We start from the raw sequence: 113,261 nt of genomic DNA, 5'->3' as shown, positions 1-113,261 counted from the left end.
CGCGCCAAGCGGGCCGAACGGATCGATTCGGCCGCCGCAAGCTTCATTCTTCAGGGCGCGCTCGACAGGCTTTCCTTACTGGCAAGGTCTGATGGAGACGAATTCAACGCCTGACGCGCTTTCCACCAGGCGATGACCGACTTGCGCTTGCGGAAGGTCAGAATGGCGAAAACGACGAGGCTGTCGACCGCGATCGCGCGGGCAACGAGCGGCGGGATAGACTCCGGCGGAATGCCGAGCGCCTTGCCGTAAAGCTGGAATGTCAGGTCATGGACCTGCCGGGTGAACATGAAGATGCCGAAACTCATATCGTAATAGGAGAGCCAGTACCATCCGCCCAGAAAGACGATGGGGCCGGCCCAGAAGACCAGAAACCACTTCATGCGGCCTCTCCTCCATGCTTGCGTGTCACGGGCAGATCGAGGGTGACCAACCAGGTCGACGATGCCATGATGCAAAGCACCAGCGCCGGAATTGCGATATCCAGCGCCAGGACTGCGAAAAACATCATCGCCGTCACCAGGAACGCGGCTTTAGCGATCTTGATTCTCATGGGCGTCAACTCGGGGCTTCTACTCGTACATCTCTGCTCACCGCCACACTGTCGGGTTAACCAGGCCCCCGCAACATAAACCATTTGTTAAGGTTAACGTGGCCCCGCCCCCTGTGGATGAGGCAGGCATCAACCGTAAACACCACGCACGATGCGCTTCAGCGCTAGTGCCGCCTTCTCCCAATCCTTGGATGTCTTCAGCGACAGGCCGGCGCACTGCCCGCCGGCTGCGGCGGCCAGCACGAGGTGCTGGATCGCGGCGATGACGACGGCGTTGACGGCAGCCGCATCCACGCCCTTCGGCGGCGCCAGCGAGCCGCGCATGCGCTCCAGCCAGAGAGCGAGCGCCTTCGAACGCGCTTCGGACAGCCGCCTCACCTGTTCGGTGTTTTCAGAAATCTCCCAGGCGAGGATGCGGCGCATCAGCGGATCGGTTCTCAAGGCGTCGAGGAGGAGAAGCGACAGCCGCTCCATCAGGTCGCCATAGGTGAGCAGGAACATGCCGCCGGCGTCTTCCGGGATGCGATCCTTTACCCATGTGCCGAGATCGGTGCCGATCGCCTCGACCAAGCCGTCGAGGCCGCCATAATAGCGATAGATCAACTGCTTGTCGCAACCGGCGCGGCGGGCAACCGCATTGATGCCGAAATTCTGGAAGCCTTCCTCGGCGAGCAGCCCCTTGGCGGCGGCAAGGATTGCGCGCTCGGTAGCGCCGCGGTCACGCGCCCGCCGTTCCGGCTCTCCGCCGGTCCCGGGTGAATTTTCAAGATTTACGGCTTCATTCAGCATGATCGACCCTTCCCCGCTGTCACCAATCGGTGAGTAGCGGGGAGGCTTCATGCAATCAATCCTATCTCCTTGGGAGATTGTGGATATTCCAGCCGGACGGCTGATTGTCCGCCGAACGGATGTGGAAAGCTGCACGTTGGACTGATCGGATCCGTCCAGAAATCTCGTCCTGGCAGTTGATCGTGATGGACGAACCCGGCATAGCTGCATTATGAACAAATCTAACAATCTCTGCTAAGGCCCTGCAATGGTGAACTATATCGAAGCCTCTACCGCGCCCCCGAAGAATACGGGCGCCATCCGGCTTTATGATGCTGAAGCATTCGAGGGTATGCGCAGGGCGTGTCAGCTGACCGCGCGCTGCCTCGATGCGCTTGCCGACATCGTCAAACCCGGCCTGCTGACCGATGAGATCGACAGGTTCGTCTTCGATTTCGGCATGGATCACGGCGCCTATCCTGCGACGCTGAACTATCGCGGCTACACCAAATCGACCTGCACCTCGATCAACCACGTCGTCTGCCACGGCATTCCCAACGACAAGCCGCTGCGTGACGGCGATATCGTGAATATCGACGTCACCTTCGTGCTCGACGGCTGGCACGGCGATTCCAGCCGGATGTACCCCGTCGGCGTCGTCAAGCGTGCTGCCGAGCGGCTGCTCGAAGTCACCTATGAATCGCTGATGCGCGGCATTGCCGCCGTCAGGCCCGGCGCCCGCACCGGCGCGATCGGCGAGGCGATCCAGACCTATGCGGAGGCCGAACGCTGTTCGGTGGTGCGCGATTTCTGCGGCCATGGCGTTGGGCGGCTGTTCCACGATTCGCCGAATATCCTGCATTACGGCCGTGCCAACGAGGGGCCGGAGCTGCGCGAAGGCATGATCTTCACCATCGAGCCGATGATCAACCTCGGCCGGCCGCATGTGAAGGTGCTGGCCGACGGCTGGACGGCAGTCACCCGCGACCGCTCACTTTCGGCGCAGTACGAACACACCGTCGGCGTCACCTCCGACGGCTGCGAGATCTTCACGCTGTCGCCTGGCGGGCTCGACCGCCCCGGCCTGCCGTCACACAACGGGTGACGCTTCGATGGCGAAGGGCCCCGTTTCGACATCTTCCGATGACGAGCTGCCTTTCCCAACGCAGGAGCCTATTGCCGCCGACGAACGCTCGTTTTTCGGCGGACACCCGCAAAAACCGGCCGGGCCGAATGCCAGGACCACCCTGTCCGCTTCGCTTGCCGGCCATGAGCATTATCACGGCCATCGGGAGCGATTGCGTGGCCGCTTCCGCGAGCTCGGCGACACAGCGCTTGCCGACTACGAAATCCTCGAACTGCTGCTTTTCCGGCTGATCCCGCGGCGTGACACCAAACCGATCGCCAAGGCGCTGATCGAACGGTTCGGCTCGCTCTCCGGCGTCTTCGGTGCGCCCCAGGCGCTGCTGATGGAAGTCAAGGGCGTCGGCGAGGCCGTGGCGCTCGACCTGAAGCTGATCTCGACTGTCGCCCACCGGACACTGAAGAGCGAGCTCAGGAGCAAACAGGTTCTGTCTTCGTGGTCTTCGGTCATCCAGTATTGCCATGCAGCCATGGCGCACGAGACACGCGAACAGTTCCGCATCCTCTTCCTCGACAAGCGCAATGTGCTGATCGCCGACGAGGTACAGGGCCGCGGCACGGTCGACCATACGCCGGTCTATCCGCGCGAGGTGGTCAAACGCGCGCTCGAGCTTTCGGCAACGGCGATGATTCTCGTCCACAACCATCCCTCCGGCGATCCTACGCCATCGCGCGCCGACATCGACATGACGAAGGTGATCATCGATGCCGCCAAGGCGCTCGATATCACCGTCCACGACCACGTCATCATCGGCAGGGATGGGCATGTCAGCCTGAAGGGGCTGAAGCTGATCTGAAAGGGCACAGGCCCGGCGGAACCGGCGGTCGTAAAACAATCTGTAACATTGACCGGCTAACGATGGACGGGTGACATTTTGCGTCGCAATATGATTCCTTTCCAATCCGGGGCTTGATGATGCTTCAGTACGATCTCGTTGTGGTGGGCAGCGGTCCAGCAGGGCGCCGCGGCGCGATCCAGGCGGCAAAACTCGGCAAGAAAGTGCTTGTCATCGAGCAGGGCAAACGCGTCGGCGGCGTGTCCGTGCATACCGGCACCATCCCTTCCAAAACGCTGCGCGAGACGGCGCTTAATCTTTCCGGCTGGCGCGAACGCGGCTTCTACGGCCGGTCTTACCGCGTCAAGGAAGAGATCAGTGCAGATGACCTGCGCCGCCGCCTGCTGATTACGCTCAACCACGAGGTCGAGGTGCTGGAACACCAGTTCGCCCGCAACCGCGTGCAGCATATTCGCGGCAAAGCGAGCTTCATCGATGCATCGACGCTGCAGGTGATCAAGGATGACGGCGAGACCACGCAGGTCACCGGCGCCAGCGTGCTGCTTGCCGTCGGCACAAAGCCTTTCCGCCCAGATTACATACCCTTCGACGGCAAGACCGTTCTCGACAGCGACGAACTGCTCGACATCCAGGACCTGCCGCGATCAATGGTCGTCATCGGCGCCGGCGTCATCGGAATCGAATATGCGACGATCTTCAGCGCGCTCGACACCGCCGTCACCGTCATCGATCCGAAGGCGACGATGCTCGACTTCATCGACAAGGAAATCATCGAGGATTTTACCTACCAGCTGCGCGACCGCAACATGAAGCTGCTGCTCGGCCAGAAGGCCGACAAGGTGGAGAGGCTCGAAAACGGCAAGGTCGAACTGATGCTCGACAGCGGCCGACGCCTTACGACCGACATGGTGCTTTTCGCCGCCGGCCGCATGGGGGCAACCGATGCGCTGAACCTTCAGGCCATCGGCCTCGACGCCGACAGCCGCGGCCGTCTCAAGGTCAATCCGGAAACCTTCCAGACATCAGTTGCCAACATCTATGCCGCCGGCGACGTCGTCGGCTTTCCGAGCCTTGCCTCGACCTCGATGGAACAGGGCCGCATCGCTGCCCGCGTCGCGGTCGGCGCGGTCGCCAAGGAGCCGCCGAAATATTTCCCCTATGGCATCTATGCCGTGCCCGAGATTTCGACCTGCGGCCTGACCGAAGAAGAAATGAAGGAGCGCGGTATTCCCTATGAATGCGGCATCGCCCGCTTCCGCGAGACGTCGCGCGGTCATATCATGGGCCTCGACACGGGGCTTTTGAAACTGATCTTCTCGCTGAAGACCCGCCGCCTGCTCGGCGTGCATATCGTCGGCGAAGGCGCCACCGAGCTGGTGCATATCGGCCAGGCGGTGCTCAATCTCAAAGGCACCGTCGAATATTTCGTCGAGAACACCTTCAACTATCCGACGCTCGCCGAAGCCTACAAGATCGCTGGGCTCGATGCGTGGAACCGGATGGGCGACATCAAGTCAGAACTTTAAAACGCATCATGTAGACGGCGGAGCTTTCGTCTAAATCCGGCCGCCAAAACGGAGCCGAATGACATTGCGCATCATTTCGCTGAACGCATGGGGCGGTAGGCTGCATGAGGCCTTGATCGGCTTTGTCAGGCAAGCCGATCCGGATGTCCTGTGCCTGCAGGAAGTGCTGCGGGCGCCAGGTACGGGCGGCGGATGGTCGATCTATCGGGACGCGGGGCTGGAGCTGCCGCAGCGCGCCAATTTGTTTACTGAGATCAGCACCGCCCTGCCCGCTCACGACGGTTTTTTCTGCCCGACCTCGAGAGGCGAGCTTTTCGATGGCGATACCGTCATTGCCGCCGAATTCGGGCTGGCGACCTTCGTGCGCAAAACGCATTGCGTCATCGCCCAAGGGCTGAACTTCGTGCATGGCCGTTTTTCCGCTGATGGCTGGGGCGAGCATCCGCGGCCGCGAAACGCCCATTGCATCCGTCTCTTCAGCCCTGAGCACGCATCTACCGTGACGGTCGCCCACATGCATGGCCTGCGCGATCCCGCGGGCAAGGGCGATACCGCAGCGCGCGAGGAGCAGGCCGAGGCGCTGGTCAGGCTCATCGCGCGCGTCTGGCCCGGCGACGAAGGGCTCGTCCTCTGCGGCGATTTCAACGTGCGGCCTGACAGCGCGACCTTTGCGATTCTCGCCACACTCGGGCTTTCCGATCTCGTCACCGGAAACGGCCTTGTAGACACGCGAACCTCCTACTATCTGAAGCAGGGCCGCTTTGCCGACTACATGCTGGTGACGCCAGGGGTGAAGGTTGCCAAATTCGAGGTGGTCGAGGCGCCCGAAGTCTCCGACCATCGCGCATTGCTGCTCGATATCGGGTAGTATATTAAGGAATGATACACGTCGCGAAGCGTTCGCGCGCCGTGCCGTTTTTTACGCCTTAGTTTGAACCCTCACAAATGGCATTGATACGCGGTGCCTGATATATGCCTTCAACGCCATTTTGCCTTCGGGCAAAAGCTTCTAAAGAAAGATAGATACTCTTGTCCCATGTCTTGGAAGCTGCGCGCCGACGTTTTCAGCTGATCCTGATCAAGCCGTCGCATTATGACGATGACGGCTACGTCATCCGCTGGTGGCGGGCGATGATCCCCTCCAATTCGCTTGCGGCTCTTTACGGCATCGCTGCCGAATGTGCCGAGCGCAAGGTGCTCGGCGACGATACGGCGATCGACATCACCGTGATCGACGAAACCAATACGCGGATCGATGTCGCCGGACTGCTGGCGCAGTTCAAGCGCCACGACAATTTCGGCATGATTGCGCTCGTCGGCGTCCAGACCAACCAGTATCCGCGCGCCCTCGATATCGCCCGGCCGTTCCGCGATGCCGGCCTGCCGGTTTCGATCGGCGGCTTTCATGTTTCCGGCTGCCTGTCGATGCTGGATGGCAAGGCGGTCGGGCTCGACGCCTGCCGCGACATGGGCATCTCGATGTTTGCCGGCGAAGCCGAGGGCCGGCTCGACATGGTGCTGCGCGATGCCGCCGCCGGTGAGCTGAAGCCGCTCTACAATTTCATGAACGACCTTCCCGGTATCGGCGGCACGCCGGTTCCCTTCCTGCCGAAGGACAATATCCAGCGCACGCTCGGGCTCAGCACCAGCTTCGATGCCGGACGTGGCTGTCCCTATCAGTGCTCGTTCTGCACCATCATCAACGTGCAGGGACGCAAGTCACGCTTCCGTTCGGCCGACGACGTCGAGAAACTGGTGCGGATGAACTGGGCGCAGGGCATCCACAAATTTTTCATCACCGACGACAATTTCGCCCGTAACAAGGATTGGGAAGCGATCTTCGACCGGTTGATCGAACTTAAGGAACGGGACGGCATTCCACTCGGCCTGATGATCCAGGTCGACACGCTCTGCCACAAGATCCCCAATTTCATCGAGAAATCCAGGCGCGCCGGGGTCACGCGCGTCTTCATCGGCCTTGAGAACGTCAATCCGGACAATCTGACCGCCGCCAAGAAGAACCAGAACAAGATCACCGAATACCGCAAGATGCTGCTCGCCTGGAAGGCGCAGGGCATCATGACGCTTGCCGGTTATATCTTGGGCTTCCCCGCCGACACGCCGGAATCGATCCGCCGCGACATCGCGATCATCCAGGAAGAGCTGCCGCTCGACGTCATCGAATTCTTCATCCTGACGCCGCTGCCCGGCTCTGAGGACCATCAGGTCCTGTGGAAGAAGGGCATCGAGATGGATGCCGATCTCAACATCTACGATGTCGAGCACGTCTGCACCGCGCATCCCAAAATGAGCAAGCAGGAATGGGAAGACATCTACCACGAGGCCTGGTCGCTCTATTATTCGCCTGATCATATGAAGACGCTGCTGCGCCGCGCCGTTGCGACCGGGGTACCGCTGGCAAGGCTCGTCAAGGTTCTCGTCTCCTTCGCCACCACCGTGCCGCTGGAAAACGTGCATCCGCTGCAAAGCGGTCTGCTGCGCCTGAAGACGCCATCGGAGCGGCGCCCTGACCTGCCGCGCGAGAATCCGCTGGTCTTCTGGCCGCGCTTTGCCTGGGAAACCTTCCGCAAACATGCTTCGCTCGCAGGCACGATCGTTGGCCTGACGATTTCGGCGTTCCTGATTTCAAGGGATGCAAAGTCGAAGACCTATATGGATCAGGCTTTGACGCCGGTCGCCGACGACGAAGAGGAAACGCTCCACCTCTTCACACAGACCGCAGGCGGCGCCGCAGCCGTGAGCCATGTCAGGAAAGTCGCGCAACTGACAGCGCATTGAGCGATAATTCTTGAACGGCGGCTGACGCCCGAAGACATGGGCGGCATTAAACTCTAAAGCGCGTCGCATGAATCGACTTTGACAACGCTTCGAAGGCTCCGACCTTGGTGGCCGTTTAAGCGACTTGGATCATCTTGGCCGTCTCGGCCACTTGCAGCGTGTCGACGAATTCGACAATCTTGACCAGTTTCCCATCCCGGAAATGGATCTTGTCAATGAATTCCGTATGGAAGCTCACGCCCGATGGGATGTGCCTGATCTCGCCTTCACGGTGGGCAAAGACCATATGCTCATCCTCGTCCACATAGATAGCTGTCCTGATATTCGATAGATCCCATACGGTGATAAGCTGCGTTATCGCTTGGCGAAAAGCATGCCCGCTTGATTCAGTCGAAAAAGGCGCCAGCCGTGTATTGCCGACCATGCGAAAGGTGCAACCCTCGCCGATCAGCGCCAGCGTAGCTTCGACATCGCCGCAGTCGCGCACAGCATAGATTTCTTCCACCAGCTTCTTCATGTCATGCTTTGCAGTCATTTTCAGGTCCCTCCACCATCAGGAAATCTGCATCGAATTATACTTTCACGCAACTCTTTGTTGTTTCGAATGCATAAACACAATGGAGTAGGCGGCGAGAAATGAACTGCCCTGTACAATAGAAAAGGCCCCGCACGATGGCGAGGCCTCCCAAACTTTACTGCATGATTCCTTAAATCGGAATCGATTTAAGGACAAAATCATGCAGCAACTCAAAGTGTTACAGCTTCCTTTGCGCGTCTGAAAGACGCGCGGCGCTGTAGAACTGAAAAGCGACTATTCGGCGCTTTCGTCAGCCGCCTTCTTCTTCGGAGCAGCCTTCTTCTTCGGTGCGGCTTCTTCGCCTTCACCGGCGTCCGCTGCTTCGGCCTTGGCGGCAGCCTTCTTCTTCGGCGCGGCTTTCTTGGTCTCAGCCTTGGCTTCGCCTTCTTCCTCGGCGAGCAGCTCTTCCTTCGTCACCTTCTTGTCAGTGACGTCGATTTCGGTCAGCAGGTGATCGATGACCTTCTCTTCGAAGATCGGCGCGCGGATCGAAGCGGCGGCACCCGGCTGGCTGCGGAAGAATTCGAGGATCTGCTTTTCCTGGCCCGGATACTGGCGCAGCTGATCGTAGATGGCGCGCTGCATTTCGTCTTCGCTGACTTCGACGCCGGCCTTTTCGCCGATTTCGGAGAGAACGAGGCCGAGGCGAACACGGCGCTCGGCGAGCGTCTTGTATTCCTCGCGAGCCTTCTCCTCAGTCGTGTCTTCGTCCTCGAAGGTCTTGCCGGACTGGGCGAGATCGTTGTTCACCTGGCTCCAGATGCCGTTATATTCGGCGTCGACGAGCGAGTTCGGGGTTTCGAACTTGTACATCTCGTCCAGCTGGTCGAGGATCTGGCGCTTCAGCTTCTGGCGGGTCAGCGAGCCGTACTGCGATTCGATCTGGCCACGGACGATTTCCTTCAGGCGATCGGCGGATTCGATGCCGAGCTTGGAAGCGAGTTCGTCGTTGATCTCGACATCGGCAGGTGCGGCGACTTCCTTGACTGTCACGTCGAAGGTCGCTTCCTTGCCGGCGAGGTTCTTGGCCGGATAGTCGGCCGGGAAGGTCACGGTGATGGTCTTCTCGTCGCCGGCCTTGGCGCCGACGAGCTGGTCTTCGAAGCCCGGAATGAAGCGGCCGGAGCCGAGCACCAGTTCGGCGCCCTGATCGGTGCCGCCTTCGAAGGCTTCGCCGTCGACCTTGCCGACATAATCCATGGTGATGCGGTCGCCATTCGCGGCCTTGCCGGTCTTGGTCTCGTAGGCGCGAGCGCTTTCGGCGACCTTCAGGACCTGCTCGTTGACTTCGTCGTCCGAGATGTCGATCACTTCGCGCGTGACCTTGATGCCCTTGACCGACTTCAGTTCGATCGGCGGCAGCACTTCATAGGAAAGCGTGAATTCGAAATCCTGCTCGGCAGCGAGGATCTTGTCGGCTTCGTCCTTGTCTTCCGTCATGGCGATTTCCGGCTGCGTGGCCGACTTCTCACCGCGGCTGGACAGGATGGCGGCCGGCTGCTCGCGGACGATCTCGTTGACGAGATCGGCCATGATCGACTTGCCGTAGACCTTCTTCAGGTGAGCGGCAGGGACCTTGCCCGGACGGAAGCCGTTGATGCGAACCTTGTCCTTCACATCGGCAAGACGCTCATTCATCTTGTCTTGCATGTCCTTGGCCGGGATAACGACCTTGATTTCGCGCTTCAGCCCTTCAGCGAGCGTTTCGATAACCTGCATGTCTTCCTACCTTCATTTCGTGGCGGCCGTGCCCAGACGCCGTTCGTTTCGATGAGCACGACGCCGGCGATCCTGCCGCGCGTGGCTTTTCCCAATTCCTGTATCATTCCGCCCAAAGGGGAACGGCACTCGCGGGCTATTCGGGACAACTCTCGGCTGCCCTAAGCCAACCGATTTCAGTCTCCCGCCTGCAAACAGCTTGGTGCGGGTAGAGAGACTTGAACTCCCACGCCTTGCGGCACCAGAACCTAAATCTGGCGTGTCTACCAATTTCACCATACCCGCGTTCACAAAACCGCATGCCTATGCCTGCGCATGAGGCCTTCCGGAGCGCGGCGTCTCTATATCACCCGATTTGGTCGAGGCAAAGGAAAAATGAACGGTAAATGACAGGGGATTTGCGGCCCTGGAGCCGCCCCGCCCCGAAGTGCGACGAGATCAGTAAAGCGGCTCGTCGTAAACCGGCTTGCCGTCAACGAGAAGGCTGCGAATCTGTGCGCTTCCATCAGGCGAGACACGCACTGCGATGGCGACGTTGCCGTCATTGCGGGCCTCCTCGATCGGCTTGCCCTCGCCTTCTGGAACGTAGTAGCGCTCGATGCCGTATTCGACACGCATGCTGTCGCCGGCGGCAAGTCCGCCACTATAAAATGGCTGGCTGCGCAGGATCACGGTCTCCGGCTGCGGAGGCAGTTCGTGAAAGGACGATTCGATCACCGTCCAGAAACCGTCTTCCTGCTTCTTCAACCGGACCAATAGCACGCGTTCGCCTGGCTCTGCCGGAATGCCGCCGGAGACCGTCTGCACCGGCACAGAGGAAATGTCGTAGTTCAAGACGACATAATCGCCGCGCAGGAAATCACGCGGATCGACGGGCGCCGTCTTCAGCAGCACTTCAGCGCCATCGCTGAGGATCGACGCCCGGCTCTGGATGATCGTGCCGAGGATCAGGGTCTGCAGACCGGCGACGATGATCGCCGAAAGCAGATAGCCCTTGCCGGATTGCAGCCTTGCCATGAACGAGTTCATGCGCCCTCCCCCTGTGCATTCGCCGAAAAACGCCGCTCGAGACGGATGACGATCCAGGCGACAAGTGCCACCACGAGACCGGAGAAAAGGAAGAGGCTCGACGTGCCGAGGATCGAGCCGACGGTGACGGAGGCGAGATAGAGCATCTCCGCGGCAAAAATCGTATAAGCGAGATAACGCACCGCGCCATTATCCCTTCCATGCAGGGCAATCGCCAGCACCGAAGCGGCAAGTGTCGCCACTCCGAGCACCACCAGCCGCCAGCCGTCCTCGATCTCGATATGCAGCAGCAGCAAGCCGATCCCGGCGACAAGGAAGCTGTAGAAGGCCGGGGCCGCACCGGCGCTCCTGACCAGGGAGGCAATAGGCCGGAGCGGCAACGCCGTCAGCACGAACGCCGCCATGCCGCCGATCGCGAAGGCAAGCGCCACGGCGATCTCCTCATAAAGAGTGTAGAGCCAGGCGAGCCAGCCGATCAGCAGCAGATAGGCGAGATGGCGGGCCCGCTCGGCGCCGGTATAACGCACCAACCCGATGACGATTGCCGCCATGAGAGGCGCCATCCAGGGATCGAAGCCTATCCAATGCGTGTCGTGGTTCTCAAGATAGAGGGCAAACGACGCCCAGGAGAGGACGCCCGCGACGACGGCCACTGCGCCCGAACGGAACAGGATCGCCGAGATCGTCGCGATGGCGAACCAGAGATACATTACCGTCTGTTCATCGCCGGAGAGATGATACATCTGGCCGACCAGCGAGATGGCGCCGCCGAAGCTCATCGCGCCGATGACCAGCAACCCTCCTGCCGCCGCCGTCGCACCGCGGGCGAGCAGACGGGCAGCGGCGATGTGCACGACCCAGATCAGGGCAAGGATGGCGCCGACGCGGACGAGGCGCGGGATGGCCTCCCAATTGGAGGCGACGACCAGCAGGATGGCGGCGGCAAGCAGCACCGCCGCCAGCGCCATCAGCACCCGGCCGAGGCTGAAGCTTGCCGGGCGGCTATCATATTCGGCGAGAAGCGCGCCCGCCGTTTCCTGCCTGAGCAGGCCTTTGCCTACCCAGAGCGAGAGATCCCGCTCCAATCTGCCGCGATACATGCCCTACCCCTTATTTCTGCAACGCCGACTGCGCCTGCGGCTCACGCCGTTATAGACGCAGGACCGGTGTCCGCAAACGCTCTGCAACAAACATACAAGTTCCTCACTGGTCTAAATAGTACCGAGTGTTAACCAGCCGCTAACGCCAGAAGCGCTAATATAAGCCTATGGACGGAGAGATATGCGTATTTCGCATATCCGGCATGAATTTATTGCGCTGCACAATATTCATTAGCCATACTATTGAACAACACATCAAAGCACGGGGATGGCGCCCCGGCCCGGCCTAGCCGGAGGCCCGCGGATGCTTTGTCCGTGACGAGATTCGCAGTCGCGCACTCCTCCTCCCAGCGCGCTGCGATAGACTGGCAACACTCCTCCTCCCAGTTGTCAGTCACCATAACACGCCCGCCGGATCCTCCCCCGGCGGGCGTTTTTGTATAGCCAAAGCTTCATTAAGGCCTTGGCGGTGAGAGGATTTTCGTCGCAGGGCGCCGTCATGCCACATTGTCGTCACGCCGCACCACCAACCCCGCGAAGGGGTGGGCGACTTCCAATCCGAAGCGGAACGCCTCTTTGCAGCGGAATGGACGAGCGGAATCACCGGAGGAAGCAGCGTTTTCTGCTATGGCACTTCATTCGCCTCTCCAAATCGAACTGCTTTCTCAAAAGTCATTCTGCCTATTCGTTGGCCAAAAAATGGTAAGTCTGCGTCAAATACCTTTTGAGCATTGCATATCTCGCATAGGTGATCTGAAAACTTGGCTGTTTTAGTCTTTCGCATCGCAACATATATTCCAGTTATCAAATAGAGGTCAGCGCCGATCGGTGGCTGCTGGCGAATAAAACCCTCGGAAAGGGGCTTAACATGAACTTCTCTCGCTCTTTCAATAACTGGCGCAAGTATCGTCAGACCGTCACGGAACTCGGCCGCATGACCAACCGCGAATTGCACGATCTCGGCATCGACCGTTCGGACATCCATCGCGTTGCCCGTGAGGCTTCTCACCGCTAATTCCAGGCGATCCGCTGCTCCTCCCAAGCAGGATTATTCTCGATTGAAACGCCCGCTGTATCCGCAGCGGGCGTTTCTTTTGTCTGCACGTGGTGGCCGCGGTGGTTGCATGTTTTTCCGCTTGTTTAGCCCGCTCAAAAAATATCCTCTGCTTAATTGAAGAGCATCATAGTGCACAATTGCATGGCAGACGCCTTTTATTTGCACTGCACAATCGGACGGTTCTCGCCTATATAAACATCAACCGCAGAGAGACAGGCGATCCCGCCGTCCCGCGGACATAGGAAGAAGACAATGAACCCGATCCGCATTGCAAGAAGCTGGCTCAGCTACCGTCGCACGCTCAATGAACTCGGCGGCCTTTCGAACCAGACCCTGTCCGATATCGGCGTTAGCCGCTACGACATCCGGAATATCGCATCCCGCTCGTTCCGCTAATAGCGAGTACGATGCTTCCAAGACGGCGCCCAGGGCGCCGTTTTTGATTTCGGGGTGTTGGATCGCACCGGCCGACATGATATCAGCCCGGAATGAACACGATCTCCTATTCCCCTATCCACGTCGTCGGCGGTGGGCTTGCAGGTTCGGAAGCCGCCTGGCAGATCGCCAATTCCGGCGTTCCGGTCCTCCTGCATGAAATGCGCGGGGTGCGCGGCACGGATGCGCACAAGACCGATGGTCTTGCCGAACTTGTCTGCTCCAATTCTTTCCGGTCCGATGATGCGACCAGCAATGCCGTCGGCGTCATCCATGCTGAGATGCGCATGGCGGGCTCGCTGATCATGGCCGCTGCCGATCGATGCCAGGTACCGGCCGGTGGTGCGCTCGCCGTCGATCGCGACGGTTTCTCCGAGGCAGTGACCAAAGCGGTCCATGACCACCCGCTGATCACCGTCGTGCGTGAAGAGGTCACCGGCCTGCCGCCGAAGGATTGGGATCTTGCCATCGTCGCCACCGGACCGTTGACGGCGCCGTCGCTCGCGAGTGCCATCCAGGCGGAAACCGGCGAGGATTCGCTCGCCTTTTTCGACGCCATCGCGCCGATCGTCTACCGCGAGAGCATCGACATGGATATCTGCTGGTATCAGTCGCGCTACGACAAGGTCGGGCCTGGCGGCACCGGCAAGGATTACATCAACTGCCCGATGGACGAGGCGCAGTACAATGCCTTCGTTGACGCGCTGATATCAGGCGACACGGTCGGCTTCAAGGAATGGGAGGGTACGCCTTATTTCGACGGCTGCCTGCCGATCGAGGTGATGGCCGAACGCGGCCGCGAGACACTGCGCCACGGACCGATGAAGCCGATGGGGCTGACGAACGCGCATAATCCGACGGTCAAGGCCTATGCCATCGTGCAACTGCGGCAGGACAATGCACTTGGCACGCTCTACAATATGGTTGGCTTCCAGACGAAGCTGAAATATGGCGCACAGGCTGACATCTTCCGGATGATCCCGGGTCTGGAAAATGCGGAATTCGCCCGTCTCGGCGGGCTTCACCGCAATACCTATATCAACTCCCCTACCTTGCTCGACCCGTCGCTGACGCTGAAATCGCGGCCCGGCCTGCGTTTCGCCGGCCAGATCACCGGCTGCGAGGGTTATGTGGAAAGCGCCAGCGTCGGGCTGTTGGCCGGGCGTTTCGCCGCCGCCGAACGCAAGGGTGAGGCGATCTCGCCGCCGCCGGCGACGACAGCGCTCGGCTCGCTGCTCGGTCATATCACCGGCGGACACCTGGTCACCGACGAAGAGCCGGGCAAACGATCGTTCCAGCCGATGAACATCAATTTCGGGCTGTTTCCGGAGCTCCAGCCGGGTTCGATCGTCAAGCCTGAAGGCGTCAAGCGCTTTCGTGGCAAGGACAAGACGATCATGAAGCGGCAGTTGATCGCCCGGCGCGCTCTTACAGATTGCGCCGCCTGGCTGGGTCAAGAATCGACGCTTGCCGAAAGCGCCTGACCGGCGTTTTCAAACGCGTCGCATCGAACCGGTTCATGCGACCCGCTCGAAGTCTTTGCCTTTATGCATGTCGTCCTCCCAAAACCGCTGCACACTTTTGGGCGACATGCATTACTGCTTGTTCGCCGCCGAAATATTGCCTGTCGGCAGATCTTTATCCGGCTCTGCGATATAATTGCCGAGCAGCCAAAGCGAAACCTCCGAAGCTTCCTTGGCGGAAGCGAATTCGAAATCAGCGTTGTGATAGGGTGCATCGAGGAAGTCGATCACCAGTCCCCGGCCCGTTTCCGAGCCCACCACGCGCACCCGACCCGGCTCGATCAGATGGCAGGCGAAGTGGCGCGACATGTTGCGCATGAAGCCCGCCTTGTTGTCATGCAGGCGCACGAAGACCGCCTGACCGTTTTCCGTCGCCTGCAACTGACGGATCGCCTCGTTCGGAAAGGCGCGACCGAATTCGATGATGGCGAGGCCCGTGTCATGCAGGCCGTCTTCCTTGTTCTGCGCGGCCATGCGCGTTGCCACAAAAGCAATGAAAATGACGATGGCGAAAAGAACGCACCAGACGATAATGCCCACGCCGAGTCTCCGTTCAAAGGGTAGCGGTGGAAGCCTTGTAACGCGCGAGACTTGCGCGAATTTGACCGATATCAGATTTTCCGGCGGGTTGCTGCCAGTCCCATTCGCAGCTGGCGGCGCCATTGCGGCGGCTGCAGCGGTCGGTCGAACAGCAACGCGCCTCGCTTCTGCGCTTTGACGAGCACCGGTTCGGCAAGCGTCGCCGGCAGGAAGGCTGGAAAGACGGCCGGCGCAATCGGCCCCGCCGCCCTCGCCTTCACCAGATGTTCGCGACCAAGACCGGCTAAGGCCTCGATGGCAGCAGAGATGCGCGGCCTGTCTTTTCCAGCAAGGAAGGCATCGCGATCGAGACCGGTGGCGGAAAGGATCTGCAGCGGAATATACACCTGGCCGCGGCGGCGATGCAGCGGCATCAGCAGCAGCAATCCGGCGACCGCCTGGGCGACGCCGGCATGGCCGGCGGCGTCGGCCGATCGTGCGGCTTCCTCCGGCGACAGCACGAGACTTGCGAGCTGGATTAGGGCCGATGCCGTTTCACCGGCATAGCCTTCAAGCGAAAGGCGTGTCTCCATCGGATCGTCATAGAGATCGAAGGTGCGGGCCTCGATCATGTCGATCAGCGTCTTGCGCGGCAGGCGGTGCGTTTCGATCGCGGTCAGAAGGGCTGCTGCGACGGGATTGGCTGCCGTCGAGCCGTGTGCGCTGCCTTCCAGCAGGTCGTGCCAATATTGTAGCCGCACCTCGCCGGGCAACGGCTCGTGCACGAGATCGCGGATGCGGGCAAGCTCGGCATTGAAGGCATAAAGAGCTGCAAGCGCGCCGCGCTTTTCCTCCGGCGACAGCAGACAGGCGAGATAGCGGTCGCGATCGCTGTCACGCAGCATCGCCAGGCAGATCTCCTGGTTCATCGCAATATGCGCTTCAGTCATCGTCAGACCGCAATCAATGCCGCGGCGACGGCGCGTTGCTCGGCGAGCATGATATTGAAGGTGCGGACTGCAGCGCCGGTGCTCATCGGATCGGAGGAGATGCCGCGCGACTTCAGCGCCAGCCTCAATTCCTCGGGCAGACGGCGAAGCTCGGTTCCGGTACCGACGAGCAGAACCTCGATATCGGCGGCCTCATCCAGCACCCGGCGAAAATTTTCAGGCGACAGCGGTTTCGACATGTCCATGTCCCAGCCATGAATGCCGGAGGGCAGGCAAAGGATCGAGCCGCGATGCGACATGTCGGCAAAACGAAAGCCGCCATTGCCATAAGCATCGATCGGAGCGCGCCCGGGGAAATGCGCGGCGCGGATTTCTATGCCTTTTGCCATGTTTCAAACCACCGTGCCGGATTTTACACCAGCATCCGTCTTGTTGCTCTCTTCCCCGTCGGAAGCCTCCGGCCGCAGCCGGAAGACGATCAACACGGGAGCGGCGATATAGATCGAAGAGAAGGTGCCGAGAGCGACGCCGAAGAGCATCGCAAAGGTGAAGGAACGGATGACTTCGCCGCCGAAGAGAAAGAGCGCCAGCAAGGCGATCAGCGTCGTCGCCGCGGTCAAAACGGTGCGCGACAGCGTCTGGTTGATCGATGCATCGATCAGGATCGGCAGCGGCATCTTCTTGTATCGCTTCAGATTCTCGCGCATTCGGTCGTAGACCACGACCGTATCGTTCAGGGAATAACCGACGATGGTCAGCACGGCGGCGATGCTCGTCAGGTTGAACTCGATGCCGGTGAGGACGAAGAGACCGAGCATGATGATGACGTCGTGCAGCGTTGCGACGATGGCGCCGACCGCGAATTGCCATTCGAAGCGGATCCAGATGTAGATCAGGATCGCCGCAAGTGCTGCCAGCACGCCGAGCGTCGCCATCATCGTCAATTCGCCCGAGATGGCGGGGCCGACGACTTCGACGCGGCGAAAATCATAATCTTCCTGGAGCTCGCCGCGCACCAGCGTCGCCGACGACTGCTCGGCATTTTCGCCGCCGCCCTGGGAAGCGATGCGGATCCGCGCATTCGACGGCCCGCCCGTGCGTTCGACACGGATCTCACCGAGATTGAGATCGTTGAGGCGCTCGTGGAGATCGGCGATGTCGGCATTGCCCTGCTTTGCCGTCACCTCGATGAGCGAGCCGCCGGTGAAATCAATGCCGAGATGCAGTCCGACGGTAGCAAAGGCGGCCATGGCGATCAGCGAGATGACCGCCGACGCCGTAAAGACATAACGGCGGATCCCCATGAAACGGATATTGGCGTGTTCGAAAAGATGGGTCAGCACGCTCTTCGGCAGATGCCGGGGATGGCGCCTTCTCAGCCAGACGGCAACGATCGAGCGCGTCAGCGTGAAAGCCGTGAAAACGGTCGTCAGGATGCCGACCGCCAGCGTCACCGCGAAACCGCGGATGGATTCGCTGCCAAGGAAAAAGAGGATGATGGCGGCGATGAAGATCGTCACATTCGCGTCGACGATCGTTGCAAATGCGCGCGAGAAACCGCGGCCGACGGCCTCGGCAAAGAAATGGGTGGTTTTTTCCTCTTCGCGGATGCGCTCGTAGATCAGTACGTTCGAATCGACCGCCATGCCGACGATCAGCACGATGCCGGCAATCCCGGGCAAGGTGAGCGTCGCACCGACAAGACTGAGCACCGCGACGATGAGGATCAGGTTGAGGAAGAGCGAGACGACGGCGATGATGCCGAGAATACGATAGAGGGCGATCATCAGTGCTGCGACCAGCACGACGGCGACAAGGCCGGCAACGAGACCGTTGAAGATGGAATCGGCGCCGAAGCTCGGGCTGACGCTGCGTTCCTCAACGCTCGTCAGCGTCGCCGGCAAGGCGCCGGCGCGCAGCATGATCGCAAGGTCGCGGACGCCGTCCTCGGAGAAGTTTGCCGAAATCCGGCCCTCGCCGCCAGTGATCGCCGCATCGATGACCGGTGACGACATCACCTGGTCGTCGAAGACGATGGCAAGGTGCTTGCCGATATTCTGCTCCGTCGCCTGCGCCAGCCGCTGTGTGCCTTCCGCATCGAGACGGTAGGCAATCGAGGTCTCCTGCGTCTGCGGATCGACGATGGGCTCGATATCGATCATGTTGCTGCCGGTGACAAAAGCCGTGCGGTCGACGAGATAGGGAATCGGCGGATCGTCGAGGGAATAAAGGACTTGCGACGTTGCAGGCCAGCGGCCGTTCAGCGCCTCCTGCCCCGACATGCTTTCGTCAATCAGATGAAAGGAAAGCTTGGCGGGCTGGTTCAGGATGTTCTTCAGCCGCTCGGCGTCGACCGATCCCAGCACCTGCATGACGATGCGGTCGGCGCCATCGGGGCGAACGAGGAAATTTTCATAGCCGAATCCGGCGATGCGGCGGCCAACGATATCGAGCGAGCGGCTCCGGGCGGAAGCGACATCAGCGGTAATGCCGGCGTCGGAAATCTGCAGTGAGAGTTGCCCCTCCTCGCCCTGCCGAAGCGCGACCTCAGATCCGGAATGTCCACCAACCGTCGTCAACGGCTTCAGGAGATCGACCGCCGCCTGTGTCTGGGCCGGATCGGTGATGCGGACGGTGACGGTCTGGTCATTGCCGGTCAGCCCAGTATAGCGGATGCCGGCGCCGCGTAGCGCGTTACGCACATTGGCGACCAACTCCTCCAGGCGGTCCTTGACGACATCGGAACGCTCGACCTTCAGAACGATATGCGAGCCGCCCTGCAGGTCGAGACCGAGCGTCAAGCGGTCGTGCCCCAACCAGTCCGGCAGGGAGGATCGCTGCGCCTCAGTCAGCAGATTGGGCGCAGCGATGACGATGGCCGCAAACGCGACCAGCCAAATCAGAAGTGTTTTCCAGCGGGAAAAATGCAACATTCTCTCGACGATCTTCCGATCCGGCGGTCCTGCCGTTATCGCTTGTTACGCCGCGTCGGCCTTGACCGGTTCACCCTTGACGCGAATTTCGGAGATGCCGCTGCGGACAATGCGCACACGCACGCCATCAGCGATCTCGACTTCGACTTCCTTTTCGTCAACGACCTTGGTGACCTTGCCAACGAGACCGCCGCCGGTGACGACCTGGTCGCCGCGACGGATCGCCTTCAGGGTTTCCTCACGCTTCTTTGCCTGTGCGCGCTGCGGACGGATCAGCAGGAAGTACCAGACGACCATCAGCGGCACGAACAGGATGATCATTTCGAAACCGGAGCCGCCGAATCCCGTTGCGGTATCGGTCGCGCTCTGGGCGAATGCCGGGGTGATGAACATGCTAAACTCCTCAGGCTTGGGCGGCGGAGCTCCGCCTCTCTTTTCAGGTTGCCGGACTATAGTTACGGCTTCGATGAATGCAACAGAAACAGCCGGAAACAGTACCGATTCCGCTGCCTCATAACCTTTCCGCCGTCAAAACGCCATGCTAAAGCGCGTCGCATCGAACTTGATCGATGCGACGCGCTTTAGATCTTTTGTTTTCAAGCATGTCGTTATCCGGAACCGCTCCACACTTCCGGGCGACATGCATTAGCGGCATCGAAAGATCAAAGCGGATTGCCGCAGTGAGAAATCAGGAGGCCACCGATGACCGAGGAAATCAACACAGCCCTGCTCGCCGAACTGAGACGGCTCGCTGACGCCGTCGAACGTCTTGCCGGACCGGCACCTGCCCTCAACGATTGGGACGCTGCCGACTGTTTCGTCTGGGTGCCATTGCGCCAGCATCTGCAGCCGGTCAAGAAGCCGAACCGGGTGGCGTTGACGCTCATCCGCGGCGTCGATCATGTGCGCGACATCCTGCATGAAAATACGGTGCGTTTCGCCGAGGGGTATCCCGCCAACAATGTGCTGCTCTGGGGCGCGCGCGGCATGGGCAAATCCTCGCTGGTCAAAGCCGTCCACGAAGATGTCAGGCGCGAAAGCAGCATCTTGCTGAAGCTGGTCGAAGTCCATCGCGAGGATATCGCCAGCCTTCCCCATCTGCTCGACCTCCTGAAGGACACGCCCTACCGCGTGATCGTCTTCTGCGACGATCTTTCCTTCGATCACGACGACACTGCCTACAAGTCGCTGAAGGCGGCACTCGACGGCGGCGTCGAAGGGCGGCCGGACAATGTGCTGTTCTACGCCACCTCCAACCGGCGCCACCTTCTGCCGCGCCACATGATGGAAAACGAGCAGTCGACGGCGATCAATCCATCGGAGGCGGTCGAGGAGAAGGTTTCGCTTTCCGACCGCTTCGGCCTCTGGCTCGGCTTCCACAAATGCAGCCAGGAGGATTATCTCGGCATGATCGATGGCTATGCCGATCATTTCAAGCTCGGGCTCGAACGCGACAAGATGCATGCCGAGGCGCTGGAATGGGCAACGACCCGCGGCGCCCGCTCCGGCCGTGTCGCCTGGCAGTATATCCAGGACTTGGCCGGGCGCATGCGCGTTCACATCGACAGAGCCTGAAATAACAAAAGCCCGGCTGTTGGCCGGGCTTTTGCGCTTCCTGGTACGCAGTACCTATTCCAGGAAAGTCATCGGGTTGACCGGGGACGCGTCCTTGCGCACCTCGAAATGGACCTGCGGCTGCTTGACGTCGCCGCTCATACCGGAGACGGCGACGGTCTGGCCGCGCTGGATCTTCTGGCCGCGGGTGACGCTCAGCGTATCGGCGTTGCCGTAGACGGTGACAGTGCCGTCGTCGTGACGGACGAGAACGGTGTTGCCGAGTTCCTTCAGGCCGTTGCCGGCATAAATGACGACGCCGTTTTCAGCGGCCTTGATCGGCGTGCCCTGCGGTACCGAGATGTCGATGCCGTCATTGCGGTTGCCGTTGACGTTGGCGCCGTATGAAGCAATGACCTGGCCGCGCACCGGCCAGCGGTATTTGCCGATGCCGGTTGATTCCGGTGCGGCGGAGCTGACGTCCGACTTCTTCTCGGCATCGTCGACGGTCTGGGTAGCGGCCGGCGCCTTATAGGGCGCGGGCTGAACGGACGCCGTCTGCTGGGCAGCCGCCGGCTGGGTCTGCTTCGAATCGACCTTCTCGGCCGGGATCGACGCGGTCTTGATATTGTCGGCGGTGCCGTTCGGGATCTTCAGGGCCTGACCGATGCGGAGCGAGTTGGCCGATAGATTATTGGCGGCCTTGAGGTCGTCGACATTGCTGCCAGTCGCCTTGGCAATCTTCGCCAGGGAATCACCTTGCTTGACGACATAGGTGCCGGCAGGCGCCTTCGGATCCTTGCCGGTGCCGGCGGGAATTTTGCCGGTGGTATCGGCACTCGCCAGCGTCTTGTCGCGGGCTGAATTGGCGCCTGGAATGACGGCAACGTTCTGCTCAGGCGTCTTCGGCGCCTCCGGCATCTTGGCGGGCTTGGAAAGGTCAGCCGCTTGCGATGCCGCCTTGGCGGCATTGCCGCCGTTGAAGGTCGGGATCAGGATCGCCTGGCCAGGCTGGGCGGCAGATGCCGTCCTCAGAGCATTGACGCGCAGAATTTCTTTTTCCGGGACGCCGAAACGCCTGGAGAGCGTGGCGATGCTTTCACCCGGACGCAGCGTCACGGAAGGCGCGTTGGTCGCGGACCAGCCGGAAACCTTCGGCGTCGTGCCGGTCGTCAGCGTATCGGGCGTCATCTTCGGCGCAGCCGGCGCGACCAATCGCGGCTTTTCAGCCTGCGGCGCAGACGGGAAAGGCTGGGCGAGCGCGACTTCCTTTTCCCGCTGCCGGGAGGGGGCAACAGCCGTCGGCGCCGCCAACTCGGAACGCTGCACCGAGACCGGCGCCGAAGCGAGACGCGCGCTCGAGCTCGACGTGCGGGTCGGATCGTAACCCTGGCGTGCGGGATAAGGCTGGTTCAGCGCGTCATTGCCGCCGCCGTAGCCCGACTGGCTGGCAACGGCCGAACCGCCGAGATCGGCGCGCGGCACCGGATCGCCCTGAGAACCGTTCATATTCCTGCGCGGAATGGAACTTGTGGTGATCTGGTCCTGCCCGGAGGAGGAAAACAAGCCGCCAAACCGTGTCACATCGGAACTACAGCCCGTTGCGGCACTTGCCAGCAGGCCAACAACCAGAAGGTTACCGGCCGACTTCCCGAACTTTGGCGAAAGATTGAAACGCATGACTCGACCCACTGAGAACGCAACCATTTGTGAGTCTATTAAAACGCGTTAGTATTACCACGCGGTTAAGATGCTGGAATCAGTGCGATATTTTTGAGAAGTTGATAACCATAGCTTACGGGTGAAAAATCGCAGTGTGCCGAGCATGATCCCAAAAAGCCTGAGTGGCTTTCGCACAACCTCATCCTCTGGTTTTTTGTTGGTCGGATTTCAGGCCGATGCGGCCTGAAGTCGTCGACATCTACAGCAGTGAGGCAAGGCGCGGAACGATCGGCAGATATGGAGCGTCGAACAGTTCCTCGCGTTCGAAACGGCTGCCGGTTTTCGTCAGCCGCACCATGCGACACTCATTCTCGGAAATCATCAGCGGCGCGATCATCGAGCCGCCGGAAACGAGCTGGTCGGTATAGAAGCGCGGCATCGCGTTGAAGGCGGCCGTCACCAGGATGCGGTCGAAGGTGCCCTCACCCTGCATGCCGGCGCTGCCGTCGGCGTGGCGGATGATGACGCTGCGCAGGCCAAGCGATTCCATGCGCCGTTGCGCTGCCGTCGTCAGCGTCTTGTAGCGGTCGATGGACAGGACACGCTCGGCCACGCGGCCCATGACGGCGGCGGTAAAGCCACTTCCGGTGCCGATCTCCAGGACGCGTTGGCCGGGCTTGAGCTTCAGGTGATGCAGGATGCGGACGGCAAAATCGATGCCTTCGAGAAAAGAGCCGCATTCGATCGGGATCGTCCGGCTCGAATAGGCGTCGTCGGCAAATTGCGGCGGCACAAACTGTGAGCGCTGCGTCTGCTCGACCGCCGTCAGCAGATCGAGATCGGAGATGCCTTCGGCACGCAATCTAAGGACCAGCGCAGCAAAGCCCTCCTTCTCCGCCAGTCTTGCCGTCAAACTTGTGCTCCGTATTCCAAGGCCCGCGCCACGCGGTCCGTCACGGAATAATCGGTCAGATCCAGTTTCAAAGGCGTTACCGAAATCTTATTATGCTTCAGGGCGTGAATATCGGTGCCTTCGATGAAGGCGCCGGCGCGTTCGCCAAACTTCAGCCAGTAGTAAGGAAATCCCCGGCCGTCGGAGCGGGCGTCGACCTGCACATTGAAGGCCAGCTTGCCTTGCATGGTCACCTCGGCGCCATCGACTTCGTCGGGACGGCAGTTCGGGAAGTTGAGATTGAGGAACGTGCCCTCCGGCAGGTCCAGGACCATCAGCTTTTCCAAAAGAGCCGGGGCATGCGTCTCACAGACCTCCCAGGGCACGATGCGCGCGCCGTCCTCATAGAGATAGGCTTGGCTGAGCGCGAAGGAGCGCACGCCCTGCATGGTGCCCTCGATGGCGCCGGCAATCGTGCCGGAATAGGTCACGTCGTCGGCAACGTTCGAGCCTGAATTGACGCCGGAGAGGACAAGGTCCGGCTTGATGTCCATCACCTGCCTGATGCCCATGATGACGCAATCGGTCGGCGTGCCGCGCAGGGCGAAGTGCTTTTCGGAAATCTTGCGCAGCCGCAGAGGTTCGGAGAGGCTCAGCGAATGGGCAAGACCGCTCTGGTCGGTCTCCGGCGCCACGATCCAGACATCGTCGGACAGCGTGCGCGCGATCCGCTCCAGCGCGGCAAGGCCTTCGGCATGAATGCCGTCGTCATTCGTAAGCAGGATGCGCATCGCCTCAGGCCGCCCGTTCGATCTTGGTCAATCCGCCCATATAAGGCAGCAAAACGTCCGGAATCGTGACGGAACCGTCCTCATTCAGATAATTTTCGAGGACGGCGATCAGGCAGCGGCCGACGGCCGTGCCGGAACCGTTCAGCGTGTGGACGAACCTGTTGCTCTTGTCTTCCTTGCCGCGATACCGCGCGTTCATTCGGCGGCCCTGAAAATCGCCGCAGATCGAGCAGGAGGAGATTTCACGGAAGGCATTCTGTCCCGGCAGCCACACTTCGAGATCGTAGGTCTTGCGCGAGCCGAAGCCCATATCGCCGGTGCAAAGCGTCATGGTGCGGAAATGCAGGCCGAGGCGTTTCAACACTTCCTCGGCGCAGGCGGTCATGCGTTCATGCTCGGCAACGGCGCTCTCGGCATCGGTGATCGAGACGAGTTCGCATTTCCAGAACTGGTGCTGGCGCAGCATGCCGCGCGTATCACGGCCGGCAGAGCCTGCTTCCGAGCGGAAGGACGGCGTCAGCGCGGTGAAGCGGAGCGGCAGCTTTTCCTGATCGAGGATTTCCTCGCGCACCAGATTGGTCAGCGTCACTTCGGCCGTCGGGATCAACCAGCGGCCGTCCGTCGTCCTGAACAGATCCTCGGCGAATTTCGGCAGCTGGGCGGTGCCATAAACAGCCTCGTCGCGCACCATCAGTGGCGAGCTGACCTCGGTATAGCCGTGCTCGCTGGTGTGGAGATCGATCATGAACTGGCCGAGCGCGCGCTCGAGCTTGGCGAGCGGCCCGGTCAGAACCGTGAAGCGCGAGCCGGAGAGCTTGGCGGCGCGCTCGAAATCCATATAGCCGAGCGCCTCGCCGATTTCGAAGTGCTCCTTCGGCGTGTGGTTCCAGCGCGGCTTTTCGCCGACGGTGCGGGTGACGACATTGTCATGCTCGTCCTTGCCAACCGGGACATCGTCGAAGGGGATGTTCGGGATGCGCGACAAAGCGTCGTTGAGTTCGGCCGTCAGTTGCCGATCCTCTTCCTCGATCGCCGGCAGCAGGGTCTTGAGTTCGGCGACCTCGGCCTTTAGCTTCTCGGCAAGCTCGCTATTCTTTTGAGCCATCGCCGCACCAATCTCCTTGGAGGCGAGGTTGCGGCGAGACAGCAAATCCTGCGCCTTCTGCACGGCGGAGCGCCGCTTTTCATCGAGGGCAACGAGGCTTTGGGCCAGAGGCTCCGCGCCGCGCTTGGCAAGGGCGGCATCGAGCGCTTCGGGATTCTCACGGATCCATTTGATATCGAGCATCGTCGTTCCAGGTCGTTGCAACAGAGATGGCCCAGCCAAAGCCTGATCGGGCCTCGACCGGATGTGAAACGGCGTTCACAAAGGGGGATTGGGATCGCCGCTCAGACGCTGTCCGTCTTGGCAACGTCCGCGGATCCGGTGTCCTCTTCGACCGCCTGCCGGGCACGCTGGCGCTCCACGAGTCGCGCCGCATAGATGGAAATCTCGTAGAGAAGGATCGTCGGGATCGCAAGGCCGATCTGGGACATCGGGTCCGGCGGCGTCAGCACGGCAGCGACGACAAAGGCGAGGACGATGGCAAACTTGCGCTTTTCGGCGAGCCATTGCGACGTCAGAAGACCGACACGGGCGAGCAGCGTGGTGACGACGGGAAGCTGGAAGACCAGACCGAAGGAGAAGACCAGCGTCATGATCAGGCTCAGATATTCCGAGACCTTCGGCATCAGCGAGATCGCTATCTCGTCATGACCCGGCGCCTGCTGCATCGACAGGAAGAACCACATGACCATCGGCGTGAAGAAGAAATAGACGAGCGCGCCGCCCATCAGGAACAGGACCGGTGAGGCGATCAGGAACGGCAAGAAAGCCTGGCGCTCGTTCTTGTAGAGACCGGGCGCCACGAACTTGTAGACCTGGGCGGCAATGATCGGGAACGCGACCACAAGGCCGCCGAACATCGCCACCTTGACCTGCGTGAAGAAGAATTCCTGCGGCGCGGTGTAGATGAGCTGGGCCTTCTCGACGTCGAGATGCGCCCACACGACGGCTGTCTTGTAGGGAATGACCAGATAGTTGAAGAGATGCTTGGCAAAAAAGAAGCATGCGATGAAGGCGACGAAAAACGCGCCGATCGACCATATCAGCCGCTTGCGCAGCTCCATCAAGTGCTCGATCAACGGCTGCGGCTTGTCTTCGATATCACCGCTCATGCCTCGTCCTTCTTCGTCTGCGCCGGCTTCTTCGGCGTTGCAGGCTTCCTGGCTGCCGTCGTGCGTTTGGGTTTTTCCACAGGCACGGCGATAGCGGCCGCAGCATCGACCCTGTCAGCAGCCTTCACGCGCGGCTTGCGCACGGGTTTCGGCTTGGCGGCAACTGTATCGGCCTGAACAATCGCTGCTGCGACGGGTTCCGACGGCGCAGGCGTCGCTACCAATGGCGGCGTTTCCGGCAGGCTCATCGACGGCGTCGGGGCTGCGACAGCACTTGGCGGCACCTCGGTCTTGTTTTCCGTGATCGTGGACGACTTCTGCAGGTCGGCCTTGATCTCGTTGCCCATCTGGCGAAGCGGGTTCATCGCCTCGCGCAGGCTGTTGACCGGGTTCAGTTTCTGGGCGTCGCTGATCGTCTGCCGGACGTCGTCAAGCTCGGCTTCGCGCAACGCTTCGTCGAACTGCGCACGAAATTCACCCGCCACCTTGCGGGCGCGCTGCGTCATCTTGCCGAAAGCGCGCAGCATCGGCGGCAAATCCTTGGGACCGACCACCACGATCAGTACAACCGCGATGACCAAAAGCTCGGTCCAGCCAATATCGAACATGCAAGGCTCCTGGACGGGAAGCGCGGGGGCTGCGCTTTTTCCCGGACTTGGTTACTTCGTTTCGTCGGCCTTGTGATCGACGGTCTTTGCCGTGTCCGGCGCGTCCTCGTCCGTCATGCCCTTCTTGAAGCTTTTGATGCCCTTGGCGACATCGCCCATCAGTTCCGGAATCTTGCCGCGACCGAACAACAACAGCACGACCGCCAGAACGATCAGCCAGTGGTAGATGCCAAAAGAACCCATTACGCTTACTCCCTGTTGTGATGTTCCCTAATGTAAGAATTTCCCACACCGTTTCCAACATCAAGCCCTTTGAACTGTGCTTAATGTCACGGTATCGCCCTTTGTGACAAGCCACAGATCCGTCGAAAAATGGTGAGCACTAATGTTTTCGTCATGCGTGGCAAAAGCAAGACGAAGTCCTTCAATCTTCGGAGGTAGAACGCGGGGCCAGCAACCCCAGTTCTTCGAGATCCATCTGGGTGATCGGATCTTCGTCCTCGGTCAATTCGTCGTTCATCAACGGCGAGGGAATATTGAAGTTCGCCGGGATGCGGCCCGACAGCAGGCCCGCCCCCTTCAATTCTTCGAGGCCAGGCAGATCGCGCAACTCTTCCAGGCCGAAATGGTCGAGAAAATCGCGCGTCGTGCCCAATGTCACCGGCCGGCCCGGCGTGCGCCGGCGGCCGCGAAACCGTACCCAGCCGGCTTCCATCAGCACGTCGAGCGTGCCGCGCGAGGTCTGAACGCCGCGGATATCCTCGATTTCGGCACGCGTCACCGGCTGGTGATAGGCGATGATCGCCAGCACTTCCAGCGCGGCGCGCGAAAGCTTCTTCACCTCATTGTCATCACGCCGGATGACAAAGGACAGGTCGGCGGCGGTGCGGAAGGCCCAGGCGCCTTCGACCTGCACGAGATTGACGCCGCGCGGCGCATATTGCTCCTTCAGCCGCAGCATGATCGCCTGCACGTCGGTCTTCTCAGGCAGGCGCTCGGCGAGGAAGCCTTCGGAGACCGGCTGCGAGGAGGCGAAAACCAGCGCCTCGGCGATGCGCTCGGCCTCGATCTCGGCCTGCAGGTCGCGGCCCTGGTCTTCGAAATTGCCGTCGAATTCCTCTTCGCTCCTCGGATCGATCAAGCCGGCTGCTCCTGTTCGACCACCTGCAGTGTGGCATGTTTCGGACCGCGGCGCATGTATATCGGCTGAAAGGCGCCGTCCTGGCGGATTTCGAGCTTGCCCTCGCGCACCAGCTCCAGCGAGGCGGCAAAGGCGCTGGCGATTGCGGTGACGCGCTCCTCGGGCGCGGCGAGATAACGCAGCAGATAATGCTCCATCGCTGTCCAGTCGCCGATCTCGCCGATCATCTGGGTCAGCAGCTCGCGGGCGTCGGTCAGCGACCAGACGGTACGCCGCTCGATCGTCACCTGGGTGACGGCATGGCGCTGGCGCAGCGCCGCATAGGCGGTCAGGAGATCGTAGAGGCTTGCCGCATAAGCGGATTGCTGTCGGTCGGGAATATGCTCGGGCGCGCCGCGCACGAAGATATCGCGGCCGAGGCGGTTGCGGTTGACGAGGCCGTCCGCCGCCTGTCGCATGGCTTCGAGACGTTTCAGGCGGAAGGCGAGTGTTGCCGCCAGCTCCTCGCCGGAAGGGCCGTCATCCTTGGCTTGCTGGGGAATGAGCAGCTTCGACTTGAGATAGGCAAGCCAGGCTGCCATGACGAGGTAATCGGCGGCAAGCTCAATGCGAATACGCCGGGCACTTTCGATAAACAGCAGATATTGCTCGGCGAGCGCCAGCACCGAAATGCGCGAGAGGTCGACCTTCTGGTTGCGGGCGAGATAGAGCAACAGGTCGAGCGGGCCTTCGAAGCCGGCAACGTCGATCACCAGCGCCGGCTCGTGGCTGGCGCGCTCGGCACCGTTATCCTGCCACAGCTTGTCCATTGGCGTTGCCGCCTGCGGACGTTCCGTGCCCTTGACCGTGTTCACCTAGCTGTTCCCTTACGATCATACCGTCGCAAACATCGCCTCGAATTCCATCCTCAATTCCGCTTCATCTGAAGTATCCGGCGCCCCGAAGCCCGCTTCCACCGCTTTTGCGCGGGCAAGCGATATGCCTGCGAGCGGCGGAACATTTGCCACGACATCGAGCATCTCGTCCATATTGCCGTTGCAATGCAGCACGATATCGCATCCACCTGCAATGATATTCGCCGCACGTTCACCGATCGCACCGGAAAGAGCGTTCATCGAGCTGTCGTCGGAGAGCAGCAGACCATTAAAGCCGATGTGTTCGCGGATGATGCCATCGATCACCTTGCGCGAGGTCGTCGCTGGATTGTCCGGATCGATGGCGGCGAAAACGACGTGACAGGTCATCGCCATCAACTCGTCCTTCATCGCGACAAAGGGTGGAAAATCATGGAGTTCCAGCTCATGGCGCGAGACAGTGACGACAGGCAGCTCCAGATGTGAATCCGCAAAGCCGCGACCGTGGCCGGGCATATGCTTCATTACAGGCAACAGGCCGCCGGCCTTCAGCCCTGCGGCAGCCGCTTTTCCCATCGCGATGACGGTTTCGGGATCGCCGCCATAGGCGCGGTCGCCGATGACGTTGCTGCTGCCCTCGACCGGCACATCGAGCACCGGCAGGCAATCGACATCGATGCCGAGGCTCGAAAGGTCGAAGGCGTGCAGCCGCGACATCAGCCAGGCGGCGCGCAGGCCGAGCGCGCGATCGCGGCGATAGAGATCGCCGAGCGCCTGGCCGGAAGGATAACGCGCCAGAACGGGCGGACGGATGCGCTGGACGCGGCCGCCCTCCTGGTCGATCAGCACCGGCGCATGCCAGCCGACGCTGTCGCGCAATTCGGCGACGAGATCGGCGATCTGCGGCGCTTCGGAGATGTTGCGCCCGAAGAGGATGAAGCCCCAGGGTCGTTCGCCCCGGTAAAAGGCCTTCTCTTCGGATGTGAGGGCAAGGCCGCTACAGCCAAGGATCATCGCTTTTGATTCGGTCATATCGGAATCATAGACGGCGCCCGGCCAAATGCGAGCAAGGTCGGGCGCGATGCACAGAAAAGAGCCGCGGACCGATCCGGCCCGCCGCCCTTATATTCTATCCAAAAAAACCGATCTACTTGGAGATCAGGCAGCTTCCGCCCGCTGCGCGATACTGTTCGCAGAGTGCTGCGGCCTCGTCCTTGGAACCGGCCGGAATGCGGACACGATAGAAAGTGCCCTTGCCGGCGATATCGGCCCTGCGGATCTCATGATTGCGGCCACTAAGCACGCTGGCGAATTTCTTCGACAGGTTGGCATAGGATTTGGTCGCCTCGTCTTCCGAAGGCAGCGAGGCGATCTGGATGCCGTAGCCGCCGGCGGATGCAGCCTGCTGTGGCTTTGCGGCGACTGGCGCTGCGGCCGCGACCTCAGTCGTCTTCGGCTGCTGCGCGGGCGGGCGGACATTGCCCTTCTCGGTCACGGTGCCGACGACGGTGACGGGCTGATCGGCCGGACGGGCGGTGGGGATCGGAGCGGTATCGGTGATCGCCGAGCTCTTGACCGGGCGCACCGGTGGAGCGACCGGGGCCGGGTTTGCGGCCTGCGCATCCGCACTGCCGGCGAGCGACGGCTGTACCGGCGCGGTTTCGACCGGGGCTGCAGAACGAGCATCGGCAGAAGCGATCTCGGCGCTTGCCGGGAAGCTCGCAGCCGTTCCACCGACTGGCGGCACGGGCGGGGTCGACTGAGCCGTCAACGGTGGCTGAGCCGGCGGCGTCGGCTGGGCAGACTGTGTCGCCTGGGCAGACTGTGTCACCCGGGCAGATTGCGTCGCCGGGGCAGACGCCGCAGGCTGATCGACGGGCGCAGGCTCCTCGCGGGCGACCAACGTACCGTCAGGCTTGACGATCATCGTGCGGACCTTGCGCGGCGAAACCGACGGCGTCTTGTCGGCGTCGCTTGCGAGAGCCTTGTCGGTGTTGTCCTGGTCCGGCAGCAGACGCGGATCCTCCGTCTCACCGACCGCAGTCGGCGTGACCTGATCGTCGGCGTTGGCGTTCTCGTCGTCCTCAGGCAGCGCTTCCGGTGTCAGCGTGCGCTGGACGACATCGACGGGCGCCTCGTCGGAAGAAACGAGCGCCTTCTGCTTCGGCTCTTCGGCAGAACCCGCAACGCGGTCGTAAACGGCCTTATCCTGGTTCGGCACGGTCTTGCCGCCAGGATTTTCCGGAACGACCTTGACCGGCTCCTTGTCGGCGGTGATCACACGCGGCTCACCGGACGCGACAATGCCGAGCCCCTCGCCGTTCCAGACGGAGGAATAGACGCCATAACCGACGCCGCCAAAGACCACGAGCACGACGGCCCCGGCGAGCAGCCGACGCATCGACCGGGCGCGGCTGAAATCAGCGGCCTGGCTTGCCGATTCGATCCGAACTTCGGAGGTCTCACGGCGCTCGACCGGTTCACGCACGCTGCGGCGGAAATCCTCCTCCAGCGCCCGTTCGAAATCATCGAGGCCATCGGCGATGGTAGGCTTGACAGGCTTTGCCGCGGCGGCAGCCGTATCCCGGGCAGGCGCCGGTGTTTCCCGCGGCTTGGCCGGTTCAAAGAAGCTGGCGATCTCTGCGTCGAGATCGAACTCGTAATCTGCGGTTTTCGCGATCGGGGCGGGCTGCTCCACTGGCGGCAGCGCCGGCACGTGCATGTCGTCGACGGTCTCGGGACGATCCTCCGGGTCAGAGATCATCGCCGGATCGAATGGCAGGTCTTCGGTTGAGTCGCCGGCTGACGCCCAGTTGAAAGACGGAGCCGGTGCTGGAGCCTGCGGCTCGGGAACGTAGGCCGGAGCCGGCCGTGAGGGGGCAGCATCCTGCTGGTAAGCCGGAGTTTGCGGCTCAGGAGCAAAAACGGGGGCGGACCGAGGCGGGACGGCCGCGGCCTGCTGGGGAGCAGGCGCCGGCACCTCAGGCTGCGGCGCGGGCTCGGACGGCTCGGAGAAATCGAGATCGGCGAGCTCCAGCTCGATGCCGGCAAGATCCAACTCGAAATCATGGCCGGCGAAGGGGTCTTCGGCTTCCGGTATCGGCTGCGGCGCCCGCGAATATGCCGTTGCAGCAGGCTCTGGCGCAACGACCTCTGCAAGCTGCGGCGCGACTGGCCGTGCGGCTTCGGCTGCATAGACCGGAGCAGGCCGGACGGACACTGCGGCGACTGGTGGGGGGGCGATCACCTCGGTCTGGACAGGTGCGTCTGCCACGGGGGCGGCAGGAATGGGCGCGGCCTCGATCGATGCGGGCGGCGGCGTGACGGGCGCCGGATTGGCACGTTGCGGCACCGGATAACGCGAGACGTCGGCAAGCAGATCGTCAAGATCGAAAGTGCCGGCGGTGTGCGGAACATCAGGCACGACCTCGGTCAGCGCGGCATCGGCCTGGATCTCGCCCTCGACGGCGGCGGCGATCAGATCGAAACCGGCATCGGACCCGAAATCCTCCGGTTCCTCCTCCTCGACTTCGATGAATTCTTCGGCCTCCGCAGTCTCTTCCGGCGCGATCACCTCATCATGGCGGTCGAGTTCAGCGGGGAAGCCAAGCGACGGTGAAGCGGATTCGAATTCCTCGGAAGGCTCTATAGCGGCGACAGGCGCCGGCGGTTCGATGACAGGTTCAGGCTCCAGGACAGGAAGATCGACAGACGGCACTTCAGCTGCCGGTGCCACGACCATTTCGGCCACAGCCTCCGGCAAAACAACCGCTTCTTCGCGTTTCGGAGCATGGAAATTGGCAAGCGGTAGCCGGATGCTGGCAGCCGACCATTGCGGCGCCTTGGCGGGCTGCGCCAGCGAAGAGACGGGTGCGGCGCCGATCGACAGCTCAAGCTCCTCGATCAGATCGCGTGCACCGCCGAATGCTGATTGCAGCGATGCCTCGGGCTCGGGGGAAAGATGCTCCGCCCAGTCGGCGGCCGCAGGCACAGCTGCTTCTTCAGCCTCAACCGCGGCGACGGAAACCGGCTCAGGAACCTCCGCATTTTCGGCAGCCGGAGAAGTATCGAGAACCGGCTCGACGTAATCTTCAAGCATATCATCAGAGATCGGCTCGGCGGGCCGGTCGAGCTCTGCGAGCGGACGGGGCGAATCGTAACGGTCGAACTCACGCCCCAACTCGTCCTCGAGATCAAGGGCGGGCTCGCGGCGTTCGGCCTCGGTCACCGTATTCGCTGCAACACGCGGCTCGAAGCCGACGATACGGGCAAGTTCAGCCAACGGATCATCGTCGTCAAACAGATCGTTTTTTCCGCGCGTATCATACGCAAGTTGTTTATCAGCCATGCCTATCCCACTCGCAAACGCCAACGCTCAAATGCCAGCGCATTGTGGGGAAATGGTGACGTTATCGCATTTCGTCCGGTGCGGCAGTGCCTGTAATGGCGAGTCCCGACTTCAAAACCGACGCGACGGCGTACACCAGCCCAAGTCTGGCAATACTTGATTCTCGGTTTTTATCATTAACAAATCGTAATTCCGTCTGATCTTTACCTTTGTTCCAGTGCGCGTGGAAGGAACTGGCGACGTCGTAGAGGTAAAAAGCGATGCGATGCGGCTCCTGCGACTGGGCCGCTGCCTCGACGACACGCGGGAATTCAGCAAGCTTGGCGACGAGCTGCAATTCGGCCGGATCGCCAATGCCTGCAACGGTTTTCGCGAGTTTCTCGGGCGAGACATCGAGGTCGGGAAAAGCCTCCCTCGCCTGCCGGAAGACCGACATGCAGCGAGCATGCGCATATTGCACGTAGAAGACTGGATTATCTTTCGATTGTTCCGTCACTTTGGCGAAATCGAAGTCGAGCGGTTCGGAATTCTTGCGGTAAAGCATCATGAACCGGACCGAATCACGGCCGACTTCTTCGACGACGTCCCGAAGCGTGACGAAATCGCCCGAGCGCTTCGACATCTTCACCGGTTCGCCGTTGCGATAGAGCTTGACGAGCTGACAGAGCAGCACAGTCAGCTTCGCCTTACCGTCCGAAACGCCGCGTGCAACCGCTTCCAGGCGTTTGACGTAACCGCCATGGTCAGCGCCAAGCACATAGATCATCTCGTCGAAACCACGGTCGAACTTGTTCTTGAAGTAGGCGACGTCGGCGGCGAAATAGGTGTAGGAGCCATCCGACTTGATCAGCGGCCGGTCGATATCGTCGCCCACCTCGGTCGAACGGAACAGGGTCTGTTCGCGATCCTCCCAGTCCTCGGGAAGCTGGCCCTTCGGCGGTGGCAGCGTGCCCTTGTAGACATAGCCCTTGAAGGTCAGGTCGTTGATCGCGGTGCGGATCGCGGCCGCGCCATTGGCATGCAGGGTGCGTTCGGAGAAGAAGACGTCGTGATGGACGTTCAGCGCCGCCAGATCGTCGCGGATCATCACCATCATCGCATCGATCGTGCGGTCCTTGACGACCGGCATCCATTGTTCTTCCGGCATGTTGTGCAGCCGCACGCCGTAATCGGCGGCAAGCGACTGGCCGACGGGCACGAGATAGTCGCCGGGATAGAGACCCGAGGGGATTTCGCCGATCTTTTCGCCGAGCGCTTCGCGATAGCGCAGGAAGACGGAGCGGGCGAGCACATCGATCTGCGAGCCGGCGTCGTTGATGTAATATTCCTTCTCGACACCGTAACCGGCAAAAGCGAGCAGGTTGGCAAGCGCGTCGCCGACGACGGCACCCCTGCAATGGCCGACATGCATCGGGCCGGTCGGGTTGGCCGAGACATATTCGACGTTGACCTTCCTGCCGTTTCCAAGCGTCGAGCGACCGTAATCGGTACCGGCACCGATCATCGAGGCGAGCAGCCGCTGCCAGTAGCCGACGGCGAGACGGATGTTGATGAAGCCCGGACCCGCGACCGAGACATCGGCGACGTCGGAATCCTCTTTCAGCTTGGCGATGATGACATCGGCCAGCGCGCGCGGGTTGGTTCCGAGCGGTTTTGCCAGCACCATCGCGGCATTGGTCGCGACATCGCCATGGCTCGCGTCACGCGGCGGCTCGACGGTGATGCGGCCGAAATCGAGCTCGGATCGCTTTTCCCTGACCTGATCGATCTGTTCAAGGGCGGTTTTGATCCTGGCTTCGAAGTCGGTAAAAAGGTTCATCGCACTCTTCCATGCATAGGCTGTGCCAAAGGCTCAAATCGGCCCTCGGCGTGGGCGACCGCTGCCTATCGCAAATCAGGAGTGTGGTCAAACAACCGCCTGTGGGCGCTGATCGCATAGGTGTCGGTCATGCCGGCGAGATAATCGCCGACATGGCGGGCCTTCGGCGCATCGGATAGGCCGGCGATATGATCGACCCAGTAATGGCTTTGCATCTCTTTCGGATTGGCCATGTAGGCGGCAAAGAGATCGGTGACGATCTGGGCAGCACCGGCACGGATGCGCATGATATCGGGATTGCGGTAGATGCGTTTGAAGAGCATCGCCTTGATCTGCCTGTCGGTCTCGGCCATCCCCTCGGAAAAGGTGGCGATAACCTGGCCGGCGCCGCGAATATCGTCTGCACTCTCAGGGCGCAAGAGGGACAGGCGCTGCTGCGCGACGCCGATCACGTCTTCGACCATGCGGGTGATCTGGCGGCGCATGATCTCATGGGTGAAGCGGCTCGGCTCCAGGTGCGGATATCGCTCCCTCACCTCGGCCATTAGCCCAGCAAGAAACGGGATTTCCTCCAGCATGTCGAAAGTCAGGTAGCCGGAACGCAGGCCATCGTCGATATCATGGGTATTATAGGCGATGTCGTCGGCGATCGCCGCGACCTGGGCTTCGAGGCTGGCATAGCTTGCAAGCTCGAGATCGTGCAGCTCGCAATAATCGAGGATCGGCTGCGGAACGGGACCGTGCGTACCCACTCCATCAGGCGTCAGAAGCGGACCATTGTGCTTGACGAGACCTTCCAGGCTTTCCCATGTCAGATTGATGCCGTCAAATTCGGCATAACGCCTCTCCAGCTTGGTCACGATGCGTAGCGATTGTGCATTATGGTCGAAGCCGCCATAGGGCAGCAGCACCTCGTGCAGCGCATCCTCGCCGGTATGGCCGAACGGCGTGTGGCCGAAATCGTGCACGAGCGCCACACCTTCGGCCAGATCCTCGTCGAGCTTCAGCGCGCGGGCAAGAGCGCGGGCGATCTGCGCCACTTCGATCGTATGCGTCAGCCGGGTGCGGTAATGATCGCCGTCCTGGGCGATGAAGACCTGGGTCTTGTGCTTCAGCCGGCGGAAGGCGGTGGTGTGGACGATGCGGTCGCGGTCACGCTGGAAATCGGAGCGCGTCGGGCTTCCGTCCTCCTGATAGAGCCGTCCGCGCGTCGTCCAGGGGTCGGCCGCATAAACCGCCCTTTCACTGCTGCCGAAACCCAAAGCACGCGTATCGATCGTCATTCTTCACCGTCATCCTGCATGTTGCCGCTTCCGCCCATTGACGCCGCTTTGTGCTCTTCATACCTATAGGTCGATGAAACGGCAAAGAGGCTCTTTCCTAATCGCTTCGGCGCATCATCGCCTTTTCGCGAAGATCATGGTAAGTTTCTTTGATATCAGGCATTTGAACATTCAAGTGCCCAAACCCATTCTCTCCGGATCTTGACCCCGGCAGGAGGAAATATGACGGATACAAGTGTAACCCTTTCAGATGCCGCGGCAAAGCGTATCGCAGCCATCGTCGGCGCCGAAGCCGGCAAGAGCGCCTTGCGCGTTTCCGTAGAAGGCGGCGGCTGTTCGGGCTTTTCCTACAAGTTCGATCTTGCCGACAGCGCAGCGGACGACGACATTATCGTCGAGAAGAACAATGCCAAGGTGCTGATCGACAGCCTGTCGATCGTCTACATGGCGGGCTCAGAGATCGACTTCGTCGACAATCTGCTTGGCCAATCCTTCCAGATCAAGAACCCGAATGCAGTGGCAAGCTGCGGCTGCGGCACCAGTTTCTCGATCTGAACGTCTAAACGCACGGACTCCCCATCAAACCGGCCGAAGAATTCCTTCCGGCCGGTTTATCGTCTTGTCCGCCGGTGAAAGACCGCGATAAAAGAAGCGCACTAAAGTGCGCTGCATCGACGCTGCTTCATGCGGTGCGCTTTAGCCCTTTGTTTTTATGCCTGTCGTTATCCCAGAACCGCTGCACACTTCTGGGCGACATGCAGTATGCGGAACGGGACAGAGCCATGAAGATCGCGACCTGGAACATCAACGGCGTCAAGGCGCGCATCGACAATCTCACGCAATGGCTGAAAGATTCCGATCCGGATATCGTCTGCCTGCAGGAGATCAAGACGGTCGACGAAGCTTTCCCGCGACTGGAGATCGAGGCGCTCGGCTATCATGTCGAGACGCACGGCCAGAAAGGCTTCAACGGCGTGGCGATCCTCTCCAAGAGTGCACCTTTCGAAGTGAACCGCGGCCTGCCCGGCGATCCGCTGGACGAACAGGCGCGTTTCCTCGAAGCGGCGTTCACGCTGTCCGATACCCGCATCCTGCGCGTCTGCTGCATCTACCTACCAAACGGCAATCCTGTCGAAACGGAGAAATATCCCTACAAGCTCGCCTGGATGGAGCGTCTAAGGACGTTCGCTGCTGAACGGCTGGCCTATGAGGAGATGCTGGTTCTTGCCGGCGATTACAATGTCATCCCGGAACCGCACGACTGCTTCGATCCCAAGGTCTGGGAAAACGACGCACTGTTTCTGCCACAGACCCGGGAGGCGTTCCGCAGGCTCGAAAATCTCGGGCTGACGGATGCGGTGCGCGCGACGACGGATGCGACGCAGTTCTATTCCTTCTGGGATTATCAGGCCGGCGCCTGGCCGAAAAACAACGGCATCCGCATCGATCATCTGCTGCTATCGCCGGAAGCTGCCGACCGAATGACATCGGCTGCGATCGAAAAACATGTGCGGGCCTGGGAAAAGCCGTCCGACCACGTGCCTGTCATCGCCTATTTCGATTTGGCGGGCTGAGCGTCCGATCGGCGCTTAGAGCGGTTCAGCTTTTACGGGCGCAGGACCGCTCTAGCCTTTTGTCTTTACGCAATTCCGGACGGAAAACCGCTTCGCACTTTTCCTGGAATTGTTCTAGTCGTCGGTCCCGCTCGCGATGGTGTGCGACAGTGATACCGCCGTGCGTCGGTCGGATTCGTTGGCAACCGAGAAGGCCTGCTCCTGCAGCGCTTCCATCCAGCCGCAGTCCTTCGGCTTGCAGCGGTCGAGTGCTGCCGTCATCAGCGCCAGGCCGCGAGCCGTCTGGCCTTCGTCGAACAGAATATTGCCGAAGACTGCCATGGCGCCAGGATGGCCACTCTTGCGGGCCTGGTTTAGCCATTTCTTGGCTTGCTGCGGGCTGGCATTGCCGCCCTCGCCGGCCAGCATCATCTGCGCCAGCTGGAACTGCGCCTCGGGCACGCCAAAGGTGGAGGCCACCTGAAAATAAAGCTGGCGCGCCTGGCTGAGATCGATCCTGACCGGGCTGCCGGCAATGCCATGCTTGTAATAACTGGCGAGCGAGAGCAGCGCGTTGACGAAGAAACCCGTATCTTCCGAACCAGGCTCGACGCCCTGCTGGGCGATCTCGCTATAGATCTTGAAGGCTTCAAAATCATCCTGCGTGACACCGTCGCCGTCGGCATACATGTTGGCGAGCGCCCAGCGCGAGCCGGTGTGGCCCTTTTCGGCGGCGTATTTATAAGCTTCGACCGCCTCTTCCTTCTGGCCGTTCTTATAGGCTTTGAAGCCGAACTTGAAGAGATCGAAGGGTCCGGATTCCTTACTGACGCCGCCTTTGATATCGAATGCGCGGCACGGACCGGACAGCGCTATGGCTATCGACATGCCCACCAGCATGAATTTGAACAGTTTGAACTCGGACGTCACCATTTCAACCGATTTCTTTCGTTCATCCAAGGCAGGCGGCAACGGCGCTCATGCCGTGCATCCCGCGGATGTATTCCTTCGAGGCGAGCGATCCCGCGGCGAGCTCCATGGCTCCTTTGCCCGCGTCGCATCCAGCCCACTGGCCTTTTCTCAAAGGCGATATTCTCAGCACATCCTTCAGAGCCACCCGGCTCCCGGCATGGCCCGACTGCAATCTCCGTGGCACTCTTTCGGCAGGCGCGGCATCCCGCCTTCCCGCCTTTATCGCATTCGTAAACGGCAAATGTGACGAAACCGGTATCGACCTTTCGGCAAAGCCGGGCCGCTCAGCTGAGCGGGTCGAAAATAACGACAATGAATGGATCGACGACTTCGTCGCGAGGCCGGATTGGCGGCTGGAACAGCCTTGTTCGAAAAGCGAAACGACCGCAATCAAACGATTGTTGCCAATCGCGCCGCACGATCTGATGTACCCGGAAAAAAATCGACCCATGCTACTATTTACACGCACCGTATGCCTGCCATTTCCTCACCCGCAAATATCGCTGCGCCCTCTTTGTGGCGGGAAATGGACAAATTCGCCCCGCCACCACCATACGCCAAACGTCGTAAAAATGTGTTGCTGAATCGTCACAAATTGGGACCGGGAAATGGCATGATTAACGGCCGCGAATAAAGTAGAGCCCGGCACCGCCGGGCTCCTCAATTCTTCAAGTGGGAAAATTAGAACTTGATCTTTAGGCTCGTCGACAGCGCGGCGACCAGATCGTTGCCAAAAGAATAGGAGACATCATCTCCAAACGTGACGCCGTTCTGGGTCACGGCGCCGGACGAACCGCTCGTCAATACGCCCACGGCACCGGCGACGCGCCATTCGATATGTTCGGTCGGGGTGAAGGCTGCACCGAGCCCCAGCGTCCAGCTATCGGTCTGCGCGCCATAGCCCTGGCTGGTGCCACGGTCCCAGGTGAGACTGACTGCACCTGCCCACTGGTCGTTGAACTTATGGCCGACACCACCGGAGATCGTCCAACCGTCCTGGTAAAGAAGGTCGAGCGAAGTTAGACCGCCCGCTGGGCAAGGCAACCCGTTGGTCGGGCAGAATGCTACCGACTGCAGGACGCTCCAATTCGTCCATTTAACCGATCCGAATGCAAGCCAATCCGGAGCGATGCCGCTTTGTAACTTCAGCTCCAGCGAATCCGGCGCTTCGGCGGAACCGGAAACAGGTGTTACCTGGCCCCCATATAGCGGCACAATTGGAACCTGACGCAGATCAACAGTCCCGGTCAGGTTATCGTAGTTGACACGGCTGTTATAGACGAGGCTCGCACGCATCGCATATTCGGGGATCTCGTAGGCGAGACCGGCGCGCCAGCCCCAGCCGCTATCGTCGATATCGAGGCGACCGACGCCAGTTCCGGTACCGAGCAGAAGCGGAAGCGTTGAAACCAGACGCTCCTTGAAGCCTTCGACTTCCTGATAGAAAGCGCCGCCGATGAAGCGAAGCTGCCCAGGGCCGACATCAAAACGATAGGAGCAGGTGCCGCCATAGTTGCGGGTTTTGATCTCTGTCTCAATGTTGTTGTTGGCGCCAGCCCAGTTCACACCGGGGTCGTTATGCCCGCCGAAGGGCTCTGAATAGTCGACCAAGCAGTCGATTGCGTCGCCAAATCCAGCCTTAAAGCCAATATATGGGATGGTATAATTTGAGGTATCGTCAGCTGTGTTTGGACGGCTGTTCAGATTGCCGCCGCCTGAGAATATCGACGTATCCGTATCTCGGACATCCTTCAGCCTGCGTTGCGGTGTGACGTAGGTCACACCGGACTGAAACGTGAAAGGCGACGTGTCGAACAACTGATCGATGTTGTATCCGCCACGCTCCAGCCCCCCGGCGAAGGACGGAGAGGCAAGCGACGAAAGAAGAACGAGCGACGTTATGCCCTTGGAAAACCTACGAGATGCCATTGTGTCTCCCCCACTCCAGCAATTGATGTGACCCCACTCTAGTAAGTGTTCGCGTGATATGGCAACGCGCCTACGGCAGCGCTCCCGGGCATTGCAACGACCAACTTACGTAAAGAAATTGACGGACACGTCAAAAAACCTGGTTAATAAAATTCTATTCCAGACTTGCCTAATTTCAGGTGGGCTTTTGGGTTTTCATTCCAAATATTGCCGAAGCTGTATCAATCCCACAACAGTGGCAGTTTTCGCCATCTGGACGCCCGTTCAGTCTCAATCCACAGGCTCAGCGCCCGAAACTAGCCGAATTCACGACCGAATCGCGTGTGCCCAGAACGACAAAAAGACGCGCCGGCAGAGGGCGCGTCCTTGAAATAACTTACCAAAATGGGTTGGTGAAACTTAACCGGCTTCGCTCACCCTGGAAAGAGCGATCCTCAAGCTTGCGATCTGACCCTTCAGTTCCTCGAGACGATCGCGTTCGGCATCGACCACGTCGGGATTGGCGTTGGCGACGAACTTCTCATTGGAGAGCTTGCCGTCGATGCGGGAGATCTCGCCTTCCATCTTGGCAATCGCCTTTTCCAAGCGAGCCTTTTCGGCGGAAAGGTCGATCAGTTTGCCGAGCGGCAGGCAGATGGTAGCTTCGGCGACGACGATCTGAGCGGCACCCTTGGGCGCATCCTCAGCCAGCGATATCGCCTCGACGCGCGCAAGCCGCTTGATGGCGGCGTCGTGGCGGAACAGCCTTTCGCGTGTCAGGTTATTGGCCTTGACGACGACGAGCGGCGCTGTCGCCGACGGCGGCACATTCATTTCGGCGCGCACCGAGCGGATGCCGGAAACGAGGTCGATCAGCCAGTTGATCTCGTCGGCCGCTCCGTCGTCGGCATAGGACGGCGCCGGCCATTCGGCATGGCAGACCAATGTGTCGCGCTCTTTACCTTCGCCTGCCGTATGCGCCCAGAGCTCCTCGGTCATGAAGGGCATGAAGGGATGCAGCAGCTTGTAAATCTCTTCGAGAACATAAGCGCTACAAGCCTGGGCTTCAGCCTTGGCGCCCTCGTCTTCGCCATTGAAGACCGGCTTCAAGAGCTCGAGATACCAGTCGCAGACCTCGTTCCAGACGAAGCGATAGAGCGCGCCGGCGGCATCGTTGAAGCGGAACGCTTCGAGCGCTTCCGTAACGTCACGTTCCGTACGGGCAAGTTCCGTCAGGATCCAGCGGTTGATGGTGAGTTCGGCGGCCTCCGGCACGAAGTGCGGGTCGCTCTTCGCACCATTCATCTCAGCGAAGCGCGTGGCGTTCCAGAGCTTGGTGCCGAAATTGCGGTAGCCGGCGATGCGGGCCGGATCGAGCTTCACGTCGCGGCCCTGCGCCGCCATGATTGCCAAGGTAAACCGCAGCGCGTCGGCGCCGTATTCATCGATCAGTTCCAGGGGATCGATGACGTTGCCCTTCGATTTCGACATCTTCTGCCCATTCTTGTCGCGCACCAGCGCGTGGACATAGACGGTCTGGAAGGGCTCGACGGGTTCGCCGTCCTCGTCCTTCATGAAGTGCAGGCCCATCATCATCATGCGGGCAACCCAGAAGAAGATGATGTCGAAGCCGGTAACGAGAACATTGGTCGGGTAATAACGCGCCAGCTCCGGCGTCTCGTCCGGCCAGCCGAGCGTCGAGAAGGGCCAGAGTGCTGAGGAGAACCAAGTGTCGAGCACGTCCTCGTCACGCGTCAGGATCTCGCCCGGCTTGAAGTTTTCGAGCAGGTCCTCGACATAGGCCTTCATCGGCCCCTCGTGTGAGAGGTAATGCTGGATCGCCGCCTGCAGCGCCTCTTCCTCGGTCTTTTCAACGAAAACCTGGCCGTCCGGGCCGTACCAGGCGGGAATCTGGTGACCCCACCAGAGCTGGCGGGAGACGCACCAGGGCTGGATATTCTCCATCCATTCGTAATAGGTCTTGTCCCAGCTCTTCGGCACCATCCTGGTTCTGCCTTCGCGCACCGAAGCAATCGCCGGTTCGGCGAGCGTCTTGGCATCGACATACCATTGTTCGGTCAGCCGCGGCTCGATCGGCACGCCGCCGCGGTCGCCGTGCGGGACCATGTGCTTGTGCGGCTCGATCTTGTCGACCAGGCCCGCCTCTTCGAAAATCTCGACGATGACCTTGCGCGCATAGAAGCGGTCCTGCCCTTCCAGCCGGTCCCAGGCGCCGTGCAGCGCCGCCGGATTGTCGAGACCTTCGAGAAAGTCCTCATTGTCCTTGATGGTGATCGTGCCGTCGCCATTCATGATATTGATGACGCGAAGACCTGCGCGCTTGCCGACGTCGAAGTCGTTGAAATCGTGCGCGGGCGTTATCTTCACCGCGCCGGTGCCGGCAGCCGGATCGGCATAATCGTCGGCAACGATCGGAATCCTGCGGCCGACGATCGGCAGAATGACATGCTTGCCGACAATGCCCTGATAGCGTTCATCCTTCGGATTGACGGCCACACCGGTATCGCCCAGCATGGTCTCCGGTCGTGTCGTTGCGACGACCACATAATCGCGCGTCTCGAATTCGGTCGGCTTGCCTTCTTCATCGAAAGCGATCGGGTACTGGTAGGTTACACCCTTTTCCAGCGGATAGCGCAGGTGCCAGAGATGGCCCTTGACCTCGTGCTGCTCGACTTCGATATCGGAAATCGCCGTCAAGAGCTTCGGGTCCCAATTGACCAGGCGCTTGTCACGATAGATCAGGCCTTGCTTGTAGAGCGTGACGAAAACCTCGAGAACGGCCTTCGACAGGCCCTCGTCCATGGTGAAACGTTCGCGCGACCAGTCGCACGACGCACCCAGGCGTTTCAGCTGGTTGAAGATCAGGCCGCCCGATTCAGCCTTCCATTCCCAGATCTTGTCGATGAAGGCTTCGCGGCCCATGTCGCGGCGTCCCGGCAGCTGCTGTTCCATCAGCTTGCGCTCGACGACCATCTGCGTGGCGATGCCGGCGTGGTCCATGCCCGGCTGCCAGAGCACGTCCTTGCCGCGCATGCGCTCGAAGCGCACCAGGATGTCCTGCAGCGTGTTGTTCAGCGCATGGCCCATGTGCAGCGAACCGGTGACATTCGGCGGCGGGATCACGATGGTGAAGGTCTCGGCCCCGGCTTTGGCGTTCGCGCCGGCGCGGAAAGCGTCCGCCTCATCCCATATCGCGGCGATTTTCGGTTCGACGGCGGCGGAATCATAGGTCTTGTCGAGCATTTTCTGACCAATTTCGAGGTTCGAGGATGGGCGTTTGTAAATAGGATGGTCTCGGCCAAGTCAATAAAAAAGCCGCCCCGGAGACCGGAGCGGCTTTTCAGGAAAAAGCAATCCGATCAGCGGCGCGGGCCGCGGGCCACGCGCTCGATTTCCTCGCGCACCAACCGCTCGACCAGTGTCGGCAGATTATCATCCAGCCACTCGCGCAGCATCGGGCGCAGCATGTCCTCCGCGATCTCGTCCAGCGAGCGGCGCTCGGCACCGTCGATCGCGGCGGCGAGCTCCTCGAAAGAGCGGCTGATCTGCAGGCCGGCATCCTCCGAAAGCAGCGTCGGCTGGACCTCGTCCATAACGCTCGGCAGGAAACGGTCAGTCGACGATTGAGCGGGTCCCATGGCCGGCGGCGCTGTTTCGATAGCAGGCGCTGGCTCGGCGACGGCCACCTCAGGCGTTTCCATAACAACCGGCTCGGCCGGCTGCTGGATTGCAACATGCTGAACGGGCGCTGCGGCAGCCGCGAAAACAGGCTGCGACTGCTGCGGCTGTGGTGCCGCGGCGCGCGGCGCTTCAGGCGTCACGGCCGGCTGCGGTTCGGGCTGGCGGAAACCGCTCGGAATTTCGCGCAACGCCTGACCGGCTTGCACGGCGCTGCGCTCGGAGGCAGCGCGCACGCGGGCGGCGACATCGGCAAGCGACAGCGCGCGGGCCGGCACTTCGGCTTCGGGAGCGGTGCCTGCCGAATTGGCGGCGACGAAACGCGGATCGGAGGAGCGCATGACCGGTTCGGGGAACTCCACGCCGGCATAGGTGTCGTCGACCGTCAGATGAATTTCGGAGCTGTTGTCATCCTCGTCGGCGCCGTAGACCGGTGGCAGGGAGGCGGAAATCGCCTTGCCGGCGCCAGGCTCATTGCTTTCGATGATCTGACGGATGGACGCCAGAATTTCTTCCATGGACGGTTCACGCGCTACACTTGGCTGAGCCATTTCTATCCCCGTTATTCCAAAACAACGACCGGATGGTGTGGAGCGTTCATCCGAATCACCACGACCTTAGAATACCCCAGGCGTGAAAAAAATCATCGCGAATCAAATGAATGCGGCCATGCACAGTTTTGTTACCTGATCTTTGCCACCCGCAAAGCCTGTTGCAATTTTGCGGCGGCGACATCCGATGAAAAAGAATTTGAACGCATAACATCCGTCCGATCGGCCGTGGCGGCGTCAGGGTAGATGATGTTTGTGAAGGCTTTCCAGCGGCGCTGATAAAAAACGGGCGCCGATGGCGCCCGTCGCTGAATGTCATCGACAAGAACGATGTCAGAAAACGAATTCGCGCGCCTTGGCGAAGCCCGGCAACGGCTTGACCGAGGCATTGAAGAAGACGTTTTCCGAAATGGCGCCGCGCTCGGCGACGAAGACCTTGGCGCGGGCGGCATTGCCGTAACCTTCGACGGTGACCAGACGGCCACCATCGCGCAATTGCCCGAGAAGGGCGGCCGGAACCTCTTCGACTGCGCCGTTGATGAAGATCAGATCATAGGGAGCGCCGGCAGCGTAGCCCTGTTCGAGCGGCCCGGTCACGACCTCGACTTTGGCGTAGCCAGCCAGTTGCGCCTTCGCTTCAGTGGCTAGGGTCTCGTCACATTCAAGCGCGATGACGGAGCCGGCAATGATCGATAGCAGCGCCGATGTGTAACCGGTGCCGCAACCGACTTCGAGCACGAAATCATCCTTGGTGATCGCGGCCAGCTGCAGCAGCTTGGCGAGCGGCGACGCTTCCATCAGGAAGCGGGCCGGCTTTCCCGGTGCGGCGGCGGAGATCTCGATATCGTTGTCGATATAAGCCAGCAGTTTCGCCTTCTCCGGCACAAAAGCCTCACGCGGCACCGTGAGAAACGCCGTCAGCACGGAATGCGAGGTAACGTCCGTCGTGCGAACCTGGGTATCGACCATCTTTGCGCGCGCTGCTTCGAAATCCATCATGTCCTCTCGCTCTTAAAAAGCGGTTCCTGTCCCTCGTCTCTTAATCTCCGCCACGGATGCTTTCAAGGCTTGGCAGCCGCCGGCGAAAAGAATCCGGCCGGCGCCTCATCCGCGCCACAGGGGCAGGATGGACGCTGCAACCCCAGCGTGGAACCTTCCGCCCCTTCATGTTATGATCTGCATCGGAGGAAATAGGAGGAGCAGGCCATGTCTGCGATTTTCGAATATTTCACGCTGTTCGATTTCTTCATCGTCGCAGCGCTCGTCGGCATATTCTGCTGCGGGTTGCTAGACGGCGAAACGACCTGGAGACGATAGGGCACCGAAGCGAGCTCGGATATCTCCTGCGTGGCGCCTGCGGCAATCTCATGCCGGCGGGCGCAGGCCTGATATGCGTCTGTTTCATTTGCAATCCAGCACCAACAGCCGCATGCGCATTAACGTTACGTCAACCATTTTGTTGCGCCGCCCTCGCCTTCCGCTATGGGTGTGCGCATGCAAACCTTCCTAATCCAATCGCGCTACATAGAAGCGCTTCACTACAACGCCGATGCCCGCCTGCTGCTGATCAAATACAGCAGCGGCGACATTCGCAGCTTCACTTGCGTTTCGCCGCAGGGCATGCGGCGGCTGCTTGGCGCCGGCCCCGAAATCGATGACTGGCCTGAATTGAGCGATCTGGAATATCAGGCTGAAATTCGCAAGGGCGGCCTGAAGGCGCTCTACCGCCTCACGGGAATTAATCCGTCACAGTTCGATTTTTCGCCGAGCCAGCGGGTTTGGTAGCTTAGCAAACAGCGATGCTGCACCGCTGAGCCAGTAGCGTTTCACATAGATTCTGTCATGTGGAGATGTTTGAGGTCCAGAAATTCGCAAGCGGGCGGCGTCAAATGGTTAGCGAGTTTTCGGCCACACCTTAGCTGAAATATTTCCCTTGAGAAATCAAAGGCGGCTGCCACACCCTGCCACACCTCAGAGGAATGCAAAACTCGCCAAGATGCCGTCTGAAAGCAGCACGGTCCCCCGCCGGTGCATCCTAAACCCTGTTGAATAACCGCGCACTTGGTAACCACGTCACAAAAGTCCAGAAATAGTGCTTGTGCAAATTACTCGCGTGGGCTGAAGCTAATTACTTGGGTGGGGAGAATCAATGAACATAATTAATCACGCAGGCATGTCCTCTGCGGCTGCCATAGCGTCACTGGACGAAGATGTTATTCAGCTTCTGTATATGACAGCGAAGGAAGTCGATCTCTGCTGTCTCATGACTGATGGGGAATGGGAAGATTACGACAAAACGGTTGTAAATCGTGCATGTGATCTTGGCCTCGTCACCATTCATAGTCCTGGTGGCGGATGGAGTTACGTCACCGGCTGGCGGCTCACAAAGCTCGGCAAAGAAACAATAGGAATCCCGGTCAAGCTTGGCATCCTATCGCGCCTTCTCGCACTCTTCACCCGCCTCAAACTCTATTCGACCTCATAAAACGCCGCATTGTCCTGCCACGTCGACCACACTCGAGGTCTTGCGCGATAGCAAGAAGGAAACGCCCTTCGCAGCCGGCGAACGCCTGACGGTGCCGCGCAATTGTTCGACACCAGGAAGGACGGCAAGGCAATCGCTCCGAACATCGCCCGCCTCGTCGAGCCCTTCGCCGTCCATACAGACGGCCACGCGACCGCGACGCCCGAGGAGCTGGCCGAAGTGCATCGAAACACATGGGATGCGCTCCAAGTCCCTCCTGTGTGTCGCTATCATGATGTTCCGAGTGTCAGATGTCTCGCAGCTCGGCCCGCAGCATCGCCGCAGGGACATGTTCAAGCTTCGCCTATTCAAGAACTGCAACCGCAATCCACACGACATCGAGATTGCCCTCCACCCCATCATCGAGGCTGTGCTCGCCATGCACAAGGTGACGGACCTCACCTACATCGCTACCGATTTCGGCAGGCCGTTCTCCATCAAAAGTCTCGGAAACAGAATCTCGGATTGGTTCTGTCGGGCCGGCCTCGGCCACCTCACCGCCCATTCAGTCCGCAAGGGACTGGCGGCCGACGTTGCCCACAACCGACAGCATGCTCGAGGCGACGTTCGCCTGGCGCGATGGAAAGACCTCAAAATTTATACGAAAAATGCCGATCACGCCCGCCTGGCCGGCAGACGGTCGCACGAATCAACTGGGACGGCGTCGGTACGAAACTGCTGGCGCTGACCGACGAAAGCGACGTGGCGAACGGATAAACCGGAACACACTGCCACACCTGGCTTTTTGGTGTGGCGGAACGGTTCAAGTTCGAACTACCACACCTCGGAAATTACCAAGGTTTTGCAAATGCTTATCGATGCGGTGAAAAGATGTTGGAGGCCTCGCCCGGAATTGAACCGGGGTACAAGGATTTGCAGTCCTCTGCGTCACCACTCCGCCACGAGGCCTCACGCGCTCGTTATCTGAGCCGTGGCGAGCGTTTAGAATGATCGTAAGGAAATCGCAAGAGGGCATTTCGGAAAAACGCCATTCCGCTGCTGCCGAAACGACCATTTTGTCATCCCGAAACAGCACGCGCGCGGGCTGGAATTTCCACGGCCATGACGATGCCCCATTTCCTGCCAATAATGGCATTTGAAACAAATTCTTGACTTGACTTCGATCCTCCTCCGGGACTCAATTATTTTCGGGAGGGTATAGGAGCTTGCGATGGATTGGGCTGCCCTCAAATCGAAGCACGTACATGCGGCATACGATGCCGAAACCCGGGATCTCTATGTAAAGTTCCCCGGTTCTCCGCCTTTGAAGCATGCGGATATTCCGTTGCACGTCTACCATAACCTGCTGGAAACCGATGATCCGCACTTCTATTACAAATATTATGTAGCACCGTGTCGCGTATCACCGGGCCGTCGACAACCGGTCTCCGTGGCGTCCTATGCAGTCAAGCTCGTCCTCCTCCTTGCCGCCTGCAGCTTGTTGCTGGCGACAGGTCTTGATCCGGACCATGGCGGGACTTTCGAGGAAAGCGAACTCAGATCGAACTAGATGTGCATAGGCTGCACGCCCAGCTCAATCACAGGGCTCGCGACACCGCGGCTAGTTCCCGCGCTGAAATTGTCACTTCTGTTCTGAGAACGATAGCGGCGGTCGTTCCGCTCGCGGTCGTTCCTCCCATCACGCTCGTTCCGACCGTTAAAATTGCGATAGTTGCGAGGTCCGTTGTAGCTGCCGCCTTGACCTTGGTCGACCACGCAGCCTTCGGGACGGCGACAGATACCACGAGCGTCAAAGCCGCGGCTGTCTACTTGGGCCTCGGCGGAAATGCCTGAGAGGACAGCTGCCGACAGGACGAAAACAAAAAATGCCTTCATTTCCTCACCTGGATCATTGTGGCGCGTTTTCGCATTTTACGTTCCATAAACCACGAATGCGAAAGGCGATCCACTGTTCCACAAGACCCGTTCTGGGGTGGCCGTCAGTCAGCGGGTCTCCGGCGTCTGTGCCACCAGACCGCCAGACGCCGTCGCAGCCGGCGCGCGAACGGCAGATCGTGTGAGAGCACGAGGAAACCGAGCGGCAGCATCCAGAAGCCCAGGATGGGCAGGAAACCCAGTAATCCGCAGAAAATGAGGGCCACGCCGAGCGCCATCCGCGCGATGCGCGAGCGCGGCATGCCGATGCTGAAGGAGCCGAGCACAAGCTTGCCGCTTGCATGATCGATGCCGAAGCGCCCTGCCCGCGCCTTGCGCTTTTCGCCGCTGTTTGTCTCACCACGATCATTCACGTTTGTCATTCCCCTGAGATGGGCGCAGGCAACTCAAATACAAGTTCATTTCATTTTTTTGAAAAAACCGCTTGGCAAATCGGGAAAGCATTTGTATTAGCCCACTCACACCGCGCCAAGCAGTGATCCCTGGTAGCTCAGCGGTAGAGCATTCGACTGTTAATCGACAGGTCGCCGGTTCGAATCCGGCCCGGGGAGCCATTTTCAAGTAAGCGCCTGTTGTCGTTGATAAATCCGAAAGCAGGCGCTTTCTTCCTATTCCCTCCTGCTTTGCGACACGATGAAAACCGGCCGGCTGGTGAGACCAACTGCGCGCTGGTGATGGCTTCGGTGGTCACGGCTGACAACGCGCTTTTTACTGCGAGCAGGTAACCGCTGGCCAAAAAACTGCCGGCGGTGTACAGCAAATGCCATGGCGCTAGATCCCGAAAAAGCATTCTTAGATTACAGTACGGCGGACTGCAGCGTGCAGTTCTGGACCGCCAATGCACCGGCGGTGCAATTCACCTCTTTGGAAGCCGCCGTCAGGTTCGCAAAAGACCATGGCGGCAGGTGGCAAGAGATCGAGATAACAGTCCATCTGCCGCGCGAGGACATCGCCTTCGCCACCGGAAAAGTGCATCAACTTATTGACGCTTTGCCCGGTGACCTCCGGAAAAAGCGGTAGCGAAGTGAATTGGCAGTCAAACCAACCAACCGGCTCGCTGCTGGTGTTGGCAACGGGAGGACGAGTGGGATCGGGGTCGCCGGTGCCGGCCAGATCGCGGCGGAAGGGGAGGTTGACCGCACCGGTGAGCTGAGACATTCCTGACCGCTGCAGCACGTCGCATCAAGCGTTTGCCGTGACCGGGGTGACCGACGCGGTGTGATTTGCGGCGGTGTTTGTTAGACCTCAACCTCGATGACCATCATCAGGCCGCCGCCCCCTTCGGTTTCGGTATTATTGTTGGTCGTGTGGTGCCCGATGTGGCAGTGAATGAGCCATTTGCCGGGATTGAGCGCCTTCCAAATAACGTCGTAGCGCTGTCCTGGGCCGACATTGACGGTGTCCGCCTGAAAGCGCGCTGTTGGCGAGAGATTGATGCCGTCACGGGCAACGACGGTAAATGGTCCACCATGAATGTGCATGGGATGGATGAAGCCATTGTTCGACCCGACAAAGCGCACCTTCAGGGTTTCGCCGACCTTCATTTTGATGGTGTCTGTCTCGGGATAGGCACGGCCGTTGATGGTAAAGTAGTTGGGCTGCCCGCCATCCATCGGCATGGCTGGATAGGTGAGGCCCTCGCGCTTCAGCCACTCCTGCAAGAGAATGACATACTCGTGGTCTGCGATCGTGGTCGGATCGGCTTGCGCCGGATCGATCATCAACGCGCCATAGAGGCCCAGAGCCTGCTGCCGGTCAACGTGGTCGTGCGAGTGATAGAAATATGAACCCGACTGCCCCGCAGTAAATTCGTACACGTAGGTCTCGCCCGGATTGATCGGCGGCTGGGTAATTTCTGCCGGTCCGTCCATCTCGTTGGGAAGGACCAAACCGTGCCAATGCACTGACGTGCTTTCGGGCAGGCTGTTTTTCACCTTGATGCGGACGCGATCACCTTCACGGATCTGAAGCCGCGGACCGGGTAGCTGACCATTGAAAGTGTAGGCGTCGACCGTGATTCCTGGCAGAATCGTCCAGCGAACGACCTTGGTCTCCATGTCGAAGACCTTGACGCCGCCCTCAATGCGAGGTTCGAGCACACGGTCGCCGCGCGTGTCGAGGCCATAGGTAGCGGTGATATAGCGTGGATGGATCGCCGCCATATCCAGCATCGCCTCGGCCGGAGTGTCGCGATCCATGATCATGCCCGGCGGCATGATGGCGCCCTCGACATCGCGCGCGCTCAACGTCATATTGACCCAGTTGGCAGGGGCGACCATGCCGAACAGCAACAACATCAGTGAGATGCCACCAACGGCAGCGAGCTGTGGCACAGGCGTATCCGGGGCCATGTCGTGGCCGGAACCGTGGCCATCATGATGGAGCGCGCTCCCGCGACGCGGCGACCGCGGAGCTTCCATCACGGCGTGTCGATGGTTTTCCTTGTGCTCATGCGCTGGTGGCGAGGGCTCCGAACGGCTTTCGTGCGCACGCTCGGCATGGTCAGTGTCTCCGCGGTCGGTCATCAAACCGTGCTTGAGACCATGGGCGACCATCCAGACATTGGACGGATAGGCGAGCGCGAACCCGACCATGACGCCCAACGACATGACGCCCCAGAATAGCAGTTCGGTCGGTTCCATGGCGCGCATATCGCGGCCCATCATCAGGAAGCTCATGACAGGCGCCATGCCGGCCATCATGAAATTCATGGAGATGAACTCAGGCAGGAAGGACTTGCGAACGTTCTCTTGGTAGGTGCCGCCCATCATGTTCTTCATGAAGAGGGACTGGAAGATGAAGAGGCCGACCACGAACCCGGCGATGTACTCGACGATCAGGTCGAGCCACATTGGCAGACCCAGTAGCGCGACGATCACCGCGGCGATGATGATACCGGTAGCATCTCCCGCCACACAGTGGATCGTGGAGCCGATGCCCTGCTTCCATAGCGGTTTGACGAACTCTTCGTGCGTGCCCGGCCGCGGCTCCTTGTCGGCGAGCACATAGATCAGCAACCCGAAGGGACCGAGGTAGAGCGTGACGAGGATGAAGCCCCACTTCATCACCACCGGTTCGGGATTGTTGGTGTACTGGTCCCAAGCAACGTACAAGGTGGACGTAAGGGCAAGTGCAAACCAAACAAGCAGAAAGTAATCAATTGGCTGAATGAGCATCGTTCCGCCTCTGACAACATTGGCACCTGATTTGGAGCGGTCGCCGCCCCCGGCAAGGGCGACGCCGTCAAGGAGGCGATCAGCCGCCCCTACGTGTTCTAATTAAAGCACCAATATGCCCGCTTAATCCCGTTTTCACTGGAACTCTCGCAGCCGGCCGCTGTTTTGCATTAGGCAACGAAACGGAGGAAAATCATGACTTCCAAACATCCCAAGTCATCTCGCCCTACCGACGCAGATCTCGAGCGAGATCCGGGTATCGGACAATCGAAGGGGCTGCATCGTGACACGGGCGCCGACGATATTGCCGGGGAGAACACCGAAGAAGGCGATGTGGCCAACGACACCAACAGATTTGGCGGCATAAACCCTAAACAGCGCGGCCGCACAAACAAGTAAGCATGCTCGATAAAAGCGACCTGACGGCGCGCTTGTATTGCAGCCGGCCGGCCGGCGAAATAGTCCGCCACGGTGCCGGTTGGCGCTCCAGGAACCTAGCGCTGAAGCGGCCAGCCACCGCCTGTTGTACTGACAAAGGGACGCCCGCCTTTAGACGCCTGGCTCTAATAGCTGCATGAACGGCCGTCGCCTGGCCGAAATCCATCCGCACAGGCCGGGTTCATTGAATCGCCCGGCTGATATCCTGATGCCGAGCCATATGAATTCGGTGGTGTCGAGCAGGCCGAGGTCATGGCGGCAAGGCTGATTGCCGCGGCTGCTACAAATGTCTGAAGTCTGTTCATCGATGCTTCTCCAGTTTACGAAGCGATGAGAGCCTCTCCCCTTTTGGAATACTGGGAGAAATTTTCCCAGAACTCATCTCCTTCCAGATCATCTGGATGATATAGGCGCACTCCCCGATTGGCGTTAGCTCCGAACGCGCAAGATTCTCTTGCGACCTCCATAAACTCTGCAACGTCAACCAAGGGCTCTCGAGATTGTTTCCGTTCGAAAGCTGCGGAAACCTCAGCGTCGACCTCTCTTGACTCGTCAGTCCATCGGAACATAATAGGAACATCGGCGTAATGGCCGCCAATCTGAAAACTTGCGGTGGAAACTCTGAAGGAGATCGAGATCGTGCGTCCGCAGATAGCTGAAAAGCTGGCAGAAGAAGCGCTGAAAGTTGAAGTCGATGCAGTTGTCGCCTTTCATGATGGTGACGTCCGTGCCGCCATCACGACATTGCTGCTGGACTGCCATCACCTGCGACTTCAGCTTGCCTTCGCGGAAAGAGGGATGGGTTGCGACATCACACGTGGACGGACACAGACCGTTGAACGGGCATGAAACATCGCCGCAGTATTGAACTCGCATCTCCTGGTCGCCATGCCGTCGAAATCGAAAAAGAAACGCTGGCGACCTTGCCGCAGTGGTACGTCCTCCATGCCCGTTGCCGCATATGCCATCACGAAACATCCATCGACCGGTGGGAGATTGCTCGCCATTGCGGCCGTGACATATCTCTCGCCGAGGTTGCCAAGCGCCTCAAATGTCAAGGATGCGGCAACCGATCCGACAATCTGTTGTTACTTTATAAGCTGCCGCGTGATTGAAGAGATTGCGCGGCAGATCATGTCGGGTTTCGGCTGAACCCGCGCGAGAGAAGCCGGCCGGGAACAAACGCCGTGGATAAAAGTTGAGTGGCATCAACCACGTAACGTCAGTTCCTGACAGGAGGTCTCTCATGGGTCGCGGTATTCTTCTTTGGCTGCTTGGTGTTCCACTGCCGATCATCATCCTTCTTGCTCTGTTTATGCGATAGGAACAGATCATGTCGGTTTCAATGACAGGTTCCGGAGAGATTGCTACTCCGGTCGAATCGTCCAAATCCGCCATCACATGGGGGCCTATCTTCGCAGGCGCCGCGGCTGCCATCGGGGTGACGCTCATTCTTCTGTTGCTTGGATCCGGGGTTGGGTTGACGATGGTGTCGCCCTGGTCGGGGCAAAGCAGTTCGCTCGGCACGGTGGGGGTGACGGCAGCGATCTGGCTCGTTGTCGTGCAATGGCTCTCCTCCGGGCTCGGAGGCTACATCACCGGTCGGCTGCGCACGAAGTGGGCGGCCGTCCACACCGATGAGGTGTTCTTCCGCGATACGGCGCATGGCTTCATCAGCTGGGCGCTGGCGACGATCTTCGTCGCCGGATTTCTGGCGTCGTCGCTGACTTCGCTTGCCGGCGCAGGCGCACAAGCCGTAGGCTCCGCCGCACAAGCTGTGGGTTCGACCGCCACTGCAGCCGGCACGGCAGCCGCATCGTCGACAGCATCGCCGATGGATTTGCCCACTGCCTATTTTACCGACGCGTTGCTGCGTCCTGATCAGACTCGCGCAGCGGCACCGTCGAATGACGCCGCGGCAACGGCGGAAGTATCCCGCATCCTCCTGAACGGCGCCGCTGAAGGCCAAATTCCTGATGATGACAAGGCCTATCTCGCCACCATCGTCTCTGCGCGGACCGGTCTTTCCGAAGCCGATGCGCGTACCCGCGTCGACACCGTGCTGAAGCGGATCGACGACGCCAAGGTCGCCGCCCAGAACGCCGCCGATAAGGCACGCAAGGCGGCCTCCACCACGGCATTGCTCGGCGCGTTGTCGCTTCTGGTCGGGGCTTTCATCGCCTCTGCCGCCGCAGCGTTCGGCGGGTCGCAGCGCGATGAAGAGGAGGATCTCCTCGTCACACCTCGGATTTAAGAATCGACGGAAACCGGGCGCGGGGTCGAAGGGCAACGCGTCCCCTTTTAACCGGCGCCATCGCGGCTCTCCGCCGCCAGCCTCTTTCCCAATTGGCGATTTATTTTGCATCGAGCGGAACATGCGGCCGTGGTGATGCTTCGGTGAGGTCAAAATCTCACCGAGTACGGCGGACCGCACTCCTCCCCTCAGCCGAGGGAACCGGCGACTTGCTAAAGGAGGCAACGGCCCGCGATTTCGTGGCGGATGCCTTCGTGCACTGCAAGTTCATCGGCTATGTGGAATCAGCACAGACGCTGATGCAGAAGGCCGGAATCGCCAATTCACCCGATGAGGCGTGATTGCGCTAGGAGCGACGAAGGACGTTACAGCTTTTATCAAGGCGCTTGGCAAACTGCGTGTCTGGGGCCGGGAGCCATCGGTCAAATTGAATTGACCGTTTTCCTCGTCACTCGGTGAGAGAGTGGTTTGCCGTAGGTTTGAGCCTACGTCATGGAACTTGCCCGGAGCCGGTTCGTCGCGGGAGCCGGCGCACCATGCCCACGCGCTTGGAAGTGCAGCCACCCCAGAATATTGTGCACTGCAGCAACCATTCGCTCACTGACGCGTTTATGTAAGCATCACCGCCGTCCCGGCTGCTGATTGGCGGAGAATTTTCATGAGATCCATGTCAGACACGCTTGCACGCCTTGCTGCGCTGCGAGGAATGCTTCGCACCCGCCCCACGCAGGACAACACCGACCTCGTCTCCCTGGAAACGTTCGGTTCTAATCCCGGGGCTTTGGGAGGCTATACGTATCTGCCGTCACAGCGCGGGAAGAACATGGCCCTGGTCGTCGTCCTGCATGGCTGCACCCAGACTGCCGCCGGCTATGATATCGGGTCCGGCTGGTCGCGATTGGCCGAGGACTACGGCTTCGCACTGCTGTTTCCCGAGCAACGGCGGGCAAACAATCCAAACCTCTGCTTCAATTGGTTTAACCCGGAGGACATAAGCCGGGATCACGGCGAGGTCTTTTCCATTCGTCAGATGATTGCGAAGGTGGTTGCGGAACACAGCATCGACGGCAGGCGCGTGTTCGTGACCGGACTTTCGGCTGGCGGTGCGATGGCCGCCGCCATGCTCGCCACCTATCCCGAGGTCTTTGCCGGCGGCGCAATCATCGCAGGCCTGCCATATGCCAGTGCCGCAACCATTCCCGAGGCGTTCGACCGAATGCGCGGCCAGGGCGGTCCGACCAGCAAAGAGCTTCAACAGCGGTTGAGAAATGCTTCAGAGCACAACGGACCGTGGCCGACATTATCGATCTGGCAGGGAAGCGCAGACAGAACCGTCGTGCCGTCCAACGCAAATACGATGGTCGAGCAATGGACACATGTCCACGGCGTCGACGCATTCCCGGGGCGTGTCGAAGAGATCGGACAGCATCAGCGAAAGGTCTGGACCGACGCTGACGGCGTCGAGGTGATCGAGCTCTATACGATTGCCGGGATGGGTCATGGCACGCCGCTTGATGTCGGCACCGGCTATGGGGCAAGCGGTCCCTTCATGCTTGACGTCGGAATTTCCTCGACCGTCGAAATTGCCAGGTCCTGGGGTCTCGTCCCCTCGTTTGAAAAACGGCGCAACGCGAAAGTCTCTGCTGCTCAACCGGAAAGCGCGGCAGATCCATACGGCACAGGTAGCGATCGTGGCGGCATCCAAAAAATCATTGAAGACGCCCTTCGGTCCGCCGGACTGCTGCGATAGTCGCAAGGCATATGACGGCCGTCAGAACCCGCGAGATCGCCGCTATCGGTTTTGAGACTTGGGCAATGGTCCGTTTTGATGGCTGAAGACGAGTTCGCTCTGGACGTCTTGCTGAAACTGCAGCACCCGCTGACCGACATCGCTCTCCGGCATACCTGCCGCCAAAAGCTGATCGGCAATCCTGCGGCATTCGGCCTTCCAGAATTCTATCGCATCTGCGCCATGCCGCCGGCCGAGTTCGCGAGCGCAACGCTCGACATTGGCAGTTCCGGTTCCAGCGGGGAAGGCAATAATCCTGCCTTCATTGTCGCCGGCAGGCCGGCGGGTCATTTCAGTAGCCATCGAACACAGGTTCCTTTGATCCTGTTCGTTGTCTACGGGACTATGGTTAATGCTTTCTATTTGCTGCAGTAAGAAGATCGATCAGGTGGAATTTTAGCGGGCAGCAACGTCACCAGACGATCGGATGGGTTTTGCCGTTGAGCACGTTCACGAACCCCTCCGGCGCCAGTTCCGACGGCGCGACTAGGACCCAACGCCAGGGCGAGCAGGTCAGCGTTGCAAATGACAGGCGTTCGGGAAAGCCCGGCCACCATCGAGGCGAAAAGGTCGGCTCGTACATCCAGTCGATCCCGGCGCCGGCTGTATAAAGAGCCTGCATCTCCGCATCGAGCACTTCGGCCGGACGCGCCGTCATCAGGCCGCCAACCTCGTAGCGGACGCGGGCGAGAATCTTGCCGGCGGATACCAGCACCCAGCCGCCCTGCTGCTCGTTCAGGGCATTGACTGATATCGCCATCGCCTCGTCGGATGAGCCGACCGTCCAGATATTGTGCTTGTCGTGCCCCAGCGTAGAGGCGAGTGCCGTCTCCGGCGTGCGCGGTCCGGTGCCCAGCCAGAACATCCTGGAGACCTTCGCCTCTCCGGAAAACCGGTCGACAATTGCGAATTTGGTGACATTACGCGCGGGATCCCGCTGCACGGCGCCCTCTTCCACCGGCAATTCCATGGTGATGAAATCGTCGTGCCAGTGAAACGGCCGCAAAAGTGCAGCGTTGACCGTGGCCCGGTTCGGTGGCGCCTCGATGCGGAAATCGTCAGCCGTGATCGTCCTGTCTATTTTCACGGTCCGCGTCGCCCATTGCGGCCAGTCGATTTCAGGGCGCACGTCAATGAATGTCGCACCCTCGGAAACGGGACGCCCGTCGGCCCACACTTTATCGATCGAGAGGCTGGCGATGTCGCTGAGAAGAACGAAATCGGCGAAGCGGCCCGGCGCGATCGATCCGACCCAAGGTGTCAGCCGCATATGGCGCGCCGGATTGAGGGTGACGCACTGGATGGCGATCTCCGGCGCAAGGCCGTTTTCAATGGCGAGGCGGACATTGTGGTCGGTCGCACCGATTTTCAGTGTGTCCGAGGCGCTGCGGTCATCGGTGACCAGGGCGATCTGCGACCAATCCGTCAGCCCCTTGTCGATCAGTCCGCGGATGACCTCCGGCAGGGAATGCGGCCGGAGCTCGATGAAAAGACCGTGGAGCAGCTTCTGCCAGATCTCATCGAGAAACCAGCCTTCATGATCCGAAGCGAGACCCGCTGCGGCAAAGGCGTTGATCGAGGCCATGTCGCGCAGTCCCGCACCGTGGCCTTCGACGACGCCGCGCTGCTCGAAGGTCGCGCCGATCATGCCCCATAGGCGATCGTAGGAAGGATTGCCGGGATCTGAAATGGACGGCCAGTCCATGACCTCGTCCAGCCCGGCGACCATCAGGCTCTCGGAAAGAAAGGCTTTCTGTTCGTCGTAGCCGAACCAGCCGCCGCCCCACTCGTAGGCGGTCGGCGGCACGGCTGAGCCAGGCAGGGGAAAGATTTTCATCGGCGATCCGCGCCGGCGCGCTTCCAGCCAGAATTCCAGATTGCGGGCGCCGTTGACGTTGGAAAATTCGTGGCTCGCCTCGCATGTCCAGGTCACGCCATGCGGCATCACCAAAGCCGCCTCCCATTCCGGCGTCAGATGGGAGCTTTCGATATGTTTGTGCGCCTCGCCGAAGCCCGGCACGGCCGCAAGATCCGGCTCGGAGAACCGCTCGTTCACCTCGCCTGCGTAACTGCCGGCGGGGCCGACATAGGCGATGCGGCGGCCCTTGATGACGATCTCCTGATCGTCGAGCCATGTCCTCGAATGGACATCGAGCAACCTGCCGACCCGCAACAGCCTGTCGGCGGGCCGGCGTCCGAGCGCCGTCAGCACGAGATCCTGGCGCGTCAGCACCTCGTCGGACGCGTTGATCAGCAGATCGTCGGGAAGGGCAGTACGCGAAGTGGCCATGAATGAAATGCCCGTGAGAAGCTGGAACCGCCGGACCGTAAAGACCACAGGCCGAAGTGTAAAGCGATGCTCCGGTCTTGGAAAATTCCTCGCACAAGAGCGTATTTGCTCAATTATTGAGCTTGCGAGCTGATCGATCAAAAAATAGTATCCCCCAAATCCTGGGGGTATCATCCCGATTGCCAACGCCGCTTTTCACAGAAGGACATTGCTCATGAAGGTCAGACGTTTTGCCCGAATCCTGTCTCTGGCGCTGCTTGCCACCGTCGGTGGCACCGCAGCGGCACATGCGCAATCGAAGACGCTGACCATCTCCTGGTGGGGCTATAATGGCGAGAAGATGAATGCGAACATCATCACGCCGTTCAAGAAGATCTGCGGCTGCGAGATCGTATTCGAAACCGGCAACAATGCCGACCGGCTCAACAAGCTGAAATTGCGCGATGGCAAGGGCGTCGATGTCATCTACCTCACAGACAGTTTCTCGCAGCTCGGCATCGAGCAGGGGCTGTTCCAGGAGATCGATGCGTCGAAGATTCCCAACCTCGCGGATATCTACGAACTGGGCAAGGCGCCTCAGGGCAAATACGGCCCGGCCTATACGATAGGGCGCGTCGGCATCGTCTATGATTCCGCCAAGGTCAACCCGCCGATCACCGCCTGGGGCGACCTGTGGCGCGACGATCTGAAAAGCTCCGTCTCCTTGCCCGGAATCACCACTACGGCCGGCCCGCTGGTCGTTCTGGAAGCCGGCAAGCATGGTGGCGCCGATGCCTATGAAGACACCGACAAGGCCTTCTCGGAAATCGAGGCACTCAAGCCCAACGTCGTCAAGAACTACAACACCGGCTCGGAGCTGGTGAACCTGATATCAACAGGCGAAGTGCGCGTTGCGCTAGCCCAGGACTTTACCCTGGCGTCGATGCAGGCGGCCGTTCCGACGATGACATGGGCCAAGCTTACGGACGGCGACATCGCCACGCTGAACACCGTGAACATCCCGAAGGGTTCGGAAAATGTCGAACTCGCCCATCAATTCATCAACTTCATCCTGTCCAAGGACGTCCAGCAGGCTGAAGCCGAACAAGGCGTCGATGCGCCGATCTCGACAAAGGTCAGCCTGACGCCGGACCAGGCGAAGATCTGGACCTATGGCCCGGATATGGTCGCCAGCCTCACCCGCATCGACTATGCCAAGATGAATGCTGCCAAGGCCGACTGGATCGACCGCTGGAACGAAGTCTTCGGTCAGTAAGGTGCATATCCCGGCCTGACCTGAAGCCGGTTGACTGCCAGACATGGAAGCGCCGCACATTCGAATCCGAGATGCGGCGCCCTGATATCAGGACATGCCACGAGTTTTGAGATGAAGCATTTTGCCAGATGGGGATTGACGATGCCGGCGACGATTGCCGTCATTTTGCTTCTCATCATTCCTGTCGCCATCACCATTGCGGCGACGTTTGCGGAACCGAAGGGTGTGTTTGCGCCCTATGTGACGTTCTTCAACAGCGGTTTTCGGCGGGCGGTTCTCTATCGCACGTTGGAAATCGCCCTGATCACGACGGCGATTTCGCTCACCGTCGGTTTCATCACCGCCTATGTGATCGCGCAGATGCCCGGTCGCGCGAAGAGCATCATGATCATCGCAGCGGTTTTTCCGCTGCTGACAGGTGTCGTCGTCCGGTCCTTCGCATGGCTGATCATTCTCGGAAAGAACGGCATTCTGAACGCCATGCTGATCTCGACCGGCATCCTCAGTGAACCGCTTTCGATGCTCTATACCGAAGGTTCGGTGATCGTTGCCATGGTCTATCTCTTCGTTCCCCTGATGATCCTGACTCTCGTCGGGGTGCTTGAAGGCATCCCGCGCGATCTGATCGATGCGGCCGCGTCGCTCGGCGCGAAACCGCTGATGACATTCTTTCAGGTAATCTTGCCGCTTGCGACACCCGGCCTCATCGTCGGCGCGGTCCTGGTCTTCACCGGCAGCTTCACCTCCTATGCGACACCGCAACTACTCGGCGGAGAAAAGCAGATGATGATGGGAACATTCCTCTACCAGCGCGCCATGGTGACCTTCGATTGGGTCGGTGCATCGACGATTGCCGCCATCATGGTTGTGCTGACGCTCGGCGTTGTCCTCATCATGAGCCGCATCGCACGCCGGCTCAATCCGATGGCGGTGTGATGGACAGGCGCGTTCACCCGATCCTCGCCGCCTTTGCGGCCTGCGTTTTCTTCTTCCTGCTCGCACCGCTCGTCATCATCATCGGTGCGGCCGTCAGCGACACGACCTATCTGACCTTCCCGCCGCAGGGCCTGACATTGCGCTGGTTCGTCAATATCTTCCAGATCGAGGCCTTCCGCACGACCGCGATCACCAGCCTGCAGGTCGCCTTTCTCGGCACCGCGCTCTCCCTGCTGATTGGTGTCCCGGCAGCCTATGCGATCAACCGCTATCGGGTGGAATTGCCGCGCTGGCTGTCCACCATTTTCGTGCTGCCGATCCTGGTGCCGGAGATCGTCTTCGGCTTCTCGCTGATGAAATCGGTCACGATCGGCCTCGGGCTGCCGATCTTCATCAGCCTGTTAGTCGGCCATGCCTTGCTGATCCTGCCCTATTCGGTGCGTGTCGTCGGCGCCAGCCTGGCGGCCTTCGATTTTTCGGTTGAGGAGGCGGCGATCAGCCTGGGTTGCCCACCGCTGAAAACCTTCCTGACCGTGGTCCTGCCGAATATCCGTGCCGGGGTCATTGCCGCCTTCATCCTCGCCTTTATCACCTCCATCAACGACGTGTCGGTTTCGGTTTTCCTGACTGGGCCGGGCATCTCGACGCTGCCGATCCAGATCCTCGCGCATATGGAACAGTTCTTCGATCCGACGATCGCGTCGGTCTCGGTGCTGCTGATGTTCGTGACAGTCGGCGTCATGGCCGTCGTCGAGGCCACGCTCGGCCTCACCTTCCTGACAAAGTAGAACGCTCTTGACCGTATCCCTCACCATCGATTCCATCTCCGCCCATTACGGCAGCACGCAAGTGCTCAAGGACCTGTCGATCTCAATCATGGCCGGGGAACTGGTCTCCTTGCTCGGCTCCAGCGGCTGCGGCAAGACGACGACATTGCGCCTCGTGGCCGGTTTTCTGCAGCCGAGCAGCGGCAGCATCAAGCTCGGTGAGCGCAACCTGACCGGCCTTCCCGCACATGCGCGCGACATCGGCCTGGTCTTTCAGAACTACGCGCTTTTTCCTCACCTGAGCGTACAGGACAATGTCGCCTTCGGCTTGAGGCAGCGTCATATTCCTCCGCCGGAACGGACGAAAAGAACGATGGCCATGCTGGAGCGTGTCGGCCTTTCCGCCCTCGCCGACCGCCTGCCGTCGGCTCTGTCAGGCGGTCAGAAACAGCGCGTGGCTCTCGCCCGGGCCTTGGTCATCGAGCCACCGCTTCTGATGTTCGACGAGCCGCTTTCCAACCTGGATGCAAAACTCAGGATCGACATGCGCGTCGAGATCAGGCAGCTCCAGCGCGCCAATGGCACGACATCACTTTACGTCACCCACGACCAGGAGGAGGCATTCTCGATCTCCGACAGAGTGGCGATCATGAATGCCGGGCGCATCATGCAGCTCGACGCGCCGGAGGTGCTGTATCGTCAGCCGGCCAACGCCTTCGTCGCCCGTTTCGTCGGCTTCGAGAACCTGATCCGTATGAAGGTGACCGCGCGCAACGGCGCGCTTGTGACCACCGAAACGACGGGCGGAGCCAGCCTGCAGCTGTCACAGGACACATTCGGGCCGATCAAGGATGACTTCGTGCTGGCCTGCCGCGCAGACGGTCTTGCCGTCAGCCGTGACGGCGATGGCATCGCGGCCGTGCTCGGCACGCGCACCTATCTCGGCCGAGCCTATCAGTACAAATGCATGACATCAGCGGGAGAGATCACCGCCAATGGGGCGTTGTCCGATCCGATGGAAACAGGGGCGTCCGCGGTGCTGACGCCTCTAGCAGAGCAATGCTGCATTCTCGATCCGGAAGATTGAAACGCTGAGGAGAGACGATGAATAGTGCCATGGACCAAGATATCGATGCCGTTCTTGCCTATGTGGACAAAAGCCTCGATGGCAGCTTGGCGCGGCTGTTCCAGCTGATCCGCATTCCGAGCATCTCGACCGACCCGGCCTATCGCGATCACTGCCGCGCCGCTGCCGAGTGGCTGAGCCGGGATCTGGCTGCCATCGGCTTCGAACCATCGGTGCGCAAAACGACCGGCCATCCAATGGTCGTCGCCCATGAAAAGGCGGCATCCGGACCGCATCTGCTGTTTTACGGCCATTACGATGTCCAGCCGGTCGATCCGCTGGCGCTGTGGACGAGCGATCCGTTCGAGCCGCGCATGGAAGCCTTGCCGAACGGCGATACCGCGATCGTGGCGCGCGGCGCGTCCGACGACAAGGGACAGTTGATGACTTTCGTCGAAGCCTGTCGCGCCTGGAGGAGCGTCACCGGAAAACTGCCGGTGCAGGTAAGCGTGCTGTTCGAAGGCGAGGAAGAGGCCGGCAGCCCGAGCCTCGCGCCCTTTCTGGATGCCACGGCAGACGAGTTGAAGGCCGATGCGGTTTTCGTCTGCGACACGGATATGTGGGATCGCGAAACGCCTGCCGTCACGACGATGCTGCGCGGTATCTTTAGTACGGAAATCGAAGTCATCTGCGCCGATCAAGACCTGCATTCCGGCATGTTCGGCAATGCCGCGCGCAATCCGCTGCAGGTGCTGTCAGACGTTGTTTCGAGCCTGCGGCGCGCCGATGGCGGCGTCGCGGTCGAGGGTTTTTATGATGGCGTCAAAGAGCTCCCGGACGCCATCAAGGCGCTGTGGAAAAGGCTGCCCTTCGATGAGGCGGCCTTTCTCGGCGATATCGGCCTCAGAGATCCGGCCGGCGAGGCGGGTCGTTCCGTCCTCGAACAGATCTGGGCGCGGCCGAGCTGCGAGATCAACGGCATGAGCGGCGGCTATACGGGCGAAGGCTTCAAGACGGTCATTCCGGCCAAGGCGAGCGCCAAGATTTCCTTTCGCCTGGTGGAAGGACAGGATCCCCAGGCGATCCGCGATGCCTTCCAGCGGCACGTGCGTGCATGTATCCCCAGGGATTGTTCGGTCAGCTTCAGGGATTACGGGCTCTCGCCGGCAACGGTCATGCCGATCGACAGTCCGTTTCTCACCAGAACGCTTCAGGCGCTTTCGACAGAATGGCAATGCGAAGCGGCCCTTGCCGGCACCGGAGGCTCGATCCCCATCATCGGGGAATTCAAACGCCGGCTCGGATGCGATGCCCTGCTGGTCGGCTTCGCCCGCTTTGACAACCGCGTCCATAGCCCGAACGAAAAATACGATCTCTCCAGCTTTCATAAAGGCATACGATCCTGGGTCCGCATCCTGGCGGCCCTCGCCGACTGACGCGAGTGTACCGCGCCGGGCAGCTTTTCGGGAGCCGCAAAGGGCGCTGTAACACTTTGAATTGCTGCATTATGCAGTAGGCTATGGTGCAGCAAGCGCCCCACATTACCATCGATACCGAGGCAGCAGAGACCACCGATGACAATAAGCGCTCCCCGCGATTTCCTGAAAGGCCTGTTTGACGCGGCGGTTCGCGCCGCCGATCCGCTGACCGGCATCAAGGCGCATCTGCCTGAAAGGCCGAAGGGAAGGACCGTGGTGATCGGCGCCGGCAAGGGCGCGGCGCAGATGGCGCGGGCACTCGAAAGCGTCTGGGACGGACCGCTCGAAGGTGTGGTGGTCACCCGTTACGGCTATGGCTGCGAGACACGCTGCATCGAGATCCTCGAGGCAGCGCATCCGGTGCCGGATGCGGCTGGCCTTGCCGCCGCAAAGCGGCTGATGGAGACGGTGAACGGGCTGACGGAAGACGACCTGGTGATCGCGCTGATCTGCGGTGGCGGCTCGGCGCTGCTGCCCGCCCCACCGGACGGGCTGACCCTTGAAGACGAGATCGCGCTCAACGAAATGCTGCTTGCCTCGGGCGCGCCGATTTCGGCGATGAATGTCGTGCGCAAACATCTCTCCACTATCAAGGGCGGCAGACTTGCGGCAGCGACCGAAGCGAGAGTCGTCAGTCTGATCGTCTCCGATATTCCCGGCGACAACCCGGCCCATGTCGCCTCCGGGCCGACAGTCCCTGACGGTTCGACACGACACGATACGCTCGAGATCATCAGGCAATACGGATTACAGCTGCCGCAGGCAGCACTCGACCATCTGAACTCGCCGAAGGCCGATGCACCGCGGCCGGATGATCCGGTCTTCTTGCGCCACGCGCATCACATCATCGCCTCCGCCGGCGTTTCGCTGGCGGCGGCCGCTGCCCTGGCGACGTCGCAGGGGATCGAGCCGGCGATCCTTTCCGATGCGATCGAGGGAGAATCGCGCGACGTGGCGCTGGTGCATGCGGCCATCGCCCGCGAAGTGTCGGGCCGGAACAGGCCGTTTCCGAAGCCGGTCGTCATCCTTTCCGGCGGAGAGACGACGGTGACGCTGAGAACCAAGGGTGGCAAGGGCGGACGCAACGGCGAATTCGCGCTCGCCATGGCGCTTGCGATCGACGGACAGGAGGGCATTCATGTCCTCGCTGCCGATACCGACGGGATCGACGGCTCGGAGGATAATGCCGGCGCCTTTGCCGATGGCGGCACGGTGAGGCGCTTGCGCGCCGCCGGGCTCGATCCGCGCCGGCTGCTCGACGGCAATGACAGTTATTCGGGCTTTGCGGCCACCAGCGATCTCTTCGAAACCGGCCCGACTGGAACCAATGTCAATGATTTCAGGGCTATCCTGATCCGTTAGAGCAATTTCAGGAAAAGTGCGAAGCGGTTTTCCGTCCGGAATTGCGTAAAACAAAAGCAGCCGCCCGCTACGCGCGGTGGTGGCGGATCAGGTCTCGATCCGCCCCTGCCCGACCAGCCAACCCACGGATTCCTGCACCGCCTGCAGGGAGGTGTATCTCGGAGTGTAACCGAGCAGGCGTTTGGCTTTGGCGATCGAGCAATTCGGGCTGCGGGCAATATGTTCCCAGGTCGCCTTTGCATCCTCAGCCGTCTGACTTTCGGCCCAGGCGTCGAATGGGGCGAAGCTGAGCTTCGGCTCGTGCCCGAACCAGCGAGACATGGATTCGGCATAACCGCGAAGGGTCAATGCCTGCTCCGAAACCGCGTGGAAACTTTCGCCGGTCGACGCATTCCAGTTGGCGATCGCATCCATGAACATCGCCGCCACGTCGTCGGCATGGACGTGATGAACGGTCTCCAAGCCGAAATGGGGCAGCGCCAGGGTCTCTCCGCGGGCAAGGGTTGAAAAGGCCTGCAGGTTGAAATTGCCGGCCGGATTGAGCGGCGCCCAACCGGGACCGACAATGTGCCCGGGATGGATGATGGTTGCCGGAAATCCGCGAAGCCTTGCCTGCTGCAGCAGATAGGTTTCGATTGCCGCCTTCTGCGTCCCATAGTCGCCGAAGGGAAATTTCGGCGTCTCCTCCAGCGTGGGTACGACCGTCGAATGGCCATGCGTCCAGATCGTGCCGGTATGCAGGAAGTGACCGACATGCCCCGACAGCGCCGTCACCAGATGCTCGGCACTTTCCAGCGTGAAGCAAATCATGTCGATGACGATGTTGGCTTCCAATGTACGCACGGCCGGGCCGAAATCACCCGTCCGCTCCATGGCTGCCCGATCCATCTGACGCTGATCGACGGCAGCCCAGGCGTGGTTTGCCGTATAAGGCTTTGCCGTGCCGCGGCTGATCGTGACGACGTCGTGACCGGCTTCCACCAGACGGGGGACGAGATAGGTCCCGACATGGCCCGTTGCCCCGATTACCAAAACCCGCATTATCGTTCCTCCCTTGGCATTTCCGTGTCGAATATGTTGCGTTCAGGTGATCCTGCAAGCAGACTTTTCGTGATCAAGAGGCTGGACCGGGGCTGCTATCGATTCTTGAAAACCAGACAGGTGCCGCCGTGTTTGCGAATCTGGTTGCAGAGGTCGTTGGCTTCCATGCGCGTCTGCCGGCCGATGCGAACAGCATAACGCGGCCGAAAACCGAAGCTGCGATCGCGCTGGCGCAGGATCAGCGGCTGCTCCGCATTCAGGGGCGCAGGCAGATCCTGCACGGCATCGAGAAACATGCGCCGGGCGACCGTGACATTTGCATTCGCCGCAAGCTGGACGCCCCAGGGCGCCCATTCACCCTCCTGCCGCCAGGGCGTATCCTTCAACGTCCGTCTCTCCGCAAGCGCCACGCAGCCATCGAGGAAGGACTTGTCCTTGTCGAGCGGGGCGGCCGCATCTTCAGGTGGGTTATCCTTCCATTCCTCGACCGTATGCGCGGTGATTGCCATCACATAGCTGCGCGTCTCGTAAGGTAATCTGCCTGACGAAAGGTAAGTGGCAAGGCCGTTTTCCCCGGCATTATAGGCGGCGGCGGCAAGGCCGAGATTGCCGAAACGATTGCGCAATTCTTCGAGATACTGCGCCGATTTCCGCAGGGCTTCCAACACCTGGTAGCTGTCTTCGAGACCGCGCAGTTTGGCCGTTCCGGGCATGAACTGCGCAATCCCCTGGGCTCCCTTGAAGCTGACTGCATCGGGGCGAAAGGTGCTTTCTCGCCAGATGAGACGGGCGAAATAATCCGCCGGCAATTGGTTGGCGCTGGCGAAATGCTCGATCGCGATGCAAAGGTCGTAGTTGAAACTGTCTTTCCGGATGCAGAGCGTCTCACCCGATCCCGCCGCCGAAGGTCCCGAATACAAGCAGGCCGGCGACCCGGCGCTCCCTTCAGGCTGGGCCTTTATTGTGTCCACGGCGGGAAACAGAAGACAGAGCGAAAGCATGGCCTTCGTCGATCTCCTCGCAATGTCGGACTGACGCTTTCGACGTATCATCGGATCTCGGCGGGTTCGAACTTCCATCGCAACGCTGGATTTTAGATACCATTGATGAAGGCGCGACGCCTCCCCCATTTCCATACCTGCACCCGAATTGGTGCCGGGGACGGCCACAGGTTTCTAATTTCGCTACCGATTTTGGAACAAACATATTCGACCTGCCATGGTCGTAGCGTCATCCTGTTTGCCAGGAAATCCCGAGCGAACGAGGATAAGCAGATGATTGATCTCCACTACTGGCCGACGCCGAACGGCAAGAAGGTTTCGATCTTCCTGGAGGAAACGGGCACGCCCTACCGGCTGGTGCCGGTTAATATCGGCCGTGGCGACCAGTTCAAGCCTGATTATCTCAAACTCAACCCCAATCACCGCATGCCTGCCATCGTCGATCACGCGCCTGCCGACGGCGGCGGTCCGTTGAGCGTCTTCGAATCCGGCGCGATCCTCTTCTACCTCGCCGAGAAGACTGGAAAATTCTGGCCGCAGGATCTGCGTGGCAAATACGAGGTCACGCAATGGGTGATCTGGCAGATGGCGAACCAAGGGCCGAAACTCGGCGAGGCCGGTCATTTCCGTCGCCTTGGCGATCGCGAAGGCGATCAGTCCTATGCGGTGCGGCGTTTCACCGACGAAGCCAACCGCCTCTACGGCGTTCTCAACATGCGGCTTCGCGACCGGCGCTACCTTGCCGGTGACGAATTCACCATCGCCGACATCGCCAGCTATCCCTGGACCGTCAGCTGGCAGGCACAGGGTCAGGACATCGACGAGTTCAAGCATTTCAAGCGATGGTTCGAGGAAGTCGGCGCAAGGCCCGGCGTCCAGCGCGGCCTTGCGGTCGGCGCCGATCTCGGCACCGACAACAGCAAGCTCTCCGAAGAGGAACAGGCGCGCATCCGCAAGATCCTCTACAACCAGCGCGCCCTTCCCGTTCCGGATTGAGCACCGGCCCAGATGCCTTGGCGGTCGCAAAAGCTCTTGCACCTGCATCGCGACCAAGGATAACCATATGGTGACAACCGAGCCGGCAGTCAGCCCGAGGCCGGTTCCGGTTTCGCGGCGTTGCAAATCACCTGCCCGAGGGCCAGGCGGCTTGGGCAGCAGCTGGCGTTGCGACTTGGGGTGTGACAAGCAATGGCAAGACCTGTAATCGGCATCATCGGGAACGCCCGCATCGTCGAAAGCCGCTTCTCGACCCAGCTTGTCGGAGAAAACAATTTGCGAGCCGTGGCCGATGTCGCCGAAGCGTTGCCGCTGATGTTTGCCGGCAATCCTAAACTGGCCGATATCGCGGATCTGCTGGCTGTCGTCGACGGCATTCTGCTGACGGGTGCCAGAGCCAATGTCCATCCCAGCCGATTCAACATGGTGCCGGATCCCAAGCATGAGCCATATGATGAGGATCGTGACGGGCTGGCGCTGCCATTGATCGAAGCCTGTGTTGCGCAAGGCGTTCCTGTTTTCGGCATATGCCGCGGTTTTCAGGAAATGAATGTCGCCGCCGGCGGCTCGCTGCATCCCGAAATCCGGGAATTGCCCGGACGCATGAACCACCGAATGCCGCGCCTGGAAACAGGTGAGATCCATCCCGACCCAGCCATCGTTTTCGGCGATCGACACGACGTTCAGCTCGTTGCGGATGGGATGTTTGCGCGTATCCTCGGCCGGGAGACGATCCGGGTGAATTCCCTGCATGGACAGGGCATCCTCGAACTCGGCGAGAGGGTCGTTGCCGAAGGCATTGCCGAGGACGGGACGATCGAGGCGATAAGGTTCAAGGACGCGCCGGGATTTGCTCTGGGTGTGCAATGGCATGCCGAATACGATCCGCAAACCAACCCTGTTAATCGTGCGCTGTTTCAAGCATTCGGCGATGCGGTGAGAGCCCATCAAGCCATCGCCTAGTCTGATCAGTAAAAAGCCGCCGCGAAGTGCTTTCGCGGCGGCTTGGGGATGGCTTGAAAGCAGTCGTCAGGCCGTCGGCTGCTTGGTCTTCCTGAGATAGGGCAGAACCGTATCGAAGGAACCGAAACGCGTGATCGCGTCTTCGTTGGAAACCGCGGCAGTGATGATGACGTCCTCGCCCTGGTTCCAGTTCGCCGGTGTCGCCACCTGGTGCTTGGCCGTCAGCTGGATGGAATCGATGGCGCGCAGGATCTCATTGAAATTGCGGCCCGTCGTCATTGGATAGGTCAGGATCAGCTTGATCTTCTTATCGGGACCGATGATGAAGACCGAACGCACCGTCGCGTTGTCGGCAGGCGTGCGGCCTTCCGAGCTCTCGCCGGCGCCGGCCGGCAGCATGTCGTAGAGCTTGGCGACCTTGAGGTCCTTGTCACCGATCAAGGGATATTCGACGTCGAAGCCGGTGGCGGTCTTGATGTCGTTCTTCCACTTGGCATGGCTTTCCACAGGATCGACGGAGATGCCGATGATCTTGGCGCCGCGCTTGGAAAACTCCCCGGCCAGGCCGGCCATGGCGCCGAGCTCGGTCGTGCAAACCGGCGTGAAATTCTTTGGATGCGAGAACAATACGGCCCAGCCGTTGCCGATCCAATCATGGAAGCTGATCGGTCCCTGTGTGGTGTCGGCAGTGAAATCGGGGGCAATGTCGTTGATACGTAAGCTCATAGTCGGCCCTCCAAAGCCTTGTGTTAAATGTTGTTCATCCCAATCGAGGTCATGGGATCCGTCCGCCGGAAACGGTTGCTAGATTGCAGTCATCAGGATCGCGCCGGCTTAAGGTAAAAACGTCCCATCCCAGGATTTTCAGTAAGTCATATACCACGATCACCGAAGGCATGCTCTTTCGATTTCCGGCCTGCTCTGGCATTATTTTTCCGGCAAGTCCGCGGGACGACAAGACCGAGGGTTTTTCCATTAGGTCTCGTTCAAGCTGCAGGAGGACCGCCCGCTCGCTCAAGCGGCCTGGATCGATTTGATCCTGTCGATGCCGCCGAGAACAGGCGCGAAATCGTCCCACACACCCTGGGCGCCCTTCTGCCATTCGTCGAAGGCTTCCGGCTTCAACAGCTTTCCGCCATGGCCAAGCGCCGTTTCGACGGATTTGGATTCGTCGTCGACGATCAACTGGTTGAAATAGGCAGCCCCTTCGCTGGAAGCCTGCTGGAACACCGCCTTCTGCTCGTCGTCGAGGCCGGCCCAGAAGGTCGAGGCATAATAAATGACGCCGGATGCCCAGATGTGGCCGGTCTCGGTCATATCGGGCACGACCTCATAGAGCTTGAAGCCGGCATAGGCCGATTTGGTCAGGTCCATCGCGTCGGCGACACCAGTTGCGAGCGCATTATAGGTCTCGGTGATCGGAATGCCGATCGGCGTCGTGCCGAATGCGCTCCAGAGCTTGGTGTGCAACGGGCTCTGGATGACACGGATGCGCTTGCCCTTGAGCTGCTCTGGCCGCGTCACCGGTTCCTTGGTCAGGAGATGGCGGGCGCCGAAATTGATGAAATCGCCGACGACGAAATTCTGCGTCTGCAGTTTCTGCTTGAGATCGGCGCCGACGTCGCCGGCGACGGTTTTGCGGACATGGTCGGCATCGCGGAAGAGGAAGGGCAGATCGAGGATCTGCAGTTCCGGCGCCCAACCGGAGAGCGACGAGACCGTGGAAAGGCCGGCCTGGATGGAGCCGAGGCGCACCCCTTCAGCCACTTCCTTCTCGCCGCCGAGCGCACCGTTCCTGACGATATTGAACTTAAACTGGCCGGGAAGCTTCGCTTCGACCAATTCGCCGATCTTCACCCAGATTTTCGTTTCCGGCTTGTCGTCGCCGAGCAACGAGGCGATCGTGATCGTCGTCGTACGGGCGGCAGCCGTGCGGACGAAGGCGGGGGCTGCAAGCGCCGTTCCGGCGAGAGCTGCGGTCTTCAGGAAATTGCGTCGGTTGAGATTGTCCATGGGGTTGTCCCGTTTACGAGAAGATGATGGCCCAGACGCAGAGGATTGCGAGCGAGACCAGGAGAGCGAGCAGATAGGGAACCACCGCCCGAAAGAGCTCCGAGGCGGGAACGCGCGTGACGCCGCTGACGACGAAGATCAGCATGCCGAGCGGCGGCGTCAGCCCGTGGATCATCAGGTTGACGACGATGATCACCCCGAATTGGATGGGATCGATGCCGGCGGCAACCGCTGCCGGCAGCAGGATCGGACCGAAGAGCAGGATCGCTGCGCCGATGTCGAGAACGAGGCCGACCACCAGCAGGATGACGTTCGACAGCAGGATGACCGCAAGCGCACTGCCGCCGAGCACCGTCGTCAAATGCGAGATCAGCCCCGACACGTCGTCGACCGCCAGTAGGAAAGCAAAGGGGCCGGCCGTGCCGATGAGGAGGCCGATCGCCGCCGCTTCAACGGCTGCCTGACGGAAGGCGGTATAGAGTGAGACAATGCCGAGCCGCGCGCCGATGCCGAGCAGCAACGTGTAGAAAGCAGCAAGTGCTGCGGCTTCCGTGGTGGTGACGATACCGATACGGATGCCGACGACGACGATGACGCCGAGCCCGAAGGCCGGGATTGCCTGGACCGCCGATTGCCAGCGCTGTCTCGCATTTGGGCGTGGCAATGGCACCTGTTCGCTGAGCGTCAGATGGATTGCGACCGCCAGGCATATGGCCATCAACCCGCCGGCAAAGAAGCCGCCGACGAGGAGCGAGCCGACGGAAAGATTGGTGGCCGTCGCAAGGATGAGAAAGGCGATCGACGGCGGGATGACGTTGTCGAGAACCGATGTCGACGCGATGATCGCCGCCGCCTGCGCCTTGGGATAGCCGTGTTTGACCAACTCGGGCTGGAAGGTCGATGCGCCGAAAGCGGCATTTGCGACCGAAGAGCCGGAGGCGCCGGAAAAGAGAACGCTGGTGAGCAGAGTCGTCTGCGCCAACCCGGCCCGGCGATGACCGACCATGGCGGCGGCGAAGCGCACGAGCTGGTTGGCGACACCGGAGGCCGTCAGCAGGCCGCCGGCGAGCAGGAAGAAGGGGATGGCGAGCAGCAGGAATTTCGAGATGCCGGTGACGGTCGCGGAAACGATCGCCGGCTCCGGCAGGCTGCTGCCGAAGGCGATGACGACATAGGCTGCGGCAAGAAAGGCGTGCGGCAGCGGCGCGGCGAGCACAAGCCCGACCGCGGCGATCAGTCCGAGGAAGATGCTTGGCGGCCAGTCGAGATCGAGCGCGACATGTGGGATGCCGGCATAGAGCGCGACACCGACGGAAAGCGAGAGCAAAACCGGCAGGATCCTGCCTTCCGCGATGCGCTGTAGAAGCAGCACGACGAGGATCAGCGCGCCGCCGACGCCGAGGAAACCGAAGCGGATCCATTCCGGCACGCCGAGCGTCGGCGAGACGCCGCCGAGCATCGTCATGATCTCGGTGCCGCCGAAGCTCAGGATCAGCGCCGAAAGCACGGTGAAGACATCGGCGCCGATCGGCGTGACCTTCTGCAGGCTTTCCGGCAGCATTTTGACGAAGACGTCGAGGCGCATGGCAAGCGCGCTGTTGAGGCTCATCGGCGCGCCGAGCGCGATCAGACCCACATGCAGCCAGATACCGAGATCCTCGGCGCCGATGAAGCCGGCGCTGAAGAAATAACGCAGGCAGACGGTGACCAGGACCATGGAGAGCAGCACCGCGAGAACGAGTGCCGCGGCAATGCCGAGAACCGCTTCGATCACCCTCAAGGCGCGCGCGGCAAGTCCGTCATCCAGAGCAGTCCGTTCGATCGGATGAAATTCGCTGGTGGCCACAAAACGTACCTTCTGACTTCCCTGCTGACATCGAGCCGCGGCAGCTCCTTTTCGCCGAAACGATAGGTTTCCTCAAGCAGCGGATGCTGGAAAAGATGAAAGTATCGACAACGGCCGATCAGGCCGGCTTCTGGCGGCCATAGAGCAGGAGCATGCCGATGATGACGGCGCCGTAGATGAGCTGGCGGCCGGCCTCCTCGATCTGCATCACCGAGAGGATGGATTGCAGTAGCGTGATCAGGATGACGCCCGCCACCGTTCCGAGGTAGGAACCCTTGCCGCCGAGCACATGCGTGCCACCGAGAACGACGGCCGCGATCGACGGCAGCAGATAGGCGTCGCCCATGGACTGCGATGCCTTCGACGCATAACCCGCCAACAGAACGCCGCCGAGCGCGCTCAACCCTCCTGAGATGACGAAGGCCAGAAGCGTGATCCGGCGGGTGTCGATACCGGACATGTAAGCGGCGCGCTCGCGGTTTCCGATGGCGTAAAGGGATCGGCCGAAGGTCGTGCGCGTCAACGTGAAGACCGCAGCCAAGCCGACGCAGAGCCAGACGAGAACGCCGTTCGGAAGTCCCGGAATGGTGTAGCCGGTGGCCAGGAACCGCATGGCCGGCGAGGCCGAATCTTGCGGGGAGAAGCCGCCGGTGTAGACGACCATCAGTCCTTGCGCGACGGCATTGGTCGCCAGCGTGATGATCATCGAGGGAATGCGGAGATAGGCGACCGCCAGGCCGTTGACGAGACCGATCGCAGCGCCGCAGAAGATGCCGAAGGGGATCGCCAGAACCGAGCCGGTCGTGCCGTAAGCGGTCGCGGCGCAGGCCATCATCGCGCCTGACGTCACTACCCAAGGCACCGACAGGTCGATCTGGCCGAGCAGGATGACCGCCATCATGCCGGTGGCGATGACGCCGAGGAACGAGGCCACCTTCAGCTGCTGCAGCAGATAATCCGGCGACAGGAAATTCGGCGAATAGATCGATCCGGCGAGCAGAAGCAGAATGATGCATCCGAAGGCGGTCGCCACCGCCGGATCGATGCCGCGCAGGCGCGTGGGAATTCGAAGCTGCCGCATGGAGGATGCGTCCTCGCTCATTGAAACCACTCCAATCGATTGCGGACCCTGGAAAGACCGATGCAGCCGATGCCGATCGCCAGCATCAAAACCACACCCTGGAACAGCGGCTGCCAAAGCGGATCGAAATCGAAGACGAAGAGCAGGTCGCCGATCGTACGAAAGGCCAAAGCTCCGAAGACAGCGCCGACGGCGCTTCCCTTGCCCCCCGCAAGGGAAACGCCGCCGAGCACCACCGCCGCGATCGAATAGAGCGTGTAGGCGTTGCCGCTCGCAAACGCCGCTTCGCCGGTATAGGAGAAAAAGGTGAGATAAAGCCCGCCGATCGCCGACAGTAGTCCGCCCAGCGCATAGGCCGTCAATTTCGCCCGCTTGACGGGCATTGCCGACATATAGGCGGCGTTCTCAGCCGACCCCACCGCATAGGCCGCCCTGCCGATCGCCGAGCGGCTGAACGGCACCCAGATGACGACAATCACGGCGAGAAGCACGACGAGGCTTGCCGGAACGACTCCTAGGAGTTTCGAGGTAAAGGCATCGGCCAGATCCTCGTTGACAGAACCGCCGGGTGTCGGTCGCAGCAGGAGCGCCAGCCCGTAGAAGATCGCGCTGGTCGCGATCGTCGCCACGATAGGCTGCAGCCGGCCGAAGATGATGATGAGCCCGTTCAGCATGCCGCAGCCGAGCCCGGCGAGCAGCACGACGACGACACCCGCTCCGGTTTGCAACGGCGTGCCAACGACCAGCCAGGAGGCAAGGCAATTGCAGAGCACAAGAACCATGCCGGCTGAGAGATCGATGCCGGCGGTGATGACGACCAAGCACTGCGCCATGGCGACGAAGGCGAGCAGCGTCGCCTTGTTCGAAGCCGTCTGCACGACGTTGGGCGTGAAGCCCGCCGGGTGGTTCGAGACATAGAGGGCGAACATGGCGACGAAGAGGAGTGCGGCAAACAGCGTTCCCTTCTGCTGCGCATACCAGAACCGCCGGTCGCCGGAAGCATGCTTGTTCATGGGGCAATCCTTTGCGCTACGTGGTCGCCGGCGATGTTGAGAGCTGCGCCGATCAGTTCGTGCTCGTTGATCTCGGCGCCTTCGAGCTCGCGGATGATGCGGCCGTCGTACATGACGAGCACGCGGTCGCAGCAGCCGATCAGTTCATCGTAGTCGGTGGAATAGAAGATGATCGCCGCGCCCGCATCGGCAAGCTTGTGCAGCAGCAGATAGATTTCCTGCTTGGTGCCGACGTCGATGCCGCGCGTCGGATCGTTGAGCAGGATGATACGCGGCCGGTTCATCAGCCATTTGGCGATAACCACCTTCTGCTGGTTACCGCCGGATAGTGCGGCAACGGGCATGTCGATCGTCGCGGCCTTGATCGCCAACAGCTTGAACAGATCGTCGATCTCGCGTCGTTCGGCCGCCCGATCGATGACGCCGTTGCGCGAGACGCGGTCGAGGGCTGCAATCGACAGGTTCTCGCGCACCGTCATCGGCAGCATCAGCCCCTCGGTCTTCCGGTCCTCGGGGATCAGCGCCATGGATATGCCGCCGGACTTGGCATCACGGGGGCTTTTCAGCGTCACCGGCCTGCCGTCGATCGCGACTTCGCCCTTCACGTCGCGCAGCACGCCGAAGAGGGCCAGCAGCAATTCGCGCTGCCCCTGCCCGTCTAGCCCGCCGACGCCGATGATCTCGCCGGGCCTGATATCGAAAGTGATGCCAGAAAGCCGGTCACCCCAGGAAAGGTCGAGGCAGGAAAGGACCGGTTTTTGCTCTCCGCGATGGGCCGGCTTCGGCGGAAAGACATTGCTGTATTCGCGGCCGATCATCAGTTCAACCACCTGCTGGTCGGTCTTCGTGCCGGCCGGATAGGATTCGATGCTGCGGCCGTTGCGGAAGACCGTGCACTCATCCGCCAGCTGGGCAATTTCGTGCATGCGGTGGGAGATGTAGATCAGCGCCATTCCCTCGGCGCGCAGGCGCTTCAACACGGCAAAGACCTTTTCGACATCCGATTGCGTCAGCGCCGAGGTCGCCTCGTCGAGGATCATCAGCCGTGGCTTGCGGGCAAGCGCCTTGGCAATCTCGACCATCTGCCGCCGGGACAGGGGTAGATCCTTGACCAAGGCGGACGGATGAATGTCGGAGGCACCGGCGCGCGCCAGCGCTTCCTCGGCGATCCGCCGTTGCCGGCGCCGGTCTATCATGCCGAATCTCAGCGGCGGATTGCTGATGACGATGTTGTCGGCGACGGAGAGGTCGGGGATCAGCGAAAGCTCCTGGAAGACGCAGACGATGCCCGCCGCATTGGCGGCGGCCGGCGAGGCGAAGGCGATCTCCTTGCCGTCGAGCAGCATGCGTCCTTCATCTGGCGCCACGACGCCCGCCATGATCTTGATCAGCGTCGATTTGCCGGCGCCGTTCTCGCCAAGGACGGCATGGATCGCTCCCGGCCGGATGGCGATATCGGCATCCTTAAGCGCGACAGCACCGCCATAGCGTTTCGATATGCCTTCCGTGCGGAAAAGCGGTTCGGACAAGGTCATGCGTCCACCCTCCATTCGGTCTATCACCTTGGAGATTGCGGGTGCAAACACCCGCAATCAGATCCGGAGGACGGCTGCTATTGGTTCTCTTTGGACTGCCCCATGATTTCCTGAGCGCTGAAATTGATGCCGCAGGTGGGGAAGGAATTGCCTACGAAGAAGTTGTCGGACTGGGTGGGATAGTAATCCTCACCTTCCTTGAAATCAGGATCCGAAACAATCGCGGTCGGCAGCTTGACGGCCTGCGGCACGACCTGACCCTCGAGTGCTGCGATCGCCGTCTTGATGGCGACGGCGACCTGGGCCGGGCCAGTGCCGGCGGACGAGCACTTCAGGCCGTCGGCGGCATGGGCAGCGCAGAATTTGCGGAAGCCATTTTCCGTCTCACCGCCGAAGGGCACGAAGGGATGTTTGGCATCGATCATCGCCTGCACGACGCCGGTATCGCCGCCCTGCGCAGTGATGCCATCGAACGGGCCGTTGGTGGCGATCGCGTCAGCCGTCGCCTTCTGGGCAACACCGTCATCCCATTTTCCGACGACCTCGGTTACCGTGAACTTCTTGCCCGAGGCGTCCAGGGTTTCGTGGATGCCGTTGTGGCGATCCGTATCGACCGAGGTGCCGGCGACGCCACGCACTTCCAGCACCTTGCCGCCGCTCGGCAGATGTTTCACCAGCCAGTCGGCCCAGAGGACGCCGAGACCCTTCTGGTCGACGTTGACGTTGATCGCGTCCTTGGTATCGAGGATGTTGTCGAAGGCGACGAGAATGACACCGGCCTCCTTGGCGCGCTTGATCACCGGCCCGAAAGCGGTCGGGTTCTGCGCATTGACGACGATGGCATCATAACCGGCATCGATGAAGTTGTTGATGGCGGAAATCTGCGCCGGCACATCCTCGCCTGTCGAGACGACCTTGAACTCCTTCAGCTTGGCTGCGACGTCGGGCTGGGCGGCATAGGCCTTGGCTGTCTGCACCATCTGGATTCGCCAGGTATTGGCGATGTAACCGTTGGCGAGCGCGATGCGATAGGGGCCGTCCTTCTTTGGATATTGCAGGAACTGCGTGTCGGCGGACCACGGCACCATGCAGCCGGGCTCGGCGGCCGGGCCGGACACGACCTTCGGTTCCGCGCTGGCCGCGCCGCAGAGCAGGGCAAGCGCGGACACGGAAAACGCGGCAATGCGAGCCAACTTGGCTTCTTTCACCTTAAACATGAATGTTCTCCTCCTCAGGCGGTCCGAGCCGCCTCTCCTATGCTTTGATTTGCACTTGGTCCCGGAAGGTTCCACCCCGTCCCTTTCCGGTACAATTTTAGGTTAACATAGTTGACAGCGCTGTCAAATCGTATGTTCTAGCGCTATCAGCAACAGCAATGAGAAAATATTCTCTGTTTTTAAAGAATATGACAATCAATATTCTGGGACGAGTGGCGGGACTTGCATGCGGCGGATAACACTTGATGACGTGGCAAGTCTTGCCGGGGTCAGCCCGATCACGGTTTCGAGGGTGCTGCGCAAGCCCGATGCGGTCTCGCCAGGCCTGCGGCTGCGCGTCGATGCCGCCGTCAAGGAACTCGGCTATGTGCCGAATATTGCCGCGAGCCGCCTCGCCTCCTCGCGCACGCATGCGATCGGCGTCATCGTTCCGACCCTCTACAACGTTATCTTCGCAGAATATCTGTTTGCGCTTCACGAGGTGCTGGTCGCCGCCGGCTTCCAGGTGATCGTCGTCAACAGCCGCTATTCCGAGATCGAGGAGGAAAACGCCATCAAGGCATTACTCGGGCAAAGGGTGGAGGCGATCATCATCGCCGGCACTCATCACACGCCGCTCTCTCGTCAGCTTCTCGCCCAGGCTCGTCTGCCCGTTGTCGAGACCTTCGAGCTTTCTCCAAACCCGATCGACCTCAACATCGGCATGTCGCAGGAGCATGCCGGGCAGACGGCGACGCAGCACCTGATCGAACGGGGTTTCCGCCGGATCGCCTTCCTGACCGGCAATCTCGACCACCGCGCCCAGTCGCGTTTCGACGGCTACCGGCTGGCGATGCAGGAGGCGGAGCTGCTGAATCTGGAGATCATCGCCGAGAGGCCACGCCATAGCTACGTGGCACTCGGCTCCGACCTCTTCGCCATGACGCATGAACGTGGCGACGTGCCCGAGGCGATCTTCTGCACTGACGACAATCTGGCGCTCGGTGCCATGCAGGAATGCCGCAAACGCGGCATCCGTGTGCCCGATGACATCTCGATCATCGGATTTCACGACCTGGAATTCGCCGCCTGCGCCGCACCCTCCCTCTCCTCGATCGCGACTAGGCGTTTCGAAACCGGAAAACTCGCGGCCGAAAGGGTGCTTGCCGCGTTGAATTCCTCCGTGGTATCGAGGTCCGAGCAGATCGACCTCGGCTTCGCCTTGATTCCGCGCGAAAGCACGGCAATCTGATCATATATTGTGCATACTTAGTTTTTGCACACTTATCAGGCTGGCGCGCTTGCCAATATTGCTGCAGTGCGTCATGAATAGAACAATGACGCATCTCGATCTGACAATTCTGGTGATCGACGAAAATGCCATTCGCGCCTCCATCATCGAAGAAGGACTGCGCGAGGCAGGGCATACGCGCGTCACCGTGGTTCATGAGGTCAACGGCATCGCGCGAATCATCGAAACGCTGATGCCCGACGTGATCATCATCGATATCGAGAATCCCAACCGCGACATGATGGAGCATCTGTTCCAGCTGACGCGCACGGTCAGCCGCCCGATCGCCATGTTCGTCGATCGCTCCGACACAGCCTCGATCGAGGCAGCTGTCGATGCCGGGGTCTCGGCCTATATCGTCGACGGATTGAAGAAGGAACGCGTCAAACCAATCCTCGACATGGCCGTCAGCCGCTTCAATGCCTTCAACCGCCTACGGCGGGAGCTTGCCGATGCCCGCTCCGCGCTCGAGGAACGCAAGCTCATCGAGCGCGCCAAAGGCATATTGATGAAGATGCGCGGCCTGTCGGAGGAAGAGGCTTTCGCCCTGCTGCGCCAGACAGCGATGAACGAAAAGAAGAAGATGTCGGAAATCGCCCAGAGCGTCGTCACTGCCGCGGGGCTGTTGATGTAATGGCCGACCTGATGAATTTCCGGAGGAAACCGGAGTGGATATGATGACAACGACCTCCAACTCCGGCGGCGACATGCCCTCGCCCGTGCGGGTGAACAACGAAGGGCCGAAAGTACTGCGGGCCGGTTTCATTCCGCTCGTCGATGCATCGGTGCTGATTGCGGCGGCGGAATTCGGCTTCGCGCGGAAGGAAGGCCTGACGCTCGATCTCGTCAAGGACGTCTCCTGGGCGAATGTGCGCGACCGCCTGGCATTCCGCCAGTTCGACATTGCCCACATGCTGTCGCCGATGCCGGTGGCCTCCATGCTCGGTCTCGGCTCCAATCCCTCGCCGACGATCACGCCGTTTTCGCTGGGGCGCGGCGGCAATGCGATCACGCTGTCGACGCGGCTCTTCGACAGGATGCGGGATGACGCGGGATTGCAGGAAACGGCAAGCGCGCTCGACAATGCCCGCGCCCTGGCAAAAACATTGGCGGCAATGAGGGCGCGCGGCGAGCCGCTGCCGACTTTCGGGGTCACCTATCCCTTCTCCTCGCACAATTACGAATTCCGCTACTGGCTGGCAGCCGGCGGCATCGATCCCGACAAGGACGTCAAGCTCGTGGTCGTGCCGCCGCCCATGACTTCGGATGCACTGGCAGCCGGTGCGATCGACGGTTTCTGCGTCGGCGCGCCGTGGAACATGGTCGCTTCGGAGCGCGGCGTCGGCCGCATCGTCGCCGCCAAGCAGGACATCTGGCCGTCGGCGCCGGAAAAGGTAATCGGCATGCGGCCGGATTGGGCGGAAAGCCATCCGGAAACCGTTTCCAGGCTAATCGTGGCGCTCGACGCGGCAGCCCGCTGGTGCGACCGGCCGGAAAATCATGACGCGCTGGCGGCAGCTCTTGCCGACCCGCGCTATATCGCTGCCCCCGTCGAGATCATTCGGCGTGTACTCGCCGGCGAATTCAGCCTCGACGCAAAAGGTAACCGCCGCATCATCACCGATTATTTCATGTTCCATTCCGGCTTCGCCAATTATCCCCGACCAAGCCATGCGCTGTGGATTTACAGCCAGATGATCCGCTGGGGACAGGCCGAGGTCAGCCTTAACATGGCCAGGGCCGCAGCATCCGCCTACCGCCCGGATCTCTATCGCACGGCTCTCGGCGACGACAACGCACCGCAAGATGCCGATATCCGCATCGAAGGCAGTGACGAGGGCGACCGTTTCATGGACGGCCACGTCTTCGACCCCGCGAGGCTGCCGGACTATGTCGCAGGTTTTGCCGTCAAAAGCGCCCTCCCCTTCGATTGTAGCGACGAGGTATAACCGATGCCGGCCTGCACAAAACGCCAGCACGCATCTGCCCGCCTCACGACAAGCGCACAAAATATTTGCATGATTGGGTGGCGGCCTGAAAAACAAGCAGCCGACACATTTCAGAAAACGTCATTTATATTCAGCAACTTGCATGAGGGACACCAAACTGGCACGCAGTTTGCATTGCCTCTATTGCACCGGTCAATGGCGATCAGCGCAGAATGAGCGTGCGATAGACGCTCACGGAAGACACAGAGATTACTCTTCAGATGAAGAGGTAGGTTTTAGCCTGAGCAATCTGGCGTAAGGATTGCGTCCAGGCAAATGGGCCAGAAGGCCACATATTCGGCGTCCAACGGCGGGCGCCACCAGCAAAGCCGCTGATCAGGATATTTCGCGCACCTCGTTTATGCGCGTCCTGACCAGCGGCTTTTTGTTTTAACCCTCAGCGATGGATCGGCACGACCTTGTCGGGCCCCGGAGAAGTTATGTCTGTCATCGAGAAAGCACAGCCCATGTCGGCCGGCGAACCAGCCAAAGCATTGTGGATCTCCACTGTAGCCTTCACCCTCTGTTTTGCCGTGTGGACGATCTTCGCGATCATCGGCATTCGCATCAAGCAGGATCTCGGGCTGAACGAGGCCGAGTTCGGATTGCTGGTCGGCACCCCCGTCCTTACCGGTTCGCTCGTGCGCATCGTTCTTGGCATCTGGACCGGGCGCTACGGCGGGCGTCTCGTTTACACGCTCACCATGCTGGCCGCCGCATTGGCGACCTTCCTGCTCTCCTACGCCCAGACCTATACGCAAATGTTGATCGCCGGGCTCGGCGTCGGCCTCGCCGGCGGCTCCTTTGCGGTCGGTGTCGCCTATGTCTCGCCTTTCTTCCCGGCGGAGAAGCAGGGAACCGCGCTCGGCATCTTCGGTGCCGGCAATGTCGGCGCGGCTGTGACCAAATTCGCCGCCCCCTTCGTGCTGCTCGCATGGGGCTGGCAGGCGGTTGCCGAGATCTGGGCCGTCTGTCTGGCACTGATGGCAATCGTCTTCTGGTTCACCACGACCGATGATCCGGCCTACCGTCTCCGCCGCGAACGCCGCGCCGCCAGCAAGAGTTTTGCCGAGGAATTCGCGCCGCTGCAGAACGTTCAGGTCTGGCGCTTTTCGCTCTACTATTTCTTCGCCTTCGGAGGCTTCGTCGCCCTGTCGCTGTGGCTGCCGCGCTACCTGGTCGGCGTCTATGGCTTCAACCTGGAAACTGCCGGCATGATCGCGGCCGCCTACTCCATCCCGGGCAGCATCTTCCGCGCCTTCGGCGGCGTACTGTCGGACAAGAAAGGCGCCCGCAGCGTGATGTACACGATGCTTGCCGTGTCGGCCGTCGCCACCCTCATTCTTTCGCTGCCGGCTGCCTCTGGGACCGGGACGGGTCCCGCGTTCGGCATCACCCCCGTCATCTTCATCGTCGTCATCTTCGTGCTCGGATTCTTCATGAGCCTCGGCAAGGCTGCCGTCTACAAGCACATTCCGGCCTACTACCCCGAAAACGTCGGCGCCGTCGGCGGCATCGTCGGGATGATGGGCGGCCTTGGCGGCTTCATCCTTCCGATCGCCTTCGGCCTCCTCAAGGACATGACCGGCCTTTGGTCCAGCTGTTTCCTGCTGCTCTTTGCAATCGTTGTGATCTCTCTCATCTGGATGCACCTGTCCGTCAAGCAACTGTCGCGCCAAGGGCACTCGGCGCCCGTGGCTGCAACCTGATCCAAGGACCTGGAAATATGACCGAAAAACTTGTCATCATCGGCAATGGCATGGCGCCCGGGCGCATGCTGGAGCACCTCTTCGAGCAGGCGCCGGGTCGCTATGAAGTTACGATCTTCAATGCCGAGCCGCGCGTCAACTACGACCGCATCATGCTGTCGCCGGTTCTCTCAGGAGAAAAGGACTACGAGCAGATCATCATTCACGGCGACGGCTGGTACATCAAGCATGGCATCATGCTCTACAAGGGCCACAAGATCGTCAACATCGATCGCGCCGCAAAGACCGTGACCTCCGACCACGGCGTCACCGAAAGCTACGACAAGCTGGTGATCGCAACCGGTTCCGTGCCCTTCATCATTCCTGTTCCCGGCAAGGATCTGCCCGGCGTCATCACCTACCGCGATCTCGACGACGTGCAAGCGATGCTGCTTGCCGCTCAGTCGCGCGAAAAGGCTGTCGTCATCGGCGGCGGCCTGCTTGGCCTCGAAGCAGCGGCCGGCCTTGCCCAGCGCGGCATGGACGTCACCGTGCTGCATGTCATGCCGACACTGATGGAGCGCCAGCTCGACCCCGCCGCCGGCTATCTGCTGCAGAAGGCCGTCGAGGAGCGCGGCATCAAGGTCATCTGCAAGGCCAATACCAAGGCGATCGTCGGGAATGGCAAGGTCGAAGGCATCGAACTTGACGACGGCCGCATCATCCCGGCAACGCTGGTCGTGATGGCCGTCGGCATTCGCCCCAGCGTCGGTCTGGCGAAAGACGCCGGCCTTGCCGTCAACCGCGGCATCGTCGTCGATTCCGGCATGCAGACCTCGGATGGCGATATTCTTGCACTCGGCGAGTGCGCCGAAGTCGGCGGCATGGTCTATGGCCTCGTTGCGCCGCTCTATGAAATGGCCCGTATCGCCGCCTCGCATCTCTCCGGCGATCGCTCGCCTGCCTTCGTTCATGCGGATACGCCGACCAAGCTCAAGGTCACCGGCATCGAGCTTTATTCACTCGGCGATTTCGCCGACGGCGACGACCGCGAGGAGATCGTGCTGCGCGATGCCAGCGCCGGCGTCTACAAGCGCTTGGTGCTGAAAGACAACAAGATCATCGGCACCGTGCTTTACGGCGAGACCGCCGACGGCGCCTGGTTCAATGACCTGAAAAAGAAGGCAACCGATATTTCGGAGATGCGCGAGACGCTGATCTTCGGACAGGCCTATCAGGGAGGGTCGCCGCTGGACCCTATGGCGGCCGTTGCAGCCTTGCCGGATGACGCGGAGATCTGTGGCTGCAACGGTGTATGCAAGGGCAAAATTACCTCGACGATATCAGGCAAGGGGCTAACGTCGCTCGACGACGTGCGCGCCCACACGAAGGCGTCCGCCTCGTGCGGCTCCTGCACCGGCCTCGTCGAACAACTCATGGCGCTGACGCTCGGCGACAGCTACAATCCGGCTGCGGTCCAGCCGATGTGCACCTGCACCGAACTCGGCCATGACGATGTTCGCCGGCTGATCAAAGCCAAGGGGCTGAAGAGCATTCCTGCCGTCATGCAGGAGCTCGAATGGAAGACCTCCTGCGGCTGCGCCAAATGTCGGCCGGCGCTCAACTATTACCTCGTTTGCGACTGGCCGGATGAATATGCCGATGACTACCAGTCGCGGTTCATCAATGAGCGCGTGCACGCCAACATCCAGAAGGACGGCACCTACTCCGTCGTTCCGCGCATGTGGGGCGGCGTCACCAATTCGAACGAGCTGCGCGCCATCGCCGATGTCGTCGACAAGTTCGAGATCCCAATGGTGAAGGTCACCGGCGGCCAGCGCATCGACCTGCTCGGCATCGAAAAGGAAGACCTACCCGCCGTCTGGGCCGACCTCGGCAAAGCCGGCTTCGTCTCCGGCCAGGCTTATGCCAAGGGTCTGCGCACCGTGAAGACCTGTGTCGGCTCGGACTGGTGTCGCTTCGGCACGCAGGATTCCACCGGCCTCGGTATCCGGATCGAAAGGTTCATGTGGGGCTCCTGGACGCCGGCCAAGCTGAAAATGGCCGTCTCCGGCTGCCCGCGCAACTGCGCGGAAGCAACCTGCAAGGACATCGGCGTGATCTGCGTGGATTCCGGCTTCGAGATCCATTTCGCCGGTGCGGCCGGCCTCGACATCAAGGGCACGGAGGTCCTTGGGCTTGTCCGAACCGAGGACGAGGCACTGGAGCATATCGTGGCCCTGACGCAGATGTACCGCGAGCAGGCCCGTTATCTCGAGCGCATCTACAAATGGGCAAAGCGCATCGGCCTGGAGGAAATTCGCCGCCAGATCATGGGCGATGACGAAAAGCGCAAAGCCTATTACGACCGCTTCGTCTTCTCCCAGAAATTTGCCCAGGTCGATCCCTGGTCGGAGCGTGTTTCCGGTAAGGACAAGCATGAGTTCAAGCCGATGGCGACAATCGGCTATCCCCAGGCTGCAGAATAAGGAGATGGACATGAACTGGCCCAATGAAAACTGGCATCCAATCGGTGACATCTCCGACATCCCGCTGCGCGGGGCGCGCTGCGTGAAGACGCCGCAGGGCAAGATCGCCGTCTTCCGCACGGCCGAAAACGAGGTCTTCGCCATCGAGGATCATTGCCCGCACAAGGGCGGCCCGCTCTCCCAGGGCATCGTCCATGCCAAGTCAGTTACCTGCCCGCTGCACAACTGGGTGATCTCACTGGAAACCGGCAAAGCGCTCGGCGCCGACGAAGGCGAAGTCCGGACGATACCGGTGCTGAACGAAGACGGCAGGCTGTTCATCGCCGTGGAAAGCCTGATGATGGCGGCGGAATAGATGGCGGTTGAGGTCAAGACCACCTGTCCCTATTGCGGTGTCGGCTGCGGCGTTCTCGCCTCGGTCGACGAGGCAGGCGCAGTCAGCGTCAAAGGAGATTCGGAGCATCCGTCGAATTTCGGCCGGCTCTGCTCGAAGGGTTCAGCCCTCGCCGAAACCATCGATCTCGATGGCCGGCTTCTCCATCCCGAAATCGAAGGCGAACGGAGCGGCTGGGACGAGGCGCTTGATCTGGTCGCCCGCCGTTTTTCTGAAACGATCGCCGAACACGGGCCTGACGCCGTTGCCTTCTACGTCTCCGGCCAGTTGCTGACCGAGGATTACTATGTCGCCAACAAGCTGATGAAGGGCTTCATCGGCTCCGGCAATATCGACACCAATTCAAGGCTCTGCATGTCGTCTTCCGTGGCGGGGCATCGCCGCGCCTTTGGCGCCGATACGGTGCCCGGGACCTATGAGGATATCGAACTTGCGGATCTGGTGGTCCTGACCGGCTCCAACCTCGCCTGGTGTCATCCCGTCATCTACCAGCGGCTTGCCGCCGCAAAGACGGCACGGCCAAACATGCGGATCGTCGTCATCGATCCGCGCCGGACGATGACCTGCGATATCGCCGACCTGCATCTCGCCATCCGTCCGGACGGCGACGTTGCGCTGTTCATGGGACTGCTTGCCCATCTCGCGACCAGTCCGGCAATCGACCAGAATTATATCGGCGCTCATACCGAAGGTTTCGGCGACGCTTTTGCGGCCGCCGCCGCGCTTGATATCAACGATCTTCTGGAACGGACCGGCCTGCCGGCCATGCAGATCAGGGAGTTCTTCCGCCTGTTCGAGACGACGCCGAAGGTCGTGACCTGCTACAGCCAGGGCGTCAACCAATCCTCCTCCGGCACAGACAAGGTCAATGCCATCCTCAACTGCCACCTGGCGACCGGCCGCATCGGCCGCCCCGGCATGGGACCGTTTTCGCTGACCGGCCAGCCGAACGCCATGGGCGGGCGCGAGGTCGGCGGTCTTGCCAATATGCTTGCCGCCCATATGGCGATCGAGAATGCCGAAGACCGGGATCGCGTGCAGCGCTTCTGGAATTCGCCCGTCATCGCCGCGAAGCCCGGCCTGAAGGCGGTCGACATGTTCCAAGCCGTGGCCGACGGACGCATCAAGGCGCTCTGGATCATGGCGACCAATCCCGTCGTCTCGATGCCGGATGCCGACAGCGTCGAAAGCGCGATCGCCGCCTGTCCCTTCGTCGTCGTCTCCGACATCCTGAAAGAGACGGATACGACCCGGCACGCAGATGTGCTTCTGCCCTCACTCGGCTGGGGCGAGAAGGACGGTACCGTCACCAATTCCGAACGGCGCATTTCAAGGCAACGACCGTTTCTCGACATTCCCGGCGATGCAAGGGCCGACTGGTGGCAGCTTGCGGAAGTCGGACGCCGCATGGGATTTGCCGAGGCCTTCAATTTTGATGCGCCGGCCGCAATCTTCGACGAACACGCCGCGCTTTCCGCCTTCGAAAATAACGGCAGCCGCGATTTCGACATCGGCGCGCGCGCCGGCATGAGCGGCGGCGCCTATGACGAACTGTCGCCGTTCCAGTGGCCACAGGCGGCAGGGACAGAACCGAGCATCACCCGCTTCTTCGCCGAGGGCGGTTTCTTCCATCCCGATCGCAAGGCCCGCTTCGTCGCGGTCAAACCGCCCGCAACCGATCGCACCAATGCCGAGTACCCCTTCATACTGAATACCGGGCGCATCCGCGACCAGTGGCACACGATGACGCGAACCGGAAAGAGCGCGCGGCTTTCCGCCCATATCGCCGAACCCTTTGCCGAGATCCATCCGCGCGACGCGATCGAGACCGGTATATCAAGTGCGGGCCTCGTCGAAATCGACAGCCCGCACGGCAAGGTAATCGTCAGGGCGCTGGTCACCGATCGCCAGGCCCGCGGCGGCATCTTTGCGCCGATGCACTGGAACGACCAGTTCGCCGCAAGAGCACGGATCGACGCCGTGGTCGCGCCGGTAACGGACCCGATTTCCGGTCAACCGGCGTCGAAGAACGTTGCCGTCGCCGTCCGGCCGTTTCGCGCCACCCACTACGGTTTCGCCGTCTCCGCCACAAAACCTGCCACACCTGACGCCGCCTACTGGGCGCTGGCAAAAGCCGCCGGCGGCTGGCGGCTGGAGCTTGCCTTCGGCGAAAACGTCGAAGACTGGACGGCCTGGTGCCGCGCGGTTTTCGCCATTCCGGCCGAGATCGAACCGCTTGGTTATGCCGACCGGCAATCCGGCGACCTCAGGCTCGCCTTCTTCGATGGCGAGGTCCTGCTTGCGGCGCTATTTCTGGCACGCCAGCCCGTCGCCGTCGCGCGCAACTGGGCGATCTCGCAGCTCTCCGCCTCGCATGGCGACCTCAGGAAGCGCTTTGCGCTCGTTGCGGGTCGCCCCGGCGCAGGCAGGCCGGATCCAGGCGCCACCGTCTGCTCCTGCTTCAGTGTCGGGGTCAACCAGATCGCTGCTGCCGTGCGCGGCGGATGTCACAGCGTCGAGGCGGTCGGCAAGGAAACCAGCGCTGGAACCAATTGCGGCTCCTGCCGCAGCGAAATCGGCAGCATCATCGATCGCTGTCTTGCCGCAGCCGCGGAGTGAACCGCGCAAAAGCAAGCAGGACGCGATCGGGGCACCTTCAGGCCGCGTTCGGGACGATCAGCATCCTGTGATCGGAGGAGATGCGGACCGAGATCTCGTCATAGGATGAGAGGGTCGGGTGCGGCGTCTCCATTTTTTGGTGATGTGTTGCCGTGATGATCATGACATCGGCACCTGCCGCCTCGCCGGCGGTGATGCCGGCTGCGACATCCTCGAACACCAGGCAATCCTGCGTGCTGACGCCGAGGCGTTCGGCGCCGAGAATATAACATTGCGGGTCGGGTTTTCCGACCTTCACGTCCTCCGCCGTTACCATGAATCTCGGCACCGACAGGCCTGCCGCTTCCAGCCGCCGGCGAGCAAGGCGCAACGGCGAGGAGGTGACGATCGCCCAGCGATCCGGGGGCAGCGAGCTCAGGAACGTCGCGGCGCCGGGAATGGCCACGACGTCGCTGACATCGGCGATTTCGGCCTCGGTCACCAGCTTCGATTCATGTTCGGGATCAACTCCCGGCAGGTTCAGCCGGGCGATCGTGTCAATGCCGCGCGATCCATGCATCTTGGGCAAAAAGGTGGCGACGTCGAGCCCATGACGCCTTGCCCAGTCGCTCCAAACGCGATCGGCTGCAAGGATCGAATTGAGGATAGTGCCGTCCATATCGAACAGGAAGGCGGCATAGGGCTTCTCGAAGCCGCGGGGCATCGGCATAGACAAAAGGCTGAACCCTTCAGGGAAAGAGTCGGGCGGTGGTCGCTATCGCGATCAAACGGCAAATCATTGGGTTTTGCAAGCTTTCGGGAATGGCGGTGACGCCTCACGACCGCCTTTGCCTAAAAAGCCGCAGTACCGGAGGTGATGATCAAGTCGCAGGAAAGCCGGAGGCCGATCGGGTCGTTGCACAGGTCATCGGCAGCCCCGGCGAGTTCCAGTGCGGCCGAAGCATCGGCGCGCAGGTAGGCCTGCGTAGCCGGATCGACGCGCATCGGAGCCGCAGTCCAGAGCAAGGGACGGCTGACGTCGATCGCTGAAATTTTAGCCTTGTCATTCCTGACGGCGTAGGAGGAGACGCAATGCCAGTCATCGTCAACGTGAGTGCAAGTACGATCTGGAAACCGAGATCTGCGGCTTCGCGAAAGGAGATGAACATAGCGGCCTCATGCCACGGTTTTTTAGTATCTCCGCATGCAAGTAAGACATGCGCTGGCGCCGATCCAGCGACATCGCCCGTTAAGGTTTACGCATAACCATGCTGGTATGCCGCGAGGCTTGAATGCAGGTTTTTTCGGAACAATGATTCCATCAGGCAGTTACCCCTGGGTCATCCAAGATGAAAATCCAAGGAGGATATCCCATGTCTAAGTCCCTTATCGCCGCTTCGCTGCTTGCGATCGGCATGGCGTCGTCAGCCTTTGCCCAGTCGAACCCCGATCCAATCGGGCCGACGAATGGCGGCTCGACCGATCCGAGATCGGGTACCTATTCATCCGACTACACCAACGATGACAACGGCTTTCGTCCGGTACCTGTCTCGCCGGTCGATCCAACGACGACACAGAGCATTGGACGACCGCAGACGATGGAATGCCCCGGCATGCCGCAACAGATGTCCGGTGTCGACACGCGCGGCGGCCAGAGCGGCGCATCGATCAGCGAAGCCTGCCGCGAATACGACAACTAAGCGACAGACTGCTGCTCTCAGAAAAGGCCGGTTCACGCCGGCCTTTTTCATGTCGCCGACACCCGCCGGAGGAAACGAGGCCGGCCTCCGTGCCCGCAATGTCGATGTGCGCCAGGTCGTATTCTCGCGCCGTTGATCATTCCGCCGCATGCGGTGTCACCGGATGGTGACCCGCCAATGGCGGCCGCTCCCGCCAGCCGGTCACGCGGTTCACCAGCGTGAAATAAGCGCCATAGGGGAGCAGGCGTGCGAGCTTGAGCATGGTGGTGAAGCGCTTCGGAAACGTGATCTCGAAGGCCTGAGATTTCAACCCGGCGGCAATCTCCCGGGCGGCCTCCTCCACCGATACCAGAGCCGGCATCGGAAAGGCATTTTTACGCGTCGCCGGCGTATCGATGAAGCCCGGACTGACGAGCTGGATGCGGATGCCCATCTTGTCGAGATCGAATTTCAGGCTTTCGGCCATGTTGATCAGCGCCGCCTTGGTCGCGCCATAGGCGGCCCCCGTCGGCAAGCCGCCATAGCCGGTGACGGAGGAAACGATGGCGATCTGTCCCTGCCCTTTCGCCTTCATATGGCGGATCGCCGGCAGCAGGCAGTTGACGACGCCGGAGAGGTTGACGGCAAAGCTCTTCTCGAAATCGGCGCGGTTCAGATCCTCGGCATGAACAGGCAGGTAGACGTCGGCATTGAGGATCGCCATGGCGAGCGTGCCGTGCTCGTATTCGATCGAGGCCATGACATGTTCCATGTCCTCGGCATCGGTGACGTCGCCGTCGAGCACAATGATACTGCCCGAAAGGCCATTGGCCTCGGCTTGCAGTTCGACCAGCTTTTCGTGGCTTCTGGCGGTGACGGCGACTTTGTATCCTTCGCCGGCGAGCTTTAACGCAAGCGCCCTGCCGATGCCTGAACTTGCGCCCGAAAGCCAGACGATTCCATGTTCGGGATGGGCAATGAAATCACGCATGACATGTTCCTCCGGGCTGCCTGATCAATGCGAAAACAGGTCCGGAAGTTCCTCAACCCCTCCGGATTTACGGCTCTATCACATCATTGTGGCTGCTTTCAGCCGATCAGGTCGCCGATCATCTGACGAAAGGATCCGGTGAGCTTGACCGGTCCGTCCGAGACCGCAAAGGCGATGCACGGCCTGTCCTTTTCGGCAATCGGCCGGTGGTCGACCATCTCGTCGGCGATGGAGATGTCGCCGGGACCGAAATGGCCGCGTTCATCGTTGAAGGCGCCGTCGAGAATAAGGATCAGTTCCATGCCTTTATGGGTGTGCGCCGGCAAGGCGCGGCCAGGCCGGATCCACATCAGGCTGACCTCGCAGCCGTCCATGTCGAGCGAATATTCCTTAAAACCGGGCAACCGCCGGCGCCAGGGCACATCCTCGGCCTCGAAACCCAAGAGGGCGCGCAACGCTTGCGGAAACAACGCGTTTTCCGGTCGCGCGGCCGTCCGTGGCGCCGGGATGGAAGACGCAGAGGAAAAGATCGCCGCAAGCCGCCCGTCGCGATCGGCAATGGCGGCTTCGGGCGCGTTTTCCAGAGCTTCGCCTGCCAGCAGCTCGAGGCTGTTCACCAGGCTGCGATTGTCCGGTTTCATTTCGAGATGAGCCTGGACCAGCACACGCGCCGGCTCGGGCAAGGAGCCGGCAACATAATGCGCCATCAATGCATCAATCGTGTCGATTTGCTCGTGAACCATGTCGGTTTCGGTCACGCCCTGTTGCCGCGCTCCGTTTTCGCTTTGTCGTCATCCGTACGGGGAAAGTCAATCTTCGGATCACCCCTCACACGACGGGATTGCGGGCTGTGCGTCATTTCGGGGGAGGAAAGCAAATTTTATCGTGTCCGCCAGAGGCGTGGAATAGCATTTCTTGCCAACTCAGCCTTGTGAAGGGAAAAGACCGTTCCTAAAGTAAGAGTTCGAATAGAGGCAGATTCCATGACCTTCCACCCTTCCGTCCTCGAAGCCATCGGCAACACGCCCCTGATCAAACTCAAGGGCGCCTCAGAGATGACCGGCTGCACCATTCTCGGCAAGGCGGAGTTCCTGAACCCCGGCCAGTCGGTAAAGGATCGCGCCGCGCTCTACATCATCCGCGACGCAGAGCGGAAGGGATTGCTTCGCCCGGGCGGCGTCATCGTCGAGGGTACGGCCGGCAATACCGGCATCGGGCTGACGTTGGTCGCCAAGGCGCTCGGTTATCGCACCGTCATCGTCATCCCGGAAACGCAGAGCCAGGAAAAGAAAGACGCCCTGAAGCTGCTCGGCGCCGAACTCGTCGAAGTGCCCGCCGTTCCCTACAAGAACCCGAACAACTACGTGAAGGTATCCGGGCGGCTGGCAGAGCAGCTGGCGAAGACCGAGCCGAACGGGGCGATCTGGGCAAACCAGTTCGACAACGTCGCCAACCGTCAGGCGCATGTCGAAACGACCGCCAAGGAAATCTGGAAAGACACCGACGGCAAGGTCGACGGCTTCATCTGCTCCGTCGGCTCCGGCGGCACGCTGGCAGGAGTGGCTGCCGGCCTCAAGGCTTTCAAGGCAGACGTCAAAATCGGCATCGCCGATCCCGACGGCGCCGCACTCTACGAATTCTATCAGAACGGCGCGCTGAAATCCGAGGGATCCTCGATCACCGAGGGCATCGGCCAGGGTCGCATCACCGCCAATCTCGAGGGTTTCACGCCTGACTATGCCTACCGGATCCCGGATGCCGAAGCGCTTCCCTATCTCTTCGACCTCGTCGAGAACGAGGGCCTCTGCCTCGGCGGCTCGACAGCGATCAACATTGCCGGTGCGGTCAATCTCGCCCGGGATCTCGGACCTGGTCACACGGTGGTGACGATCCTCTGCGATTACGGCAACCGCTATCAGTCAAAACTCTTTAACCCGGATTTCCTGAGGTCGAAGGGACTGCCCGTTCCGGGCTGGATGGCCAAGTCGCCCGATATCCACGTTCCCTACGAGCCCGTGTGAGACCCCATGCCCGTCAATGCCCTCTACCGCGACGACTTCTATCTCTCGACGTGCGAGGCGATCGTCACCGCCGTTCACGAAGACGGGGGCATCGAACTGGACCAGACCTGCTTCTATGCGACATCGGGCGGCCAACCTGGCGACACCGGCCTGCTCGAACGGGCCGACGGCACCAAGATCGCGCTCGGCCAGACGAAGCATGGTCCAAGCAAAGATGTCATCATCCATGTGCCACTCAAAAACGAGCTGCGGCCCGTGGTCGGCGAGGCGCTGGTGCTGCACGTCGACTGGCCGCGCCGCTACAGGCTGATGCGCATGCACACGGCCTGCCACCTGCTTTCCGTCGTCTGCTCCTATCCGATCACCGGGGCTGCTGTCGGCGAGGAGGAAAGCCGCGTCGACTTCGACATGATCGAGACGATCGACAAGGACGCGGTGACGGCCAAGCTGATGGAACTGGTCGAGCAGAACCATCCGGTCACTCTGCAATGGATCACCGACGAGGAGCTTGTGGCCAATCCCGACATCGTCAAATCGAAGAACGTGCGCCCGCCGATGGGCCTTGGGCGCGTCAGCCTCGTCTGCATCGGCGAGAACTCCTCGATTGACAGCCAACCCTGCGGCGGCACACATGTTTCCGAGACTCAGGAAGTCGGCCAGATCCATATCGCCAAAATCGAGAAGAAGGGCAAAGAGAACCGGCGCTTCCGCATCCGCTTCGGCACGCCCGGCGACGAAGCCTGACCATCAAGGGAGACCATCATGAGTGAGACCAAGAGCCGTTTCGTCGTTTCGGCCGACTGGCTGCAGTCCGAGCTCGGCAAAGCCGACCTGCGCGTGCTGGACGCCTCCTTCTATCTGCCGGCGCAGAAGCGCGATGCCGATGCCGAATATGCGGCCGGCCATATTCCCGGCGCCATCCGCTTCGATCAGGACAAGATCGCCGACCATTCCACATCGCTGCCGCACACGATCCCCTCGCCCGATTATTTCGCCGCCGAAGTCGGCCGGCTCGGCATCAGCGAGAATGATCGGATCGTCGTCTATGACGGTATCGGCCTGTTCGCCTCGCCGCGCGTCTGGTGGCTGTTCCGGGTGATGGGCGCGAAAAACGTCTTCGTGCTCGATGGCGGTCTCGACGGATGGAAGGCCGAGGGCCGTCCGCTGGAAACCGCAGCACCCAATCTTGCATCGGCGACCTTTACGCCGAATTTCGACGAAAGCCGCGTGGTGACGCTCGATAGGATGCGCGATATCGTCTCCAGCGGCGCGATGCAGATCGCCGATGCCCGCAGCACCGGCCGCTTCGCCGCCGTCGAACCCGAGCCGCGCGCCGGCATGCGTTCCGGTCATATGCCCGGCGCCCGCAGCCTGCCCTCCGGCGTCTTTGCCAGCCAGGGCCGTTTCAAGTCGCTGCCCGAACTCAAGCAGACGATCGAGGATTCCGGCATCGATCTTTCCAAGCCCGTAGTCACCTCCTGCGGCTCGGGAATCACCGCCGCAATCATCACGCTGGCGCTGGAATCGCTCGGCCATCACGATAACAAGCTTTATGACGGCTCGTGGAGCGAATGGGGCAGCCGTGACGATACGCCCATCGTCACCGGTCCGCCGACGCCGGTCAAAGCCTGATCGCCATGGGGAAGACACCCGCTTCGCTGAAAGCTCACATCACCCGGCTCGAAATGACGGCGCCGCCGAAGGCGAGCATGCCGGTGCCCGTCAATATCCAGACGGCGATCATGCGCGCTCCCGAGATCCCATTGCCCTTCTACCGGTATCTCTACCGGCAGGTGGGTGCGCGATGGCAATGGGTGGATCGGTTGCGCATGAGCGACGAGCAGCTTGCCGAGACACTGAACGACAAGCGCAACAATATCAGCGTTCTCTACGTGAACGGCGCGCCCGCCGGCTTCTACGAATATTTCTGCGAAGACGAGGATATGATCGAGCTCAGCCATTTCGGGCTGATCGAACATGCGCTCGGTCTGGGCATCGGCAAATGGTTCCTGCTGCAGGCGCTCTATGCCATCTGGTCGCTCAATCCGAAGCGGGTCACCACCACCACCAACAATCTCGACCATCCGCGCGCGCTGCAGCTCTACCAGATGTACGGCTTCTCCCCCGTCTCGACCGGCACCGGCATCGTCCGGCCTCTCAGCGACAAGGAACTTCTGGAGATTGCGCGGAAAAGCTGACGGCTTTTTCCCGACGTAAGTGGAGACGACTAACGCTGCGTCAGGCTGTTCGGGCGGCGCGGGTCGCTGCGGCGCTCGAAATCGAGCGTGCGGCCGACTGTTCCTTCAGTTCCGCCACGTCCCGCCGCAGAGCCCTGAGCTCTTCCAGTATTTCCGCATTCTGTTGCGCCAGCAGCGCGAGATCGACGTCGGCCAAGGGGCTTCTCCTTTCGCCTGCAGCGTTCGGACAGAAGATACCCGGATTTTCGCTCTTCGGCGATCTCATATCGAGAAGCAGGCAAGAATCGGGTGGCTCGCGCGCTCGTCCAAGTGCATTTCATGGCAATACAAAGGAGATCTATCATGACCGCCATTCGTTTTGTTGCCATGCCGACGACCGACGCCGAACGCCTCTGGAGCGGCGGCCGCGACGCCTATGACAGGCTGCCCGAGACGATCGTCTCCGATGGTCCCGGTCATCCCTGCCGCCATTGCCTTCAGAATATCGATGCCGGCGAGGAGTTGCTGGTCTTCGCCTACCGGCCCTTCCCGGAGCTGCAGCCCTATGCCGAAACCGGCCCGGTCTTCCTGCACAAGCAGCGTTGCGCACGCTACGGCGCCGAAGAGATCATACCGCCGGTGTTGACGACGAGCCGCGACTTCATCGTCCGCGGCTATAGCGAGAACGACCGCATCGTCTACGGCACCGGCGCGGTGACTGAGATCGGCGATATTCCAGCCTATGGCGAGGAGCTGCTGGCCCGGCCTGATATCGCCTATGTGCATGTGCGCTCTGCACGCAACAACTGTTTCCAGTGCCGGATCGACAAGGAAAAGGCGCCGGCCCTAGCGGAGAACGGCGCCTTCTGACCTATAGCCAGGTACTTACGCTACGTTCAGCACGCTCTCCGGCGCGAAGGCCTCGTAGCCTAGCGCGTCGGCGACCGGCTTGCTGGTGATGCGGCCCCTATGGACGTTGAGGCCGTTCCTCAGATGCTTGTCTTCGGCGATGGCGCGCAGACCGCGATCGGCAAGCGCCAGGCCATGAACCAATGTGGCATTGTTCAGCGCGTGCGCCGAGGTGACCGGTACAGCACCCGGCATGTTGGCGACGCAATAATGCACGACGCCGTCGACTTCGTAAGTCGGATCGGAATGGGTCGTCGCATGCGAGGTCTCGAAGCAGCCGCCCTGGTCGATGGCGACGTCGACGATGACGGAGCCCTTCTTCATGCCGGAAAGCATCTCGCGGGTGACGAGCTTCGGAGCGGCAGCGCCTGGAATCAGCACGGCGCCGATAATGAGATCGGCCGAGAAGACTTCCTCCTCCAGCGCCTGGATGCTGGAATAACGCGTGTGGATGCGGCCTGCGAAGATATCGTCGAGCTGGCGCAGCCGCGGCAGCGACTTGTCGAGGATGCTGACATCGGCTCCGAGGCCGGCGGCCATCCTGGCCGCATGCAAGCCGACGACGCCGCCGCCGATGACCGCGACCTTGGCCGGCAACACGCCGGGTACGCCGCCGAGCAGGACGCCGAGGCCACCATTGGCCTTCTGCAGCGCGGTCGCTCCCGCCTGGATCGACAGGCGTCCGGCGACCTCCGACATCGGCGCCAGCAACGGCAGGCCGCCGCGCTCGTCAGTCACCGTCTCATAGGCGATCGCGGTGACGCCGGAGGCGATGAGACCCTTGGTCTGTTCGGGATCCGGCGCCAAATGCAGATAGGTGTAGAGAAGCTGGCCGTCACGGAGCTGCGCCCATTCGCCAGGCTGCGGCTCCTTCACCTTGACGATCATGTCGCACTTTTCGAAGATATCCTTGGCGGAGGCGGCGATCTTCGCGCCGGCCGCGGCATAGGCAGCATCATCAGCGCCGATACCGACGCCTGCCTTGGTCTCCACCCAGACCTCGTGGCCGTGGGCAACATATTCTCGCACCGAAGCCGGCGTCAGGCCGACGCGATATTCATGATTCTTGATTTCCTTCGGGCAACCGACACGCATGCGCGTTCCTCTCATTTTATCTCCGCGGCCGCGGATTTTTTCAGATGAGGAATCCAACCATCAAGACAGTGAAATGTCCTTGCAAAGACGATTTGCGAAGGCGCGATTTTTCGGCGATTATTGCATTCATCCTATCTTTTTTCGAAGGTTCTTCGAATGGCTGATCTCGACACCATCGATCTTGCGATTCTGCGGGCATTGCAGACCAATGCCCGCATCACCAATGCCGAGCTTGCCGAAAGGATCGGATTGTCACCTTCGGCCTGTTCGCGCCGGCTCGACATCTTGGAAAGAAGCGGCGTCATCGGCGGCTACCATGCGCGGCTTTCACACAAGGCGCTCGACTACAAGATGATCGCCATCGTGCATATCTCGCTCTCCGGCCAGTTCGCCAAGACGCTGGCGGAATTCGAGGCAGCAGTGAAGCTCTGCCCGAACGTGCTCGTCTGTTACCTGATGTCGGGCGAATACGACTATATCTTGCGCGTCGCCGCCCGCGACCTTGAGGACTATGAGCGGATCCACCGCGACTGGCTGTCGGCCCTGCCCCACGTCGTCAAGATCAATTCCAGCTTCGCGCTCAGAGAAATCATCGACAAGCCGAATGTCGGGCTTTGAGGCCTTGCATCTTCGCCGAAAGCCTGCCCAGACTTTTCACGCTCGCGGGCGTTTCCCGCTCATTGGCACGTCATGACTTCGAAGACCCAAGGCTATATTTTCGTTCTGCTGGCGCTCACCATCTTTTCACTGCAGGACGCCATCTCGAAACATCTGGCGACGGCCTATCCGCCGATCTTCGTGACGATGATCCGCTATTGGGCCTTTGCGTTTTTCACGATCATCCTCGCTTCGAAGATGCGCGGCGGTATCAGGGCGACGGCCCGCACCAAACGCCCCTTCCTGCAGGTGACGCGCGGCGTTCTGCTTGCAGTCCAGGTGGTTCTCGCCATCACCTGCTTTGCCGTAATCGGCCTTGCCCGTTCACAAGCGATCTTTTCCGCGACGCCGATCCTGATCGCGCTGCTGGCGATGCCGATCCTCGGCGAGCGGGTCGGCTGGCGGCGGTGGTCAGCGATCGGCGCCGGACTGTTCGGGGTGCTGCTGATCCTGAAGCCGGAAGGCGAATTTTTCGACGTGAAGCTGCTTCTCGCCGTCATTTCCTGCTTCAACTTCGCCTTCTACGTCATCGCCACCCGTCTGGTCAGCCGCGACGATTCGTCGATGACCAGCTTCTTCTATACCGGCGTCGTCGGCGGCGTCACGATGACGCTGGTCGGACCGTTCTACTGGAGCTGGATGGCGCCGGGCGACTGGGGCTGGATGGCGCTCGTCTGCATTACCAGCATTTCCAGCCATTATTTCCTGATCCGCGCCTACGATGTTCTCGATGCCGCCGCCGTCCAGCCGCTGACCTATCTGTCACTTGTCTACGCTTCTATCTTCGGCATGGTGATCTATGGCGAAACGCTCAGCTTCAACATGATCGTCGGCTCGGCGATCGTGGTCGCCGCCGGCATCTTTACGGTCTGGCGCGAACATGTGGTGGGACGCAGAGCCCCGGCTGCCAATTGACGTTTCACTGCAATTTTAGCCAAGCCCCTAAAACCATTTCAATTTTCCGGCGCTATGCTCCCCGGCAATACCAAGGGAGACAGTATGACCCGCAACTTGAAAATCACGGCCCGGAAGGCCGACCGGAAAAACTGCCGCGTGTTCGGCCAGGTCAAATACCTGAACAGCCAGGTGGATGCCCGCATCCTCAACCTATCGCCTACCGGTGCGGCCCTGGAGATGAAGGGGCCGCTCCACGCCGCTTCCGGCAGCAAGGTGCGCATCGAGGCCGACAACCTCGGGCTGCTCGAAGGCATCATCCGCTGGAAGCACAATGGCCGCGTCGGCATCCAGTTCGACGTGAATTCGAATGCGCGGGCGCAGATCTCCTCATATTTCCGCTTTTTCCATAAGGAGATGCGGCCGGTATTGGCAGTACGCCCGCTGGTTAGAACCGCCGTCAACGTCGAGCGGACGCCTCAGTCAACAACATCGACGCCAAACTCGTAAGGTTGCCCGGCCTTTGCGTCCAAGGAGCGGCTGAGATCGCTCCAGCGGCTGCGGTTGACACTGACGCCGAGGATGACCTCGCCTTGCGTTTGCGGCACCTGACGCCGGGTGACTGCACCATAAATTGCATTTTGGAGCCATGATGCTTTTCCGGCGGATTGTTTTGACGTCCTGTCATTTTCGCAGTGTACTCCTCGCCAAATCGTCCTAACTCTGACGGGCCGGACGATGCATCATCTTTAAAGGAGAGTTTCCATGTCTTCCATTTTCGATGTTGGCGTGATGAGCCGCCGTTCCCTGCTCGGCGGCCTCGCCGCCACTTCCGCCCTGGTGCTGCTGCACCCTTTCAGCGCCCGCGCCAGCGCCAACCAGGCGCATCTGAGGCTCATGGAAACGACCGACATTCACGTCAACGTCTTCCCCTATGACTATTATGCCGACAAGCCGAACGACACGATGGGCCTGTCGCGCACCGGGACGATCATCGACACGATCCGTGCAGAGGCCGTCAACTCGCTGCTGATCGACAATGGCGACGTGCTGCAGGGCAATCCAATGGGCGACTACATGGCCTATCAGCACGGCATGAAGGACGGCGACGTCCATCCGGTGATCAAGGCGATGAACACACTCGGCTATACTGTGGGCACGCTCGGCAATCATGAGTTCAACTACGGCCTCGACTTCATGTTCAAGGTCCTAGCAGGCGCGAACTTCCCCTTCGTCTGCGCCAACCTGACCAAGGGTCAGCTCGCCTCGGACCCGAAGCAGGACGATCTCTTCTTCAAGCCCTACATCATTCTGGAAAAGCAGATCAAAGACGGCGCCGGCAATGAGAGCCCCGTCAAGATCGGCTTCATCGGCTTCGTACCGCCGCAGATCATGCTCTGGGACATCAAGAACCTCGAAGGCAAGGCGCAGACGCGTGATATCGTCGAGGCCGCCAAGGCCTGGGTTCCGGCCATGAAGGAAGCCGGCGCCGATATCGTCATTGCGCTCTCGCATTCCGGCATCGACGGCAGCGCACCGTCCGAAAGGATGGAGAACGCCTCGCTGCATCTCGCCGCCGTCGACGGGATCGACGCGATCTTCACCGGCCACCAGCATCTCGTCTTCCCCGGCCCGAAGAGCTGGGACGGCGTGGCCAATGCCGACCCCGTCAAGGGCACGCTGCACGGCAAGCCCGCCGTGATGGCCGGCTTCTGGGGCTCGCATCTCGGTCTTATTGACCTGCTGCTCGAAAAGGACGGCAACAGCTGGAAGATCGTCGATTTCACCTCGGAAGCACGGCCGATCTATCATCGCGACGACAAGAAGAAGGTGGTTGCCGACTACGCCGACAAGAAGGACGTGATCGAAGCCGCCAAGGCCGAGCACGAGGCGACACTTGCCTATGTCCGCACCCCGGTCGGCAAGACGTCCGCGCCGCTCTATTCCTATTTCGCGCTGGTTGCCGACGATCCCTCAGTGCAGGTCGTCAGCCAGGCCCAGACCTGGTACATCAAGCAAATGCTCGCCGATACCGAGTTCAAGGACCTGCCGGTGCTTTCGGCGGCGGCCCCCTTCAAGGCCGGCGGTCGCGGTGGCGCCGACTATTACACCGACGTTCCGGCCGGCGACATCGCCATCAAGAACGTCGCCGACCTCTATCTCTACCCGAACACGGTGCAGGCCGTTGCCGTCACCGGCGCCCAGGTGAAGAACTGGCTCGAAATGTCGGCCGGCATGTTCAATCACATCGAGGCCGGCTCGAAGGATGCGGCGCTTCTCAACACCGATTTCCCGTCCTACAATTTCGACGTGATCGACGGCGTCACCTACCAGATCGACCTGTCGCAGCCGCCGAAATATGATTCATCAGGCAAACCGATCCATCCGGACGCCAACCGCATCCAGAACCTCGCCTTCAACGGCAAGCCGATCGATCCGGCTCAGAAGTTCGTCGTCGTCTCGAACAACTACCGCGCCGCCGGCGGCGGCAATTTCCCTGAGATCAAGGCGGACAAGGTAATCTTCCAGGCGCCTGATACCAACCGCGACGTCATCGTCCGCTATATCCATGATCAGGGCACGATCAATCCGTCGGCCGACGCAAACTGGACCTTCAAGCCGCTCCCGGGTACGACCGCAACCTTCGAAAGCGGCCCGAAGGCGAAGCAGTTCCTCGCCGAGGTCAAAAGCGTGAAGATCGAGGATGCCGGCGAAGGGGCCGACGGTTTCTCGAAGTTCAGGCTGGTTCTTTAGAGCAATTTCCAGGAAAAGCGGAACCGCTCTAAATTGAAGACAATATCAGCGAAGGCGCGGCACCCGCGCCTTCGTCATTCTGCCGCAAGCGGCGTAGCGGGTTCAGACAGTTCCGCCATCCGAGCATGGAAATCGGCCTGGCTCGGGCAGGCGGAAAGCCGCGTGCGAAATGCGTCGATCATCCAGGTGGCGGCTGGTCCGGGCGGGTTGGCGAGTTGGCGCACCGAATATATCGGATACTCCCCCTGTTCGTAGGCATCCAGATCGAGATGGACGAGCGTGCCACTGACGAGATCGTCATGGATCACAGAAGCCGGAAGGCCGCCCCAGCCAAGGCCGGCCTTGATGAGCTGGTGCTTCGTTGCAATATCGCTGACGCGCCATGTCTTGTAGGACAGAACGTTGAAATCGCGCCCCTTCGTCCGGCCCGACGCATCGGTGACGACGAGTTGCACTTCCTCGCGCACGTCGCCCAGCGTCAGCGGCCGACCGATCCCGGCAAGCGGGTGGTTGCGCGCGGCAACGGGCAACATGAAGGAATGACCGATCCGTTCCGTGACGATCGAATCGTCCTGCTTGACGACCGCGCCACCAATTCCGACGGTCGCCTTGCCGCTCAGGACGAGATCCATGACCATTCCGAGCTCGCCGACGTTGAGGCTCAACGAAACGGATGGAAACATCTCGCGAAATTCGCGCAGAACCTCCACCAGGGCTCGCGAAGGCACCATGACGCTGATGGCGACGGAAACCTCCGCTTCGAGCCCTTCCCTCAGGCTTTTGACGCGCGCCCGCATAAGCTGCAGGTCGCCGAGAATGCGCCGCGCATCCTCCAGCATCGCCTTGCCCGCCTCCGTCAGCTTTGGCTGGCGTGCGCCGAAGCGCTCGAAAAGCGGCACTTCGAGCTGCGCTTCGAGATTGGCGATCGTATAGCTCACGACTGACTGTGCACGGTTCAGCGCCCGCGAGGCGGCCGAAAAGCTGCCGGTCTCGGCAACGGTCAAAAACACCTGCAATTGGTCCAGAGTCGGGTTCGGCAGCATCTTCTATCCATTCCATCGATAGTTTCGATCGACATTATCACCGTTTTTTCGATAGCAGGCCAGACCTATTTTCCTCATCGAGACTGCGGCTCACCTCCCAGCAAGGGGCCGTCAAATCCCATTCGAAAGGAAATGCACCATGTCGTCCATCCTTCTTCTGACGTCCAGCCCGCGTGCCGAATCGCTCTCGACGCCGATCGCCGTCGATCTCGCCGAAAAGCTGAAAAGCCAGAACCCGGGCAGCGTCGTCGTTCGCCGCGACCTTGCCGCCAACCCGCTGCCGCACATCGATGACCTCTTCACCGGCGCGATCCGCAAGCCGGCCGAGGCCCGCACCGCTGAGGAAGCCGCGGCCGTCAAGACCTCCGACGAGCTTGTCAACGAACTGCTCGCCGCCGACAAGATCGTCATCAGCACCGGCCTCATCAATTTCAACATCTATTCGTCGCTGAAGACCTGGATCGACAACGTCGCTCGCGCCGGCCTGACCTTCAAGTACACCGAAAGCGGCCCGGTCGGCCTCGCAACCGGCAAGAAGGTCTATGTGGTGCTCGCCTCGGGTGGCGTCTACTCGCAGGGCCCGGCCGCCGCCTTGAACCATGCCGTGCCGTACCTGAAGTCGGTTCTCGGCTTCCTCGGCATCAGCGATATCGAGACCATCTATGTCGAAGGCCTGGCCTTCGGTCCGGAAGCTGCCGAAAAGGCCATCGACGCCGCCAAGTCGCGCGTCCAGGAAATCGCACTGGCCGCCTGATCGGCTCGTCGACGCTCGATGGAACGGCCGGCTTCTGCCGGCCGTTTTTCATTTGTTGATATCGGCGGCGAGACCTCGGACCTCGCCAGGTTTCCGGCCGAGAGTTCTTCATCGGACGAAATCCCGGCAAGGCCGACGCCGCCGGCCATCATCGCGAAGGCCATGATCGCCTTGCGACGTCTTTCTCCTTCGTCCGCTCCCGCAGCCTTGCTCGCCAGTGACGCGAAATTACGCCTAAGCCCGTCGCTATTGTCTCCTACGGACGCTTTCTTTCGTTCTAACTGAGTTTCACCACACCGGAGCGGCCGACGACGCAGTTGCGGCCGCTCTTCTTGGCGGCGTAGAGCCTGCCGTCGGCAGCCGTCAGCACGGCGGTGAAATCGATGCCGTCCTCGTCGGCAGTCGCAACGCCGATGCTGACCGTGATCGGCCTGTCATCCGGCGTCTTGACGCTGGTTGCGATCGTCCAGCGCAGCCGCTCGGCAAGCAGCAGACCTTCTTCGTGATCGGTGCCTGGACAGACGGCCACGAACTCCTCGCCGCCGAAGCGGAAGACACGATCACTCGAGCGCAACGTCGTGCCCAATCGGGCGGCGATCGCCTTCAGCACCTCGTCGCCCTGGAGATGGCCGTAGCCGTCATTGACATCCTTGAAGTGATCGGCGTCGATAATGAGGACGGTGGCGAATGACCCCTGCTTCAGTGCCTCGAGCAGCATCAGCGGCGCTTCCATTTCCATGCGCGTCCGATCATAGACGCCAGTGAGCATGTCGCGGCCGGTGCGCTCCAGAAGATCGTTGTAACGCTCGCGGAACGTCAGGTCGCCGAACACGTCGCTGATGGAGCGTGCGGACCCGCCCGCACCGACGCGGCGAATACGATATTCATAGAACGCGAACATCGCCGCGTAGAGGCAGACGGCAAGCATTTTCGCCTTCCATCCGCCCCAGAATGCGGCGATCGGCACATCCAGGAAGTAATGCAGTGCGGCGAAGAAGCCGATCTGGTCGAAGGTCAGCAGCACGAAGCCCGAAATCAGGAAGCGCAGGACGACGCGGCGGCGAAAGAAATCGCCGAGTTTTTCGTAAAGCAGGATGATGCCGAGCGAATCGACATAGAGCAGTGCCGTGCCCCAGACCATCAGCCAGCCCATCTCCTTGAGGAAATCGACGTCGGGTGTGTGGTTGGCCGATATCTGCAGCGGCTGGTGCAACTGAAGCACCCAGGCAATAGCAACGGTGAGCAGGTTGCCGAGGAACAGGCCGTAGATCGGTTGGCGCACCGTCGCGGCATCTTCCTGCAGGTAAAGCATCAGGATCATCATCAGCTTGCCGGAGAAGAAGATGGATGAGCCCGGCGACACATCCCCGAACGGCAGCGAGACGTAGAAGACCGCCGCCAGATAGGTCTCCATGAAATGCATGACGCCCAGCGCCGTCAGGAAAACCCCGAGACCAAGCCGATGACGGAAATGCAGAAGCGTCACCATCAGCACGAAATAGGCAATGGCTTCGACGACGAAGAGAACGAGGTTGAGTGTCTCCATCATGAGACCTCGGCTCCGGACGCTCGGCCTCCGGCTGGCGCGGCGATCACGACAGCGAATCTTCTGGTCAATCGTCCGAAACAGTCAAACACGAGGGGGTGTCCTGCAAATTCTGCAGGCGATACCTTTCACCGCAATCCTTTAAGATTGCGTGAGTGAGAAGGCGCTCGCTGGAGCGCACACCGGTCATACACAGGAATAGTTGCAGCCGGTATTTAGGAGCTATGCCGGATCCTGATTCAGACCTGACGAAGCTTCTCGCCGTCACCAAAGAGCGACGAACCATGCTGATCGATGATCTGCTGCGCCTTGCGCACCGTGCATTCGATCGCATCATCGGAGGAGGAAAACAGATCGGCGCGGATGAAATTGCGCACCAGCACCTCGTCGCCGACCTTCTTTTCGATGCGGCCGGCAAGGCGATACTGGCCACCTTCCTTACGCGGCTCGGCATAGATCGTGCAGTCGCCGTAAAGCTGCGGCTCGCCCGAAGGACCTGCCGCCTCCGTCGCCGGTTTGCCGCCGCCGGAGAACATCGAAAAGATATTTGAAATGAACGAAGCCATGCTCCGCCTTTAGCACGGCGATATCGCTGTCGCCAAGTCAAATGATCAGGTTGGCGAGGATCTCGTTTTCGGTGATATCCTCGTAACCCATGCCGGCTGCTTCGAAATTTCCGATCAGCCGGGCGAAATTCTCAGGCGCTTTGGTTTCAATGCCGATCAGGATGGAACCGAAGTTGCGCGCCGATTTCTTCAGATATTCGAAGCGGGCGATATCGTCGTCGGGGCCGAGCAGATTGAGGAAATCCCGGAGCGCACCAGGGCGCTGGGCGAGCCGCAGGATGAAGTATTTCTTCAGCCCTGCGTAGCGCATGGCTCTTTCCTTTACGTCAGGCAGACGCTCGAAATCGAAATTACCGCCGGAGACGACGGCAACGATGGTCTTGCCGCGGATCGCTTGGCCGTCCATCGCGGCGATCGCCGTCAGCGACAGGGCGCCGGCCGGCTCCAGTACGACGCCCTCGACATTCAGCATCTCCTGAATGGTGACGCAGATGGCGTTCTCCGGCATGAGTTGCACCTGGCTTGCCGGAAAATCGCGAAGAGCCGCGAAATTCAGGTCGCCGATGCGCGCCACTGCAGCGCCATCGACGAAATTGTCGACCTTGGGAAGCGTCGTCACCCTGCCCGCCTCAATGCTGCGCTTAAGGCTCGGCGCGCCGGCCGGCTCAGTGAAGACGAAAGCCGATTTCGGCACCGTGCCGTCGAGATAACTGGTGATGCCGGCGGCAAGTCCGCCGCCGCCAACCGGCAGGACGATCATGTCCGGCACCGTTCCTTCCGGCAGCTGCTGCATGATTTCGGCGGCAACGGTCGCCTGGCCTTCGATGATGTCAGCATGGTCGAAGGGCGGCACCATGACTCCACCGACCGCCTCCACATGTTCGCGGGCGGCTTGGTAGCACTGGTCGAAGAAGTCGCCGAACAGCCGGATGGTGATGAATTCAGCGCCGAACATACGGGTCTTGTCGATCTTCTGTTGCGGTGTCGTCACCGGCATGAAGACGACGCCCGGCACGCCGAAATGGCGGCAGACGAAGGCAAAGCCTTGGGCGTGATTGCCGGCCGAGGCGCAGACGAAGGTCTTGCCGGCAGCACCCTGCCCGATCGCCTTGCGGAAGAAATTGAAGGCGCCACGGATCTTATAGGAGCGCACCGGCGACAGGTCCTCGCGCTTCAGCCAGATATCGGCCCCGTAGCGGGCCGAAAGGTGATCATTGAGCTGCAGCGGCGTTGCCGGAAAAAGGCTGCGCATCGCCTCTTCAGCGCTTTCGACATCAAGTCTCGTCACGGGCGTGGTCCATTCTCTCAATTAGCCACCGCCGCTATTGCACAGGCCGGCCGGCAAAAGAAAGCCCGTTTCGCCCGTTTCCGGTTCGCTCCCGGATCGGTTCGCTCCGAGGAAGGCTTTCTTAAGCCAATCGCGAAATTGGCGGCACATGAACTGATTTTAACTGTCAATGAAAAGGGCAGCCACTTATATCAAGCTATGATGATCTTCAAATTCGCAAAACCGCTCGCCTGGCTGCTGCTCGCCTTCATCATCTTCGTCACGGTTTCACCGATCGGAGAGAGGCCGAATACAGTCACGATGGTCGATGTTGACCGCGCGGTTGCCTATCTACTTCTCGGCCTCGCCTTCGCGCTTGCCTATCCGAAACAATGGAAAACGGTGGCCGTGCTGCTGATCGTCGGCGCATTCGCCATCGAAGGGCTGCAATATTTCGCGCCGACCCGCCATCCGCGCCTACACGACGCGAGCATCAAGGCGATTGGTACAGCCTTCGGGCTGCTGGCCGGCTGGGTAATCAACAAATGGCGCGATACGAAGGCGCCAAACGCCCTTCCGTTCGCAGAACGCTGATTATCTCGAATTAGAAATCGCCCAACTGCACTGCCCAGAAGAACAGTGGTATCGCGGCCAGTGCAGTTCCGAGAACAAGCGCGACACTGGTCTTGAAGACCCGGATGCGCCTAGTTCTTGCTCCACTCCAATCGTAAACCATCGTCTTACTCCCACAAGACAACACTTACTCAACCGCCGCGGCGCAATCCTTGCACCGAAAATGTCATATGCAAGCAATAGAGCGCTTTTATCCACAATATACACGCATAATACAAGCATATTCGAACGCGATTATGAAGGTGGTGCGGGCGACGGGGGTCGAACCCGTACAGCCAAGGCCGAGGGATTTTAAGTCCCTTGCGTCTACCAGTTTCGCCACGCCCGCTTGCGGCGTTTTCAATATCTTGCGTCATGGGCGATGGGAAGAGCCGCAAGCGGTAAAAATCATGCCTGTTTTGGCCAGTTGCACCGCCGAATGATCCGTCACACATTTTCCGCCCGAAAACCGCGGCCGATCAAAGGGGCCCTCGGTCTGTTGCGGGAGAAAACGGAAAAGACGCGGCGAGCTCACGCGCCGCCGCGCCTTTATCATTTCAGCGTCAAAGATCAGGCGAGCTTGGCAGCAAGCTTGGCGACGTGGGCGCCCTGGTATTTCGCGCCTTCCAGCTCGATCTCGGAAGGCTGGCGCGAGCCGTCGCCATTGGTGATGGTGGAGGCGCCGTAAGGCGAGCCGCCCTTGACTTCCTCGGTGCCCATCTGGCCTTGGAAGGCATAAGGCAACCCTGCAACAACCATGCCCTGGTGCAGGAAGGTCGGGATGAAGCCGAGGATGGTCGTTTCCTGGCCGCCGTGCTGAGTTGCCGAAGAGGTGAAGACCGAACCGAGCTTGCCGACGAGTTTGCCGGAGAACCAGAGGCCGCCCGTCTGATCCCAGAAATTGCGCATCTGTGAGGCGACCGTGCCGAAGCGGGTGCCGGCACCGACGATGATCGCGTCATAGTCGGCCAGTTCGTCGACGGTGGCGATCGGAGCCGCCTGGTCGACCTTATAGTAGGAAGCCTTGGCGACATCTTCCGGAACCAGTTCCGGAACGCGCTTGACGGTGACGTCGGCACCGGCCGACTTCGCGCCTTCGGCAACGGCATAGGCCATGGTTTCGATATGGCCGTAAGCCGAATAATAAAGAACGAGAACCTTCGCCATCTTCAATCTCCCTTGGAGCACTGGTTGAATTTCCTGAGGGAGTTCTATCAGCGCCTGTTTCGGAACACAGCCATGCCTTGAAGAACTCAGTGTTCAACATCCGTAGACGAAAATTCACTTGCGTTTTCATTTCAGCAAAAATGAACGTATGCGCCGAACCGCTTGCACTTTTCGGCATCATGCGCTGGCTGTTTGCAAAGCGGCCGAACGGCACTACCTATTCACCAGCCTCAGATCACGGAACATCCCATGAGCCAAGACATCGTCGTCACCGCCGCCATGCTCGCCATCGGCGACGAACTTCTTTCCGGCCGCACCAAGGATAAAAATATCGGCCACCTCGCCGATTTGCTGACACTTTCCGGCATCGACCTCAAGGAGGTGCGCATCGTCGCCGACGACGAGGACGCGATCGTCGAGGCGCTGAACGCGCTTCGCGGCAAATATGATTACGTCTTCACCTCGGGCGGTATCGGGCCGACGCATGACGACATCACCGCCGATGCCATCTCCAAGGCTTTCGGCGTGCCCTGCGAATATGACGAGACGGCAATGACACTGCTTGCCGAGATGTACCGGCGCCGAGAGATGGAATTCACCGAGGCGCGCCAGCGCATGGCGCGCATGCCGCGCGGGGCCATGCATATCGCCAATCCGGTCTCGACGGCGCCCGGCTTCATCATTGGCAACGTCCATGTCATGGCCGGCGTGCCGCAGGTCTTCCAGGCGATGGTCGACAATGTGCTGCCGACGCTTCGAACCGGCACGCCGGTGCTTTCGCTCGCCATCGCCTGCCCTTACGGCGAAGGCGAGATCGGCACGCCCTTGACCGCTATCCAGAAAGCACATCCGGAAACCAGCATCGGTTCCTACCCGCGCTATATCGGCCAGAAATTCTCGACGGAGATCGTCGTACGCGGCCGCTCGCAGACGGCAATCGATGCAGCCGGCGCCGAGGTGCAGGCGATGATCGACGCCATCCGCCAAAAGAAGGACATCGCCGAAAACCATTCCGCGGAGGCTTGAAGGAACGCCGGAACTCAAAAGCCATCCTTGATCCCCGTCGAGGAACAGGAGAACGGTCCGGCGCATTCCTTCCCTCGCGCACGCCATTTCAGCGCAAGGAGAATTGAAATGTCTTACAAAACCATTCTCGCCATTCTCGATACATCAGACAATAGTGCTGCGGTTGCCGATTTCGCCTTTGCCATTGCTGCGCAGAGCGGCGCCCATGTGATCGGCCTACATGCCGAAATCATCTCCGCCGTACCGCTGGTGGCGCCGATGGAAATCCCCGATCCCGTCGCCGTGCAGGCGCTGCAGGACATGGCGCACAGCGAAACGATTGCCGTTGAGCGCATCTTCAGGGCGAAAGCGGAGGCATCAGGCGCCTCTTCCGAGTGGCGCAGCTTTGCCACATCCACCGGATACGGCTCCGCGCCGCTGATCGAAAGTGCCCGCAGCGCCGACCTGTTGATCGCCTCACAGGCCGACCCGGCCAGGCCTTCCGACAGCCACGTCGACGTCGACAGCTTTCTCTTCGAAAGCGGCCGGCCGGTGCTGATGATCCCCTATATCATTCGCCACCCGAAGCCGATCAAGCGCGTGCTGGTCGCCTGGAACGGCTCGAAGGAGGCGGCGCGCGCGACCTTCGACGCGCTACCGATCCTCAAAGCCGCCGACGAGGTGGAGATCTTTTCGGTCGATCCGGCCGACACGGCGCTGCAATCGCCGCTGACCGCTGGCGCCGACATCGGCGCGACGCTTGCACGTCATGGCGTCAAGACGACGCTTTCGACGGCCCAAAGTGTGGACAAAAGCGCATCGCATGTCATCGAGAACCGGCTTTCGGACAGCAGCATCGATCTTCTCGTCATGGGCGCCTATACGCACTCCTGGCTCTGGCAGATGATCTTCGGCGGCACGACCAAGACCCTGCTGCAATCGATGACGGCGCTGACCCTGTTGTCGCGTTGATTGGCTGCTCTTGCCTTTTGCCGGCAAATCCCGCTAATTGCGGCGACCGATGACAGCTTCGAGCTCGGCCCCCTCTCGCGCAGTTCCGGCTGCGCGATTTGCGTTTTGCCAATCGCCGCTTCAAGCCTGTCCGGTCGCCGGCCAACGGCGTGTCGTTTTTTCATGCCGCGGAGCAGCCCGATGTCCCTTCCCGATAAAGCCTTTCCCGTTTCCTGGGATCAGTTCCACCGCGATGCGCGCGCCCTTGCCTGGCGGCTTGCCGGCTTGAATCAGACATTTAAGGCGATCGTCTGCATCACCCGCGGCGGCCTCGTTCCGGCCGCGATCATCTCGCGTGAACTGAACATCCGGCTGATCGAGACCGTCTGCGTCGCGTCCTATCATGACTATGTGAACCAGGGTAACATGGTGCTGCTCAAGGGAATAGCGCCCGAACTTATGGAGAATGGCGGCGAAGCCGTGCTGGTCGTCGACGATCTGACCGATACCGGCAAGACCGCCGCACAGGTGCGCACTATGCTGCCGAAAGCACATTTCGCCTGCGTCTACGCCAAGCCGAAGGGCGTGCCGACGGTCGACACTTTCATCACCGAGGTGAGCCAGGATACCTGGATCTATTTCCCCTGGGACATGGGTTTCACCTATCAGGAGCCGATCGCCAAGGGCGCGGGCTGATCGCCACCGATCAAAACGCGCAACCATCGCATTTACCACTTGAAATTGTTCCAGATTTTGTCGGCGAGGTTTTCGGAATCCGCTATCGGGATCTGCACATCTATTTTATCTTTTACTCATAAACCCGACAGATGCGAATCGTGTCGAGTTGCGCCTTAAGCGTGTAGCGAACAATGCGAGTACAGGGGAAGCAAGATGGCTCGATGGAGGCATATAGGAGCGGTTGTGACTGTCGGGCTGGGGACCTTTCTGTTGCCGCTGGCGCCCGTCCACGCTGAGCCTGCCTACGTTCCCCTCGTGCACGACTACGTCGAGAAGCGGATCCGACCAATTGTGGAAACGCCATTGGTACTGAAGGCCATTGCCGAGCAGAACGCGAAATTCGGCAATGTTAGCGAAATGGATATGCGGGTACTCGATGAGACCTACCGGTCGGAAGTCAATCAGCACCACCTGCAGATGGTCAAGCTGTTGCTCGACAAATCCGTGTCGCAGTACCTGAGGGAAAATCAGGATGCTTCGCAGGGCGCGATTCTCGAATTTTTCGTCACGGACTCGCATGGGCTGAATGTCGGGCAGAGCACCATCACCGCCGACTTCTGGCAGGGCGACGAGGAGAAATATCTCCAAACCTTCGCCAGCGGCTCCCGCGAGATCTTCATCGACCGGGCGGAACGCAACGAATCCACCCAGAATCTCGAGACGCAGGCGAGCTTTGTCGTCATGGACGAAGAGAATAGGCCGATCGGCGTTGCTATCATCACCATCGCCATCGATGCGCTTTAAAAGCATGTCGCGCAAAACTGTGCAGCGGTTTGCGACAACGACATGAC

Annotated in this window: 109 protein-coding genes, 4 tRNA genes and 4 pseudogenes (1 of these 117 running past the window's edge); 56 read left to right on the top strand and 61 right to left on the bottom strand. The window is 60.7% G+C overall.

Going from position 1 to position 113,261, the window contains the following annotated elements; genetic code table 11:
• Positions 1-114 carry the final stretch of a Holliday junction resolvase RuvX gene (ruvX, locus tag N2A41_RS08780; RefSeq protein ID WP_260110744.1) on the top strand. Its footprint begins 381 nt before the window's first position, so 114 of the gene's 495 nt are visible here — the last part of the coding sequence; the start codon falls outside the window, past its left edge; the stop codon is at positions 112-114.
• Here ruvX and N2A41_RS08775 read toward each other — a convergent pair.
• The 3 genes from N2A41_RS08775 to N2A41_RS08765 all read right to left on the bottom strand — a co-directional run bounded on the left by N2A41_RS08775 (position 51) and on the right by N2A41_RS08765 (position 1,342).
• Entirely contained in the window at positions 51-383 is a 333-nt protein-coding gene (locus N2A41_RS08775; protein ID WP_260110742.1) for a DUF6105 family protein, read from the bottom strand. The two genes, ruvX and N2A41_RS08775, sit on opposite strands and share 64 nt — an antisense overlap.
• Positions 380-553 carry a hypothetical protein gene (locus tag N2A41_RS08770; protein WP_170261388.1) on the bottom strand — a complete coding sequence of 58 codons (174 nt, stop codon included), beginning with the start codon at positions 551-553 and terminating at the stop codon, positions 380-382. The genes N2A41_RS08775 and N2A41_RS08770 overlap by 4 nt, the downstream gene beginning before the upstream one ends.
• Positions 554-682: 129 nt before the next feature.
• Positions 683-1,342, bottom strand: a complete 660-nt coding sequence (locus N2A41_RS08765; protein WP_260110741.1) for a TetR/AcrR family transcriptional regulator — start codon at positions 1,340-1,342, stop codon at positions 683-685.
• 247 nt (positions 1,343-1,589) lie between these two features.
• Here N2A41_RS08765 and map point away from each other — a divergent pair, with 247 nt between their 5' ends.
• The 5 genes from map (at position 1,590) to N2A41_RS08740 (ending at position 7,586) form a co-directional block, all read left to right on the top strand.
• Complete coding sequence (gene map / locus N2A41_RS08760; protein WP_012757260.1) at positions 1,590-2,426, top strand: type I methionyl aminopeptidase; 837 nt, start codon at positions 1,590-1,592, stop codon at positions 2,424-2,426.
• Between the two features lie 7 nt (positions 2,427-2,433).
• On the top strand, positions 2,434-3,261 hold the full coding sequence (gene radC, locus N2A41_RS08755) for a RadC family protein (protein ID WP_260110740.1): 828 nt from the start codon (positions 2,434-2,436) through the stop codon (positions 3,259-3,261).
• Positions 3,262-3,380: 119 nt separating this feature from the next.
• On the top strand, positions 3,381-4,787 hold the full coding sequence (gene sthA, locus N2A41_RS08750; protein WP_222383836.1) for a Si-specific NAD(P)(+) transhydrogenase: 1,407 nt from the start codon (positions 3,381-3,383) through the stop codon (positions 4,785-4,787).
• Between the two features lie 58 nt (positions 4,788-4,845).
• Positions 4,846-5,655, top strand: coding sequence for an endonuclease/exonuclease/phosphatase family protein (locus N2A41_RS08745; RefSeq protein WP_222383834.1), 810 nt, complete (start codon positions 4,846-4,848; stop codon positions 5,653-5,655).
• 161 nt (positions 5,656-5,816) lie between these two features.
• The gene (locus N2A41_RS08740; protein ID WP_222335862.1) at positions 5,817-7,586 is read left to right on the top strand and encodes a B12-binding domain-containing radical SAM protein; all 1,770 of its coding nucleotides are present in this window, start codon (positions 5,817-5,819) and stop codon (positions 7,584-7,586) included.
• 115 nt (positions 7,587-7,701) lie between these two features.
• Here the strand turns inward: N2A41_RS08740 and N2A41_RS08735 are convergent, their stop codons facing one another.
• From N2A41_RS08735 to N2A41_RS08715, 5 genes are all read right to left on the bottom strand, one after another.
• Positions 7,702-8,121 carry a nuclear transport factor 2 family protein gene (locus N2A41_RS08735; RefSeq protein ID WP_222335863.1) on the bottom strand — a complete coding sequence of 140 codons (420 nt, stop codon included), beginning with the start codon at positions 8,119-8,121 and terminating at the stop codon, positions 7,702-7,704.
• A 276-nt stretch (positions 8,122-8,397) separates the two neighbouring features.
• A complete protein-coding gene (tig, locus tag N2A41_RS08730; protein WP_170277943.1) occupies positions 8,398-9,882 on the bottom strand; it encodes a trigger factor in 1,485 nt (494 codons plus the stop codon).
• Between the two features lie 200 nt (positions 9,883-10,082).
• Positions 10,083-10,167 (bottom strand) — tRNA-Leu (locus N2A41_RS08725).
• Between the two features lie 153 nt (positions 10,168-10,320).
• Positions 10,321-10,911, bottom strand: a complete 591-nt coding sequence (locus N2A41_RS08720; RefSeq protein ID WP_222335864.1) for a GDYXXLXY domain-containing protein — start codon at positions 10,909-10,911, stop codon at positions 10,321-10,323.
• Positions 10,908-12,011 carry a DUF2157 domain-containing protein gene (locus N2A41_RS08715; protein WP_222383830.1) on the bottom strand — a complete coding sequence of 368 codons (1,104 nt, stop codon included), beginning with the start codon at positions 12,009-12,011 and terminating at the stop codon, positions 10,908-10,910. The genes N2A41_RS08720 and N2A41_RS08715 overlap by 4 nt, the downstream gene beginning before the upstream one ends.
• Positions 12,012-12,879: 868 nt before the next feature.
• On the opposite strand from N2A41_RS08715, the gene N2A41_RS08710 reads away from it, so the two are divergent.
• The 3 genes from N2A41_RS08710 (at position 12,880) to trmFO (ending at position 14,987) form a co-directional block, all read left to right on the top strand.
• Complete coding sequence (locus tag N2A41_RS08710; protein WP_003539019.1) at positions 12,880-13,026, top strand: DUF1127 domain-containing protein; 147 nt, start codon at positions 12,880-12,882, stop codon at positions 13,024-13,026.
• A gap of 294 nt (positions 13,027-13,320) precedes the next feature.
• Positions 13,321-13,464 carry a DUF1127 domain-containing protein gene (locus N2A41_RS08705; protein WP_003539017.1) on the top strand — a complete coding sequence of 48 codons (144 nt, stop codon included), beginning with the start codon at positions 13,321-13,323 and terminating at the stop codon, positions 13,462-13,464.
• A gap of 92 nt (positions 13,465-13,556) precedes the next feature.
• Positions 13,557-14,987: a methylenetetrahydrofolate--tRNA-(uracil(54)-C(5))-methyltransferase (FADH(2)-oxidizing) TrmFO gene (gene trmFO, locus N2A41_RS08700; RefSeq protein ID WP_260110739.1), complete on the top strand. Its 1,431-nt coding sequence runs from the start codon at positions 13,557-13,559 to the stop codon at positions 14,985-14,987.
• Between the two features lie 111 nt (positions 14,988-15,098).
• On the opposite strand, the gene N2A41_RS08695 is transcribed toward trmFO, so the two are convergent.
• The 5 genes from N2A41_RS08695 to yajC all read right to left on the bottom strand — a co-directional run bounded on the left by N2A41_RS08695 (position 15,099) and on the right by yajC (position 19,821).
• Positions 15,099-15,566: a hypothetical protein gene (locus N2A41_RS08695; RefSeq protein ID WP_017964066.1), complete on the bottom strand. Its 468-nt coding sequence runs from the start codon at positions 15,564-15,566 to the stop codon at positions 15,099-15,101.
• A 71-nt stretch (positions 15,567-15,637) separates the two neighbouring features.
• Positions 15,638-16,495, bottom strand: a complete 858-nt coding sequence (locus N2A41_RS08690) for a phytoene/squalene synthase family protein (RefSeq protein ID WP_260110738.1) — start codon at positions 16,493-16,495, stop codon at positions 15,638-15,640.
• A 2-nt stretch (positions 16,496-16,497) separates the two neighbouring features.
• Positions 16,498-16,884 (bottom strand): Mth938-like domain-containing protein, encoded by a 387-nt coding sequence (locus N2A41_RS08685; protein WP_003539009.1) that lies wholly within the window; start codon positions 16,882-16,884, stop codon positions 16,498-16,500.
• A gap of 3 nt (positions 16,885-16,887) precedes the next feature.
• Complete coding sequence (secDF, locus tag N2A41_RS08680; protein WP_260110737.1) at positions 16,888-19,428, bottom strand: protein translocase subunit SecDF; 2,541 nt, start codon at positions 19,426-19,428, stop codon at positions 16,888-16,890.
• 45 nt (positions 19,429-19,473) lie between these two features.
• The gene (gene yajC, locus N2A41_RS08675; protein WP_003558894.1) at positions 19,474-19,821 is read right to left on the bottom strand and encodes a preprotein translocase subunit YajC; all 348 of its coding nucleotides are present in this window, start codon (positions 19,819-19,821) and stop codon (positions 19,474-19,476) included.
• A 309-nt stretch (positions 19,822-20,130) separates the two neighbouring features.
• On the opposite strand from yajC, the gene N2A41_RS08670 reads away from it, so the two are divergent.
• The gene (locus N2A41_RS08670) at positions 20,131-21,003 is read left to right on the top strand and encodes an ATP-binding protein (RefSeq protein ID WP_260110736.1); all 873 of its coding nucleotides are present in this window, start codon (positions 20,131-20,133) and stop codon (positions 21,001-21,003) included.
• 54 nt (positions 21,004-21,057) lie between these two features.
• On the opposite strand, the gene N2A41_RS08665 is transcribed toward N2A41_RS08670, so the two are convergent.
• From N2A41_RS08665 to N2A41_RS08605, 13 genes are all read right to left on the bottom strand, one after another.
• Positions 21,058-22,662 (bottom strand): M23 family metallopeptidase, encoded by a 1,605-nt coding sequence (locus tag N2A41_RS08665; protein ID WP_170280563.1) that lies wholly within the window; start codon positions 22,660-22,662, stop codon positions 21,058-21,060.
• 241 nt (positions 22,663-22,903) lie between these two features.
• Positions 22,904-23,557, bottom strand: coding sequence for a protein-L-isoaspartate(D-aspartate) O-methyltransferase (locus N2A41_RS08660; protein ID WP_017964059.1), 654 nt, complete (start codon positions 23,555-23,557; stop codon positions 22,904-22,906).
• Positions 23,554-24,327 carry a 5'/3'-nucleotidase SurE gene (surE, locus tag N2A41_RS08655; RefSeq protein ID WP_260110735.1) on the bottom strand — a complete coding sequence of 258 codons (774 nt, stop codon included), beginning with the start codon at positions 24,325-24,327 and terminating at the stop codon, positions 23,554-23,556. Before surE ends, N2A41_RS08660 begins: the two co-directional genes overlap by 4 nt.
• A gap of 4 nt (positions 24,328-24,331) precedes the next feature.
• Complete coding sequence (gene serS, locus N2A41_RS08650) at positions 24,332-25,615, bottom strand: serine--tRNA ligase (protein WP_260110734.1); 1,284 nt, start codon at positions 25,613-25,615, stop codon at positions 24,332-24,334.
• Between the two features lie 101 nt (positions 25,616-25,716).
• The gene (tatC, locus tag N2A41_RS08645) at positions 25,717-26,544 is read right to left on the bottom strand and encodes a twin-arginine translocase subunit TatC (RefSeq protein ID WP_260110733.1); all 828 of its coding nucleotides are present in this window, start codon (positions 26,542-26,544) and stop codon (positions 25,717-25,719) included.
• On the bottom strand, positions 26,541-27,152 hold the full coding sequence (gene tatB / locus N2A41_RS08640) for a Sec-independent protein translocase protein TatB (protein WP_017964055.1): 612 nt from the start codon (positions 27,150-27,152) through the stop codon (positions 26,541-26,543). Before tatB ends, tatC begins: the two co-directional genes overlap by 4 nt.
• A gap of 51 nt (positions 27,153-27,203) precedes the next feature.
• On the bottom strand, positions 27,204-27,395 hold the full coding sequence (locus N2A41_RS08635) for a twin-arginine translocase TatA/TatE family subunit (protein WP_018073376.1): 192 nt from the start codon (positions 27,393-27,395) through the stop codon (positions 27,204-27,206).
• Positions 27,396-27,576: 181 nt separating this feature from the next.
• A complete protein-coding gene (gene scpB, locus N2A41_RS08630) occupies positions 27,577-28,293 on the bottom strand; it encodes an SMC-Scp complex subunit ScpB (RefSeq protein ID WP_260110732.1) in 717 nt (238 codons plus the stop codon).
• Positions 28,290-29,147 carry a segregation and condensation protein A gene (locus N2A41_RS08625; RefSeq protein ID WP_170258533.1) on the bottom strand — a complete coding sequence of 286 codons (858 nt, stop codon included), beginning with the start codon at positions 29,145-29,147 and terminating at the stop codon, positions 28,290-28,292. The genes scpB and N2A41_RS08625 overlap by 4 nt, the downstream gene beginning before the upstream one ends.
• Positions 29,148-29,165: 18 nt before the next feature.
• Positions 29,166-30,179 (bottom strand): beta-N-acetylhexosaminidase, encoded by a 1,014-nt coding sequence (gene nagZ / locus N2A41_RS08620; protein ID WP_260110731.1) that lies wholly within the window; start codon positions 30,177-30,179, stop codon positions 29,166-29,168.
• Positions 30,180-30,294: 115 nt separating this feature from the next.
• Positions 30,295-33,495: an SPOR domain-containing protein gene (locus N2A41_RS08615; RefSeq protein WP_260110729.1), complete on the bottom strand. Its 3,201-nt coding sequence runs from the start codon at positions 33,493-33,495 to the stop codon at positions 30,295-30,297.
• 61 nt (positions 33,496-33,556) lie between these two features.
• Complete coding sequence (gene argS, locus N2A41_RS08610) at positions 33,557-35,314, bottom strand: arginine--tRNA ligase (protein WP_170258536.1); 1,758 nt, start codon at positions 35,312-35,314, stop codon at positions 33,557-33,559.
• Positions 35,315-35,379: 65 nt separating this feature from the next.
• Positions 35,380-36,597, bottom strand: a complete 1,218-nt coding sequence (locus tag N2A41_RS08605) for a deoxyguanosinetriphosphate triphosphohydrolase (RefSeq protein WP_017964048.1) — start codon at positions 36,595-36,597, stop codon at positions 35,380-35,382.
• A gap of 222 nt (positions 36,598-36,819) precedes the next feature.
• On the opposite strand from N2A41_RS08605, the gene erpA reads away from it, so the two are divergent.
• Both erpA and xth read left to right on the top strand, forming a co-directional pair.
• Positions 36,820-37,152, top strand: a complete 333-nt coding sequence (erpA, locus tag N2A41_RS08600) for an iron-sulfur cluster insertion protein ErpA (protein ID WP_017964047.1) — start codon at positions 36,820-36,822, stop codon at positions 37,150-37,152.
• Between the two features lie 227 nt (positions 37,153-37,379).
• Complete coding sequence (gene xth, locus N2A41_RS08595) at positions 37,380-38,171, top strand: exodeoxyribonuclease III (RefSeq protein WP_260110728.1); 792 nt, start codon at positions 37,380-37,382, stop codon at positions 38,169-38,171.
• A gap of 114 nt (positions 38,172-38,285) precedes the next feature.
• Here xth and exoR read toward each other — a convergent pair whose 3' ends face one another.
• Positions 38,286-39,083 carry an exopolysaccharide production regulator ExoR gene (gene exoR, locus N2A41_RS08590; protein ID WP_170261372.1) on the bottom strand — a complete coding sequence of 266 codons (798 nt, stop codon included), beginning with the start codon at positions 39,081-39,083 and terminating at the stop codon, positions 38,286-38,288.
• 355 nt (positions 39,084-39,438) lie between these two features.
• Between exoR and N2A41_RS08585 the strand changes: the two genes are divergently transcribed.
• On the top strand, positions 39,439-39,756 hold the full coding sequence (locus N2A41_RS08585; RefSeq protein WP_157386322.1) for a hypothetical protein: 318 nt from the start codon (positions 39,439-39,441) through the stop codon (positions 39,754-39,756).
• Between the two features lie 47 nt (positions 39,757-39,803).
• On the opposite strand, the gene N2A41_RS08580 is transcribed toward N2A41_RS08585, so the two are convergent.
• From N2A41_RS08580 to N2A41_RS08565, 4 genes are all read right to left on the bottom strand, one after another.
• Positions 39,804-41,051, bottom strand: coding sequence for an OmpP1/FadL family transporter (locus N2A41_RS08580; protein ID WP_170258540.1), 1,248 nt, complete (start codon positions 41,049-41,051; stop codon positions 39,804-39,806).
• A 399-nt stretch (positions 41,052-41,450) separates the two neighbouring features.
• The gene (locus N2A41_RS08575) at positions 41,451-44,294 is read right to left on the bottom strand and encodes a valine--tRNA ligase (protein ID WP_260110727.1); all 2,844 of its coding nucleotides are present in this window, start codon (positions 44,292-44,294) and stop codon (positions 41,451-41,453) included.
• Positions 44,295-44,410: 116 nt separating this feature from the next.
• On the bottom strand, positions 44,411-45,280 hold the full coding sequence (locus N2A41_RS08570) for a PopZ family protein (RefSeq protein ID WP_222290603.1): 870 nt from the start codon (positions 45,278-45,280) through the stop codon (positions 44,411-44,413).
• Between the two features lie 333 nt (positions 45,281-45,613).
• Positions 45,614-46,279 (bottom strand): protein-L-isoaspartate O-methyltransferase family protein, encoded by a 666-nt coding sequence (locus tag N2A41_RS08565; protein ID WP_170258183.1) that lies wholly within the window; start codon positions 46,277-46,279, stop codon positions 45,614-45,616.
• A gap of 483 nt (positions 46,280-46,762) precedes the next feature.
• On the opposite strand from N2A41_RS08565, the gene N2A41_RS08560 reads away from it, so the two are divergent.
• The 3 genes from N2A41_RS08560 to N2A41_RS08550 all read left to right on the top strand — a co-directional run bounded on the left by N2A41_RS08560 (position 46,763) and on the right by N2A41_RS08550 (position 48,492).
• On the top strand, positions 46,763-47,065 hold the full coding sequence (locus N2A41_RS08560) for a hypothetical protein (RefSeq protein WP_260110726.1): 303 nt from the start codon (positions 46,763-46,765) through the stop codon (positions 47,063-47,065).
• A gap of 364 nt (positions 47,066-47,429) precedes the next feature.
• Positions 47,430-47,765: a hypothetical protein gene (locus N2A41_RS08555; protein ID WP_017964039.1), complete on the top strand. Its 336-nt coding sequence runs from the start codon at positions 47,430-47,432 to the stop codon at positions 47,763-47,765.
• 238 nt (positions 47,766-48,003) lie between these two features.
• Positions 48,004-48,492 carry a hypothetical protein gene (locus N2A41_RS08550; RefSeq protein WP_260110725.1) on the top strand — a complete coding sequence of 163 codons (489 nt, stop codon included), beginning with the start codon at positions 48,004-48,006 and terminating at the stop codon, positions 48,490-48,492.
• 147 nt (positions 48,493-48,639) lie between these two features.
• Here N2A41_RS08550 and N2A41_RS08545 read toward each other — a convergent pair.
• A tRNA-Cys gene (locus N2A41_RS08545) sits at positions 48,640-48,713 on the bottom strand.
• 262 nt (positions 48,714-48,975) lie between these two features.
• On the opposite strand from N2A41_RS08545, the gene N2A41_RS08540 reads away from it, so the two are divergent.
• A complete protein-coding gene (locus tag N2A41_RS08540) occupies positions 48,976-49,314 on the top strand; it encodes a KTSC domain-containing protein (RefSeq protein ID WP_017964037.1) in 339 nt (112 codons plus the stop codon).
• Here the strand turns inward: N2A41_RS08540 and N2A41_RS08535 are convergent.
• The gene (locus tag N2A41_RS08535) at positions 49,311-49,640 is read right to left on the bottom strand and encodes a hypothetical protein (RefSeq protein ID WP_162118737.1); all 330 of its coding nucleotides are present in this window, start codon (positions 49,638-49,640) and stop codon (positions 49,311-49,313) included. The two genes, N2A41_RS08540 and N2A41_RS08535, sit on opposite strands and share 4 nt — an antisense overlap.
• A 104-nt stretch (positions 49,641-49,744) precedes the next feature.
• A complete protein-coding gene (locus N2A41_RS08530) occupies positions 49,745-50,062 on the bottom strand; it encodes a hypothetical protein (RefSeq protein ID WP_170280550.1) in 318 nt (105 codons plus the stop codon).
• A gap of 117 nt (positions 50,063-50,179) precedes the next feature.
• On the opposite strand from N2A41_RS08530, the gene N2A41_RS08525 reads away from it, so the two are divergent.
• Both N2A41_RS08525 and N2A41_RS33310 read left to right on the top strand, forming a co-directional pair.
• Positions 50,180-50,254 (top strand) — tRNA-Asn (locus N2A41_RS08525).
• A gap of 211 nt (positions 50,255-50,465) precedes the next feature.
• On the top strand, positions 50,466-50,720 hold the full coding sequence (locus tag N2A41_RS33310) for a hypothetical protein (RefSeq protein ID WP_017964029.1): 255 nt from the start codon (positions 50,466-50,468) through the stop codon (positions 50,718-50,720).
• Between the two features lie 218 nt (positions 50,721-50,938).
• Here N2A41_RS33310 and N2A41_RS08515 read toward each other — a convergent pair whose 3' ends face one another.
• A complete protein-coding gene (locus tag N2A41_RS08515; protein ID WP_162118456.1) occupies positions 50,939-52,876 on the bottom strand; it encodes a DUF4396 domain-containing protein in 1,938 nt (645 codons plus the stop codon).
• Positions 52,877-53,071: 195 nt separating this feature from the next.
• On the opposite strand from N2A41_RS08515, the gene N2A41_RS08510 reads away from it, so the two are divergent.
• Complete coding sequence (locus N2A41_RS08510; protein ID WP_162118455.1) at positions 53,072-53,275, top strand: hypothetical protein; 204 nt, start codon at positions 53,072-53,074, stop codon at positions 53,273-53,275.
• A 164-nt stretch (positions 53,276-53,439) separates the two neighbouring features.
• Here N2A41_RS08510 and N2A41_RS08505 read toward each other — a convergent pair whose 3' ends face one another.
• On the bottom strand, positions 53,440-53,619 hold the full coding sequence (locus tag N2A41_RS08505; protein ID WP_017964026.1) for a hypothetical protein: 180 nt from the start codon (positions 53,617-53,619) through the stop codon (positions 53,440-53,442).
• 307 nt (positions 53,620-53,926) lie between these two features.
• Between N2A41_RS08505 and N2A41_RS08500 the strand changes: the two genes are divergently transcribed.
• From N2A41_RS08500 to N2A41_RS08480, 5 genes and pseudogenes are all read left to right on the top strand, one after another.
• The gene (locus N2A41_RS08500; RefSeq protein WP_260110722.1) at positions 53,927-54,163 is read left to right on the top strand and encodes a hypothetical protein; all 237 of its coding nucleotides are present in this window, start codon (positions 53,927-53,929) and stop codon (positions 54,161-54,163) included.
• Positions 54,160-54,429, top strand: coding sequence for a hypothetical protein (locus tag N2A41_RS08495; protein WP_260110721.1), 270 nt, complete (start codon positions 54,160-54,162; stop codon positions 54,427-54,429). The genes N2A41_RS08500 and N2A41_RS08495 overlap by 4 nt, the downstream gene beginning before the upstream one ends.
• Before the next feature lie 218 nt (positions 54,430-54,647).
• Positions 54,648-55,568: a hypothetical protein gene (locus N2A41_RS08490; RefSeq protein ID WP_260110720.1), complete on the top strand. Its 921-nt coding sequence runs from the start codon at positions 54,648-54,650 to the stop codon at positions 55,566-55,568.
• A gap of 176 nt (positions 55,569-55,744) precedes the next feature.
• Positions 55,745-56,004, top strand: a pseudogene (locus N2A41_RS08485) (catalase HPII); the annotation flags it as partial.
• A 222-nt stretch (positions 56,005-56,226) separates the two neighbouring features.
• Positions 56,227-57,318, top strand: a complete 1,092-nt coding sequence (locus N2A41_RS08480; protein WP_222383801.1) for an extracellular catalytic domain type 1 short-chain-length polyhydroxyalkanoate depolymerase — start codon at positions 56,227-56,229, stop codon at positions 57,316-57,318.
• A 42-nt stretch (positions 57,319-57,360) separates the two neighbouring features.
• Here the strand turns inward: N2A41_RS08480 and N2A41_RS08475 are convergent, their stop codons facing one another.
• Both N2A41_RS08475 and N2A41_RS08470 read right to left on the bottom strand, forming a co-directional pair.
• A complete protein-coding gene (locus N2A41_RS08475) occupies positions 57,361-57,660 on the bottom strand; it encodes a DUF6074 family protein (protein WP_017964020.1) in 300 nt (99 codons plus the stop codon).
• Between the two features lie 109 nt (positions 57,661-57,769).
• A complete protein-coding gene (locus N2A41_RS08470; protein ID WP_260110719.1) occupies positions 57,770-59,788 on the bottom strand; it encodes an adenine deaminase in 2,019 nt (672 codons plus the stop codon).
• Between the two features lie 73 nt (positions 59,789-59,861).
• Here N2A41_RS08470 and N2A41_RS08465 point away from each other — a divergent pair, with 73 nt between their 5' ends.
• The 6 genes from N2A41_RS08465 to N2A41_RS08440 all read left to right on the top strand — a co-directional run bounded on the left by N2A41_RS08465 (position 59,862) and on the right by N2A41_RS08440 (position 66,511).
• Positions 59,862-60,902 carry an ABC transporter substrate-binding protein gene (locus N2A41_RS08465; protein ID WP_260110718.1) on the top strand — a complete coding sequence of 347 codons (1,041 nt, stop codon included), beginning with the start codon at positions 59,862-59,864 and terminating at the stop codon, positions 60,900-60,902.
• A 111-nt stretch (positions 60,903-61,013) separates the two neighbouring features.
• Entirely contained in the window at positions 61,014-61,838 is an 825-nt protein-coding gene (locus N2A41_RS08460; protein ID WP_260110717.1) for an ABC transporter permease, read from the top strand.
• Positions 61,835-62,626 carry an ABC transporter permease gene (locus N2A41_RS08455; RefSeq protein WP_065279702.1) on the top strand — a complete coding sequence of 264 codons (792 nt, stop codon included), beginning with the start codon at positions 61,835-61,837 and terminating at the stop codon, positions 62,624-62,626. The genes N2A41_RS08460 and N2A41_RS08455 overlap by 4 nt, the downstream gene beginning before the upstream one ends.
• A gap of 7 nt (positions 62,627-62,633) precedes the next feature.
• Positions 62,634-63,692, top strand: a complete 1,059-nt coding sequence (locus N2A41_RS08450; protein ID WP_260110716.1) for an ABC transporter ATP-binding protein — start codon at positions 62,634-62,636, stop codon at positions 63,690-63,692.
• Between the two features lie 17 nt (positions 63,693-63,709).
• Positions 63,710-65,107, top strand: coding sequence for a dipeptidase (locus tag N2A41_RS08445; RefSeq protein WP_260110715.1), 1,398 nt, complete (start codon positions 63,710-63,712; stop codon positions 65,105-65,107).
• A 138-nt stretch (positions 65,108-65,245) separates the two neighbouring features.
• A complete protein-coding gene (locus N2A41_RS08440; RefSeq protein ID WP_260110714.1) occupies positions 65,246-66,511 on the top strand; it encodes a glycerate kinase type-2 family protein in 1,266 nt (421 codons plus the stop codon).
• Positions 66,512-66,598: 87 nt separating this feature from the next.
• Here the strand turns inward: N2A41_RS08440 and N2A41_RS08435 are convergent, their stop codons facing one another.
• On the bottom strand, positions 66,599-67,552 hold the full coding sequence (locus N2A41_RS08435; protein WP_260110713.1) for an NAD-dependent epimerase/dehydratase family protein: 954 nt from the start codon (positions 67,550-67,552) through the stop codon (positions 66,599-66,601).
• Between the two features lie 95 nt (positions 67,553-67,647).
• Positions 67,648-68,631: a lytic transglycosylase domain-containing protein gene (locus tag N2A41_RS08430; RefSeq protein WP_260110712.1), complete on the bottom strand. Its 984-nt coding sequence runs from the start codon at positions 68,629-68,631 to the stop codon at positions 67,648-67,650.
• A gap of 195 nt (positions 68,632-68,826) precedes the next feature.
• On the opposite strand from N2A41_RS08430, the gene N2A41_RS08425 reads away from it, so the two are divergent.
• A complete protein-coding gene (locus N2A41_RS08425; RefSeq protein ID WP_260058259.1) occupies positions 68,827-69,549 on the top strand; it encodes a glutathione binding-like protein in 723 nt (240 codons plus the stop codon).
• 192 nt (positions 69,550-69,741) lie between these two features.
• On the top strand, positions 69,742-70,512 hold the full coding sequence (locus tag N2A41_RS08420; RefSeq protein ID WP_222252827.1) for a gamma-glutamyl-gamma-aminobutyrate hydrolase family protein: 771 nt from the start codon (positions 69,742-69,744) through the stop codon (positions 70,510-70,512).
• A gap of 66 nt (positions 70,513-70,578) precedes the next feature.
• On the opposite strand, the gene N2A41_RS08415 is transcribed toward N2A41_RS08420, so the two are convergent.
• The 8 genes from N2A41_RS08415 to N2A41_RS08380 form a co-directional block, all read right to left on the bottom strand.
• Complete coding sequence (locus N2A41_RS08415) at positions 70,579-71,238, bottom strand: peroxiredoxin (protein ID WP_017964008.1); 660 nt, start codon at positions 71,236-71,238, stop codon at positions 70,579-70,581.
• A gap of 49 nt (positions 71,239-71,287) precedes the next feature.
• On the bottom strand, positions 71,288-71,488 hold the full coding sequence (locus tag N2A41_RS08410) for a hypothetical protein (protein WP_222383993.1): 201 nt from the start codon (positions 71,486-71,488) through the stop codon (positions 71,288-71,290).
• A 38-nt stretch (positions 71,489-71,526) separates the two neighbouring features.
• Entirely contained in the window at positions 71,527-72,525 is a 999-nt protein-coding gene (locus N2A41_RS08405) for a TRAP transporter substrate-binding protein (protein WP_260110711.1), read from the bottom strand.
• A gap of 13 nt (positions 72,526-72,538) precedes the next feature.
• The gene (locus N2A41_RS08400) at positions 72,539-74,371 is read right to left on the bottom strand and encodes a TRAP transporter large permease (RefSeq protein ID WP_260110710.1); all 1,833 of its coding nucleotides are present in this window, start codon (positions 74,369-74,371) and stop codon (positions 72,539-72,541) included.
• 118 nt (positions 74,372-74,489) lie between these two features.
• On the bottom strand, positions 74,490-75,473 hold the full coding sequence (locus N2A41_RS08395; RefSeq protein WP_260110709.1) for an ABC transporter permease: 984 nt from the start codon (positions 75,471-75,473) through the stop codon (positions 74,490-74,492).
• Positions 75,470-76,465 (bottom strand): ABC transporter permease, encoded by a 996-nt coding sequence (locus N2A41_RS08390; protein WP_162118439.1) that lies wholly within the window; start codon positions 76,463-76,465, stop codon positions 75,470-75,472. The genes N2A41_RS08395 and N2A41_RS08390 overlap by 4 nt, the downstream gene beginning before the upstream one ends.
• Positions 76,462-78,000 carry a sugar ABC transporter ATP-binding protein gene (locus N2A41_RS08385; RefSeq protein ID WP_222290539.1) on the bottom strand — a complete coding sequence of 513 codons (1,539 nt, stop codon included), beginning with the start codon at positions 77,998-78,000 and terminating at the stop codon, positions 76,462-76,464. The genes N2A41_RS08390 and N2A41_RS08385 overlap by 4 nt, the downstream gene beginning before the upstream one ends.
• 77 nt (positions 78,001-78,077) lie before the next feature.
• Positions 78,078-79,217, bottom strand: coding sequence for a sugar ABC transporter substrate-binding protein (locus tag N2A41_RS08380; protein ID WP_260110707.1), 1,140 nt, complete (start codon positions 79,215-79,217; stop codon positions 78,078-78,080).
• A 226-nt stretch (positions 79,218-79,443) separates the two neighbouring features.
• Here N2A41_RS08380 and N2A41_RS08375 point away from each other — a divergent pair, with 226 nt between their 5' ends.
• From N2A41_RS08375 to N2A41_RS08345, 7 genes are all read left to right on the top strand, one after another.
• Complete coding sequence (locus tag N2A41_RS08375; protein ID WP_260110706.1) at positions 79,444-80,448, top strand: LacI family DNA-binding transcriptional regulator; 1,005 nt, start codon at positions 79,444-79,446, stop codon at positions 80,446-80,448.
• Positions 80,449-80,533: 85 nt separating this feature from the next.
• A complete protein-coding gene (locus tag N2A41_RS08370) occupies positions 80,534-81,121 on the top strand; it encodes an ANTAR domain-containing response regulator (protein ID WP_162118469.1) in 588 nt (195 codons plus the stop codon).
• A 34-nt stretch (positions 81,122-81,155) separates the two neighbouring features.
• Complete coding sequence (locus N2A41_RS08365) at positions 81,156-82,436, top strand: CmpA/NrtA family ABC transporter substrate-binding protein (RefSeq protein ID WP_260110705.1); 1,281 nt, start codon at positions 81,156-81,158, stop codon at positions 82,434-82,436.
• Between the two features lie 479 nt (positions 82,437-82,915).
• A complete protein-coding gene (locus N2A41_RS08360) occupies positions 82,916-84,184 on the top strand; it encodes an MFS transporter (protein WP_260110704.1) in 1,269 nt (422 codons plus the stop codon).
• Positions 84,185-84,201: 17 nt separating this feature from the next.
• Positions 84,202-86,652, top strand: coding sequence for a nitrite reductase large subunit NirB (gene nirB, locus N2A41_RS08355; protein ID WP_260110703.1), 2,451 nt, complete (start codon positions 84,202-84,204; stop codon positions 86,650-86,652).
• 4 nt (positions 86,653-86,656) lie between these two features.
• Complete coding sequence (gene nirD / locus N2A41_RS08350; RefSeq protein WP_026154121.1) at positions 86,657-87,007, top strand: nitrite reductase small subunit NirD; 351 nt, start codon at positions 86,657-86,659, stop codon at positions 87,005-87,007.
• Positions 87,008-89,665, top strand: coding sequence for a nitrate reductase (locus N2A41_RS08345; RefSeq protein WP_260110702.1), 2,658 nt, complete (start codon positions 87,008-87,010; stop codon positions 89,663-89,665). It begins immediately after the preceding gene.
• A gap of 37 nt (positions 89,666-89,702) precedes the next feature.
• Here N2A41_RS08345 and N2A41_RS08340 read toward each other — a convergent pair whose 3' ends face one another.
• Positions 89,703-90,380, bottom strand: coding sequence for an HAD family hydrolase (locus N2A41_RS08340; RefSeq protein ID WP_260110701.1), 678 nt, complete (start codon positions 90,378-90,380; stop codon positions 89,703-89,705).
• A 116-nt stretch (positions 90,381-90,496) separates the two neighbouring features.
• A pseudogene (locus N2A41_RS08335) lies at positions 90,497-90,813 on the bottom strand (hypothetical protein).
• A gap of 204 nt (positions 90,814-91,017) precedes the next feature.
• Between N2A41_RS08335 and N2A41_RS08330 the strand changes: the two are divergent.
• Positions 91,018-91,344: a hypothetical protein gene (locus N2A41_RS08330; RefSeq protein ID WP_170261348.1), complete on the top strand. Its 327-nt coding sequence runs from the start codon at positions 91,018-91,020 to the stop codon at positions 91,342-91,344.
• 136 nt (positions 91,345-91,480) lie between these two features.
• Here N2A41_RS08330 and N2A41_RS08325 read toward each other — a convergent pair whose 3' ends face one another.
• Together N2A41_RS08325 and N2A41_RS08320 are read right to left on the bottom strand one after the other, a co-directional pair.
• On the bottom strand, positions 91,481-92,314 hold the full coding sequence (locus N2A41_RS08325; RefSeq protein ID WP_162118430.1) for an SDR family NAD(P)-dependent oxidoreductase: 834 nt from the start codon (positions 92,312-92,314) through the stop codon (positions 91,481-91,483).
• 98 nt (positions 92,315-92,412) lie between these two features.
• The gene (locus N2A41_RS08320) at positions 92,413-93,072 is read right to left on the bottom strand and encodes a ChrR family anti-sigma-E factor (protein ID WP_222383781.1); all 660 of its coding nucleotides are present in this window, start codon (positions 93,070-93,072) and stop codon (positions 92,413-92,415) included.
• Between the two features lie 225 nt (positions 93,073-93,297).
• Here N2A41_RS08320 and N2A41_RS08315 point away from each other — a divergent pair, with 225 nt between their 5' ends.
• The 4 genes from N2A41_RS08315 to N2A41_RS08300 are packed head-to-tail and all read left to right on the top strand — an operon-like array spanning position 93,298 to position 96,533.
• Positions 93,298-94,335, top strand: coding sequence for a cysteine synthase A (locus N2A41_RS08315; protein WP_222281114.1), 1,038 nt, complete (start codon positions 93,298-93,300; stop codon positions 94,333-94,335).
• 6 nt (positions 94,336-94,341) lie between these two features.
• Positions 94,342-95,079: an alanyl-tRNA editing protein gene (locus N2A41_RS08310; protein ID WP_222383780.1), complete on the top strand. Its 738-nt coding sequence runs from the start codon at positions 94,342-94,344 to the stop codon at positions 95,077-95,079.
• Positions 95,080-95,097: 18 nt separating this feature from the next.
• On the top strand, positions 95,098-95,967 hold the full coding sequence (gene sseA, locus N2A41_RS08305) for a 3-mercaptopyruvate sulfurtransferase (protein ID WP_222290516.1): 870 nt from the start codon (positions 95,098-95,100) through the stop codon (positions 95,965-95,967).
• 5 nt (positions 95,968-95,972) lie between these two features.
• Positions 95,973-96,533, top strand: coding sequence for a GNAT family N-acetyltransferase (locus tag N2A41_RS08300; RefSeq protein WP_017963991.1), 561 nt, complete (start codon positions 95,973-95,975; stop codon positions 96,531-96,533).
• 29 nt (positions 96,534-96,562) lie between these two features.
• Here the strand turns inward: N2A41_RS08300 and N2A41_RS08295 are convergent.
• Positions 96,563-96,798, bottom strand: a pseudogene (locus N2A41_RS08295) (hypothetical protein).
• Positions 96,799-96,875: 77 nt separating this feature from the next.
• Between N2A41_RS08295 and N2A41_RS08290 the strand changes: the two are divergent.
• Positions 96,876-97,382: a DUF1203 domain-containing protein gene (locus N2A41_RS08290; protein WP_260110699.1), complete on the top strand. Its 507-nt coding sequence runs from the start codon at positions 96,876-96,878 to the stop codon at positions 97,380-97,382.
• Between the two features lie 15 nt (positions 97,383-97,397).
• Here the strand turns inward: N2A41_RS08290 and ald are convergent, their stop codons facing one another.
• A complete protein-coding gene (gene ald, locus N2A41_RS08285) occupies positions 97,398-98,516 on the bottom strand; it encodes an alanine dehydrogenase (RefSeq protein ID WP_222383986.1) in 1,119 nt (372 codons plus the stop codon).
• Between the two features lie 156 nt (positions 98,517-98,672).
• On the opposite strand from ald, the gene N2A41_RS08280 reads away from it, so the two are divergent.
• From N2A41_RS08280 to N2A41_RS08265, 4 genes are all read left to right on the top strand, one after another.
• The gene (locus N2A41_RS08280; protein WP_017963987.1) at positions 98,673-99,134 is read left to right on the top strand and encodes an Lrp/AsnC family transcriptional regulator; all 462 of its coding nucleotides are present in this window, start codon (positions 98,673-98,675) and stop codon (positions 99,132-99,134) included.
• Positions 99,135-99,206: 72 nt separating this feature from the next.
• A complete protein-coding gene (locus N2A41_RS08275; RefSeq protein ID WP_222383777.1) occupies positions 99,207-100,088 on the top strand; it encodes a DMT family transporter in 882 nt (293 codons plus the stop codon).
• Positions 100,089-100,172: 84 nt separating this feature from the next.
• Positions 100,173-100,577 carry a PilZ domain-containing protein gene (locus N2A41_RS08270; protein WP_222383776.1) on the top strand — a complete coding sequence of 135 codons (405 nt, stop codon included), beginning with the start codon at positions 100,173-100,175 and terminating at the stop codon, positions 100,575-100,577.
• Between the two features lie 255 nt (positions 100,578-100,832).
• Entirely contained in the window at positions 100,833-102,821 is a 1,989-nt protein-coding gene (locus tag N2A41_RS08265; protein ID WP_260110698.1) for a bifunctional 2',3'-cyclic-nucleotide 2'-phosphodiesterase/3'-nucleotidase, read from the top strand.
• A gap of 74 nt (positions 102,822-102,895) precedes the next feature.
• Here the strand turns inward: N2A41_RS08265 and N2A41_RS08260 are convergent, their stop codons facing one another.
• Complete coding sequence (locus N2A41_RS08260; protein WP_170258141.1) at positions 102,896-103,864, bottom strand: LysR family transcriptional regulator; 969 nt, start codon at positions 103,862-103,864, stop codon at positions 102,896-102,898.
• A 139-nt stretch (positions 103,865-104,003) separates the two neighbouring features.
• On the opposite strand from N2A41_RS08260, the gene N2A41_RS08255 reads away from it, so the two are divergent.
• Positions 104,004-104,618: an FMN-dependent NADH-azoreductase gene (locus N2A41_RS08255; RefSeq protein ID WP_162118421.1), complete on the top strand. Its 615-nt coding sequence runs from the start codon at positions 104,004-104,006 to the stop codon at positions 104,616-104,618.
• A gap of 48 nt (positions 104,619-104,666) precedes the next feature.
• Here the strand turns inward: N2A41_RS08255 and N2A41_RS08250 are convergent.
• From N2A41_RS08250 to ilvA, 4 genes and pseudogenes are all read right to left on the bottom strand, one after another.
• A pseudogene (locus N2A41_RS08250) lies at positions 104,667-104,866 on the bottom strand (TetR/AcrR family transcriptional regulator); the annotation flags it as partial.
• A 29-nt stretch (positions 104,867-104,895) separates the two neighbouring features.
• Positions 104,896-106,167: a GGDEF domain-containing protein gene (locus tag N2A41_RS08245; protein ID WP_017963981.1), complete on the bottom strand. Its 1,272-nt coding sequence runs from the start codon at positions 106,165-106,167 to the stop codon at positions 104,896-104,898.
• Positions 106,168-106,403: 236 nt separating this feature from the next.
• Positions 106,404-106,730: an HlyU family transcriptional regulator gene (locus N2A41_RS08240; protein WP_260110696.1), complete on the bottom strand. Its 327-nt coding sequence runs from the start codon at positions 106,728-106,730 to the stop codon at positions 106,404-106,406.
• Between the two features lie 37 nt (positions 106,731-106,767).
• Positions 106,768-108,018, bottom strand: a complete 1,251-nt coding sequence (ilvA, locus tag N2A41_RS08235) for a threonine ammonia-lyase (RefSeq protein WP_260110695.1) — start codon at positions 108,016-108,018, stop codon at positions 106,768-106,770.
• Between the two features lie 138 nt (positions 108,019-108,156).
• Here ilvA and N2A41_RS08230 point away from each other — a divergent pair, with 138 nt between their 5' ends.
• Complete coding sequence (locus N2A41_RS08230) at positions 108,157-108,591, top strand: VanZ family protein (RefSeq protein ID WP_260111117.1); 435 nt, start codon at positions 108,157-108,159, stop codon at positions 108,589-108,591.
• 282 nt (positions 108,592-108,873) lie between these two features.
• On the opposite strand, the gene N2A41_RS08225 is transcribed toward N2A41_RS08230, so the two are convergent.
• Together N2A41_RS08225 and wrbA are read right to left on the bottom strand one after the other, a co-directional pair.
• Positions 108,874-108,958: transfer RNA gene (locus N2A41_RS08225), tRNA-Leu, on the bottom strand.
• Between the two features lie 221 nt (positions 108,959-109,179).
• Positions 109,180-109,776, bottom strand: coding sequence for an NAD(P)H:quinone oxidoreductase type IV (gene wrbA, locus N2A41_RS08220; protein ID WP_260110694.1), 597 nt, complete (start codon positions 109,774-109,776; stop codon positions 109,180-109,182).
• Positions 109,777-110,025: 249 nt separating this feature from the next.
• Here wrbA and N2A41_RS08215 point away from each other — a divergent pair, with 249 nt between their 5' ends.
• The 4 genes from N2A41_RS08215 (at position 110,026) to N2A41_RS08200 (ending at position 113,214) form a co-directional block, all read left to right on the top strand.
• Positions 110,026-110,802: a competence/damage-inducible protein A gene (locus N2A41_RS08215; protein WP_260110693.1), complete on the top strand. Its 777-nt coding sequence runs from the start codon at positions 110,026-110,028 to the stop codon at positions 110,800-110,802.
• Between the two features lie 108 nt (positions 110,803-110,910).
• Positions 110,911-111,753, top strand: a complete 843-nt coding sequence (locus N2A41_RS08210; protein ID WP_260110692.1) for a universal stress protein — start codon at positions 110,911-110,913, stop codon at positions 111,751-111,753.
• Positions 111,754-111,933: 180 nt separating this feature from the next.
• Positions 111,934-112,428: a xanthine phosphoribosyltransferase gene (gene gpt, locus N2A41_RS08205; RefSeq protein WP_260110691.1), complete on the top strand. Its 495-nt coding sequence runs from the start codon at positions 111,934-111,936 to the stop codon at positions 112,426-112,428.
• 195 nt (positions 112,429-112,623) lie between these two features.
• On the top strand, positions 112,624-113,214 hold the full coding sequence (locus N2A41_RS08200) for a hypothetical protein (protein WP_260110690.1): 591 nt from the start codon (positions 112,624-112,626) through the stop codon (positions 113,212-113,214).
• The last annotated feature ends 47 nt before the right edge of the window (positions 113,215-113,261 follow it).

This window comes from Rhizobium sp. SRDI969 (assembly GCF_025152725.1).
GTDB classification, from domain to species: Bacteria; Pseudomonadota; Alphaproteobacteria; order Rhizobiales; family Rhizobiaceae; genus Rhizobium; species Rhizobium leguminosarum_I.
The sequence above is the reverse complement of the archived record's forward strand: the minus strand, read 5'-3'. Positions and strand labels throughout refer to the sequence as shown.

Bases quoted from the DNA above. Each gene is read 5' to 3' on its own strand.
- N2A41_RS08290 (WP_260110699.1), top strand. From the start codon at position 96,876: ATGACCGCCATTCGTTTTGTTGCCATGCCGACGACCGACGCCGAACGC.
- N2A41_RS08505 (WP_017964026.1), bottom strand. From the start codon at position 53,619: ATGAACAGACTTCAGACATTTGTAGCAGCCGCGGCAATCAGCCTTGCC.
- N2A41_RS08460 (WP_260110717.1), top strand. From the start codon at position 61,014: ATGAAGCATTTTGCCAGATGGGGATTGACGATGCCGGCGACGATTGCC.
- surE (WP_260110735.1), bottom strand. From the start codon at position 24,327: ATGCGCATCCTGCTTACGAATGACGACGGCATTCATGCCGAAGGCCTT.
- N2A41_RS08210 (WP_260110692.1), top strand. From the start codon at position 110,911: ATGTCTTACAAAACCATTCTCGCCATTCTCGATACATCAGACAATAGT.
- gpt (WP_260110691.1), top strand. From the start codon at position 111,934: ATGTCCCTTCCCGATAAAGCCTTTCCCGTTTCCTGGGATCAGTTCCAC.
- N2A41_RS08475 (WP_017964020.1), bottom strand. From the start codon at position 57,660: ATGGCTACTGAAATGACCCGCCGGCCTGCCGGCGACAATGAAGGCAGG.
- N2A41_RS08710 (WP_003539019.1), top strand. From the start codon at position 12,880: ATGAACTTCTCTCGCTCTTTCAATAACTGGCGCAAGTATCGTCAGACC.
- nirD (WP_026154121.1), top strand. From the start codon at position 86,657: ATGGACATGAACTGGCCCAATGAAAACTGGCATCCAATCGGTGACATC.
- map (WP_012757260.1), top strand. From the start codon at position 1,590: ATGGTGAACTATATCGAAGCCTCTACCGCGCCCCCGAAGAATACGGGC.
- N2A41_RS08540 (WP_017964037.1), top strand. From the start codon at position 48,976: ATGGATTGGGCTGCCCTCAAATCGAAGCACGTACATGCGGCATACGAT.
- N2A41_RS08330 (WP_170261348.1), top strand. From the start codon at position 91,018: ATGTCTAAGTCCCTTATCGCCGCTTCGCTGCTTGCGATCGGCATGGCG.
- radC (WP_260110740.1), top strand. From the start codon at position 2,434: ATGGCGAAGGGCCCCGTTTCGACATCTTCCGATGACGAGCTGCCTTTC.
- N2A41_RS08345 (WP_260110702.1), top strand. From the start codon at position 87,008: ATGGCGGTTGAGGTCAAGACCACCTGTCCCTATTGCGGTGTCGGCTGC.
- N2A41_RS08515 (WP_162118456.1), bottom strand. From the start codon at position 52,876: ATGCTCATTCAGCCAATTGATTACTTTCTGCTTGTTTGGTTTGCACTT.
- N2A41_RS08775 (WP_260110742.1), bottom strand. From the start codon at position 383: ATGAAGTGGTTTCTGGTCTTCTGGGCCGGCCCCATCGTCTTTCTGGGC.
- xth (WP_260110728.1), top strand. From the start codon at position 37,380: ATGAAGATCGCGACCTGGAACATCAACGGCGTCAAGGCGCGCATCGAC.
- N2A41_RS08535 (WP_162118737.1), bottom strand. From the start codon at position 49,640: ATGAAGGCATTTTTTGTTTTCGTCCTGTCGGCAGCTGTCCTCTCAGGC.
- N2A41_RS08530 (WP_170280550.1), bottom strand. From the start codon at position 50,062: ATGACAAACGTGAATGATCGTGGTGAGACAAACAGCGGCGAAAAGCGC.
- nagZ (WP_260110731.1), bottom strand. From the start codon at position 30,179: ATGACCGAATCAAAAGCGATGATCCTTGGCTGTAGCGGCCTTGCCCTC.
- N2A41_RS08720 (WP_222335864.1), bottom strand. From the start codon at position 10,911: ATGAACTCGTTCATGGCAAGGCTGCAATCCGGCAAGGGCTATCTGCTT.
- N2A41_RS08390 (WP_162118439.1), bottom strand. From the start codon at position 76,465: ATGAACAAGCATGCTTCCGGCGACCGGCGGTTCTGGTATGCGCAGCAG.
- N2A41_RS08360 (WP_260110704.1), top strand. From the start codon at position 82,916: ATGTCTGTCATCGAGAAAGCACAGCCCATGTCGGCCGGCGAACCAGCC.
- N2A41_RS08410 (WP_222383993.1), bottom strand. From the start codon at position 71,488: ATGGAAAAACCCTCGGTCTTGTCGTCCCGCGGACTTGCCGGAAAAATA.
- N2A41_RS08415 (WP_017964008.1), bottom strand. From the start codon at position 71,238: ATGAGCTTACGTATCAACGACATTGCCCCCGATTTCACTGCCGACACC.
- N2A41_RS08200 (WP_260110690.1), top strand. From the start codon at position 112,624: ATGGCTCGATGGAGGCATATAGGAGCGGTTGTGACTGTCGGGCTGGGG.
- yajC (WP_003558894.1), bottom strand. From the start codon at position 19,821: ATGTTCATCACCCCGGCATTCGCCCAGAGCGCGACCGATACCGCAACG.
- N2A41_RS08565 (WP_170258183.1), bottom strand. From the start codon at position 46,279: ATGATGGATTTCGAAGCAGCGCGCGCAAAGATGGTCGATACCCAGGTT.
- N2A41_RS08585 (WP_157386322.1), top strand. From the start codon at position 39,439: ATGGATCGACGACTTCGTCGCGAGGCCGGATTGGCGGCTGGAACAGCC.
- N2A41_RS08300 (WP_017963991.1), top strand. From the start codon at position 95,973: ATGGGGAAGACACCCGCTTCGCTGAAAGCTCACATCACCCGGCTCGAA.
- N2A41_RS08445 (WP_260110715.1), top strand. From the start codon at position 63,710: ATGAATAGTGCCATGGACCAAGATATCGATGCCGTTCTTGCCTATGTG.
- N2A41_RS08260 (WP_170258141.1), bottom strand. From the start codon at position 103,864: ATGCTGCCGAACCCGACTCTGGACCAATTGCAGGTGTTTTTGACCGTT.
- N2A41_RS08580 (WP_170258540.1), bottom strand. From the start codon at position 41,051: ATGGCATCTCGTAGGTTTTCCAAGGGCATAACGTCGCTCGTTCTTCTT.
- N2A41_RS08265 (WP_260110698.1), top strand. From the start codon at position 100,833: ATGTCTTCCATTTTCGATGTTGGCGTGATGAGCCGCCGTTCCCTGCTC.
- serS (WP_260110734.1), bottom strand. From the start codon at position 25,615: ATGCTCGATATCAAATGGATCCGTGAGAATCCCGAAGCGCTCGATGCC.
- trmFO (WP_260110739.1), top strand. From the start codon at position 13,557: ATGAACACGATCTCCTATTCCCCTATCCACGTCGTCGGCGGTGGGCTT.
- N2A41_RS08745 (WP_222383834.1), top strand. From the start codon at position 4,846: ATGACATTGCGCATCATTTCGCTGAACGCATGGGGCGGTAGGCTGCAT.
- N2A41_RS08275 (WP_222383777.1), top strand. From the start codon at position 99,207: ATGACTTCGAAGACCCAAGGCTATATTTTCGTTCTGCTGGCGCTCACC.
- N2A41_RS08440 (WP_260110714.1), top strand. From the start codon at position 65,246: ATGACAATAAGCGCTCCCCGCGATTTCCTGAAAGGCCTGTTTGACGCG.
- N2A41_RS08690 (WP_260110738.1), bottom strand. From the start codon at position 16,495: ATGACTGAAGCGCATATTGCGATGAACCAGGAGATCTGCCTGGCGATG.
- N2A41_RS08570 (WP_222290603.1), bottom strand. From the start codon at position 45,280: ATGGCTCAGCCAAGTGTAGCGCGTGAACCGTCCATGGAAGAAATTCTG.
- tatC (WP_260110733.1), bottom strand. From the start codon at position 26,544: ATGAGCGGTGATATCGAAGACAAGCCGCAGCCGTTGATCGAGCACTTG.
- N2A41_RS08315 (WP_222281114.1), top strand. From the start codon at position 93,298: ATGACCTTCCACCCTTCCGTCCTCGAAGCCATCGGCAACACGCCCCTG.
- N2A41_RS08510 (WP_162118455.1), top strand. From the start codon at position 53,072: ATGACTTCCAAACATCCCAAGTCATCTCGCCCTACCGACGCAGATCTC.
- nirB (WP_260110703.1), top strand. From the start codon at position 84,202: ATGACCGAAAAACTTGTCATCATCGGCAATGGCATGGCGCCCGGGCGC.
- N2A41_RS08240 (WP_260110696.1), bottom strand. From the start codon at position 106,730: ATGGCTTCGTTCATTTCAAATATCTTTTCGATGTTCTCCGGCGGCGGC.
- N2A41_RS08605 (WP_017964048.1), bottom strand. From the start codon at position 36,597: ATGACGATCGATACGCGTGCTTTGGGTTTCGGCAGCAGTGAAAGGGCG.
- N2A41_RS08425 (WP_260058259.1), top strand. From the start codon at position 68,827: ATGATTGATCTCCACTACTGGCCGACGCCGAACGGCAAGAAGGTTTCG.
- N2A41_RS08395 (WP_260110709.1), bottom strand. From the start codon at position 75,473: ATGAGCGAGGACGCATCCTCCATGCGGCAGCTTCGAATTCCCACGCGC.
- N2A41_RS08465 (WP_260110718.1), top strand. From the start codon at position 59,862: ATGAAGGTCAGACGTTTTGCCCGAATCCTGTCTCTGGCGCTGCTTGCC.
- N2A41_RS08280 (WP_017963987.1), top strand. From the start codon at position 98,673: ATGGCTGATCTCGACACCATCGATCTTGCGATTCTGCGGGCATTGCAG.
- N2A41_RS08555 (WP_017964039.1), top strand. From the start codon at position 47,430: ATGAACATAATTAATCACGCAGGCATGTCCTCTGCGGCTGCCATAGCG.
- tatB (WP_017964055.1), bottom strand. From the start codon at position 27,152: ATGTTCGATATTGGCTGGACCGAGCTTTTGGTCATCGCGGTTGTACTG.
- exoR (WP_170261372.1), bottom strand. From the start codon at position 39,083: ATGGTGACGTCCGAGTTCAAACTGTTCAAATTCATGCTGGTGGGCATG.
- N2A41_RS08635 (WP_018073376.1), bottom strand. From the start codon at position 27,395: ATGGGTTCTTTTGGCATCTACCACTGGCTGATCGTTCTGGCGGTCGTG.
- N2A41_RS33310 (WP_017964029.1), top strand. From the start codon at position 50,466: ATGGCGCTAGATCCCGAAAAAGCATTCTTAGATTACAGTACGGCGGAC.
- N2A41_RS08670 (WP_260110736.1), top strand. From the start codon at position 20,131: ATGACCGAGGAAATCAACACAGCCCTGCTCGCCGAACTGAGACGGCTC.
- secDF (WP_260110737.1), bottom strand. From the start codon at position 19,428: ATGTTGCATTTTTCCCGCTGGAAAACACTTCTGATTTGGCTGGTCGCG.
- N2A41_RS08685 (WP_003539009.1), bottom strand. From the start codon at position 16,884: ATGGCAAAAGGCATAGAAATCCGCGCCGCGCATTTCCCCGGGCGCGCT.
- N2A41_RS08615 (WP_260110729.1), bottom strand. From the start codon at position 33,495: ATGGCTGATAAACAACTTGCGTATGATACGCGCGGAAAAAACGATCTG.
- N2A41_RS08665 (WP_170280563.1), bottom strand. From the start codon at position 22,662: ATGCGTTTCAATCTTTCGCCAAAGTTCGGGAAGTCGGCCGGTAACCTT.
- N2A41_RS08215 (WP_260110693.1), top strand. From the start codon at position 110,026: ATGAGCCAAGACATCGTCGTCACCGCCGCCATGCTCGCCATCGGCGAC.
- N2A41_RS08575 (WP_260110727.1), bottom strand. From the start codon at position 44,294: ATGCTCGACAAGACCTATGATTCCGCCGCCGTCGAACCGAAAATCGCC.
- sthA (WP_222383836.1), top strand. From the start codon at position 3,381: ATGCTTCAGTACGATCTCGTTGTGGTGGGCAGCGGTCCAGCAGGGCGC.
- N2A41_RS08245 (WP_017963981.1), bottom strand. From the start codon at position 106,167: ATGATGGAGACACTCAACCTCGTTCTCTTCGTCGTCGAAGCCATTGCC.
- N2A41_RS08770 (WP_170261388.1), bottom strand. From the start codon at position 553: ATGAGAATCAAGATCGCTAAAGCCGCGTTCCTGGTGACGGCGATGATG.
- N2A41_RS08380 (WP_260110707.1), bottom strand. From the start codon at position 79,217: ATGTTTAAGGTGAAAGAAGCCAAGTTGGCTCGCATTGCCGCGTTTTCC.
- argS (WP_170258536.1), bottom strand. From the start codon at position 35,314: ATGAACCTTTTTACCGACTTCGAAGCCAGGATCAAAACCGCCCTTGAA.
- N2A41_RS08405 (WP_260110711.1), bottom strand. From the start codon at position 72,525: ATGGACAATCTCAACCGACGCAATTTCCTGAAGACCGCAGCTCTCGCC.
- N2A41_RS08715 (WP_222383830.1), bottom strand. From the start codon at position 12,011: ATGTATCGCGGCAGATTGGAGCGGGATCTCTCGCTCTGGGTAGGCAAA.
- sseA (WP_222290516.1), top strand. From the start codon at position 95,098: ATGAGTGAGACCAAGAGCCGTTTCGTCGTTTCGGCCGACTGGCTGCAG.
- N2A41_RS08560 (WP_260110726.1), top strand. From the start codon at position 46,763: ATGGGTGTGCGCATGCAAACCTTCCTAATCCAATCGCGCTACATAGAA.
- tig (WP_170277943.1), bottom strand. From the start codon at position 9,882: ATGCAGGTTATCGAAACGCTCGCTGAAGGGCTGAAGCGCGAAATCAAG.
- N2A41_RS08495 (WP_260110721.1), top strand. From the start codon at position 54,160: ATGAAACATCGCCGCAGTATTGAACTCGCATCTCCTGGTCGCCATGCC.
- N2A41_RS08430 (WP_260110712.1), bottom strand. From the start codon at position 68,631: ATGGAAGTTCGAACCCGCCGAGATCCGATGATACGTCGAAAGCGTCAG.
- N2A41_RS08705 (WP_003539017.1), top strand. From the start codon at position 13,321: ATGAACCCGATCCGCATTGCAAGAAGCTGGCTCAGCTACCGTCGCACG.
- N2A41_RS08375 (WP_260110706.1), top strand. From the start codon at position 79,444: ATGCGGCGGATAACACTTGATGACGTGGCAAGTCTTGCCGGGGTCAGC.
- wrbA (WP_260110694.1), bottom strand. From the start codon at position 109,776: ATGGCGAAGGTTCTCGTTCTTTATTATTCGGCTTACGGCCATATCGAA.
- N2A41_RS08490 (WP_260110720.1), top strand. From the start codon at position 54,648: ATGTCGGTTTCAATGACAGGTTCCGGAGAGATTGCTACTCCGGTCGAA.
- N2A41_RS08255 (WP_162118421.1), top strand. From the start codon at position 104,004: ATGTCGTCCATCCTTCTTCTGACGTCCAGCCCGCGTGCCGAATCGCTC.
- ald (WP_222383986.1), bottom strand. From the start codon at position 98,516: ATGCGTGTCGGTTGCCCGAAGGAAATCAAGAATCATGAATATCGCGTC.
- N2A41_RS08310 (WP_222383780.1), top strand. From the start codon at position 94,342: ATGCCCGTCAATGCCCTCTACCGCGACGACTTCTATCTCTCGACGTGC.
- N2A41_RS08420 (WP_222252827.1), top strand. From the start codon at position 69,742: ATGGCAAGACCTGTAATCGGCATCATCGGGAACGCCCGCATCGTCGAA.
- N2A41_RS08270 (WP_222383776.1), top strand. From the start codon at position 100,173: ATGACCCGCAACTTGAAAATCACGGCCCGGAAGGCCGACCGGAAAAAC.
- N2A41_RS08325 (WP_162118430.1), bottom strand. From the start codon at position 92,314: ATGCGTGATTTCATTGCCCATCCCGAACATGGAATCGTCTGGCTTTCG.
- N2A41_RS08370 (WP_162118469.1), top strand. From the start codon at position 80,534: ATGACGCATCTCGATCTGACAATTCTGGTGATCGACGAAAATGCCATT.
- N2A41_RS08435 (WP_260110713.1), bottom strand. From the start codon at position 67,552: ATGCGGGTTTTGGTAATCGGGGCAACGGGCCATGTCGGGACCTATCTC.
- N2A41_RS08765 (WP_260110741.1), bottom strand. From the start codon at position 1,342: ATGCTGAATGAAGCCGTAAATCTTGAAAATTCACCCGGGACCGGCGGA.
- N2A41_RS08385 (WP_222290539.1), bottom strand. From the start codon at position 78,000: ATGACCTTGTCCGAACCGCTTTTCCGCACGGAAGGCATATCGAAACGC.
- N2A41_RS08480 (WP_222383801.1), top strand. From the start codon at position 56,227: ATGAGATCCATGTCAGACACGCTTGCACGCCTTGCTGCGCTGCGAGGA.
- N2A41_RS08735 (WP_222335863.1), bottom strand. From the start codon at position 8,121: ATGACTGCAAAGCATGACATGAAGAAGCTGGTGGAAGAAATCTATGCT.
- N2A41_RS08550 (WP_260110725.1), top strand. From the start codon at position 48,004: ATGCGCTCCAAGTCCCTCCTGTGTGTCGCTATCATGATGTTCCGAGTG.
- erpA (WP_017964047.1), top strand. From the start codon at position 36,820: ATGACGGATACAAGTGTAACCCTTTCAGATGCCGCGGCAAAGCGTATC.